Here is a 114,619-nt window from a genome sequence, read left to right on the forward strand (position 1 = left end):
AGCGGGTCCGCCCCGATCTGCCGTTCGCCTGCAAGGGCGGCGTGTGCGGCACCTGCCGGGCCCTGGTGCGGCACGGCGAGGTGCGGATGCGGCGCAACTACGCGCTCGAGCAGGACGAGGTCGACGCCGGCTACGTGCTCACCTGCCAGGCACTTCCCGTCTCGGACGAGATCACCGTCGACTATGACGCGTAAGAACCAGGACGCCTGAGAGAGGATTCTCCATGCAGGACCGCACGCCGGACCCCGCCAGCCTCGAACCGATCGAGCGAGCGTCGATCGACGAGCTGCGCGCGCTGCAGCTGGAGCGGCTGCAGTGGTCGTTACGGCACGCCTACCAGAACGTGCCGCACTACCGCACGGCGTTCGACGGCGCCGGCGTGCACCCGGACGACTGCAAGGACCTCGACGACCTCGCCAGGTTCCCGTTCACCACCAAGGCGGATCTGCGCGACAACTACCCCTTCGGCATGTTCGCGGTGCCGCAGTCGCAGGTCTCACGCGTGCATGCGTCCTCCGGCACCACCGGCCGTCCCACCGTCGTCGGCTACACCGCCGAGGACATCAGGACCTGGTCGTCGGTCATGGCGCGCTCGATCCGTGCGGCAGGCGGACGCCCCGGCGACAAGGTGCACGTCGCCTACGGCTACGGGCTGTTCACCGGCGGCCTGGGCGCGCACTACGGCGCCGAGGCGCTGGGCTGCACGGTGATCCCGGTGTCCGGCGGCATGACCGAGCGTCAGGTGATGTTGATCCAGGACTTCGAGCCGGACATCATCATGGTCACGCCGTCGTACATGCTGGCGATCGTCGACGAGCTGGAGCGGCAGGGCATCGACCCGCGCTCCACGTCGTTGTCGGTCGGCATCTTCGGCGCCGAGCCGTGGACGAACGACATGCGCCGCGAGATGGAGCAGCGGTTGGACATGCACGCCGTCGACATCTACGGGCTGTCCGAGGTGATGGGCCCGGGTGTCGCGAACGAGTGCGTGGAGACCAAGGACGGTCTGCACATCTGGGAGGACCACTTCTACCCGGAGATCATCGACCCGATCACCGGGGCGGTACTGCCGGACGGTCAGGAGGGCGAGCTCGTCTTCACCTCGTTGACCAAGCAGGCGATGCCGGTGGTGCGCTACCGCACCCGCGACCTGACCCGGTTGCTGCCCGGAACCGCGCGGACGATGCGGCGGATGGAGAAGATCACCGGGCGTTCGGACGACATGATCATCCTGCGCGGGGTGAACCTGTTCCCCACCCAGATCGAGGAGCTGATCCTGCGCACCCCGGCGCTGGCGCCACATTTCCAGTGCGTGCTGACGCGTTCCGGCCCGCTGGACGAACTGACCGTCCAGGTGGAGCGGCGGGTGGAGGTCAGCGCCGCCGACGCGGAGACGGCCGGACACGAGCTCCGCGGCCTGGTGAAGCGGACGATCGGGGTGAGCGTGGCCGTGCGGGTGCTCGAGCCGAACGGCATCGAGCGTTCGCTGGGCAAGGCGCGCCGGGTCGTCGACCAGCGGCCGGCACGTTAGCGCGTGCCCCCGGGCGATCGGCGGGGCGTATGCCAGCACGAGCACGACCGATCCTGGCGCCTGACGGCGGGGGTTGTCGCGGCGATAGTGGATTGCCCCGGGATCCGGGGCAATCCACTACACGCCGGCACGTAGGGGGGCGACGGGCAGGCATCGCCCCGGGTGCGGGGCACGGCGATCGCCTTCCGGTCGCCCGATCACCGCGCGCGTGCGTGCTGCGCCAGGATCTTGCGCAGCTGGTCGACGAACCGCAGGGACTCCTCGTGCGGGCGCTGCCAGACGTTTCGCCCGAAGATCAGCCCGGTCGCCCCGGCATCCATCGATCGAGTGGCCTTCTCGAGCATCGCCTCGTCGCCTTGCCGGCTCCCGCCGGATACGAGCACCAGCGTGTTGTTGGCCGAGCGCACCACCGCGTCGATCGCGGCCTGGGCGGAGAAACTCGCCCGGTAGACCTCCGGGACGTCGGCGATCTTGTCCGGGTGCGGGAAGTTGACCTTGACGACGTCGGCGCCGAGTTCGCTTGCAACGCGCGCGGCGTAGTCGACCGCGTAGAACGAGTCGCGGCCGCCCTTCGCCTCGATCGCCTCGCCGCGGGGATACGCCCAGACGATCAAGGGCATACCGAGGCGTTGCGCGTCGGCGCGTACGGTTCGGTACTGCTCGAAGTCGGTCACCTGTTCGGGCGTGCCGACGTAGAGCGTGTACCCGACCGCGTCGGCGCCGAGCCGGACAGCGTCCTCGACCGTGGCGTGCACCGGCGAGAGGGCGCGGGCATCGGACGGGATATCGGTCTTGCCGTTCAGCTTCAAGATCAGCGGTACCTCGCCGGCGAAGTCCCAGAACAGCTTCTCGGCAAACCCGATCTGCGTGACGATGCCGTTGAAGCCGCCCTCGACAGCGAGCTTGAGGATGTAGCTCGGGTCGGACGCCGCAGGGTTGGCGAAGAAGTCGCGTGGACCGTGCTCGAGTCCTTGGTCATAGGGCAGGAACAGTGCCGTGCCGTTACCCAAGCCGTGCCCGAACAGCAGCCGGTGCAGGCGAGCCCGCTTGCCGGCGTTGAGTCCGAGTTCGCGTAGCGCATGCGGTGTGGACGTCATCGTCTCGATCTCCTCCACGAGTCGGCAGCACTGCTGCATGGCACAACGCTCCCGCGACCGGGCGACCGCGATTAGATCCGTCCCGCCCGAAACGCGTAGGACCTAAGGCCACGCGCCACGGCGGAGCTCACCGCGATCGTCGCGTCTGAGCCTGCGAAGTCGAGCGTGACATCGGTGCCGGGCCGTTGGTCCGAGCCGCCGGGCAGGGACCGAGGTCCGACGTCGAGTCGAACGTCGGTCGGTGGCGTAGGCCGTTCGCCTCTGGTTCGGCGCGCACTGCGGCGACAGGTTGGACTTGCCGGAGCGACCGGCAGAGTTCCGTCGGCAGCGCATTGCCCGGCGGGGCTGGTCACGACGCGTGAAGCGTCACCAAGGAGATCATCATGAGCGTCACGAAGCGAGAATCGCGGACGTCCTGGCCGGCGACGGGGCTTGCCTGGCCGGAAGAGCGGGTTGACCGTGCGTTCCGCGACATGTTCCGGGATCTGTTCGCCGGGCGGCCGCTGGGGGAGCGCTTCGCCGAAGGCGGGTTGAACCCGATTCACCTGGAGGAGTTCGTCGACAACGGCACGTGCGTGATCCGCGCCGAACTGCCCGGCATCGACCCGGACAAGGACGTGGAGATCACGGTCGCGGACGGAGTCCTGCAGCTGCATGCGCACCGTGAGGAGCGCAAGGAAGACAAGCGCCCGGACGGCTACCGGTCCGAGTTCCACTACGGCAGCTTCCGCCGTACCGTCGGGTTGCCCAAGGGCGTCAGGGAAGAGGACGTCAAGGCAACCTACAAGGACGGCATCCTCGAGGTCCGCGTGCCGCTCGGCGAGCTGACACCGGCTCCGACCAGGATTGCGATCGAACACAGCTGACGGCGGAACCGGGCGGATCGATGAAGGGCCTCGTCGTGAGCGACGCCGGTGCTCGCACCGCAGCAAAGGCAGGGCACCGGACCCGGCAGCTGCGCGGCGGATCGTTCGCCTGTCGCGCCGCGATCTGCGTCGCTGTGATGTTCCTGGCCGCGTGCGGCAGCGGCTCGTCGAGTGTCGTCCGCACGCAGGGGCCGACGCTCTCAACGCCACCGGCGTCACCGGCGTCGCCGGCGTCGGCGGCGTCGGCGGCGTCGTCGCCGGCCCGGTCCACCCGGGCACGGGCGCAGCCGCGGGTATCGGTGCGGCCGTCACTGGGCCTGCGCAATCGCCAGACCGTCCGGGTGAGCGGGTCCGGGTTCAGTGCGAACCAGGCGCTGCAGGTGATCCAATGCGCGGTGAAGGGGGCGAGCACGGGTCCGGGCGACTGCAACCTGACCGGCATGCTCTCCGCCACGTCCGACGGACTCGGCCGGGTGAGCGTGGATCTGGTCGTCCTGCGCGGCCCGTTCGGCACCAACAACATCATCTGCGGTGCGCGTCAGGCCTGCCTCGTCTCGGTGACGCAGGCCTCGCTGTCGCCCACCGAGGAGGCCGACGCGCCGATCACGTTCGCGCCGGTGACCAGTTAGCCGCGGGTCATATCGGCGGCCGGGTGGGTGTGCTCGATCCGGCCGTCGCGCATCCGGACGATCCGATCAGCGGCCCCCGCCACGCGCTGATCGTGGGTGACCATCACGATGGTGAGCGAGGGTCGGTCCCGGCGGAGCCGTTCGATCAGCTCGATCACGCGTTCGACCGATGCCGAGTCAAGGCTGCCGGTCGGCTCGTCGGCCAGCAGCAGCGGTGGGTCGTTGGCCAGCGCGCGTGCAAGTGCCACGCGTTGCCGCTCGCCGCCGGACAGTTTGGTCGGTGGCCGGTCTTCGCGTCCGCCGAGATCGACGTCCGCCAGGAGTGCGCGCGCCCGCTCGGCCCGCCCACGGCGGCGCAGTCCCCGGCCGAGCATCGCGATCTCGACGTTCTGCTGTGCGGTCAGCTGAGGGAGCAGGTTGTGCAGTTGAAAGACGAGCCCGACCTGGGTGCGCCGGAACTGGGCGTGGCCGCGGTGCGAACCCAGTGCCCGGCCGAACACGTCGACCGAGCCCGAGTCCGGTGTCTCGAGCGCAGCGATGAGGTGCAGCAGGGTCGACTTGCCACACCCGGACGGCCCGGTGATGGCGACCCACTCGCCCCGTAGCACCACCATGTCGACGCCGTCGAGCGCACGCACCACCCCCGCATCGAAGAACTTGTGCACGCCGCGCAGGCAGATGGCGCTGTCGCTGTCCGGCGACCGCTCACTCATGGCGCAACGCCTCCAGAGGTGACAGCCGGGCCGCTCGGCTCGCCGGGTACAGGCCGCCGAGCAGGCTCATGGCGCCCGCCGTGTAGACGGCCCGCCAGAACGCCCCGGACGTGTAGACCGGGTGCAAGATCCCGACCAGACTGGGCAGTTGGCCCAGGATCTGCGTTGCGGCGAACGACAACCCGACTCCCGCGGCCGCACCGACGAGGCCGATGGACAGTGCCTCGCACATCACCATCAGCAAGATCCGCAGGCGTGACCATCCGATCGCAGCGAGGATCCCGAACTCGCGGGTGCGTTCGATGAAGCTCATCGTCATGGTCGTCATGACGATGATCGCGCCGATCACGATCGCGAGCAGGGTGCTTCCCTGATCGGCGGCGTTGATGAGCGCGAGGCTACGGTCGGCGCGTCCGAAGTCGGCGGCGGTCTGCACGGTGACCAGCTGCGGGTTGTCGTGTTCGATCCGAGCTCGCAGTGAGCTGATGTCCGTTCCGGGTCGCACCCGGACGAACACCAGGGTCAGCTCACTCGGCTGACGCTGGGCGGCCTGGAACGGTACGAGCGGCAGCATCGCGCCGGCGTCTCCCAGTGCCTGCCCGGTGGAGAAGATGCCGACGACGTGCAACGCCGTGCCGTCGATGGTGATCGTGTCACCGGTGTGCTTGCCGAGGTTGCTCGCTGCCCGCCAGCCGAGCAGCACCTCATTCGTCGCCGTTGCGGTGAACGCCGCGCCGGACACGACGGTGACTCCGAAGTCGCTCAGCTGATCGGGTTTGATCCCGATCTCGAGGAACAGCGGATTGTCCGCGTTCAACCTCGTGGTACCGACCAGCACTCCGGTCGCCGCGGCGATGTCGGGAGAGGCGGCGATGCGTCGCAGCGTCGCGTCGTCGATGTTGCTGTTGAGCAGGTCCGAGACACCTTTCTGGGCAATGGTGAAGTCGGCGCGACCGGTCTGCATGATCGACAGGGCGCTGGCCCGGAGGCTGTGGTCGACGATGCTGAACGTCACCACCGTCAACACGCCGATCGCGATCGCCAGCGAAGTCAAGGCCAACCTCAGCTTCTTGACCACGACGTTGTGGAACACCAGCCCGGCGAACGTCAACCCCGCGGAGCCGTGGGCGCGGGCCGGCTCGGTCATCGGGGACCTCCCGCACGCGGCTACGCGGCCGCTTCCTGCGCCCGGTGCTCACACCGTCTCGTGACGAACACGGTCGCCGGCAGTGTCACAGGTCCCGCGCCGCGCCGGTCCTTGGTCGGCGGCTGCAGCAGACAGGTCCGCCGTCATCCGGTCGGGAGCGTCGCCCGACGGACTTTCGGCCCTTGCGGTCGCAGGCACGCCTGCGATTGCGTGGAGCCAGTTGGCCTGCATTCACCGCGACGGGAGATCCACCGATGGCCGCCATCACGGTCCGGGGACTGCGCGTGCAGTACGGATCATTTCGCGCGGTCGACGATCTCAGCTTCGACGTGGGCCGCGGGGAGATCTTCGCGCTGCTCGGGCCCAACGGCGCGGGGAAGACCACGACGATCGAGGTCCTCGAAGGCCACCGCCGACGGACGTCCGGTTACGTCCAGGTGTTGGGTGTCGACCCGGACCGGGGCGGCCGCGCCTACCGCGAACGGATCGGGATCATGCTGCAGGGCGGCGGCATCGACGCGGACCTGACGGTTGCCGAGACGATGCGGCTCTACGCCCGCCTCTACCGCCGGCCGCGCTCGGTCGGCGAGACCATCGACCTGGTAGGCCTGACCGGGCAGCGCGGCACGCGAGTGGGCGCCCTGTCCGGTGGGTTGGAGCGGCGCCTTGATCTGGGGTTGGCGCTGATCGGCGATCCGGAACTGCTCTTCCTTGACGAGCCGACGACCGGATTCGACCCGACCGCCCGCCGCTCGGCCTGGGAGATGGTGCAGCGGCTGCGCGAGTTGGGCATGACCGTGCTGCTCACCTCGCACTACATGGACGAGGTGGAACACCTCGCCGATCGGGTGGCGGTGATGCGCCGCGGGGTCATCGTCGCCGAGTCCACCCCGCGCGGGCTGGGCGGACGCGACGTCGCCCAGGCGCTGATCACCTTCCAGGTTCCGTATGCGAGCTGGCGCGATGAGCTCGTGGCCGGGCCGTGGACCGAGCAGCCGGGGCCGCCCGGGCAGGACGACGTGCTCACGCTGCGTACCGACCAGCCGACCCGGGCACTCGCCATCCTCACGAGCTGGGCAACCGAGCGGGGTGAGGAGCTGTCCGGGCTCACCGTCATGCGGCCGTCGCTGGAGGACACCTACCTGACCATCACGGGCGCCGAGCCGTCGCACGCAGACCCGGCGACAGCCTGATGGCCGCCACGCCTGCGATCCCGGACCGGCGTAGCCGCTTCGGGCTGCAGTTGGCGGCCGGGCAGGTCCGCTACCAGGTGCTGTTGCTGCTGCGTAGCCCCATCGGCACCTTCACAGCGCTGGTCATCCCGTTGATGCTGCTCGTCGCGCTCAATGTCGCGACGCCGGAGGGCACGGTGCGCGTGCTGCACGGGACCCGCTACGCGGACTTCTTGACGCCGGCGATGGCTGTGTTCGCCGTGCTCAATGCCTGCTACGTCAATGTCATCACCTCGACGGTGCTCGCCCGCGAGGGTGGCATTCTCAAGCGGTTGCGCGGGACACCGTTGCCACTGTGGGCCTACGTCCTCGGCCGTGGGGTAGCCGCGGCCGTTGTCGCACTCGCCTCGGTGATCGTCGTTGTCGCGGTGGGGTCTGTCTTCCTGCACGTGCACCTGGACGGTGGCCGGGTTGCGGCGCTCGCCGGCGTGACCGGCCTGGGCATCGTCAGCTTCACGATCCTCGGTCTCGCGGTGAGCACACTCATACCGCGTCCGGACTCCGCGCTTCCCGTCGCGTACGGGACGTTGCTGCCGCTGGCGTTCATCTCCGATGTGTTCTTCCCGGCCACCGGTGAGCCGGGGTGGCTGCACCAGGTCGCAGCCAGATTCCCGCTGGCCCCGATCGCCGAGGCGGCGGAGCGCATCTTCACCACCACGGGAACCGGCTGGCCGATGAGCCAATCGCAGCTGACCGTCACGCTGGCCTGGACTGCGGGTTCCTCGCTCATCACCGGAGCCGCCTTCCGGTGGCAGCCAGGCTCCGCGGTGTCGTGGCATCGCACGTGGGGCCGCCGCCGCGGTGGTCGCGGACGCGGTGGGCCGCGGAACGTCGGGGGCGCTCAGCGGCCGGTCGGTTCGGTTTCGAACTCGGGCTCGCCGGGCCGGGGTCCGTGATGCAGCAGGTAGCCGCAGAACCAGCCGCGGGCCAGGATCGCGGCCTTGGCAAGCGTGCCGGGCTCCTCGAACAGGTGGCTCGCCCCGGGCACGACCTCCAGCCGGCTGGTGCACCGCAGTTCGGCCTGTGCTCGACGGTTCAGCTCGAGCACTGCGCCGTCGTTGCCGCCGACGATCAGCAAGGTGGGCGCGCGGACCGCGCTCAGGCGTGACCCCGCCAGGTCCGGACGTCCCCCGCGCGACACGACGGCAGCGACCTGGCTGTCAGGCTCGGCGGCCGCCCATAGGGCGGCTCCGGCTCCGGTACTGGCCCCGAAGTAGCCGATCCGCGCGGCCCGGGTGTCGCTCCGGCCACGCAGCCAACTTGTGGCGGCCGTCAGGCGAGCCGCCAGCAGGCCGATGTCGAAGACGTTGGCACGATCGTGCTCCTCCTCGGTGGTGAGCAGGTCCAGCAGGAGCGTGCCGAGCCCGGCGCGGCCGAGTACGTCGGCCACGTAGCGGTTGCGCGGGCTGTGCCGGCCGCTGCCGCTGCCGTGCGAGAACACCACGACGCCGGTGACGTGGTCGGGCAGGTGCAGGTGGCCCTCCAGTGTCGCCGTCGCGCCGAGCGGGATCGTCACGTCACCGTCGAATCCGCCGTCCGATGCACCGCGCCCGGCTGAGCCCTGCCGCACGCGCTGGGCCGCAGCATCGAGGAGAGTGATCACCTTCTCATCGCTGGTCGGGGAGAAGTCGCGGTAGTGCGCCCCGACCGCCAGGAAGTCGTCCGGGATCGAGACGCACACGACCGCGTCCGCCTCCGACAGCTTCTGCACCGTTTCGGCCGGCGCGACCGGTGCGGCCATGATCACCCGGGCCGCACCCAGCTTGCGGGCCACCTGGCAGGCCACCCGGGCTGTCGAACCGGTCGCGATCCCGTCATCGACGATCACCGCGACGCGACCAGTGAGGTCGACGCGTGGGCGGCCTCGTCGCAGCCGTGTCACCCGGGTCTCGAGGGCTGCCCGCTCACGGCGTTCGACCGTGGCCAACTCCGCCGCGGTGATCCGGGCCGCCGCCAGCACGCCGGGATCGAGCACCCGCGCGCCGCCCTCGCCGATCGCGCCCATCGCCAGCTCGGGTCGCAACGGCAGCCCGAGCTTGCGCACGACGATCACGTCCAGCGGCACACCAAGGGCCGCCGCGACCTCGAACGCCACCGGCACCCCGCCGCGCGGCAACCCCAGAACCACAACGTCCTGCCCACGGACAGCTTCCAGCTCCCGGGCCAGCCGGCGACCTGCGTCCACCCGATCGGCAAACATGACCATCGGCTCGCACCCCCGTCGCTCGACACGGCCGGTTCCGGCACGCCTCAGTCCAGCCCGGCGGTCTGCAACCGCAGCAGCGGACGGCAGTGATGGCGCGACGGCACAGGTACGTCCAGCAGCCCGCGCCGGTTTCGGAACAGGCTCACCTGGCGCACATCGACGAAGATCGGGCAGCCGGCGACATGGCCGACGATCGCCTCATGAGGGCTCACCGTGTGCAGCGTGGCGGGCAACGTGGTGGCACCGGCGGGCCAGGACACGATGACGTGCTGCGGGCCGCTCTGCGCGACCAGGTCACGCAACGCGCGACGCGCTCGCACCGTGACCCGCACCCGGCGTCTGGAACCGCGGCGCTGGCTACCGATCACACTGCTCGATACCTGCATCGGCCATCTCCCGTGTTCCAGGCGCTACCGGCGCGGTGCCGACTTCCGCAAGTGTCGTGCGGTGTAGAGATCGCCTTCAGGGCCTTTGGTCATACCGCCGACCGGACCTTTGCCGGCCCGCACCCTGCCTCTCGCGGGAAGCGGTTCTGGCCTTGTCGGCCGATGTGACCTTCGGCCGTGTGCAGCGAAGGCACGTGCAATCCACGATGGGGTATGAGTTCTCGACGCGGCCGGGCCCGAGGAGCCGGAGGCGATGCATCGTGACTACGGCACTCGACGCGACCACGTTTCCGATGCCGGCACCGTCGGTCCCCCGGATGCTGCAACAGCGGGCGACGGCGAGCCCACGAGACGAGGCCTTCCGATTCCCACACGAGAATCGGTGGACGTCGGTGAGCTGGGCCCAAGTGTGGGAGACGGTGCAGGTTACCGCCGCCGGCCTGCTCGCCTTGGGCATCCGGCCCGAGGATCGGGTCGCGATCGCGAGCAGTACCTGCATCGAGTGGATCTACGCCGATCTTGCGATCATGTGCGCTGGCGCGGCGACGACGGCGGTCTACCCGACCACCCGCGCCGAGGACGTCACCTTCGTCCTGCGCGATAGCGGAACCCGGATCGCGTTCGCCGAGGACGACGTACAGATCGCCAAGTTGCGCTCGCAGCGCGATCACCTGCCGGACCTGGTGCGCGTGATCGCCTTCGACGGCGAAGCGGACGGCGAATGGGTGTTGAGCCTGGCCGAGCTGCAGGCTCTCGGTGCCAAGCTCCTCGTCGAGGACCCGAGCGCAGTCGATCACACCGTAGCCGCGATCGGTCCCGACCAGTTGGCCACCCTGATCTACACCTCCGGAACCACGGGCCGGCCCAAGGGCGTGGAGTTGCCGCACCGATCCTGGACATATCTCGGTGCGGCCGCCGAGGCACTCGAACTCGTGCACCCCAGCGATCTGCAGTACCTGTGGCTGCCGTTGTCCCACGCGTTCGGCAGGATGCTGCTGGCGGTGCAACTTCAGGTCGGGTTCGCCTCGGCCGTCGACGGCCGCGTGGACAAGATCATGGACAACGTCCGGGTCGTTCGACCGACGTTCATGGCCGGCCCACCCCGGATCTTCGAGAAGGTCCATGCGAAGGTCGTCCAGACCGTCGAAGAAGAGGGCGGCGTCAAGTCCCGGGTGTACGCGTGGGCGGTCGGCGTGGGTGCCCGGGTATCGCAGTCGCGGCTGCAGGATCGAAGACCGAACGCGGCCGTGCGGGCGCAGTACGCGGTTGCCGACCGCCTGGTGTTGCGCACGATTCGCGCCGGTCTCGGCGGCCGGATCCGGTTCCTGGTCTCCGGCAGCGCCGCCCTGGCACCGGAGATCTCGGCCTGGTTCGCCGCTGTCGGGCTTGCGGTGATCGAGGGTTACGGGCTGACGGAGACCGGTGGCGGCGCCTGCATCGCGAGCATCGCGCACCCGGCATTCGGCACGGTGGGCTCGGCCCTGCTCGGCTCGCAGATCAGGCTCGCCGACGACGGCGAGATCTTCGTTCGCGGGCCGATGGTGATGCGCGGCTATCACAATCTGCCCGAGGCCACAGCTGAGGTGCTGACCGAGGACGGCTGGCTCGCCACCGGCGACGTCGGAGAACTCGATGCGGCGGGCAGGCTGAAGGTCACCGACCGCAAGAAGGATCTCGTCAAGACCAGTGGCGGCAAGTACATCGCACCCCAGGTCATCGAAGTCATGTTCAAAGCGCTGTGCCCGCTCGCCAGCCACATCCTGGTGCACGGCGAGGGCCGCAACTACGCCACGGCGCTGATCAGCCTCGACCCGGACGCGCTGGCGCAATGGGGCCGGGCGCGAGCACTCAAGGGCAGCGACTATCAATCACTCGCGGCCGATCCGGCCGTCGAGGAGTATGTGCGCACCTGCGTCTCCGAGCTCAACGGCCGGGTCAACCGGTGGGAGAGCATCAAGGACTTCCGCATCGTGAACCACGACCTCACCGTCGAGGACGACGAGCTGACGCCGAGCATGAAGATGAAGCGCAACGTCATCGAGGCCAGATTCCGCAATCTCCTCGACTCGATGTACCAGGGACGCCCAGGTGATCGAGGCGATCACGGGTAGCGCCCCGACCATTGACCCGAGCCACGGACAACGGTCCAATTGATCACCACTGAGTGACGAAAGGCCAGTGCCTGCAACTGTCGACTCTGTTTTCTTGGACGTATGACGCGACACCACGATTCGACCTCGGCGGCCGGCGCGGTCCAGACCCCCCGGCCCGATGGCGGCCGCCCACCGGACGAGACAGCGGCAGCAAACACGACGGCGCGACGTGCTGCTCTACGACTCCCGTCGCAAGCTGCACTACGAGAAGCCCTCATGGCGAGGGTGGTCACATCTGATCTGGTTCGTGGCCTCCGTAGTGGTCGGCACGCTGCTCGTCCTGGCGGCCGCCGGTGCCACCCGCACGGTCGCGGCGGCGATCTTCGCCGCGAGCGTCAGCGGGCTGTTCGGCGTCAGTGCCCTCTACCACCGCGGCAGCTGGCGGCCCCGGGCACGAAGCATCGTGCAGCGCGTCGACCACCTCATGATCTTCGTTCTCATCGCCGGAACGGCAACACCTGTGTTCGCGCTCGCGGCGCCGGGCACCTACGGGCGGGTCTGCCTGATCGTGATGTGGTCGCTGACCCTGGTGGCGACCGTCTTCCATCTGGTCTGGATGAGCGCGCCCGATTGGCTGGTCGGCGGCACGTTCATCGGCCTCGGGGCGATCGCGGCGCTGGCGCTGCCGCAGATCTGGACCGACGTCGGCGTCGCCGCCGCGCTACTCGTGCTCGCCGGCGGCGCGATCTACATCCTCGGAGCGGTCGGCTACTACCGGCGCTGGCCAGATCCCGCGCCGACCGTCTTCGGCTACCACGAGGTCTTCCACGCGTGCGTGTGCGCAGCGGCCACCTGCCACTACGTGGTGATCGCCATGCTCCTCCTGTGGTCGTGACCAACCGCCCGCAGGCGTCCTGCATCTGCTGGCCGCTGGCTGGTCGTCGATCGCCCCGACGATGCCGCGGCCGACTCTCCGGGCGGTGAGACCTACCTGCGCCTCGTGGAGAAGGTCACCGAAGCTGAGTCACCCAGGCCGAGCCCGGGCAGGCAGCGGCGCGTCCGGCAATCGCCGCACCGCCTTGGAGCTCGCGGCTTCGGATTACCGCAGGCACGGGTGGCCGGCCGGTCACCGTCGCGGTAGGACAATGACCGGATGAACCGCCTCGCGTCGTCGACGAGCCCGTACCTGCGCCAACACGCCGACAATCCGGTGGACTGGTGGGAGTGGAGCGACGAGGCGTTCGCGGAGGCTCGGCGGCGCGACGTCCCGATCCTGCTCTCGGTCGGCTACGCGGCTTGCCACTGGTGCCACGTAATGGCGCACGACTCGTTCGAGAACGCCGACATCGCCGCGGTGCTGAACGAGCACTACGTCAGCATCAAGGTCGACCGTGAGGAACGTCCGGACATCGACGCCGTCTACATGGACGCAACGACCGCGCTCACCGGCCAGGGTGGCTGGCCGATGACGTGCCTGCTCACGCCGGACGGATCCCCTTTCTTCGCCGGGACATTCTTCCCCCGGGCGCAGTTCGCGCAGCTGCTGCAGTCGGTCGCGCAGGCGTGGCAGCGCAACCGCGACGAGGTCCTGCAGGCAGGACAGCAGGTAGTGTCCGCGCTCGCCAAGGCGAGCCTGCCCGCATCCGACGGACCGCCGCCGGACGCATCCCAGCTGGACGCGGCGGCCAAGCGGCTGGCGCTGCAGTTCGACCGCGAACATGGCGGCTTCAGCGGGGCGCCGAAGTTCCCGCCGCCGATGGTGCTGGAGTTCCTGCTGCGCCATTACGAGCGCACCGGCGACGCGGACGCGCTCGAGATGGCCGACGTGACCTTCGAGGCGATGGCCCGCGGCGGTATGTACGACCAGCTCGCGGGAGGATTCGCGCGCTACTCGGTCGACGCCGGCTGGGTGGTGCCGCACTTCGAGAAGATGCTGTACGACAACGCACTGCTGCTGCGCGCCTACCTGCACTGGTGGCGGCTGACCGGCTCGCCGCTCGGCCGGCGGATCGCCCGCGAGACCGCGGAGTTCCTGGTGCGCGACCTGGGCACCGACGAGGGCGGGTTCGCGTCCGCTCTGGACGCCGACACGAACGGTGTGGAAGGGCTCACCTACGTGTGGACGCCCTCCCAGTTGCGCGAGGTGCTGGGTGCTCGCGCGGACGAGGCTGCGGCCCTGTTCGACGTCACCGAGCAGGGCACCTTCGAGCACGGCGCCTCGACGCTGCAGCTGCGCGAGGATCCGGCGGACGACGGGGCATTCGACGAGCTGCGCGGCCTTCTGCTCGCCGCTCGCACCACGCGTCCGCAACCGGCGCGCGACGACAAGGTGGTGACCGGCTGGAACGGTCTGGCGATCGCCGCGCTCGCCGAGGCGTCGGTACTGCTGGGCGAACCGCGCTTCCTCGACGCCGCGCACCAGGCTGCCGAGTTGATCGTCGGGACGCATCTGGTGTCCGGACGGCTGCGGCGCACCTCGCGCGGCGGTGCGGTCGGCGGCGCGCTCGCGGTCGCGGAGGACTACGGCGATCTCGCCGACGGGCTACTGGTGCTGCACCAGGTCACCGCCGAGCCGCGCTGGCTGGGCGAGGCCGGCGCGCTGCTCGAGTTCGCGCGCGATCACTTCCTCGACCCGCGCGGACTGTTCTACGACACCGCCGACGATGCCGAGACGCTCGTGCGGCGCCCGCAGGACCCGACCGACAACGCGGCGCCGTCGGGCAACAGCGCACTGGCCACCGCGTTGCTGGCCCACTCGGCGCTGACCGGTTCGCTGGCCCAGCGCGCGGCCGCGGAGGCGGCGCTGGGAGCGGTGGCGCGGTTCTCCGTCGAGCAGCCGCGGTTCTTCGGCTGGACGCTCGCGGCCGGTGAGGCGCTGCAGAGCGGGCCGGTCCAGGTGGCGATCGTCGGCGAGCAGGGCGCCGCCCAGCAAGGTGCCGACCAGCAAGGTGCCGGTGCGCAAGGTGCCGGTGCGCAGGGTGCCGACCAGCAAGGTGCCGACCAGCAAGGTGCCGACCAGCAAGGTGCCGGTGCGCAAGGTGCCGGTGCGCAAGGTGCCGACCAGCAAGGTGCCGGTGCGCAAGGTGCCGGTGCGCAAGGTGCCGACCAGCAAGGTGCCGGTGCGCTGACCGAGACTGCGTGGCGGCACCGCCCGCCCGGCGCCGTGGTGCTGTCCGCCGAACCGAACGCCGCCGGCCTGCCGCTGCTCGCCGACCGCCCGCTGGTCGACGGCCGTCCGGCCGCCTACGTCTGCCGCGGCATGGTCTGCGACCTGCCGGTGACCGACGCGGACGCCCTGGTCGCCCAGTTGCGATCCTGATCGCTTCCCCCAGCGGCTTGCACGCCAGCCCGCGCGCTTCCCCCACGGGCGTACGAGCATTCGCGCGCCGCAGCCCTATGCCTCTCCGGTCCGTACGCGCCAGCCCGCGCGCTTCCCCCACGGGCGTACGAGCATTCGCGCGCTTCCCCCACCGGCTTACGAATATTCGGCAGCAAATCTGGTGACTGGGTGGGGGGAGCGGACGCGGGTTCGTAACTGAGTGGGGGGAGCGGACGCGGGCCCGCCACCCGGGTCGGGGAAGCGGACGCGGATTCGCCACCGGGTGGGGGGAGCGGACGCGGGTCCGTAACTGAGTGGGGGGAGCGGACGCGGGCTCGGCACCGGGGGAAGCGGACGCGGGCCCGGCACCGGGGGGAGCGGACGCGGGCTCGGCACCGGGTCGGGGAAGCGGGCGCGGGTTCGCCACCGGGTGGGGGAAGCGGACGCGGTTTCGAGAGCTACAGGTCCGGGCCCTGGGCCCGCAGCTTGTCGACCTCGGCCATCGCTTCGCGCAAACCGGCCAGCCACTCGTCGGTGTGCTCGCCCACCAGGGTCACGCACCAGGACAGCGCGTCGGCGCGCGAACGCGCCACCCCGGCGTCGACCAGGGTGTCCAGCACCCGCCGCTCGTCCTGCCGCAGCCGGGTCATCACCGGCACGGCCAGGTGCGTGAACAGCACCCGGGTGTCGCCGATCGACGCGCCCCACGCCAGCTTGCGGCGGTAGCGGGCCTCGGCCTCGTCGGCGATCTGCATCCGCTCCTCACGGGTCTGCTCCCGCCAGCGGCTGATCCGGCCCGCTGCCGCGGCCTCGCTGTCCGTCGGCGTCTCCGGCGGCGCCAGCTCGCCGGACACGATGATCTCCTCGCGGTCCACCGTCACGGTGGGCGCTCCGACGAACCAGTCCTCCGGCAGCCGGCCGGCCAGCCAGGCGCCGGCGTCGTCGGCGGGCGGCAGGTCGGCCTGCTGCCAGCCGCCGGGCCGCCCGAAGCCGCGTCCGCGCGGGCCGTGACCGCCGTGTCCGCCGTGTCCGCCGTGTGCGCCCCGGCCGCCACGGCGACGGGGTCCTTCTTCGGCATGCTCGTGCATCTGTCTCACTCCCTACTTGCCGTGATTACATGATTACACAGCAACAACGGAATCGGCAAAGCAAGCGAAGGCCGGCACTCTCAACGGCCGCGTTCAGCCCAGGAGTACTGGTGCTCCGGACGTCCGGTGCTGCCGTAGCGCAGGCTCATCCGGACCCGGCCCTCGTCGGCCAGCCCGGCCAGGTAGCGCTGCGCCGTCCCGCGCGCGATGCCGAGCCGCTCGGCTACGTCGGTCGCGGTGAGCGGCTCGTCGGCGCGCCGCAGCTCCTGGGCGACCAGCCGGGCCGTGACCGGCGACTGCCCCTTCGGCGTGGGCGGCCGGTCGGCCTGGTGCAGCGCCTGCACGGCCCGGTCGACTCCCGGCTGGCTCACCTCGCCGGCCCGCGGGTCGAGCAACCGGCTGAACCGCGCGTAGGCCCGCAGCCGGCCGGCGAGCAGCTCGGCGTTGAACGGTTTGATCACGTAGTTCAGCGCGCCCGCCCGCAGCGCGGCGCGAACCGTCGCCGCCGAGCCGTCCGCCGTCACCATCAGCACATCGCAGCCGAGCGCGCCGATGATCTCGATGCCCGGCCGATCCGGCAGGTAGTTGTCCAGCAGGGCGACATCCGGACGCAGCGTGACGGCCAGCTCCAGCGCCTGCGCGGCCGTGTGTGCGGTGCCGACGACGCGGAATCCCTCGACGGCGCCGACGAAGGACGCGTGCACCTGGGCCACGCGGAAGTCATCGTCGACCACCAGCACGCCGATCACGCCTCGGCCTCCTTCGGTGACCGCACCGCCAATACACCCGGTAGCCGCGCCGACAGCACGGTCCAGCCGTTGCCGCCCGCGTTGGTCACGCGAACGTCGCCGCCGAGCGCGGCCGCGGTCTGCTGCGTGATCGGCAATCCGAGACCGCGCCCCGGCCCGCGCGAGGACACGCCCTCGACGAAGATCGCCTCGACCCGATCCGGAGCCAGCCCGTCGCCCGTGTTGGACACCGACAGCACGAGGTCGGTGCCGTCGGCGAGCAGGTCGACGACCACCTCGGCCGGACGGCGGGTGGATCCGGACGCGGCCTCGATCGCGTTGTTCACCAGGTTGCCGAGCACGGTGATCACCTCGACGGGCGCGACGAGCTTGTGCGGCAGCCAGCTGGTGTCCGACAGGGAGAGCCGCACGCCGACCTCGGCCGCCTCGGCCGCCTTGCCGGCGAGGAAGGCGCGGATCGTCGCGGACGCCACGGCATCGTCGTCACCCAGCCGGCCCAGCTCCGGCGCACCGATCAGCGCGGCCAGGTACTCGCTGGCGTCCTCGAGGCCGGCCGTTTGCAACAGCCCGTGCACGGTGTGCAGCCGGTTCGCGAACTCGTGCCGCTGCGCCCGCAGCGCCTCGGTCATCAGCCGCACCGCGTGCAGTTCGTCGGTGAGCTGCTCGATCTCGGTGCGATCCAGCAGGGTCAGCACCGAGCCCAGCGGCGTGCCGTCACGCTCCACGCTGCGGTGCTTGACCACCAGGACGCGGTTCCCGCTCACCGCGACCGCCTCGCCCGGTGCCGCCACGACCGCGTGCAGTCGGGGCGGCAGGTCGAGCTCGCTGAGCAGCCGGCCGCGCTGCACCGAGTCGTCGAGCAACCGCTGCGCCTCGCTGTTCGCCATCGTCACCCGGCCGTCGACGTCCACGGCGACGACACCGTCGCTGACGGCGTACAGCACCGCCTCGCGCTCGCGCACCAGCTCGGCCAGGTCGGCCGGCTCCAGCCCGAAGGTGCGCCGTTTCAGCAGCCGTGCCAGCAGTGCCGAGCCCGCGACGCCGAGCAGTAGCGCGCCGCCGCTGAACAGCGCGGTGCGAGCGAGTAGCTGCAGCAGCGCGCTGCTGATGTCGTTGGCGTCGAACCCGACGCTGACCTCGCCGACGATCGTGCCGTCGGCGGTACGCAACGGGACCTTGCCGCGCGCGGACAGCCCGAGCGTCCCGCGTTCGATGTTCGCCACCTCGTGCCCGCTCAGCGCTGCGTCGGGGCTGGTGCTGACCTTCTTGCCGATCTCGGCCGGATTCGGGTGCGCCAGCCGGATTCCGTGCCCGTCCGTCACCACGACGAACAGGGCGTCGGTCGCCTGCTGCGCACGGACGGCGATCGACTGGACCGCGGGCTGATCATGCGCGACGACGCCCCGGGCCAGCAGCGGATCCACGGCAACGGTGCGGGCGACCGCCAGTGCGTGCCGCTCGTACTCGCGCTTGAGAGTGCGGTCCAGCTGCCACGCCACGAGCGCGAAGCCGAGCCCGACGACGAGCGCGAGCACTCCGATCTGGAGCAACAACATCTGCCGTGTGAAGGGCATGCGGCGGTCGTGTCGGCCCAGCGCCGAACGCAGCGCCGAACGCGGCGTCCGGCGCGACAGCGAAGGTCTGCGGGCCACAGCCCCTCACGCTACGTGTCGTGGAGAGCAAAACGAGCAATACGTCGGCAACGCGCACTGCCCCGATAACGGCGAGAAGGGCTGTGCGCCCCACCACAGCCTGCCTACCGTTCGCCAGTCCCGAACGAAAGGAGGCCCGATGTCCCCGCTGGTCGAGCTCGTCGCCGCCACCAAACGCTTCCCCACCGCCCGAGGCGGGCTGCACACCGCGCTGCGCGACGTGACCCTGTCGGTCGAGCCCGGCGAGTTCGTCGCGCTGGTCGGCCCCACCGGATGCGGCAAGTCCACGACCCTCTCCCTGGTCTCCGGGCTGCAGCCGGCCAGCTCCGGCGAGGTGCGGGTGAAGGGTCGTCCGGTCACCGCCATTCCCGACGGTGTCGGCTACATGTTCCAGACCGACGCGATGCTGCCGTGGCGCAACGTGCTCGGCAACGTCGCGGCCGGACCGCTCTGGCGCGGCGCCAACCGGCGCGATGCCCGCGACCGAGCCCGAGAGCTGATCGCGCGCGTCGGGCTGTCCGGCTTCGAGTCGTACTACCTGCACCAGCTCTCCGGTGGCATGCGCAAGCGGGTCGCGCTCGCCCAGACGCTGATGATCGAACCGGAGATCTTGCTGATGGACGAGCCGTTCAGTGCGCTGGACGTGCAGACGCGCGCGCTGATGCAGCACGAGCTGCTGCGGCTGTGGACCGGATCGGGAGCGGCCGTGCTGTTCGTGACCCACGACCTCGAAGAGGCGATCGCACTCGCCGACCGGGTAGTGGTGATGACCGCCTCGCCGGCCCGGGTCAAGGACGTCTTCGCGATCGGGTTGCCGCGCCCGCGCGACGTCGAGGAACTGCGCGTCACGGACGGGTTCATCGCGATCTACAAGCAGATCTGGCGGTCGCTGTCCGCCGAGGTCGACATCGCGCGGCAGGAGCAGAAGGAGGCCGGCCGTGTCGCCTGAGCAGGCCGTCGCCCAGCGTGTCAGGTCACGCACCGTCCGCGCTGCCGGACAAGATTTCGACACCTCGGACGAGGTCGACCTGGCCCGCTGGCGAATGCGCCGCCGCCGCCGATCAGCGGTGGTCTGGACGCTGCGGGTACTGGTCCTGGTTGCCGTGTTCGGCCTGTGGCAGCTGGCCGCGTCGTACTGGCTGGACCCGTTCTACTACTCCAAGCCGAGCCTGATCTGGGACCGGCTGTACGGCTGGTTCACGGTCGGCACCTACAAGGGCTCGATCTGGGCGAACGTCAGCGTCACGCTGCAGGAGGCGGTGCTCGGCTTCGTGTTCGGCTCCTTCGCCGGCATCGTGCTGGGCATCCTGTTCGGCCGGGCTCGGTTGCTTGCCGAAGTGCTCGCGCCGTTCGTTCAGGCGCTCAACGCCGTGCCGCGCATCGTCCTCGCGTCGCTGTTCATCATCTGGTTCGGCCTGGGCATGGAGAGCAAGGTCGCCACTGCGCTCGTGCTCGTCTTCTTCCCGGTGTTCTTCAACGCCTTCCAGGGCGCCCGGGAGGTTGACCGCAACCTGATCGACAACGCCCGGGTGCTCGGCGCCGGACGGTGGCAGGTGCTGCGTTCGATCGTGGTGCCGAGCGCGACCAGCTGGATCCTCGCCTCGTTGCACACCGCGTTCGGCTTCGCGCTGATCGGAGCGATCGTCGGCGAGTACGCCGGCGCGGACAAGGGTGTCGGCCTGCTGATCTCCACCGCGCAGGGCACGTTCGACGCGGCCGGCATCTACGCCGGGATGATCCTGTCCACCGTTCTGGCGCTGCTCGCCGAGGTGATCCTCGGCTTCGCCGAACGCCGGCTGCTGCGCTGGCGTCCACCTGCCCCGTCCACCTTTACCGCGGGTATCTGAGCCCGTCTCACCCAGGAGGAACTGCACCATGAAACTGCGCACGCCCATCGCGGTCGCTCTCGCCGCCACCACGGCGCTGAGCCTGGCCGCCTGCCACGGCAAGTCCGCGCACGAGAGTTCCGGCGGCAACCCCGCCCACGTGTCGATCATGGTAGGCGGGCTGGACAAGGTGATCTACCTGCCCGCCGAACTCACCGAACGGCTGGGCTACTTCAAGGACGAGGGGCTGGACGTCAAGCTGCAGAGCGAGCCGTCCGGTGCCAGCGCCGAGACCGCGCTGGTCGCGGGGCAGGTCGACGCCGTCGTCGGCTTCTACGACCACACGATCGACCTTCAGTCCAAGGGCAAGTGCCTGGAATCGGTGGTGCAGTTCGCCAACGTGCCCGGCGAGGTCGAGATGGTCGCGACCGGCTCGGACATCTCCTCACCCTCGGACTTCAAGGGCAAGAAGCTCGGGATCACCAGCCCCGGCTCGTCCACCGACTTCCTCACCCAGTACTTGGCCGGCAAGGCGGGCGTGTCCTCGGCTGACTACACGAGTGTCGCGGCCGGTGCGGGCGGCACGTTCGTGGCGGCGCTGCAGAACCACGGCATCGCGGCCGGCATGACCACCGACCCGACCGTGCAGCAGGTGACCAAGAAGGGCCTGGGCAAGGTGCTGCTGGACATGCGCACCGTCGAGGGCACCCAGGCCGCGCTGGGCGGGTTGTACCCGGCGTCCTCGCTGTACATGGACTGCTCGTACGTGCAGAAGAACCCGAAGACCGTGCAGAAGCTGGCGAACGCGCTGGTCAAGACGCTCGGCTTCATCCACGACCACACCGGAGCCGAGATCGCGGCGAAGATGCCGACCGACTTCGCGTCCGGAAACGGCGGGTCGGACACCTACGTGGCGGCCCTGAACGCGAGCAAGAACATGTTCACCGCTGACGGGAAGATGGATCCGGCCGGCGCGCAGAACGTGCTCACCGTGCTCAGCAAGTTCCACCCGGATCTGAAGGGCAAGGCCGACCAGATCGACCTGAGCAAGACTTACAGCACGCAGTTCGTCGACGCCGCGCGCTGATCGGGGGTACGCCTTCCCCCACCCGGTGACGAGATTCCGGCACTGATTCTCGTCACTGGGTGGGGGGAGCGTGCGTTCAGCTGAAGACGGCGATCCAGATGGCGACGTAATGGCACAGCGCCGCGACCAGGGTGCACAGGTGGAACACCTCGTGGAAGCCGAACACGCCGGGCACCGGGTTGGGTCGCTTGAGCCCGTAGACGAGTGCGCCGAGCGTGTACACGACGCCGCCGAGCGCGATCAGGACGAACGCCGCGACGCCGCCGCCGTGCAGCAGGCCAGGAAAGACGAACACCGCGACCCAGCCGAGCGCCACGTAGGTGGGCACCGACAGCCAGCGCGGTGCGGCCGGCCACGCGGTCTGCAGGCTCGCGCCGAACAGAGCGCCCGTCCAGACCACGGCCAGCACCGCGACCGCAGACGTCCGGGACAGGGTGAGCACGGCGATCGGCGTGTAGGTCCCGGCGATGAACACGAAGATCATCGAGTGGTCCAGGCGCTTCATCAGCGCGCGTGACCGCTCGCTCCAGTTCAGCCGGTGGTAGAGCGCGGACGTGCCGAAGAGCATGGTGACCGTCGCCGCGTAGACGCTCGTGGACGCGACGGCCGGGCCGCCACGCAGCGCCGCGGCAACCGCGACCAGCGCGGCACCGCTGAGGATCGAGACCGCCGCGGCATAGGCGTGCAGCCAGCCGCGCAGCCGGGGTTTGAGGTCGGCAACCGCCGAGATCACCAGCGCGGGGGTGGTCGGCACGGGCGACGAGCTCATGGCCCAAGGTTACTGCAGCGTAGGTTCCGCGCCGAATTTCCGCGGGTCCCCACACAGCAGGGCGCATCGGGGCGGGCCGCGGTGGCGCTATGTTGAGTTCGTGGGTCTGCGCGATGCCGTCTATTCGGTCTACGAGCGTCGGCTGCGCGCCCACCTGGACGGCCTGCCGATCCCGCGGCACGTCGCGATCATGATCGACGGCAACCGCCGGTGGGCGCGCGCGGCCGGCTTCGACGACGTCAGCCAGGGCCACGTTATCGGGGCGCAGCACATCGCGAACCTGCTGGACTGGTGCACCGAGGCCGGCGTCGCGCACGTGACGATCTGGCTGCTGTCCACCGACAACCTGCGCCGCCCTCCGCGCGAGCTCGAGCCGCTGCTGCGGATCATCGCGGGGGTGGGCGAGGAGCTGTCCGCGCCCGGCAAGCCGTGGCGGTTGCACGTGGTCGGTGCCCTGGACCTGTTGCCGTCGGAGACGGCCGCCGCGCTGAAGTCCGCCGAGGAGCGCACCGCGGGGCGCGACGGGCTGAACGTGAACATCGCGGTCGGCTACGGCGGGCGGCGCGAGATCGCCGACGCGGTGCGCTCGCTGCTGCAGGAGCACGCTGCCGCCGGCGCGTCCCTGGAGGACGTGGCCGAGGTGATCGACGTCGACCACATCGCCGAGCACCTCTACACCAAGGGCCAGCCCGATCCCGATCTGGTGATCCGCACGTCCGGCGAGCAGCGGCTCGGCGGGTTCCTGCTGTGGCAGTCGGTGCATTCGGAGTTCTACTTCTGCGACGCGCTGTGGCCGGACTTCCGCAAGATCGACTTCCTGCGGGCGCTGCGTGACTTCGGCACCCGGCAGCGCCGTTATGGCGGCTGAGTTCGGGCCGCTCGTGCGAGCCGACCGGCTGGCCGAGCAGCTGGACGAGGTTCGCCTCGTGGACGTCCGGTGGTACCTGAACGGCGCCGGCGACGGCCGCGGTGGCCTGGACGCGTACCTGGCCGGCCACCTGCCCGGTGCCGTGTGGCTGGACATCGACTCCGACCTGTCCGGCCCGGCCAGCCCCGCCGCCGGCCGCCACCCGCTGCCGAACGAGGCCGCCTTCGCCGGCGCGCTGGGCCGGATGGGCATCGCCGAGGGCACACCGGTGGTCGCCTACGACGATTCCGGAGGCTCGACGGCAGCTCGGCTGTGGTGGCTGCTGCACGTGCTGGGCGAGCCGGTGGCCGTGCTGGACGGCGGCATCGACGCGTGGCCGGGCGAGCTCAGCACCGAGGTCCCGGTGCCCGTCCCGGTGCAGCGCCCGGTGCGCGAGTGGCCGGCCGGACGGTTCCTGAGCGCCGACCAGGTGGCCACGTCCGAGCGGGCCGTGTACGACGCGCGCACTGCCGTGCGGTTCGCCTACGGGGACGAGGCGATCGATCCCCGCCCGGGCCACGTCCCCGGTGCGCTCAGTGCGCCCTGGGCGGGCAACCTCGACGAGTCCGGGCTGTTCCGCCCGGCCGAGGCGCTGCGCGCGCGGTTCGCTGCCGCTGAGCCGAACGGTGCGGTCGCGTACTGCGGTTCCGGCGTCACGGCCTGCCACGACCTGCTGGCGATGACGGTGGCCGGGCTGGACGGGCTCGCGCTCTACCCGGGTTCCTGGTCGCAGTGGGGTGCCGACGAGACGCGTCCGGCCGCCCTCGGCCCTGCCTGAGCTGCCGAGCCCCCGCCTGAGCCCCTGAACCCCCGGCTGAGCCGCTGAACCCTCGCCTGAGCTGCCTGACCCTGCGCCCGGGCGCGGGCGACCCGCCGACCCGGTGCGCCTACCCGAAGGCCACCCGCACCCGACGTAGCGTCGACACCGGTGGGCCGGCCTACCCGACCCGCTCGGGAGGTCCCGCACGGTGGTCGATACCAGCGAGGGGGACCGGATGGTCCCCGCCGCTGCCGGCGCCCGGGCCGACCGGATCCTCGATTGCGCGGCGAACGCGCCTGCGAGCCGCCGCGCCCCGTCCACCGCCAGGAGCGATCCGTGACCGCTACCCGCCGCACGTTCGTCCTCGACACCTCCGTCCTGCTGTCCGACCCGGGCGCGCTGGGCCGCTTCGCCGAGCACGAGGTGGTGCTGCCGCTCGTGGTCATCAGCGAGCTGGAGGGCAAGCGGCACCACCCCGAGCTGGGCTGGTTCGCGCGGCAGACGCTGCGCGTGCTGGACGAGCTGCGCATCGAGCACGGCCGGCTGGACGCCCCGGTGCCGATCGGCGCGGACGGCGGGACGCTGCGTGTCGAGCTGAACCACTCGGACCTGACGACGCTGCCGGCGGGCTTTCGCATGGACAGCAACGATTCGCGCATCCTCGCCGTCGCGCTGAACCTGGCCGCTGACGACTACGACGTCACGCTGGTCACCAAGGACATGCCGTTGCGGGTGAAGGCGGCCTCGGTCGGGATCACGGCCGACGAGTACCGCATGCACCCGGTGGCCGACGCGACCGGCTGGACGGGCATGGCCGAGCTGGAGGTCGCCGCCGAGACGATCGACGCGCTCTACGGCGGCGAGCAGCTGGACCTGATCGACCACGCCGACTTCGCCGCGGTCGCGGACCAGCCGTGCCACACCGGGCTGGTGCTGCACTCGGCCAAGGGATCGGCGTTGGCCCGGGTGACACCGGACAAGCAGGTGCGGCTGGTGCGCGGTGACCGCGAGGCGTTCGGCCTGCACGGGCGTTCGGCGGAGCAGCGTGTCGCCCTGGACCTGCTGCTCGACCCGGACGTCGGCATCGTCTCGCTCGGGGGTCGCGCCGGTACCGGCAAGTCGGCGCTCGCGCTGTGCGCCGGGTTGGAGGCGGTGCTCGAGCGGCGCGCGCACAAGCGGGTCGTGGTGTTCCGGCCGCTGTACGCCGTCGGCGGGCAGGAGCTGGGTTACCTGCCGGGCAGCGAGAACGAGAAGATGGCGCCCTGGGCGCAGGCCGTGTTCGACACGCTCGGCGCGCTGGTGTCCTCGGACGTCATGGACGAGGTGCTCGACCGCGGCATGCTGGAGGTGTTGCCGCTGACGCACATCCGCGGCCGCTCGCTGCACGACTCGTTCGTCATCGTCGACGAGGCGCAGTCGCTGGAGCGCAACGTGCTGCTCACCGTGCTCTCGCGCATCGGCGCCGGTTCGCGGGTGGTGCTGACGCACGACGTCGCCCAGCGCGACAACCTGCGGGTCGGCCGGCACGACGGCGTGGCCGCGGTGATCGAGGCGCTGCAGGGGCATCCGCTGTTCGCGCACGTCACCCTCACCCGCTCGGAGCGCTCGCCGATCGCGGCCCTGGTCACCGAGATGCTCGAGGACCTGCCGCTCTAGCTGAGTCGAAGCCGGTGATCGTGCCGGACAGCTTCGGGTGCGCGCGTAGCCTCTAGCTGGCGCAATTGGCTGGCGCAATCGAGGTCGCTGTCGAAAGTGGAGAGTCGTGAAGCTGTCGGTAGTCGTGCCGTGCTACAACGAGGAATCGGTGCTGGAACAGCTGTTCCAGGCACTCGTCGAGCAGCTCGGTGCGATCACTTCGGAGTACGAGGTGATCCTTGTCGACGACGGGAGCCGGGACGCCACGCTTGCGATGCTGCGTGAGTTCTCCCGGCGCGACGGGCGGTTCCGATATCTCGCGTTGAGCCGCAATTTCGGCAAGGAATCTGCCATGCTGGCCGGGCTGAGCCAGGCGCGTGGTGACGCAGTTGCGATCATGGACGCCGACTTGCAGCATCCGCCGCACTTGCTCGCGCAGATGCTGCCGTACCTCGACGGCGACTACGACCAGGTGGTCGCGCGCCGCACGCGGACCGGGGACGCCGCCGTCCGCACGTTCGCCTCTCGGCAGTACTACCGGCTGATGAACCGGCTGAGCGACGTGCCGCTGGAAGACGGGGTCGGAGACTTCCGGGTGCTCAGCCGGACCGCGGTCCGTGCGCTGCTCGCCCTCGGCGAGTACAACCGCTTCTCCAAAGGGCTGTTCTCCTGGATCGGCTTCAACACGGCGACGGTCGACTACCAGAACGTGGCGCGTGAGGCCGGCGAGAGCAAGTGGCGGCTTCGGGACCTGGTCAACTACGGCATCGACGGGATCCTGTCCTTCAACACCAAGCCACTGCGGTTCGCGATCCACCTGGGTATCGTGGTTTCGCTCAGTGCCCTCGTCTATGCGGTGTGGGTGCTGGTGCAGGCGATCGTCAGCGGGGTGTCGGCACCCGGATACGTCACCCTGATCTGCGCCGTGGTGGGGTTCGGCGGCCTGCAGATGATCCTGCTCGGGGTGATCGGCGAGTACCTGGGCCGGATCTACGCCGAGACCAAGGGTCGGCCGCACTTTCTGTTGAAGGAGGCGAGCGGACCGGTGGTGCTGCCGGTCACCGAGGTGCTCGGCCCGGCCCACGAGCAGCTGGTCGCCGCGATCGAGCAGGCAGTGGCGCGCTCGGCGGAATCGAAGGCCACCCGCGAAGGCTGATGGTGCTCAAACGTCTCGCGCGCTTCGGTGCGATCGGTGTCCTCAACACCGGGATCTACTACGCCGTCTACCTCGTGCTCAGAACAGAGATCACCTATCTGCTAGCGCATGTCTGCGCGTTCGTCGTCGCGATGATCTGCTCGTACTTCCTGAACTGCTACCTGACGTTTCGCACGCGGCCGACCTGGCGCACGTTCCTGCTGTTCCCACTTTCCAACGTGGCGAACTTCGTCCTGACCACCGTCGGGCTGCGCATTGCGGTAGCCGGACTGGGCATCGATCAGCGGATCGCGCCGCTGGCCGTCGCCGTATTCGCGATTCCGTTGACCTACATCCTCGCTCACCACATCATGATCGGCAGACTCAGCGGCGTCGGGCACCCGCCCGAGGTAGGGCTCGCTGACTCCCACCGGGATGCGGCCGACTCCTAAGCGAGCAGTTCGCTGAACCGGGCTCCATCCCGGCGCAAATCACCGGTTATCGTCCTTCCCATGACGGCGCGTTCGGCAGGACAACTGAAAGCGCCGAGGTCGAACCCCCGCGCCACCAACCTGCCTTGGGTTCCCCGCTGGGAGGCCGGGCTGTTAGCCACCTGGTTCATCGTGTTCGCGATCCTGGCGGAGTTCTTCCCGCGGACCGGCGACGACTGGGCCTGGGGTACACACGAAGGCACAGATCGGCTTTCACACTTCTTCTCCGGGATCAATGGGCGCTACGGCGGAGATCTGACCGTGCTCATACTGGTCCGCGCCGGTCTCTTCGCGCCACTGGTTGTCTCGGCGATCGTCTGCGCGACCCTGTTTCTCGTGCTGCAGGTGTCCGACAACCGCTCGCCGCTCGGCTACGGGCTGGTCGGTCTGCTATTCCTCACCATGCCGCTGGGTACCTGGCGCGAGAGTGTCGTCTGGCTCTCCGGCTTCACGAACTACGCCTTCGCCGCGCTCGCCTTCCTCGGCCTTTTCGCTCTCGCCAAGGGCGAGTGGAGCGGTCGCCTTCGGCGGCCGGGAGCAGGCCGACTCGCGCTGGTCGCGCTCGCCGGGTTCGTCGGTCAACTGTTCATGGAAAACGTCACGCTCAGCATCTGTGTCATGGGTGTAGGGCTCAGCCTCCTGTTCCGTCGAGTGCATGGTCGCTGGGGTCCCTACGTGCTGACCTGGACCGCGGCGGGATTCGTCGGTGCTGCTGTGATGTTCTCCAATTCGGCGTACCGGACCGTGGCCCGTGGTGGACCCGCCTATCAGAAGACCCAGGTCCTGTCCGGGAAGAACGGACTACACGATCTGGCCGTCAAATTGTTCGACTACATCAGTACCCACGCCGTCGTGCTGAACGTAGTTCTGAATGCGACACTCGTCGTCCTCGTAGTTCTTCTAGTCATCGCATCCGGCCGATTCCGAACCGGCGCCGGACAGGTGATCATCGTGCTGTCCTTCGCGTTTCTGCTGCTGTCCTGGGGGCTGTGGTTGGCCGAGCGGCATCGGCACCTTGGCACGCGAACCCGATCGCTCGCGATGCTGGCTACCTTGCTTCTCCTGGCGATGCTGGTGCTGACGGCGCTGACGCTTATCCGCTCCCGCGAGCGGCGTTGGTCGATGGGCGTGGCCGTCGCATCGTCGGTCGTGTTGATCGGACCGCTACTGTTCGTCAATCCGATCGGGCCGCGCTGCTTCTATCCGACCTACCTGCTCTTGCTGGTTGCGGTGAGCGTCGTCGCGCGCGAGGTACGCGAACGGCTCAGCGTAGTCGGGCGCCCCGAGTTCTCAGTTCCGCTCCACCTGGCGTCGGCCGCAATCGTGGTGCTGATGTTCGTGGTGTACGTCACTATCAGCCACGCGCTCGACCGGCGGCTCGACCATATCCATCAGGCGGTTGACGCCGGACGCGATCATGTGCAGATCAGCCCGCTGCCATATCCGTATTACGTGCACAACGGCGATCCGTTCTTCTCGGTGCTCTATGAGCGGTTCAAGGCGTATTACGGCCTGCCGAGCGATCTCGTCGTGCAACTGGTGCCCAATCCCTGGCTGCGCGTTCCTGGAAAGCCGCCCCCACTGCCCGCACCATGATGACCGGCCGGCGGGCGGGTCATCTCGCTGACCCGCGGACTCGCCGCAGTTGATGAATCAGCCGCGTACCTACCCGTCTCAGCAGTTGCCGAGTACCGAGGCCTCGTGCGCGACTCGGCCCCTCGGTGAGATGCCAATAGGACGACTTGGTGATCGTGCTTGCATCTGGCTTGTAGAAGGGTGCGACGAGCGAGAGATGCGGACGCTCCCACGCAATATCGCGGCGAACGATCTTGGCGGGAACCCCCGCCGCGATGCAGTTGTTGGGAACCGATTTCGTCACGATGCTGCCGTATCCGATCACACTGCCGGACCCGATCTTGGCGCCGCCGAGTACGACGGCCGCGCGCCCCAGCCAGACATGTGCTCCGATCGTGATTGATCGAGCGGGATTGGCACGCAAACCGGTGCGAACGTCAAAGATCGGGTGGCCGTCGTCGGCGCGCACCTGATTCTCGCTGGCGAACATGACATCGTCACCGATGGTGATGTGCGCTCCCTCAGTGGCCGACATGGCGCACACCGAGGTCATCGATACATTGCGCCCGATCGAGACCACCGAGTCCTGCCCGACCCGGATCGCGGCGCGCAGCGGAGGTGCGCCGTCGTTACCGCCGATTCGCAGCACACCGTTATTGCAGTCGAAGTCCACAATCAAGCTCTCGATACGGGCACGGGGATCAATGGTGACCGTGTTGTTCGAGCCGGTGAATTTGACTCGTATTCCCTTTTCCTGCCTGCCCTGATAGCTGATCGAGTTTCCGCGCTCATCGGCGTAGGTGGACAGTTCGTGGATTATCGGCATTCCCCGGCCTTCGGTCTACTAGCTGACTGATGATGTAACGATCGTGAACACCGCAAACGCATTCAGGCTCATGCTCGGTAGGCGGAACGGGTACCAATCGACGCCGACTGTGTCGGGCCGGAACGCGTACCGAAGCTGCTCTTTGATGGATTGGAAGTGGTTGCGATGATCGATGGCGCCGATCAGCTTGTAACGGTCGCCGAGGCCTGCGCGTCGAGCCGCCCGGCCCGAGGTCACTGCCTTTCCGACTCGGTAGGCGAGGCCGGGGTCGGTCGGCAGGAGAATCGTGATCTGGCCGCCCGGCCTGACCACGCGCCGCATCTCGCGCGCAGCCATCAGCGGACTGTCCACGTGGTGAAGTAGGCAGGTGGCGATGACGCGGTCGAAGGTCCCGTCACGCTGCGGTATCGACAGAACATCGCAGGCCTCGGCGCGGATCCGGCTGTCGGCGCTCAGCTGGTCGGGCAGCACCGGCAGGCGCAGGTCGGTGACGAGGTAGTCGGTGAACTGGTGCCGGACGAACGGAATGTGTTCGCCGCGGTTGCCGCCGACTTCCAGCACGCGCGGAAAACTCGCCTGCGGACCGTACCGGCGCTCCATCGCTCGGTGCATGTAGGTGTGGAATACCGAGCCGTCGGCGGTCGCCGTGACGCTGGAGTAGTGCTCGCCGTACCAGTCCGCCAAGATGCTCGCGGGATCCTCGCCTGGGTCGGCTGTCATCCCGTCCTCCTCTCGGCGGCGGAGTCAGCCGCTGGCATCGGCCGGCATCGGCTCGGCCCGATGGTATCGGACCCGACTCGTCAGCGCCGTGCCCCGGAGTGTCGGCCGGCAGCGGTTACGGAGATCCCCGGAATGGACGTTAGAGTTCAGCGGGCGCCGGGCGGTGTGGTGGTGCCGAGTGACCGCGCCTACAAGCACGAACTCGATGGAGGGCAGCGTGACGTTGCTTCCTGCTGGGTGTGGGACGTCGTGACTGCCACGCCGGCCATCGCGCCGGTCGCACGAGACACCCGGCGCCCGCCTCGCTGGGAGCTGGCCGTTGTCGGCACGTGGTTCGTCGTCCTCGCCGCGCTGGCGGACTGTTTCCCGCGCAGTGGCGATGACTGGGTCTGGGGATCGGCCGCCGGCAACCGCCGCCTCGACACGTTCTTCGCCGGCATCAACGGCAGGTATGGGGGAAACCTGCTGATCGTTGCGCTGCTGCGAACCGGACCGCTTGCCGCCGTCGTGCTCTCCGCTGTCGTATGTGCCAGCGCCGTGCTGCTCCTCCAGCTCACCGGCAACCGCACGCCGCTCGGCTACGGGCTCGTCAGCGCGCTCGTCCTCGCCATGCCGTTGGGCGTGTGGCGGCAGGGTGTGGTCTGGCTGTCCGGGTTCGTCAACTACGGCGTCGCCACGCTCTTCCTGCTGGGCTTTCTCGTCATTGTCGCTTCCGAGTGGTCGCGATTCGGTCAGCCCGGGCCGCCCGGGCAGCCTGCCGCGCCGCCGCGGCTGCAACTGGTGGCGGTGGCGGTGGCCGGGTTCACCGGACAACTGTTCATGGAGCACGTCACGCTGTGTATCTGCGCGTTGGGCATCGTGCTGACCTTTGCCGGCCGCCGGGTGCATCGTTCTTGGCCGACGATGACCACCACGTGGACTCTCGCGGCCCTGGTCGGCGCCGCCGCGATGTTCTCCAACTCCGCGTACCGCCACGCGGTGGCGGGTAACGCCAAGTATCAGGGCGTGCAGCCGGCCTCCGGCAAACACGCGGCGCGCAAGCTGGCCGTGAAGGTCGTCGACTACCTGCCCACGCAGGCGGTGGTGCAGAATCTCGCTCTCAACGCGGTACTGCTCGTGTTGTTGGTCCTGATCGCATTGCGCGCCAAGCGGATCGCCGGCGCGTGGAGCAGGTGGGCGATCGTAGCGGTCGTCGCGTCTGTCGCATGGGCGGCTCTCGGGTACTGGCTGTGGCTCGTCGAGCGCCACGGGGGGACCGCCGAACGGGTACGCGCGCTGGCAACGCTCGACGTCGTGCTGTTGGCGATCGCGCTCGTCGTGACCGGTGCGAAGCTGCTGTCCGACCGTCGTAGGCGGTGGACTCTGTGGCTGTTGTGCGCGGCCGTGGTCCTGCTGGTCCTCCCGTTGGCAGTCGTCCATCCGCTGGGGCCACGCTGCTTCTATCCGTCCTATTTCCTGTTGCTGGCGATCGTCAGCCTTCTGGCCACGCCCGCCGCCGAGGCGTTCGCAGTCCTGCGCGTCAAAGGCGTCGCGTTTGCTCCGCACGCAATCGCCCTAGTGCTGCTGGTCGCGATGTTCATCGTCTACGTGCGTGTCGACCGGGCGGCCGAGCGCCGAATCGCAGCGGTTCGCGCTGCTGTGGCCGCGGGCCACAGCAGCGTCGAGGTGAAGCCACTGCCGTTCCCCAGCTTCGTTCATGACGGCGACCCGTTCAACCCGCGGCTACAGAGGAGCTTCAAGGTGTATAACCACCTGCCGCGCGACCTACGGATCGAATTGGTGCCGAACCCGTGGGTTCGCTCGCCCGGCAAACCTGCCCGCTCGCGATCCTGATTGCTGAGTTCGCGTGTCCATGCCCAGAACCCCACCGCCTCGATGCCGGGTTGCAAGCCAGCGATTCGAGTTGGGAATTCACCACTGCCTGGCACTGCTACGAGCAACTGCGGTCGGACTACGCCACTGTCAACCCACCCGCGGACCACACGAAGTCACCCAAGCCGACCGAATGTCAGAACCGAAGGCCGCAGGTTCTTGACACCTACTACCAACGGCTTTGTCCATGGCGGCGCCGGCACGGTCAATTTGCTCATTGAGAAGACCGTCGGCTGCTGTCTTACGACGCCACTGACGAGCTCTCGCGCATCGCGGCCGGCGCACGGGTAGTGCTGACGTACGAAGTTGCCCAGCGTGACGACCCGTTGGGTCGACCGGCACCAGGGCGCGGAGGCGGTGATCGAGGCACTGCAGGGGCACCCGCAGTTTGCGCACGTCAAGCTCACTCGCTCACTTGGAGCGCTAGCCGCCCTGATCCATCGAGATACTTGACGACCTGCCGATCTAGGCGGTTACCGGGACCGTTCCCAAAGTCGGCGCCGTGCCGTGCGGAGAGCCCGATGAGTGCGAAATCTCGCCGAACGGGCTAGCGCCTCGACAAGACGAGTAGTGGCATCGCGCACACCTGTCGGAGACGGTGGCATTGGCGCCACTGCGCTTGCTTCGGCTTGGCGTGGATCAGCTATCGGCGCCAGGTCGCTGATCGCTGGGGACAACGTCGGCAACGGTAACGAGTCCGGCTTTGCATTGGCGTTGGCCAACGCTGTAAGGTTCGTGACTAGGCGGTCCATTCGCACGCGCTGCTCGTTGTCAAAGGTCCGCGCAACGAAGAAGCCCCGGTCCGCGAGGTGTGGCGGCGCAAGGTGCTCTACCGTGTCGTAACCGGCTTCGTAGAGTTGGCGTTCCAGCGTGGCCACGGTCGGCCAGAACGATAGGTCGTTACCCCACGACGCCGTGGGAGAATTGCGCAGTCCTGCCTCGTTATAATAGCGCCCCTCGTAGCCGTTCGAGCCAATCAAAGTGCTGATTCTCGGATTCGCGCCGTGGTACTCGTCGGGATTCCGCGTTCCAACGTGTGTATCGATGATCAACGGGCGTGGGTGAACACGCTTCGCCAAGTCCAGTTGGTCCTGCAACGTCAGGTGGTACCAGAGCCCAAGGCACAGAACGACATCGACGTCGGCATAGTTGTCGAATTCGCGGACATCGGAAACCACCCACCTGATGCGTTGGTCTACAGGAAAGCGCGTGGACCGGGCGTCGACGGCGGTCACCCGCCACCCCATGTCCGCGGCGATCTTGGAGAATCCTCCGTGCCCGGCGCCGAGGTCGACGAGGTGGCCAACCGGAAATGCGTCGAGGGCGCTCACGAACTGCCCGGCTCGCCGCGCGCCCGTCGGATCCGCGAAGCGATTCGTAGTGGTGAACCAGCCAGCCATGACCGTGAACCTATCGCACCGACCGCCGGGCCGCCGGGCCGCCGTGGTCGCCGAAATGTACTCCGACGCGCTCGCGCCGCAGTCTCACGGTGCTTGAGGTCAGGATTCATTGCCGCTGATCGCCTCCCACCCACATGTAGTTGAGCGATTCCAGGGCCTACCGGTCGTGGAATCGCCCAGAAAGCTGAAGCTCGTGCTGGCACCCAGTCGAGCAAACGAGGTGGCGGCCGGCGAGCTCGCGCCGAGTCAAGCGCGTGCGCGTGCGTAATGACGCTGCTTGCGCCGGCTGATGAGCCGGTGCACCCTGCTACTCTCTGGCCACGTGACAGCCAACAGTCCGTTATCGGCCGATCTTCCGGAAGCTGTCCGGTGTATCGCATCTCCGACCGACCCCGACGTAGAGCTGCTTCTGCCGGCGGACGATGTCGTTGAACCCGAGGTCACCATCTTGATTCCGTCGGTCGACGAGGAACTCACCATGGGCGATTTTGTCGCGTGGTGCCACGAGGGTTTGCAAGCGGCAGGCCTAGTGGGCGAGATCTTGATCGTCGACAGTTCGACAGACCGCACCGCGCAGATCGCGCTGAGCGGGGGAGCCCGAGTCCTCAAGACACCCAAGCGCGGCCTGGGTCGCGCTTACATCGACGCGCTGCCCTATATCAGGGGACGCTACGTGATCATGGGTGACGCCGACTGCACATACGACTTCCGGCAACTGGCGCCGTTCGTGGAAGCGATGCGGAACGGCACGGAGTACGCGATGGGCTCGCGCTGGAAAGGTTCGATCGAGCGTGGCGCGATGCCTGCTCTGCATCAGTACTTTGGCACCCCGCTGACTACGTGGATCCTCAACAGACTCTTCGGCAGCCACTTCACCGACATCCACTGCGGGATGCGCGGCATTACCACCGATGCCCTCCGCCGAATGGGGCTGGTCTCCCAATCCTGGGAGTACGCCTCGGAGATGGTGCTCAAGTCCGTCCGGATGGGCTTGCAGACGACCGAGGTCCCGGTGCGCTTTCTCAAAGACCGCGAAGGGCGGCTGTCGCATCACAAGCGCGCCGGCTGGTTCTCGCCGTTCAGCGCAGCTTGGATCAATCTTCGGGCCATGTTCATTCACGGCGCCGAGTTCTTCCTGTTCAAACCCGGCATCGTGCTTATGACCATCGGGCTTGTGCTCACGCTGCCACTCACTTTCGGTGACATCACGATCGGTCACGTGACCTTCAGCCTCTACTGGATGTTGATCGGCCTGACCCTATCGGTCCTCGGCCTGCAGAGTGTCTACTTCGGTTGCCTCGCGCATGCCTTCCTCGACTACACCGGGCGGGCCAGGCAACGGTGGCAACGACTGTTCCGGTACACACCGTCCGTGTTGCTCAGTGCCGGCATGTTCGTGCTCGGCCTCGGTCTCGCCGCGACGCTACTGGTCCACTACGTGGCCCACGACTTCCGGCTCCCTGCTACCTCGTCCGTGGTAGATCACCTCAGCATCACCGGGCTGCTCCTGATGATCTTCGGATTCTCGACGTTCTGCTTCACGCTGGTCCTGCATGCCACGGAGGTCCGCTACGGTCGGGGCGACGATGTCGTCCACTGACCTGACCCGAGAGGGATCCTTCGGGCAGGATGGGCCGATGAGCCCGATTGACCGGCTCGGGGTATGGCTCTCCGGCCACCGGATCCGCCGCACCGTTGGCGACTTGGCGAGACAGGACGTCGCTGACTTCGGCTGCGGCTTCGAGGCCGCATTCATGCGTACCGTGGTGAGCAGCGTGCGGTCGGCGACGCTCGTCGACCTTGCCCTAGCCGAGGATCTGAAGGCGCATCCGAAGATCACCGCCATCGAGGGCGTCCTTCCGGAGGCGCTCGAAGCAATCACTGACGCGTCGTTCGACGTCATCTTGTGTATGTCGGTCCTCGAGCACCTCTGGGACCCGCAGCAGGCGTTGAGCGAATTCCGTCGGCTGCTGCGGCCGGGAGGTGTCTGTGCCGTCAACGTGCCCTCGTGGCGCGGCAAACGCGCGCTCGAGTTCTCGGCATTTCGCCTCGGGTTGTCGCCGGCCGCCGAGATGGACGATCACAAGGCCTATTACGACCCGTCCGATCTATGGCCGCTGCTCGTCCGAGCCGGGTTCCTTCCGCACAACATCAAGTGCTTCCGGCACAAACTGACGCTGAACACCTTCGCAATATGTCGTAATTAGCCACCGGAGACCAAGGACACATGACCTTCACCCAAGACTTCCTCGCCGAATCGGTTGCCGTCATCAACGCACTGGACGTTGATGCAGTCGAATCGGTCGCCCGCGGCTTGGCCGATACGCGCGAGCGTGGTGGTCGGCTATTCATTCTCGGCGTAGGCGGATCGGCCGGTCACGCGTCGCATGCGGTCAATGACTTCCGCAAGATATGCGACATCGAGGCATATACGCCGACGGACAATGTCTCCGAACTGACGGCACGAGCCAACGACGAAGGCTGGGACACCACCTTCGTCGAATGGTTGAAAGGCTCTCGCCTGTCACGCTCTGACACCCTGCTGGTGTTCTCCGTCGGAGGTGGCAACGCGGAGAAGCACGTTTCCACCAACATCGTTTCGGCGTTGCAACTCGGGAGCGAACGGGGCTGTGACATCTACGGAATCGTCGGACGCGACGGCGGTACGACTGCTCAGCTCGCCACCGCCTGCGTAATCATCCCGCCCCTGTTCACCGATCACATCACGCCGCTGACCGAAGGCTTGTGTGCGCTCGTCTGGCACTTGCTCGTCACCCATCCGGCCCTGGTTAAAGTCGCGACGCGTTGGGAGTCGCTGCAGTGATGTCGCCTCTCGCCCGCGTCTGCGTTGTCGGCGGTGCAGGCTTCATTGGCAGCCATTTCGTAGACCGGCTGCTGTCTGACAGTCACACCGAAGGTGTCACGGTCTACGACAATTTCTCCTCCGGCCGTGACTGGCACCTTTCGCCACACGCGTCGGATGAACGCTTGCGGATCGTCCAGGCCGATGTCCGCGATCTCGGCGACCTCGTCGACGCAGTCCGCGACCACACCGCGATCATTCACCTCGCGTCCAACCCTGACATCGCCCGCGCTGTGACCGAGCCCGCCGTGGACTTCGATCAGGGCACCCTGCTCACCCACCACGTCGCCGAGGCCGCGCGCCGCAGCACAGTGGAACTGGTGATCTACGCCTCGGGCAGCGGTGTCTACGGCGACCTTGGTGAGCACGAAGCCAGCGAGGACCACGGGCCGATGCTGCCGGTGTCCACGTACGGCGCCAGCAAGCTCGCCGGAGAGGCGCTGCTCGCGTCGTACGCGGCGATGTTCGGCCTTGTGGTACGTGCATTCCGGTTCGGCAATGTCGTGGGCCCACACCAGACCCACGGCGTCGGCTATGACTTCGTGCGCCGATTGCTGGCAGACCCGACAGAGTTGCGCATCCTGGGCGATGGCCGCCAGAGCAAGTCATATATCCACGTCGATGACGTGGTGTCTGCGGTGCTGCTTGCCGCTAGCGCGGCACAGGGCCCCTTCGCTGTCTTCAACGTGGCCACAGGCGACTATGTGACCGTGTCCGAGATCGCGGAACTCGCGATGGACGTTCTCGGCCTGACGCCAGGCAGCACCCGCCTCGCCTACACCGGCGGCGATCGAGGATGGCAGGGGGACGTCCCGGTTGTGCGCATCAATACCGACCGCATCCGCGCGCTCGGCTGGGGGAATGCGCGTACTGGCCGGCAAGCGCTGCGCGCCTCGATGCAGTCGATGGCCGAGGACTTCCGTTCCGGCCGGCTGGAGAAATGACCTCGACTCGGCTGCGGCCGGCAGTCTTCCTCGATCGCGACGGCGTTCTGAACCAGCCACTTATTCGCGCCGGCATCCCGTATCCGCCGCATTCGCTGAGCGAATTCCACGTTCTTCCTGGTGTTGTCGAGGCCTGCGCCGATCTGCGGGCTGCCGGCTACGCGCTCGTAGTGGTGACGAACCAGCCGGACGTTGCACGTGGCACACTGGCCCGCGCGTGCCTTGATCAAATCCATGATTTGCTTCGCGAGGTCGTTCCGCTGGACGCGATCTACGTGTGCACACACGACGACAGCGACGGGTGCCCCTGTCGCAAGCCGAAGCCGGGCATGATCCTCGAAGCTGCGAAGGACCTGAGTCTGGACTTGGAACGGAGCGCCTGCGTAGGGGACCGCTGGCGGGATATCGAGGCCGCTCGGCGTGCCGGGGTTCGGGCGATCCACCTAGCCTGGGACTATGTCGAGCGGAGTGCGACCGATCCGGACGTCACGGTCGGCAGTCTGAGCGAGGCGGTCAGCTGGATTAGACGGGCCGGGCTAGCTGGGGCGAGTGAGGAGAACTGATGGGGCCGGGGCTAGAGCGAGTCAAGATCTTCGCCGACGGTGCCGATGTGGCCGAGATGATCGAGCTCGCTAGGCGCCCGGAGATAGCGGGATTCACTACGAATCCCACCCTGATGCACCGAATCGGGATCACCGACTACGCGGGATTCGCGCACAAGGTGCTGGCCGAAATCACCGATCTACCCGTTTCCTTCGAAGTGTTTTCCGACGAGCCGCGCGAAATGCTGCGGCAGGCGCGGCTGATCGCATCGTGGGGAAACAACGTCTACGTCAAGGTTCCGGTCATGAACACCGCCGGTGCAAGCACGATAGACGTCGTCCACGAGCTCGCCGCGGAAGGCGTGCAGGTGAATGTGACTGCGCTGATGACGATCGCGCAGGTGGCCTCGGTTGCCGAGGCGCTCGGCGACGGCACGAACGCGATCGTGTCCGTGTTCGCTGGCCGGATCGCGGACACTGGGCGCGACCCGATTCCGATCATGCGCGAGGCCCTGGACATCCTCGCGCCACGCCCAAGCCTCGAACTGCTATGGGCAAGTCCGCGAGAGATCCTCAACGTCCGGCAGGCCGACGACCTCGGCGTACACATCATCACCGTCACTCACGACTTGCTGAAAAAGCTCGGCACCTTCGGTCGCGATCTGCACGATTACTCACTCGCCACCGTCAAGATGTTCCACGACGATGCACGGGCGGCAGGATTTCTGTTGTGAATCCGGACGCCACGGCCCACATCGCCGATCCAGACGACTGGGATCACCATTGGGACGCCTACGGCGAGGCCGCGCAGACCAATCCGGCCAACCGCTTCCGGCGGCGGCTACTGATGAATCTGTTGGGCCGGCCGCAGGCGAATTCAACTGTGCTGGACATTGGCAGCGGCCAGGGCGAGTTCGCGGTTTTTCTGGCAGGGCTGTACCCCGATCTCGCCGTCTGGGGCGTCGAATACAGCGAGTCGGGCGTCTCGCGCGCGCAAGCTGCTGCGCGGGAGAGTGACGTGGGCGCACGCTTCGTTGGCCGCAACCTGCTTGAGCCGGTGGCTCTCGATCCCGAGCAGCAGCCGGCCAGATATGCGGTGTGTTCTGAAGTGCTCGAGCACGTGGCGGACCCGGTGCGGCTCATGACCAACGCCCGCAGCCTGCTCGCGCCCGGCTGCCGTGTCGTGGTTACCGTGCCGGGCGGTCCCCGCTCAGCCTTCGACCGTCACATCGGGCATCACCGGCACTTCACCGCAGACCAGTTGCGCGCGGTGCTCCACGACGCCGGTTACGAGGTAGATCGAGTTCTGCGGGCGGGATTCCCGTTCTTCAACCTGTACAAGCTCGCCGTAATCCTCCGCGGTCGGCGCTTGATAGCGGACGTCGAGAATCGCGTTCCGCAGACTGTCCCTTCGCGCCTCGAGGCGACGGTCACCCGTTTCTTCGACGCCGGCCTCAGGCACGGTTGCGAGGACTCCGCGTTCGGGTGGCAGTTGGTCGCTATTGCACGCGTTCCCGCAGAGGGTGCCTGACATGATCATCACCCGGACCCCGCTACGGATCAGCATCGCCGGCGGCGGAACCGATCTTCCGTCGTACTACGAGCAACACGGCGGGTTCGTCCTCTCGGCTGCGATCTCGAAGTACATCTTCATCACCGTCAATCGCACCTTCACCCCGGACTACTTCCTGAAGTATTCGGCGCTGGAGCGCGTCGATCGACCGACCGATATCGAGCACCCGATCGTCCGCGAAGTGCTGGTCGCGCACGACATCGGTCCAGCCGTGGAAATTGTCAGCATGGCCGACATCCCAGCAGGGACAGGTCTCGGCTCGTCGGGCGCGTTCACCGTCGGCCTGTTGCGGGCCGTCTACGCGATGCAGCGCAACCACATTGCGGCCGCTGATCTCGCTGACGAGGCCTGTGCCGTAGAGATCGAAAAGCTCCGGCGTCCGGTCGGCAAGCAGGACCAGTACGTCGCAGCGTTCGGCGGCGTGCGTTGCTACGAGTTCCGCCAAGACGGCTCAGTCGTGGTATCACCTCTCGACATATCGACTGCCACGCTGCACGACCTCGAGGAACACCTGCTGATGTTCTTCACCGGCTATTCGCGCGGGGCGGACACGGTCCTCCAGGAGCAGAAGGACAGGTCTGAGGGCGGCGACGCCGCAATGATCGATAACCTGCATTTCGTCAAAGAACTGGGTCTGCGAAGCAAGGCGGCGCTCGAGGCCGGCGCGACCGAGGAGTTTGCCGCGCTCATGCATGAGCACTGGCAGCACAAGAAGAAGCGCTCCGCCGCCATGTCCAACGGCAGCATCGATCGCTGGTACGACGTCGGTCGTGGCTCGGGAGCGATCGGCGGCAAGCTGGTGGGGGCTGGGGCCGGAGGATTCCTGCTCTTCTATACGCGGGAGCCAATGGCGCTGCGCAAGGTGATGGCGGCCGAAGGCCTCGTCGAGGTGCGCTTCACCTTCGACCACGACGGCAGCACTCTTCTCGTCCGCGACTAGGCCGCAGCATGCAATGTGTGATCCTTGCCGGCGGGCTTGGCACCCGCATGTGGCCCGAGACCAAGACTGTGCCCAAAGTGTTGCTGCCCGTCGCTGGCCGACCCTTCGCCGAGTGGCAGTTGGGCTGGCTCGCGGCCGCTGGTGTCGATTCGGTCGTGTATTGCATCGGACACCTCGGCTCGATGGTCAGCGATGAATTGGGTGACGGATCAGGCATCGGCGTTCGGATCGGCTATGTCGACGAAGGCGACGACCTGCGCGGCACGGCGGGTGCCCTACGCCTTGCCTACGATCGCGGTTGCCTCGACGACAGCTTCCTCGTGCTGTACGGCGATTCGTGGCTGCAGGTCGATCCTGCCGAGGTACTGCGTGCCGCCCAGGCGCGCGCCGAGCCCGCCCTGATGACCGTGCTGCTTAACGACGGCCGGTGGGACGCCAGCAACGTGGTGTTCGACGGCAAGTGCGTCGTCAGATACGCCAAGGGGTTGGCGAGTCCACCTCCGCAGATGCGCTGGGTCGATTACGGGCTGTTGGCGTTCCGGTCTGCGGTTATTGCCGAGCGGGTGCCGACCGAGGCGGTGTACGACTTGGCCGCGCTGTGCGCCACGCTGGCGACCGAGGGGCTGCTCGCGGGTTTCGAGGTGCGCGATCGCTTCTACGAGATCGGCTCGCCGCGGGGTCGGGACGAGCTGGACCGGATGCTGCGTGGAGAATGCCGCGGAAGTGTGAATGGCAACCACTGAAGTCCGTCCAGGGACGCTCGCACGCTCCGCGCCGTTGGTTGCCGGCCTGGCTGTGCAGGCAGGCTGCACGTATCTCACCCTGATAGTCGCCGGCCGCTTGGTCGGTGCGGCCCACTTCGCCGGGCTGTCGGCGTTGTATGTGCTGATCACGGCTGTCGCGACCGGTCTGTTCCTGCCACTCGAGCAGGAGATCGCGAGGCGACGCGGGCGCGATCGTGGTGCGGGCGGTGGCGATCGGGGACTGGTCCTACGCGCGAGCGCTATCGCGATGTCCGCGGCGCTGCTGCTCGTCGCGCTCAGTCTCGCGGCGCACGGCTCGGTCCTACGACTGCTCAACGGCGACCGAGACCTGCTCGCCGCGCTCTGCATCGCCCTGCCGGGATACGCCGCGTGCTTTCTCTCGCGCGGTGTATTCGCCGGTGCTGGTGAGCTGCGACGCTACGGGATCCAGCTTGGTATCGAAGGCGCGTTCCGGCTAGTCGGCGTCCTGGCGCTGGCCGCGGCAAGTGTGGATGCCGTAAGCGCGGTGGGCTGGCTGTTCGCTGCCGCGCCATGGATTGCCCTTGGCGGTTCCTTGCTCGGACGACGACCATCGGCCCCGATCAACGCGGCTGAGTCGCGCCCGCTCATCCGACCGCTCGGCTGGCTGCTGCTCGGCTCCCTCGCCGCTCAGCTTCTCGTGAATGCCGGACCACTGGTCATCCAGCTACTCAGCAACAGTACGCAGCGCGCCCAGGCGGGCGCGTTTCTCGCCGCGCTGGTAGTCGTGCGCATCCCGGTGTTCCTTTTCACCGCAGTTCAGCCGAGTTTCCTGCCTGCAATGGCCGAGCACGCCGCCGCCGATCGGCGATCGGAGTTTGTCGAGCTACTTCGCCGTGTGCTGACGATCTGCGGTGTCCTAGTCGTAGCGAGTACTGCGGCACTGACGCTGCTCGGGCCACTCGGCTTGCGGTTGCTGTTCGGCTTCCGCCACGGTCTGAGTCATATCGGCTTCCTAGCGCTGGGAATCTCTGTCGGACTGTTCCTCGGTGCCGCGGTGCTTGCGCAAGCCATGCTCGGGCGCGGCCGCCATGCCGCCGTTTGTTCGGGCTGGCTGATCGGGCTAGTAGGGCTCGGCCTCGGCACCATCGTCTCTGCGAGCCCTGTGACGAGAGCAACCGCGGGTTTCCTGTGCGGAGCGTTGGCGTCGTCGCTCGCTTTCGCCGTGCTCGTCACGGCGGACTTGCGCAGCTGGCCCGCCGTCGCGGGTCGCGTTGCGCGTCACCAGCGTCCGTCGGCGCCGTCGTGGTCGCGCTCCGTCAAGGCGACATGCTCGCTTGAAGCAGCCGACGGTCCTGTTACCCCTGCCGCGCAGCCGATCGAAGCCTGGTGGCGACCCACGGTCCGGCTGGTGCTGGCGCTGGGTACCTCCGCGCTCATTGCCTTGGTGATCTGGGCGCGCGAGCCGCGCCACCTCAGTGGCCGGATCGACATTGTCGGCTACCCCACGTTCGCGAACTACGACTATCTGCCGTCGTTTCTCGCCTACCGTCTCGTAGTCTACGTGTTCCCGATCCTCGCCATCGCGCTCTACCTATTGCTCGCCTGGCGAGGACCGCTTCGCCGGCCGTCCAGAATCAAGCCCCTCCCAGCAATCGCATTGACGGTCGATGACGAGCCGGACGAGCCGGATTTCGCTGCCGGACGTCTGCTCTCCTTAGCGGCGCGGCTCGCCCTGCCTGCCGGGGTGCTCGCGCTCGAGGCGAGCGCGCATGCTCACGCGCGACAAGTCGGCCGGCACGGCGTTGCCTACGGTCTCACGTACGTTCTTGGAGTGCTGGTCGCGGCGGCGCTCAGTGCTGGCTTGCTTCAGCGAGGGCCAGTCCGCTCGTTCGCGCGACGCTGGGCACGCGACGTTGCGGCGATCAACGGCGTTCTTGCCGGGTTCGTCGCCCTCATCGGTCTTTGGGTGGCGACCCGGGAGTGTTCGGTCTTCGTCAGTTCGGACCGGACTCGGCACTACTACGCCTGGCTACCGTGGTGGCTGGGGGTGCCACTGGCGCTTGGTGCTGCGGGTTGGGCCGTTTGGCGCTTGAGGCGCGGCATGGCGGCCAGGCTGGTCGAGACAACCGTCCTCAAGGTAGCCGTGGGAAGCGTCTTCGTGTTCATCGCGATCTCCACGATCCCCGGCGCGCTCGGACGGTTCGTCGGCTTCGACGACGCCCAGTCGCTGACTGGAGGCTGGCTACTAAGTCGTGGACTCTTCCCGTGGCGGGACATGCTGTTCATCCATGGCCTTTACCCGGATGTGCTCACCGGGAGCATCTCGGCACATCTCTTCGGGGAAACGCGGTGGGCGGGTACGGCTGGGATAACCGCGGTGTTGAACCCACTGGCGTGGGTCCTGCTGTACCTGCTCGCAGTATGGACCTGTCGTCGCAACACGTGGTTACCGATCTTGGCAGTGCTCGTCGTGCTCTCCGGGATCACGCTTGGGGTTCAACAGCGCTTCATCCTCGTCCCCATCGCGTTAGTGCTGTTCGGCGAGACCGTGCGACGGCAGAGCGCACGCTGGTGCGCTGTCCTCGCGCTGCTGCTCTTCGCCCTCGAGATCTTGGTGCCGGAGACCCTGTTTGTCTCCATACCGATCCTGCTCGCGCTCGCAGCCGCTGACTTCACGCATCGAAACCCCGGGCGCCCACTTCGTGCGGCGTTTCGTCGCACCTACTGGGTGCTCGGCACGGGCCTAGCGCTAGCGGCTGTGTGGGCGGCCTTTCTCGCGGCCAATGACTCGCTGGGCTCGTTCATCCAGTATTACTTGATCTTCGGTCCAGGACACAATGCGTCGGGTGTCATCCCGCCGATCCAGATCAAGCAGAGTGGCTGGAATTACTTCGGGCTAGGCATCGCTCTGGTACTAGTCACCTACGCTGTGGTGACGTATCGACTACGGACACGGAAGGACTGGGCGCCTCGGCAGTGGGTGATGGTAGCCGCGGCCGGGTTCGCTGCGCTCTACGGTGAGAAGGCGCTCGGCCGGTTCGACTTAGGGCATCTGCACGAGTCCTTCACCGCCACGATGCCGCTGATCGTGTTGCAGGCTGACGCCGGGCTCAGCTGGGCGGATCGCAGAATCCGAGAGGCGGCGCGATCCGGCCGCTTGAGAGAGTTCCGCCTGCAGTCACCTGTCCGACACCCGGTAACCGTCTGCGCCTTCGTCGTCTGCCTGCTGGTGATCCCGGTGTTCCACACCGGACCGTCGATCTGGTCGCAGGTCCGAACCATTCCGGGCCGGACCCACGCTGTCGTTGCCGAAGAGCCAAGTGTCGCTCAGTTGGGGTATTCCCTCCCCGGCGCTGTGGATCCGGCCCTTGTCAGCGACCTGAAGGCGGCTCTGAACACCTATGCCGGTACGACCGCACCAGTGTTCGATATGACCAACAGTCCTGGCTATATCTACTACCTACTGAATCGGATACCTGCCAGCAAGTTCGTCCACGTCAGTATGGCGGTCCCCGCATCTGCACAGAAGACACTCATCGATGGACTCAAGAAGAGCCGGCCGCCTGTCATTGTGTTCGACAGCCGGAACATCGGATTGCCCGCATGGGACGGAATATCGAACCAAGTGCGGCACTATCTCGTCAGCAGATTCGTTCTGCGCGGTTGGGTTCCGGTGTTGCAAACCCACAGCTTTCTCCTGATGGTGCGCAAGGACCTCATCGCGTCGCTTCCTCCAGCTCCTGATCTCACCGAGCCTGCTCGGACGAGCTCGCTCTACTTCAGCAGTGGTTCCTGCGACTGGGGCAACGTCCCAAACTTCTTGACCTCGAAGCCGGCGGGCCGATCGCTTACCATTCCCGTCACGCCTGCGGGCACAGTGACCCGGGTCAGCGGCTGGGCGGCGGACCCGGTCGCCAAGAGGCCAGCCAAATCGATCATGTTGGTCGTCGGCGGCAAGGTCCGCGCAGTAGTTGCCCCGAGCATCGCGCGGATCGACGTAGCCCGCGTCATCGGCGTGAGCTTTATTGGCGTCGGCTTCAGTGCGGTCCTGAGACCGGCTCCGCCGGACGCCGTCATCGCCTTAGCGCTGGCGTCCGACGGGAAGCTGCACCCCATCAAGGGCGAACCGGTCGACGTACTCGTACCGCGATCGGTACGCCTGCCGGATGGCAGTGAGGTCGCAGTTGGCGCGCCCCTTCCGGGAAAGCTGGAATCGCAGACGCCAGAGCGCGTTGGGGAGGCAGTCCTCCCCGCCGATATCGACCCGAGTCAGTTCGACCTGCTGACCCTTCGCGCCGCTGGCCGTCTGGGCACGGCGGGCCTCGCGATCACCGACGCACTTCCGTCAGGCGACGGCGAGCAGATTCGCGTCAACGCGTTGCCCGCGAGTGGCGACACGCTCGGGGTTCGCGTCGGAAGTTGCCTCCCGTGGTACGGCTACAGCACCCGTCAGTTGTACGTCATCCGGGCCGGGGGTGCACCGATTACTCGGATCGAGTTGTCGGGAGTGCGGTAATGCATCAGAGTGATCATGATCGACAGCGGCGGCGCGTACAGCCGTCACTACGTCTGTAAAGGAGCCCTATGGTGGCGTGTGATCGAGCGAGCGGCATCACGGCAGTACGGCGCCTGGGTTGCGTGGTGGTCGTCTGGATGGCCTTCGCCGGAGTCGCGGCTCTCTGCGCGACGGCGGTCGACGCCCTGCCGCCGAGCCACGACTCGCCGATCGCTCCGGGCGGAGGCGGGCATGCCCAGGCCGGGGCTCAGGCGGGGCTGGCCCCCATGGTCGCCTCAGCCAGACCTGCCGGCGTCGCCGGCATCGACATCGCGTCCTACCAGCACCCCGGCGGAGCGGAAATCGACTGGAGTTCGGTGGCAGGCGCGGGGGTCAAGTTCGCGTACGTCAAGGCATCGGAGGGGACGACGTACGTCAATCCGTATTACAGCGACGACGCGCTGGGAGCCAAGACGGCCGGCATGTACGTCGGTGCCTACGCGTTCGGTCGACCGGACACCAACGATCCGGTCGAGCAGGCCGACGCGCTGCTGGCTGCGGCGCCCTACCGCTCCGATGGGCGGACCCTGCCTCCGATGATCGACTTGGAGGGTCCATACGCTGGTATCACCGGCGAGAACGATTGCTGGAATCTCGGCTCGTCAGCGATGCGCGCCTGGATCGGTGCGTTCGTGAACAGACTGGAGACAAAGACCGGTGTCCGGCCGTTGCTCTACACCTCAACCAACTGGTGGAACGCGTGCACGGCGAGCAGCACTCAGTTCGCCCGCCTTCCGCTTAACATTGCCTCCTGGGGCAGCACGTCCCCGGCACCGCTCCCAGCCGGATGGTCCTCCTACACCGTCTGGCAGTACACCGCTTCCGCGCAGATTTCCGGTATCCAGGGTGATGTCGACGGCGATGTCTTCCTCGGCTCTGTGGCGGCGTTGGATGCCTTGGCCTCTCCGGATCGCAACATCCGCTTGCAGGGCGATGTGACGGGTGACGGCATGGCCGACCTCGTCGCCGACTATGGAAGCAACACCGCGGTCATGGCGTCCGGCGGCAGTGCGTTCGCCACGCCGGCCGAATGGTCTAGCACCCCATTTTACGGGGTGCGTGCGACGTTGAGTGCCGATGTGACGGGGGACGGCAAGAGCGATCTCGTCGCGGTCAACAGTGGCAATACCTATGTGATGACCTCTACCGGCACGGGTTTCAGTGCTCCGCGGCTGTGGTCCGGTGCGGCGTTTTACGGGGTGCGTGCGACGTTGAGTGCCGATGTGACGGGGGACGGCAAGAGCGATCTCGTCGCGGTCAACAGTGGCAATACCTATGTGATGACCTCTACCGGCACGGGTTTCAGTGCTCCGCGGCTGTGGTCCGGTGCGGCGTTTTACGGGGTGCGTGCGACGTTGAGTGCCGATGTGACGGGGGACGGCAAGAGCGATCTCGTCGCGGTCAACAGTGGCAATACCTATGTGATGACCTCTACCGGCACGGGTTTCAGTGCTCCGCGGCTGTGGTCCGGTGCGGCGTTTTACGGGGTGCGTGCGACGTTGAGTGCCGATGTGACGGGGGACGGCAAGAGCGATCTCGTCGCGGTCAACAGTGGCAATACCTATGTGATGACCTCTACCGGCACGGGTTTCAGTGCTCCGCGGCTGTGGTCCGGTGCGGCGTTTTACGGGGTGCGTGCGACGTTGAGTGCCGATGTGACGGGGGACGGCAAGAGCGATCTCGTCGCGGTCAACAGTGGCAATACCTATGTGATGACCTCTACCGGCACCGGCTTCAGCACCCCACAAGCTTGGTCCACCGTGTTCTTCTAACGCGCCACGTCGGGACAATGCCAATGCGGCCAGACGATAAGGTGAGCAGCGGTTTCGGCATGCATGTCCTGATTGGGAGAACATTCGGTGATTTCCACGGCCCAGGTACGGCGGATCGGCTTCGGAGCGTCCGGCGTGCTATCCGTGCTCGCAGCAGTGTTCGCTGCGATCGGCAACGCCCGCGTCGCGCTTACGCTTCTGAGTTTGGCCGTCGCGGCATTCGTCGTCGCGCTGTGGACATCCACCCGCACCGTGATCAACCGCCTGGTCGTGTTCGAGCGGCACGTCTCTCGTTCGCTCACCGGTGCAGGTGGGCGCGGTTCGCGGCAGCCAGACCCGCAACGACTCCTCGATGCGTTGGAGCGGATCGGCACCCAACTGAACGACCTACCGATCGTCGCGCAGCAGTCGGTAGTAGCGACCGAGACGCTCGGCCGACTTTTGGAGGCGCGCGCGAGCGCGACTGAGGCTGCCGGCACCCGGCACCGCAGCGTGCTGCATCGTCTGGACCAAGTGGAGACCCAACTCCAGCAGGCGCCCGGACTGACTGTTGAGATGGCGCGTCTGGCCGAGCGACTCGGCGTGGGGCCGGGGAGCCTGCCCCTGCCGGGCGGATGGGCGCTGACCGGGCAGACCCTGCTTGCGCTCGTGGACGAAGTGCTCAGCTCGACGCGCGAGAACATCGTCGAGTGTGGCTGCGGGACGTCTACGGTATGGATTGCACTGGCGCTCCGGCACCGCGGTACCGGACACGTCTTCGCGTTAGAGCACGAGGTGAGGTTCGCCGGGCTGGCGCGCGATCAGCTCCGGGCGCACGGACTCGAACAGTGGGCGACCGTCATCGATGCACCGCTAGCGGACACGGTGATCGAGGGCGAGAGTGTCCAGTGGTACGACCTCGCCGCCCTGGACCTACTGCCTGACCGCATCGATCTGCTCTTCGTTGACGGGCCACCCGGTGACACCGGACGATTGGCTCGCCGGCCCGCGTATGTGCTGTTGCAGTCGCGCCTCTATGACGACTCGGTCGTAGTGCTGGATGACACGAATCGTCCGGCGGAAAAGGAGATCTCCGAAGACTGGCTGAGCCGTTCAACGCCTCATGGGCACCTCATCGAGCGCGCCAAGATCGGCCGATCGACGTTCTACGACATGCGGGCGCCCGCCCAGGAGTCGTGATCGGTGTGGACAACACGATCCGCGATGCTCCGGAGGACATCCAAGCGAGACGCCTTATCACCCTCGGATTATTCGATCGCGTGTTCTATCAAGCGCAGTGCCGCGTAGAGTTCGACAGCGACCTCGCTGCGGCCCGACACGCGATTCGCTGGGGCGCGAAGCGCGGCTGGGCGTTCCATCCCCTCGTCGAGCCGGATTACCTGCCGATCGGTTGGACGACGGCATGGAAGGAACGCGGCAATTTCAGACGCTTGCTCGAGCGGTTGATCAACACCGCGGAGCCGCGCGATCTGAGTCCGCTGTTCTCGCCACGACGATGGCTCGAGCTACACCCGGACGCCGGCACGCATCCGGCTGGAGCATTGGGCCACTTCCTAGAGACGGCGCGGCCGGACACTGTCCTTCCCACTCCAGAGGACTTTCTCGGTGCACCGCCCAGCTGGGGTCGCGTGCGCGAGGAGGCGCTGCGGCGTGCTGACGAGTACGGCCATCAACTCGCACGCGTCCGCAAACGCACGATCGACGTGTGGAACGCGCGGGACCATGCCGACTGGTTGCGGCGGTGGGCAGCAGCTCCGGTACCTCGATTCGCCGACCGTCCTGCCGTCTCTGTGGTTATGCCTGTCAAGGATCGTCCGCAGATCGTCGTAGATGCCATCGCGTCCATCCAGGCGCAAACGCACCGGGACTGGGAACTGCTGGTTGTCGACGATGGCTCCACGGACCACACCCCGCAGGTGCTGCACGAGCTAGCCGGACAGGACCCGCGCATCCGGGTGTTCGAGCTGCCCGTGTCCGGTGGAGCGGCCGCCGCCCGCAACGTAGGCATCCGCCAGGCCCGAGGGATATACACCACGTTCCTCGACTCGGACAACGTGTGGGAACCGGTATTCCTGCAGCTCTCGCTCGCCGCTATGCATGGACAGGGCTTACGCGTGGCCCATGCTGTCGCCGAGGTGACGGTGGGCGGCCCTGCGACCTACCTCGCGTTCCAGGGCGACTACGACGATCTCATAATCAAGAATCACGTCCCGCTGATCGTCCTGGTCGCGGAGACGCAGTTGCTGCGCGAGGTCGGCGGCTTGGACGAATCGTTCCGGCGCTGGATGGACCATGATCTGGTGTTGCGGTTGTCCCGTAGGACACCGATCACTTTGCTTCCATTTATCGGGGCACGCTACGACAGCGTCGAGGGCTCGGCAGATCGCATCACCCGAACCGAGTCGGACAACTGGGAATTTGCGGCGCTCGGCAAGAACCTCGTCGACTGGCAGGCGGAAGAGGAACGCCTCGGCGAGCGGGTTCGAGGTCGCACCTCCATCCTGATGCCGACATTCCGTGACTTCACGATGACGAGGCGCGCTGTGCTGGCCGTGCTGGCACAGGCCGATGCTGCGCAGGCGAACGTCGAGGTGGTGGTCATCGACAACGGGTCGCAGCGGTCGGTTTCCGCATTGCTCTGGGCCACATTCGCGGGCGATGCTCGAGTAGTCGTGCGACGGCTTGCGCGCAACTACAACTTTGCCGGCGGCTGCAATGCAGCCTTCGCCTACTCAACCGGCGCGCGCGTCGTCTTCCTGAACAACGACACCGTGGTGCGGGCGGACTGGCTCGAGCCCTTGGTTGCTCCCTTGGCCGATCCGGATGTACTCGGTACGCAGCCGTTGCTGCTCTTCCCCGACGACACCGTCCAGTCGGCGGGAACGGTCTTCCTTGCGGACGAGCGGGTGGCAAGTCCGTTCCTCCCAGGTCATCCTGCCGAGGACGCCCGCCGCGACTCAGGGGGCGGGTTCGAGGCGGTCACCGCGGCTGCGCTCGCGATGCGGGCGGAGGACGTGATCGCGCTGCACGGCTTCGACTGCTTGTACGCCAACGGAATGGAGGACGTCGACCTGTGCCTTCGCGCACGGGAGCGGAACCCGCGGGGGTTCTTCAGCGTGATCCACGACTCGGTGGTTACCCACTACGAAAGCCGCACACCAGGCCGCGGCACGTACATCGCTGAGAACCGCCGCATCTTCCTGGACCGCTGGCGGGGTAGGTTGCCCGCCGGCACGGACGGCAGAGATCGCTACCTGGCAGTCGGCTTTGAGGTAGCGGCAGTGCAGGGCGACGGATCGCCTTACCCGGCGCCGCGAGCTGTGCTGAGCCGGCCGGGCTCGGCACTGGAGAGGGCGACGGCGCAACGGGTTCCACAACGGCTGCGCTGGTCGATCAACATCAGCTCGGTCCCCGGACCTGGCGGGGACCGCTGGGGCGATAGTCATTTCGCCGCGGCGCTCACGGGCGCCCTAGGCGCGCTGCAGCAGGAACCGGTGGTTTTCCGGCACGGGGCGCATGACAGTTCGGTTGCACACTTGTCGGACGTGGTGCTGACACTGCGCGGCTTGACCCCGGCCCACCCGCAGCCGGGCGCAGTAAACGTGCTCTGGGTGATCAGCCACCCGGACCTTGTGGACGTGCGGGAGGTGCAGCAGTTCGACATCGTGGCGTCGGCGTCTCCTGCGTGGGCCGAGGCGATGAGCCGCACATCCGGGCGGCCCGTGCACGTCGTCTACCAGGCAACTGACCCGAGCCTGTTCGCACCGCGCTTCGTGCGAGACGACGGCCACTCCGTGCTGTTTGTCGGTGGGACGCGCGGCCAGGAGTCACGGCAGATCGTGAGCGACGCGCTGGAAGCACAGGTCGAGCTGGCGGTGTATGGGCCGGGTTGGGCCGGGCGGTTGCCCGACGGGGTGCTGCAGGCGGCGTACCTGGAGAACGTCGACCTCAGCAACGCCTATGGGTCGGCCGGCGTCGTGCTCAACGATCATTGGCCGGATATGGCCGCCAACGGGTTCTTGAACAACCGGCTCTTTGACGCGGTTGCGTCGGGCGCTCGAGTGATCAGCGACCGGGTGGACGGGATCGAGGAGCTGTTCAGAGGTTCGGTTCGTACGTATGCCACGGTCGAGGAGCTGGCATATCTGTGCAGCGGTGCAGGGCGGCTGAGCTTCGCCCCCGCCGCCGAGCGGATTGAGGTCGCCGAGCGCATACGTGCGGAGCACTCCTTCGCTGCCCGGGCCGAACAGTTGCTGATGCTGGTTCAGGATGCGTTACGCGAGCGTGCGAGGGGTTGAGGGTGCACGCTCATAGGCGGTGTGCCTTCGGATCCCGAGCCACTCCTCGGGTGTCGAAGAAGTGGCGGGACATCGCTACGAGTGCAGCTATGTCATATACGGAATGGTTCTGCACAAGGATCACCAGGTCGGCCTCGGCGACCGCGCCGGGCAAACTCTCGTCGGGCACGCGCTCGGCCGCAACCTTCCAATCGAAGATGTGCGGGTCGTGATAGGACAGCGTGGCGCCGAGCGCCGCGAGTTGCCGTCCGAGCGGCACCGCTGGGGACTCGCGCTCGTCTGCAATGTCGGCCTTGTAGGTCACTCCCAGCAGCAGTACCGACGCGCCCTTGGTGGCCTTGCCTGCGTCATTCAGGATTCGCTGGGCGCGGCCGGCGACGTAAGCCGGCATTGTCGCGTTGATCTCCTGCGCCAACTCGACGAACCGGAAGGGATACCCGAGTTGAGATCGGATGCGATGCGAGAGGTAGTTGGGGTCGATCGGAATGCAGTGCCCGCCAACACCAGGGCCGGGATAGAACGGCTGGAAGCCGAACGGCTTGGACGACGCCATTTCGATGACGTTCCACAGGTCGATTCCGAGTTCGTGGCAGAACCTGGCCATCTCGTTGACCAAGGCGATGTTGATGTGCCGATACGTGTTCTCCAGCAGCTTTGCCGTCTCGGCCTCGCGCGTGCCTTTGGCCCGAACTATGCGGTCCACGAAGCGCTCGTAGAACTGCGCTGCGCGATCGCCGCAGGCGGACGTCAGTCCGCCGACGACCTTCGGCGTGTTGGTCATTCCCCAGTGAGGGTTGCCGGGATCGATTCGCTCGGGCGAGAACGCGAGGGCAAAATCCTCGCCGGCACGGAGCCCGGACAGCTCCTCAAGCGTCGGCGCGACCACTTCCTCGGTCGTGCCTGGATATGTCGTCGACTCGAGGATCACGAGCATGCCCGCTCGTAGGTTGCGGCCCACCGCCGCTACCGCCGCGCGTACTGCACCGAGATCCGGGCCGCCGTCTTTGGACAGTGGGGTCGGCACGCAGATTACGGCGACCTCACTGGCTGCGATGACGGCTTCGTCCGTGCCGGGTGAGAAACCTCGCGCCAGCATCTGACGAACGGTTTCGTCCGAGAGGTCGTCGACATGCGAACGACCCGCGGCGAGCCCAGCGACAATGGCCGGATCCACGTCAAGTCCGGCGATCCGCAAGCCTCGTCCGCTCGCGGCCTCAGCAAGTGGCAGTCCGACATAACCAAGGCCGATGACTACCGCATCAAAGCTCATGCATCTCCTCCTCAAAGGTGCCCGGCAAACGTACTCTGCACAGACACATCGACTGACAGCCAGCCACCCCGCAGCGAAGCCGCCGGGTGCCGCCCTGGCCGCCCGCAAGACTTCCGCGCGTGCCCCGATCGAGCGTTCAGCAGCGCCATTCGTGGAGCGCGATGCTGGCTGGAGCTACTGTGCGGGTGATGGTGTCGGGGCGGCCTGATCGCTCGGGCGCTGACACGTGGGCCGATGCAGTGATCCCGCTCGCGGCGGGACTCGCTCCACGTCGAACGTACGCTGATGGTGCGCTGGCCTGAGGCGGAGCGCCCGACCAACTCTGGCAGGCGGGGCCACGGTCGGGATGGGGCCCGCGCGACTCGTGTTGAATCATGTCCGTGGACAAGGTCGTATCGGGACTGTCGAACGCGGTCGGCTCGGACTGCGTCGGACGATCTGACCTTGCGCGATTATGGCGACGCGCGAGAGCCACGGACTGGGGCGACACTCGTCCGCTCCGCGCATTTTTCGAGTTGACGGCGCAGGTGGTGTGCCGCAACCCGGCTGGGAAGATTCTCATTGCCGGCGGACCGCAGGCCGACACGCTCCTTGGCGTCGTCAGCGAAACCTGGCCCGGGCGGACCGTGCACGCTGTTCGCCTCGGCGACGATGAGTCGATGGCGCACGCGCTACTGAGCGCCACGGGCCCGTTCGACGTGGTACTCCAAACAGCGGATATGGATGCGCAGCAGCAGGTGGATCTCTTCCACCGGCTCTTCATGCACCTTGGGCTGGGCGGCGCCTACCTCACGCCACGCGTGATCCCCGCCGCACCCGATGACACCCGATCCGGCCCGGTCGGGCCGGTTCTCGTCCCGAACGAGGATCTGCCCCCCGGAGTACCGTTCCGCGACCTGTGGACCCTCGTCTCCGCCGCGCAGTCCGCGCGCATGAGGGACTTCTCGACCGAGGCGCAGGACGAGCCGACTTACCGTGACGTCCGTGGGCTCGGTCGGCACCTCGCCGAGGTGCACGTCGAGAGCAAGATGATGTTGATCACCAACGGCTTTCGGACGCAGTCGAAGCTCACCGAAGCCGAGACTGATGAGGTCCTGTGCCGGCTGCCCGGGATCGGCCGCGAGATCGCGTCACGTCCCGCCGCGTCCCTCATTGCAAACGGATCCTTTGCGCACAACCTCGGCAGCGACCCGTATTTCCGGACTGTCATGACCTCGCCCAAGATCGCGCTTCGGCTGTACGAGCAGCCGATCTGTTCGCGCGGCCAGGTTGTGACGCGCGGCGACTTCCTGTTTCCTGACTCGTTCCGCCATCACATGTCGCCGCGACTTACGAACATCTACGTGGAGGAGTCGGCCCCGCGGTTCGGCTACGTCCGTCGCGACGTCTCGATGCCCGACGAGCTGCCCGGGTCCTGGTACCACCTGGACTCGGAATGGCCGGACGAGTTCGGTCACTTCACGACCGAGGTCGTCGGTCGCCTCTGGGGGTGGGACGAAGCGCGCCGGCACGATCCGGGAATCAAGGTGCTGACCACGTTCAAGCACGATCGCGAACCGAAGCAGCTCACGTCATACGCACGCGAGATCTTTGCCGCTATGGGGATCGAGCCCGACGACGTGGTTGCGTTCGAGCGCCCTTGTCGTCCCGAGCGTCTTTACTCGGCTACCTCGATGTTCTCGAGTTACGACTACGTACATCCGGACATCAGCCAGATCTGGGATCGGTTGGCCGCCGCGTTGACGCACGGGATCGCCCCGGAAGCTGGAGCATCCCGCCGGGTCTTCTGCACCCGGCCGCGCGAGCTCAAGCGACTGTGCCGGAACTCCGCCGAGGTCGAGGAGCTGTTCGTCAAGTACGGGTTCGACGTCGTTGCACCGGAGACCATGTCGTTCGCGGACCAGATCCAAGTGTTTCGCAGCGCGGAGATCATCGGTGGCTTCGCGGGCAGCGCACTGTTCCAGCTCGCGTTCTGCGACCAGCCGAAAACGGTCTTCACGATCGGGCCGGACACGTACACCGCTCGCAACGAGCACATGATCGCAGCGATCCGCGGCCATCACATCATTTCAACCTGGTGCCGGGCCGAGCTGCCGCACCCGGTCGGCTCATGGAGCAAAGCGGCGTTCGGGTCCGCGTACACGTTTGACTTCGAACGCGACGGCCGATTCCTACGGGAACGTCTCGACCGTGCGCTGTCTGAGCTGGGTTGAACTGGCGCATCAGCAATCGGATGCGCTCACCGCTCCCAACGCTTGTACGCGTGCGGCCGCACTGTTTCCTTGTAGGACAACCATGGTGCGTAGCGGTCGCGAACGAAGCTATCGGGCCAACGGCGCTCCAGGAACTCGATCTCGAAATCTCGCGCCTTGGATTGCACCCGAGACTTCGACTCGAAGTGCTTCACGACGCAATCGGCAATCCAGAGGACACGCCGTCCGACGTGACGGACCTTCAGGGAGAGATCGACGTCGTTGAAATTGACCGGGACGATCTCGCTCAAGCCGCCGATCTGCTCGTAAACGTCCCGCCTGAGCGCGGCGCAGGCAGCTGTGACACCCGAGCATTCTCGGTTGATGATCAGGTCGCCGAACAGGCCGGTGCCGTCCGGCCACCAGCGGTAGGCGTGTAGCGGGTGGGGCGGGCGAGACCCTGACGCATAGAGATGGCCGCCGTGCTGGATCGACCCGTCCTCATACAGCAGCTTCGCCCCGGTCAGACCGACGTCTGCCTCCTCGAGCGGGGCCACCAGCGCCTCGAGCCAGTCGTCGGAGACGACCTCGGTGTCGTCGTTGAGCAGCACAACGAAGTCCCCCTGCGACTTCAAGAAACCGAGGTTGCACTTCTCGCTGAAATTGAACGGCTTGTCGTATTCGAGTGTGACGAGTCGGTTACCGCCGATGTCGTGGAGTTCGCTGATCGTGTCCGCGGGCGTAGCCATGTCATGAACGACGATGACCTCGACGCGTTGATGGTGCGTTCTCGCCAGCGCGCTTCGCACTGCCTCGATCACGAAGGTGCGCGGCGCACCTTCGACGGTCCCGACCTGGCCCGCCGTCGGGATGACGATGCTGATGAGCCGACTCGGATCCAGCCGTCGGACGATGCGCCCGAAGCGCGGATCGGAGCCGGCCTCCGCCGTGGCGGCTACGCCGAGACGGTCAAGGTGGTCCTGGACCGCGCGTCGCGCGGCCGCTTCGGGTTCGGCTTGCCGGTCCGCCGCGCGACGGAACTGCGCCGTCGGTACGTGGACTATCTGACCGGCACGCTCACTGATGCGCAGCAGCAGGTCGTAATCGGCTGCCTCGCCGAAGCCGACGCGGTGCCCGCCGGCGTCCTGGACGAGGGCGGTTCGCAGCGCGACGGCCGGGCCGATGTAGTTGTAATGGCGCAGCCGTTCGGGTGACCAGTCCGGCTTGCGGATTACCTCCGCTCTCGAGGTTGGTCCGGCATCGGGGCCGACGGTCTCGTCCAGATAGAGCACGTCGACGCCGTCCGTCGCTGCGCGGACGAGCCGCCGCAACGCATCTGGGTCCAGCGAATCACCGGGGTGCAAGATCAACAAGAAGTCGCCCGCCGCGGCGGCAACGGCACGATTGACCGCGGTCGTGTGATCACCGGTGGTGTCGAACATCCGAATGCGCGCGGCGACGGCAGGATCGGACTCGCCGACCGACCCGATCAGCAGCAACTCCCAGTCCTCGAAGGTCTGGCCGAACACCGAAGCGATGGTGTCGGGGTGGGCGCCGGAAAGGAGGATCGAAAAGCGGGGACGCGGGTGGATCACCGCCGTAGACGCCTACGGACGAGGGCTGCGGGCAGGAGCACGGCGTGCCCCACTCGCCACGTCGTCGACCTATGGACTGCCTGGAGCTGCTTGGCCAATCGATCGCGCTCGGCCTGGCAGGCCTCGAGCCGCTTGGTAAGACCGGCCACCTCGGCTTCTGCCCCCACAGCGCGGTCAGTCATGCGCAGCAGATCATGGCGCAGCCGGGTCATCTCGGGTATCGCCTGACGGGGCATCATGTAGATCGCACCCGCGCCTCATTGACGGGCGCGTCGCGAAACGCTGACACGTGATCGAGCCAGTTCATGCTCGCCCTTCACATCCGCAGTAGGCCGTACGTACACAGCCTAGATTGCCCACCATGCCTGACCCCTGCTCGGGGAGTGGCGGACGGGGCAGCGCCGCGCGGGTTCCATACGATGCCTTGGAATCTGACTGCCGCCGAGCTGAGAGCGGCAATCCACCCGAGTCCCCCAGATGCGACAGCACGCTAGAATTGGGCGACGCACGAGCTGTGAATCTGGAGAGGCAGGAACGGGCAGTTGCCGCAGGAGGATTTACCCGGTTCGCCGGGCAAACGCCCACGGTTAAGCATCATCGCGGCGGTCTACAACGTCGCTCCGTACCTGGATGAGTTCATCGCCTCGATAGAAGGCCAATCCTTCGGCCTGGATCGCGTCGAGGTCATCGCCGTAGACGACGGGTCCACCGACGACTCGCTTCGCGTACTGAAAGACTGGGAGCAGCGCCGGCCCGAACTCGTCCGGGTTCTGACGAAGGAGAACGGAGGCCAGGGTTCAGCCCGCAATCTGGGCCTGGACCACGCGCGCGGCGAGTGGATCACCATGCCCGACCCTGACGATGTCCTGGCCCATGATTACCTCGCCGTTGTCGATACCCTGATCGATGCCAACGAGCATGTGGCGATGGTCGGCACGAACCGGATCTTCTTCAGCAGCAGCGTCGACCAACTGTCGGACTCTCACCCGCTGCGCCGCATGTTCGCGCCCGGTGATCATGTGGTTGACCTGGCTAGATTCCCGGCCTACTTCCACGGCAGTGCGCCAGCGGCGTTCTTTCGTACCGAGTTGATCGAGCGGCACAATCTCCGCTTCGACACCCGCATCCGGCCCAACTTCGAAGACGGGCACTTCTGTTCGCGGTACCTGCTGGTGGCGGACAACTGGCTGGTGGGTTTCGCCGGCAACGCGAAGTACCTATATCGCAAGCGCGTGGAGGGGACCTCGACGCTGCAGCGCGGCCTGAGCGACCCACGCAGATTCACCGACGTGCCCAGGTACGGGTACCTGGACCTGCTGGACCGTGGCGCCACGTGTGAGGGCGGGGCGCCCGAGTGGCTGCAGAACTTCATCCTCTACGAGCTCTCGCACTACTTCATCTCCGATCTGAAGATCTCGTCGAATACCGCGGCTCGCGGGGCGGTCGGCCAAGAGTTCGTTCGACTGCTGGGCGAGATCGCCAAGCGTCTTGATCCGGAGGTGATCAACAGCTACCGGATATCGCGGTTCGACCGCGTCTGGCGCGACATCCTGCTGCACGGGCTCAAGGCAGAGTCGTGGGTGACGCCGTACGCGGTGGCAGACAAGCGCGACCTGCACCGCCAACTCGTGCGCGTCGCCTACCGATTTGTCGGTGGCCGGCCGAGCGAGAGGGTGTTCTTCCGCGGCGAGCAGGTCGAGGACCTGACCGGCAAGGTACGGACCCACGAGTACTTCGGCCAGGTCTTGCTGCGCGAACGCATCGCCTGGCTGCCGTACAACGGCACGCTGCGGTTGGTCGTGAACGGCCGACCGCTTCGCCTGGAACCGACCTGGGAACCGCCCCACGTGACAACACTTCGGCCGCGACAGCTCGATCGGTGGTTCAGCGCCCAGCCGTCCGAGACCGATCGAAGCCGCCGGCTATCGGCTCGCGACCGCGCGACGCTGGCCATGTCCCGACTGGTGCGATCGCGCGCCAAGTACCGCGACGCATGGGTCTTGATGGACAGGATCCATGACGCCGATGACAACGCTGAGCGGCTGTTCCGTCACCTTCGCGACAACCGCCGAGAGATCAATGCGTGGTTCGCGCTGGAGCGCGGGACGCCGGACTGGACCCGCCTGGTGAAGGACGGTTACGCCGATCGCCTGGTGGCACACGGCAACCTGCGGTGGAAGCTGCTCATGCTCAACTGCGCCAATCTCATCTCTTCGCATGCTGATCGGCCGGTGCACCGCCCGCGCGCGATCGTCCGGATGCGCGAGCCGCAGTGGAGGTTCGTCTTCCTCCAACACGGCGTGATCAAGGACGACCTGTCGCGCTGGCTGAACCCCAAGGCGTTCGACCTGTTCGTCACCAGCACTCCGCAGGAACAAGAATCCATCGCCGGTGACGACACGCCGTACGACTACACCTCGCGGGAAGCGCAGATGACGGGGCTGCCGCGCTTCGACCGGCTGCGCGAGGTCGGCGCTCGCTTCGACGAGACGCAGCGCGACCTGATCCTGGTCTGCCCGACCTGGCGAGACTGGCTGAACCCGGCCCTTGCGGTCGGGTCGCAGCGCCGCGAGGTGCGCGACGACTTCGTCGACAGCGACTACGTACGCAACTGGCTCGCGTTCCTGCGTGACGACACGCTGCGAGAGCTTGCGCAGCACGCAGGGCTGCGGGTCGCCTTCATGCCGCACCCCAACATTCAACCTGCCCTGCCGCGACTCGACCTGCCCCCACACGTCGAAGCAGTACCGTTCGCCGGCAATGACGTGCAGGCCGTGATCGCGCAGTGTGCTGTCATGATCACCGACTACTCGTCGATGGCGTTCAACGCCGCGTATCTCGACCGGCCTGTCGTCTACTTCCAGTTCGATGCCGAACGCGCGCTGGAAGGCGGACACGTCGGCCGGCCGGGCTACTTCTCCTACCTGCGCGACGGTTTCGGTCCGGTGGCTCGGACCGCGACCGAAGCGGTGTCGGCGGTCGAACACACGCTCGCCGCTGGTAAGCGGCCGCTGCCGCTGTACCAGCAGCGGATCGATTCGACCTTCGTGGCTCGCGACGGCCGCTGCTGTGAGCGGACCACAGCAGCGATCGAAGCGTTGGCTCCGAGGCATTCTCCGGGTCCGTCCCGGCTGCACCGGTTGGTTCGCACGCGGGCAGCGCGCCGAATCCTGACGCCCGCCCGCCTACGTCGCATCAGGTCAGCGCTACGGTCCGGTCGTCGCGTTGTTGCGGGGGCTTGACGCAGTAGCGTCGTGCCGGTGGTGGTCCAGCCCGCGGGCAACGCGCACGAGGTCGAGCTGCGCCGTCTGCTGGAGAGCGTCGCCTACTGTGCGCTGCAGTGGTACGGCGCGACGTACCTGGTGATCGATCGGACCGATGACCCGGAATCAGCCGATATCCGCGCGTACTTCGGTAGCGGACGGCTGGTCGACCTGTGGGAGCTCAACCCGCTTCTCTGGGACGACGCGCACTGGGCGGCCGTGCGCGTCGTCGCCGCGGGCACCGCCGAACTCGTCCTGCCGGCACTTCACCGCAACTAGCACGCCCGGCGGGTCCGGTTCGGCTGGGTGAACTCTCCGGCGCGTTGCGACCGGTCGTGGGCTGCGTTATTGTTCCGCATGGACTAATCGGTGAGGACTAATCCATAAGGGGCATGCGATGTCGGTGACGCCGCTGGCGATCTCGGTGCTGGCGCTGCTCAACGAACGTCCGATGCACCCCTACGAGATGGTCCAGACACTGCTCGAGCGGCACCAGGACCGCATCGTCAAGGTCCGGCCCGGCTCGCTGTACCACACGGTCGAGCGGCTCGCGGCCGGCGAACTGGTGCAGGCGACCCGCACCGAACGCGCGGGCAACCGCCCGGAACGGACCACGTACACGATCACCCCGGCCGGGCAGCAGGCGCTGACCCGCCGGCTGTCCGAACTCATCGGCAGCCCGGTGAACGAGTACCCGGCCTTCCCCGTCGCGCTCGGCGAGGCCCACAACATCGACCGTGTCGAGGTACTCGAGCTGCTGACCTCGCGTGCCACGCAACTGCAGCAGTTGATCGACGAGGTCGAAGCGCTGATCGCGTCCGCCCGCAGTCGCGAGGTGCCCGAGGCCTACTGGATCACCGCCGACTACGTGCGCGCGATGCACACCACCGAGCGTGACTGGCTCGCGCACCTCATCGACCGAATCGAGAGCAAGGACCTGTCATGGCCGACCAACTGATCCTCGATGAGAACCCGAACCCGTGGCCGGCGCTCTGGGCGCTCGTCCTCGGCTTCTTCATGATCCTGGTCGACACGACGATCGTGTTCGTCGCGGTGCGCGCGATCATGGAGGGGCTGCACACCGACGTGAACGGGGTGCTCTGGGTGACCAGCGCGTACCTGCTCGCGTACGCGGTGCCGCTGCTGATCACCGGACGGCTCGGTGACCGGTACGGCCCGAAGAACCTGTACCTGATCGGGCTGGTGCTGTTCACGGCAAGTTCGGCGTGGTGCGGGTTCACCGGCTCGATCGGCATGCTCGTCACCGCGCGCGTGTTCCAGGGCCTGGGCGCCTCGCTGATGACACCGCAGACGATGGCGGTGATCACCCGCACCTTCCCGTCCAACCGGCGTGGCCAGGCGATGGCGTTGTGGGGAGCGGTCGCCGGCGTGGCCACGCTCGTCGGGCCCATCCTCGGCGGCGTCCTGGTCGACGGGCTCGGCTGGGAGTGGATCTTCTTCATCAACGTTCCGGTCGGCGTCATCGCGATGGTGCTGGCGTGGCGGCTCGTCCCCGCGCTGGACACCCATCCGCATCGCTTCGACTGGATCGGCGTGGGGCTGAGCGCGGCCGGCATGTTCCTGCTGGTGTTCGGCATCCAGGAGGGGCAGAGCTACAACTGGTCGCTCGGGATCTGGCTGCTGATCGCGGCCGGGCTGGTGGTGCTGGCCGGCTTCGTCTACTGGCAGCGGCACAACAGCGGCGAGCCGCTCGTGCCGCTCGCCCTGTTCCGCGACCGCAACTTCTCGCTGTCGAACATCGCGATCTCGGCGGTCGGCTTCGCCGTCACCTCGATGGCGGTGCCGATCATGCTGTACGCGCAGGCTGTCGAGGGCCTCAGCGCCACTCGATCGGCCCTGCTGCTGGTGCCGATGGCGGTGTTCTCCGGTGGGTTCGCCCCGATCTTCGGACGGCTGTCCGACCGGGTGCACCCGCGCTACCTGGCCGGGATCGGGCTGACGCTCCTGCCGATCTCGCTGGTGTGGCTCGCGGCCGAGTTCGAGCCGGCCGCCGCGATCTGGACCTTGCTGCTGCCCATCGCCTTGCTGGGCCTGGCGAACGCCTTCATCTGGGCACCGGTCAGTTCGACCGCGACGCGCAACCTGCCGATGCAGCAGGCGGGTGCGGGCGCCGGAATCTTCAACACCACCAGGCAGGTCGGAGCCGTGCTCGGCAGCGCGGCGATCGCGGTGCTGATGCAGTCCCGGATCGCGGCCGAACTGCCCGCCACGGCGGGGTCGTCCGTCAGCGCCGAGGGCGGCGGGACGCTCCCGCGGATCCTGCACGCGGGGTTCAGCACCGCGATGGCGCAATCGCTCTTGCTGCCGGCCGCGGTCGTGCTGATCGGCCTGGTCGCGGTGCTCTGCTACGCCGCTCCGAAGCACCTGCGCAGTGCCCCGACGGCGACCGACGAACCTGCTCCGGTGCCTGCCTGACCCGGTGACTGCCGTGGTGTGAGCGGCCGCACGTCCCGTCCCGATGCGGTACTCGCTAGGGTTCAGCTACGCCGGATTCGTCCGGAGCCAGCCCCTCGCCGTGCATAGGAGTGTGGATGTCCGCCGCTGCCGTCGCCCCCCATCGCCTCGACCGTCTCGTCCTCGCCGACCTCGTGCCGGGCGCGCTGGTACGTGACATCGCGCTCGTCGTCGGCGGTGCCGGCCTGACCGGGCTTGCCGCTCAGGTGTCCATCCACACCGCGCTCTCGCCGGTCCCGTTCACGCTGCAGACGCTGTCGGTGCTGGTGGTCGGCGCCGCGCTCGGCAGCGTGCGCGGCCTGCTGTCGATGCTGCTGTACCTGCTCGGCGGGATGGTCGGCGTGCCCTGGTACGCCAACCAGGAGCACGGCTGGGGCGGGCCGGCGTTCGGCTACATCCTCGGCTTCGTCGTGGCCGCGGGCCTGGTCGGCGCGCTCGCCAAGCGGGGCGCCGACCGGCACGTGGTCAGCACCGTGCTGCTCATGGTCGCCGGCAGCGTGGTGATCTACCTGATCGGGACGGTGTGGCTCGCCGTCGATCTGCACATCGGTTCGGCCGAGGCGTTCAAGCTCGGCGTGCGCCCGTTCCTCGCGACCGATGCGATCAAGATCGGCCTTGCCGCACTGGCCTTCCCGACGGCCTGGAAGCTCGCGCGCCGCTGAGGTAGCAGCTCAGCCGACGAACCAGCCGGTGCGCACCGCGTCCGCCACCGCGGCCAGCTGCGACGGCGCGCCGAGCTTGGCCAGCACCCCGCGCACGTGACTGCGGACGGTGTTCTCGGACACCACCCAGTTGGCCGCGATGTCTGCCACCGACCAGCCCCGCGCCAGCGCGCGCAGCGTGTCCGCCTCGCGCGCGGTGAGCGTGGCGTACGGCGCGAGGTCGCGCTCGCGGGCGGCGCGGCTGCGCGTCAGTTCGTCCAGCAGCTCCACCCGGTGTTCGGCGTCCAGCGGCGCGATCGCGGTGAGGGCGAGCGCGGTCTTGTGCAGCAACGCGTTGAAGCCGGCGGCCTTGGACTGGTAGCCGAGCGCGCCCTGTTCGAGCGCCGCCGCGATCCGCAGCCGGTCGTTGCTGCCGGTGATGACGAGCACCCGCACGCCGGCCTCGGCGAGCGGTGCGATCAGCGGTGTGCTCTCGCCGAAACCGTCGAGATCCAGATCGAGCAGGACGAGGTCGGGCTGGGCCTGCAGCAGGGCGGACAGCAGCGCGTCGGGCTCGCGCGGCGCGATCAGGACCGCGTCGACACCGGTACGGGCGAGTGCGGCGTGCAGCGTCTCGGCGAGGAGCAGGTGGTCCTCGACGATCGCGACGCGCGGCACCTCAGCTGGCCCGCCGCTGGACGACGGGCTGCACCGCCTGCGGCAGCGAGAAGCTGACGCGGGTACCGCCGCCGGCGCGCTCGCCGATGCGTAATGCGCCGCCCTGCGCGGCCATCGCCTGCCACGCGGCGTGCAATCCGATCCCGTCGCCCGGCGCGTGCGTCGACGACCCGCGAACGCCGAAGCGCAGCACGTCCTGCCGCTCGGCCGCGGGGATGCCGGGGCCGTTGTCCTCGACGACGACGGTTGCGACGTGCCCGTCCGTGCTCGCCCGGATCACGACGTCCGCACCCGGCGCGTGCAGGCAGGCGTTGCGCAGCAGGTTGTCCAGGACGGTCGCGGTGGCGAGCGGCCGGCCGATGACCGGCAACGAGCTGAGCTCGGCCCTGATCGCACGGCCGTCCAGCTGATGGATCAGCACGACCGGCCCGAGTGCGTCGGCGAGGTCGAACTGCTCGAGCGGCTCGTCGGTCCTGGTCTCCAGGACCGAGCACAGCCGCTGCAGCTCCTCGGCGATCAGGCGCCGCAGCAGGTCGGCGTCGATGTCCGGCCCGGGCTCGGACAGCAGTTCGGAAGCCCCGAGCACGCCCACCATGGCCGTGCGCGCATCGTGCAGTCGCTGCTGCTGCACCTGCTCGAGTTCGGCGAGATGCCGCTGCAGGCCGGCGACCGCCTCGGAGAAGTGCTCGCCCTGGTTGCGGTGCGCGTCGCGCAGTTCGGCCGTGGCGACGCAGACCACAACGGCGGCGGCGGCCAGTTGGAGTCCAGGGGCGAAACCGACCACCGCGCGGGCACCGATCGCGACGAGCCCGCGGACGAGTTCGGCCGCCGCGAGCAGGCACAACGCCGCGGTGATCCAGTGCCGGTTCGACAACAGGCACTCGCGGACGGCCAGCAGCAGCCACAGCCCCATCGCCGCCACCGCGATCGCGATCGCCGCCAGGTGCGCGTCGTGGGTCGGCAGCCAGAGCCGTCCGGCGAGCAGGCCGGTCGCGACCAGGGCCAGGGCGGCGCTCACGACAACCAGGTAACGCGCCGAGATCGGGCGCTCACCGGTCGCCCGGCGCCACTGCGGGCCGGGCAGCAGCAGGGCGAACACCACGACGAGGAACAGGATCCTGGTGCTCGGCGCGCTGCCGGCCAGTACCGCGGGCTCGTGCAGCAGCGGGCCGATGAGCGAGGCGGCCGGCAGCCCGGTGCCGAGGACGAGGAAGGCGACCGCGCCGCGCGCGGCCTGTGGTGCTTCGGTCAGCCGCCAGAATGCGAGGCGCAGCACGCCGATGACCAGGAACAGTCCGGAGGCCAGGTTGACCGCCAGCGCGGGCAACTGTTCGCGCGCGGTGTGCGAGGACAGCGACGAGGCGCCGACGAACAGCAACCAGAGCGCGACGCCGAGCGTCAGCGCGCCCGACAGAACGGTGCCCTGGCTAGCCCGGCGCCGTTGCGGAATACCCCCGATGGTCCCCACCAACGTTCCCCCCGCGGCCGTGCTCGAGCCCCGGTGGTTCCGGATGCGACGTAGCACGTACGCGGACGGAATGATCATCGCTCGGGAAGCCCGCGTCAATAGCGTGTGAGTGTTTCGTGCAGAAGTGGCGGGACGGTCCGGTACCTATCCGGACAAAGCTCCGGTCAGGCAGCAGAGGCGGCATGCGCAGGGGAGCGCCTGCGCGCCGGCGGTTCCGCCTGTTCGTCCTCCTCCTCCGGCGGGAAGAACATCCGCCAGAGGAAGATGAGCGCGAACAGCGCGGCGAGCGACGCTCCGATGCCCGTCGGCTGCTGCAGGAAGTAGCTGACGTACCCGCCGTACGGGATGCGGTACTCGACCGAGCCGTGCACCCAGCCCGGTTTGATGGTCCAGACGTCAGCGGAGTCGTTCGCGTCACCCTTGGTGCGGATCCCGAACTGGGTGACCTCGACGACCCGGTGGGTGACCAGCCCGCCCTCGTCGGTCGGCGAGTGCTGGAAGGTGATGATCTCGCCAGGTTTGAGCTGACCCTTGGCAGGCCGATCGATGACGAGGTCGCCTGGTACCAACTCTCGGGACATCGAGCCTGTGTGGATGATGTAGGCGCGATAGCCCTCGTGCCACAGCATCGCAGCGGTACCGACAACGCCCAGTACCAGCAGGGTGATCAGGGTGATCACGACGCGCCGTGCGGTGACTACCCGTACGCCGGGAGCGCGGCGCCGGGCCCGCGCTGCGGGTTCCGCGAACGACGACAGCAGGTGGGACAGGTCGCCCTGCCCCACCTGCTGCTCGTCGAGACTCATGTAGTGATACCGGTTGCCCTACTGATCAGGGACGCTGTCCGTGCTGCGTCGCGACCAGGTGGTAGGGAAGCGGGCTCGCCGGCAGGATCGACGCGTTCTGGTCATTGTTGCCAGCGATCGAGGCAATACCGAACGTCACGCTGACGCTGCCGGAGGCGGCGTTGCCAAGGTTGGCGGCGACCAAGATGGCACCAGGAACGCCGCAGTAGGGCACGGCGTGGTCCGACGGGCTACTCGCGACCTGCGAACTGCCACCGTCGCCATCGGCGTTGACCCCGCATTCGCTGCTCGTCGACGCGCCGACGTGCGGCGTGTTGGTACTGTCCGCAAAGGACAGGTTCCCCGACTGGAACACCGGGTTCGCACCAGTGTCGTTGGCGGCCACCGCGAAGTAGCCGTAACGACCCAGGCCGCCGCAGTTGGCGGTGGTGTCGTGGTTCACGCACGTATTGGCGTCCAGACCGCCTCCGGTGGCGTACTTACCGCCGGTAAAGAAGTTGTAGGCGCGGCTCGTGGTGTCGAACGTCAGCCAGAGGTCGACGGTGTTCCCGGGGCTGACCGAGACCGCGTAGTTGACCGGCTTGGTCTGGTTCGCTCCGGGCATCATGTCCTGGAAGTTCAGGTTCATCGACGATGTGTTGCTGAGCGTCAGGTGGCCGCCCTGGGCCGTGATGTTGCCGTCCTTCGAACTCGTGAAGTACGCGCCGGTGGTCTCGACGGCCGTGGCGACCAGTGCGACCGAGGCGCACGTCGCACCGATGAAGCCGGCCAGGCGCAAGGCTTTTCCTTTTCGCATGTGTTACCCCCTCCTGTGGGTTGGCCACCACCCCCACGGACGTGGCCAAGCTCTTAGGCTCGTCGTGAGCAAGGCGTTACGGCATCGCCAGAATCGATGGTTCGCAGCTCATCAGAATTGACGAGGCGCCCGGCGCGCTGTCCCGAGCACCCTGTTCAGGTGGATCGCAGGCTCGTATCGGGGGCGATCGCTGCGATCGCGGCCGTCGGCCTGGGGGTCGGCGGCTCGACGTCCGCCGCGTTCAACGACTTCAGCGACGTGCCCGGGAACCAGACCGCCGCGGGCACCCTCCAGCTCGACCTGACTCCCGGCGCATCGGGCTCGGTTGTGGTGTCCCTGGGCCGGCTGATGCCCGGCGGGCGCAGCACGCGCGCGGTGTGGGTCGCCGCCAACGACAGCACGTCCTCGATCGATGGCACGCTGTCGCTGCGCTTTCACGATCTGGTCGACACGGCGGCGCCCTGCGACACCAGCCGGGACAAGGCGCGCGCGGTACTTGCCGCGGGAGTCGCCGGCTGCACGGTCACGGATACCACGGTCTCCGGCGTTCCCGAACACGGCAGCCTGTCCAAGGTGCTGACGATGAGCGTGTCGGCCGCGCGGATGCTCGGAGCAGCTTCCTGCTCGGTGCAGTCGCAGGGCACCGCCGTCGCGCTGCCCGAGACCGGGCGCGGAAACCTGGCCATGCTTGCCGCGTCGGCGCAGCAGCTGCCGGTGGCCGAGCGCGACGGTGGCCGGCTGGTACTCGGACCTGGAGAGGGCGTGTGCGTCGCGGTCACTGCCGACTGGCCGGGTGACGAAGCGCCAGGCACGAACGAGCCGGCGGACAACGCGGCACAGGGCGACTCGCTGACCGTGCAGCTGAGCTTCGACCTGACGCAGGTACATTCGTGAGCGCGCACGCCACGACGGTGCCGACCCGTCTGGGTGCCGGCCGCTGGGTGCTGCGTGGCGCGGCCGTCGTCGCTGGCGTCGCCGTCCTCGGCGCGCTCGTCGTCGTGTTGCTGCTGCCCCGCCTCGTCCATGGTGCTGCACTGACCGTACGCAGCGGCAGCATGACGCCCGCCCTGTCGACGGGTGACCTCGTGGTGGTGCGTCCGGTGGACGCGGCCGCGCTGCACGTCGGGGACATCGCCACCTACCGCGAGCAGTCCGGCTCACTCGTCACGCACCGCGTCGTCGCGGTTAACGGATCCGGCACGAACCGCACGTTCACCTTCCGGGGCGACGCGAACGCGTCCGCTGATCCGGAGCCGGTGCCCGCCGCCGCCGTGCAAGGACGAGTCTGGTTCGCCGTCCCGTACCTCGGTACGCTGCGGGCACGGCTCGCCGAGGCGCGTCCGGCCATCGTCGTGGGTGGAGTGCTCGCGCTGGGCGGCTACGCGCTCGTCCAGTTCGGCTCGTACGCGCGTGAGCGGCGGGCAGCCCGATGACCCGGCGGCGGTGGGGATTCGCTGCGTTCGCGGCCGCGTTGTGCTGCCTCGTGCTCGGGGTGCTGCTACCGCCGAGCGCCGACGCGGCAGCCGGCGGGCGGGTGCAGGTCTCGTTGCCCGGGCAGGGCTTTACCGCGCACCCGGGCGGTTCGCTGTTCCAGGTCGGCGGGCTCGCGCCGGGCACCTCGACATCCGCGCTACTGGGCGTGCGCAGCGGCTTCGGCGGCGACACCACGCTGGGCCTGAAGCTGCTGGACGTGCACGACGACGACAACGGGTGCACACCCAGCGAAGCCCTGGTCGACCGTAGTTGCGGCGTGGGTGACGGCGACCTCGGCTCGTCCGTCGTGTTCACGGTGGCGACGTCGGCGAGTCGATCGGGAACCTTCGCCCCGGCGTGGACCGGAACGGTTGCCCAGTTGCAGCGGGGCGCGGCCACCCAGGTGATGCTGGGCGCGCACGAGCAGCGCTGGCTGCGGGTCACCGCGGCGTTGCCGGCGGCCGTGGGCAATGAGATCCAGTCGGACACGTTCGGCTTCCGGCTGCGGGTCGAACTCGCCGCGACAAGCGGCATCGCCGGGGTGAGCGTGGGACCGGGGAGCTCGCACGGCGCGTCCGGTCACGGCGTGGATTCGCTCGCCCTCACCGGCGCCTCGGTCAGCCTGCTGACGGTCGGCGGCGCGCTACTGCTGCTCGCCGGCGTGCTCATCTGGCGCAGCGGTACCCGCCGCGGGGCGTAAGGGCCGCGCCGCGGTTCAGGCGGACGGCGCCGTCATCGACAGGACGTCCAGCACCTCGTCCAGCTTGGCCTCGCTGATCTTGTCCGGCACGTGGCCCCGCTCGATCACGACCTGACGGATCGTCTTGCGCTCCTTGAGTGCCTGCTTGGCGATCTTGGCAGCCTCGTCGTAGCCGACGTAGTGATTCAGCGGCGTCACGATCGACGGCGAGGACTCGGCGAACTCCTTGCAGCGCTCCACGTTCGCCTCGATCCCGGCGACGCAGCGGTCGGCGAACACCCGCGAGACGTTGGTGAGCAGCCGGATCGACTCGAGCACGTTGCGCGCGATCACCGGCAGCATCACGTTCAGCTCGAAGTTGCCGGCCGCGCCGCCGAAGGCCACCGCCGCGTCGTTGCCGACCACCTGCGCCACGACCTGGCAGACCGCCTCGCACAGCACCGGGTTCACCTTGCCGGGCATGATCGAACTGCCCGGCTGCAGATCAGGCAGGAACACCTCGGCCAGGCCGGTGCGCGGCCCGGAACCCATCCAGCGCAGGTCGTTGCTGATCTTGTTCAGCCCGACCGCGATGGTGCGCAGCACGCCGCTCGCCTCGACCAGCGCGTCGCGCGAACCCTGCGCCTCGAAGTGGTTGCGCGCCTCGGTGAGCGGCAGCCCCAGGTCGGCGGCCAGCTTCGCGATCACCTTGGCGGCAAGGCCCACCGGCGCGTTGATGCCGGTGCCGACCGCGGTGCCACCCAGCGGCAGCTCACCGATGCGGGGGAGCGAGTCACGCAGCCGGTCGACCCCGTACCGGACCGCGGCCGCGTACCCGCCGAACTCCTGGCCGAGCGTCACCGGCGTCGCGTCCATCAGGTGGGTTCGCCCGGACTTGACGACGGTCGCGAACTCGGCGGCCTTGGCCTCGAGCGTGCCGGCCAGGTGCTCGAGCGCCGGGATCAGTTCGGCGGTGATCGCCCGGGTAGCAGCAATGTGGATCGCCGCCGGGAACTGGTCGTTCGACGAGAACGGGTCGTTGACGTCGTCGTTCGGGTGCACCGGCGCGCCGAGACGTTCGCCGGCCAGCGTGGCGAGCACCTCGTTGGCATTCATGTTGGACGAGGTGCCGGACCCGGTCTGGAACACGTCGATCGGGAACTCGGCGTCCCAGTCGCCGCGCGCGACCTCGGCCGCCGCATCGTGGATCGCCGCCGCCTTCGCGCCGTCCAGCAGCCCCTCGTCCGCCCGCACCGCCGCCGAGGCGCCCTTGATGGACGCGAGCGCGCCGATCAGTTCGCGCTCGATCGGCTGCCCCGAGATCGGGAAGTTCTCCACCGCCCGCTGCGTCTGCGCACGCCATTTCGCCGCGGCGGGCACCCGGACTTCGCCCATCGAATCGGTCTCGATGCGGTAGTCCTGCTGATCGGTCACGGCGCTCTCCCAGGCTCGGCGATGGTGCGCCTTCAGCCTAGTGACGCGCTCGGTTCCGCCCGCCGTGGCCTTGCTCACCGCTACAGCTGCTGTGGGTACTGCTCCTGGGTTGGCGGGTACTGCGGCTGCTGGTATTGCGGCGGCTGCTGGTACTGCGGCTGCTGCTGGAACACCGGGTCCGGTGTCGTCGGGGGAGGCCCCGGCTGGCCGTAGCCGAGCTCCATCGCGGTCTGCCGGGCCCCGTCGTCCACCGGGACGGCGACCACGGCGGTGCCGTACGCGCAGATCTCGCTCCACGTCTCGCCCAGCTCGGACGTGTCGAAGCGGAACCCCACCACGGCGTTGCCGCCCTTGGCGCGCGCCGCCTCCAGCATTCGGGTCATGGCCTCGTTGCGGCTGTCGGTCAGGTTCTTGGTCATGCCCTGCAGTTCGCCGCCGAACATCGACTTGAAACCGGCGCCCATCTGCGAGAACACGTTGCGGGACCGGACGGTCAGCCCGAACACCTCGCCGCACACGCGCTGGATCTGCCACCCCGACAGTTCGAAGGTCGTGGTCACCAGCATCGGCGTGCTCCTGTCAGTTGCGGTCGAAGTCGACAGCAGAGTATGCCCGCAACTTGCCCAACTGGTGCACCGAATCGACGAGTCGGATCGTGCCCGACTTCGAGCGCATCACGATCGACTCGGTCTGCACCGAATCGGCCAGGTACCGCACGCCGCGCAACAGGTCACCGTCGGTGATCCCGGTTGCGCAGAAAAAGATGTCGTTGCCGCTGACCAGGTCCTCGGTGAGCAGCACCCGGTCCAGGTCGTGGCCGGCGTCGATCGCCTTCTGCCGCTCGTCGTCGTCGTGCGGCCACAGCCTGGCCTGGATCGCGCCACCCATGCAGCGCAGGGCGGCGGCCGCGATGATCCCCTCCGGGGTGCCGCCGATGCCGAGCAGCAGGTCCACGCCGGTGCCCGGGCGGGCCGCGGCGATCGCGCCCGCGACGTCGCCGTCGCTGATGAACTTGATGCGGGCACCGGCCGCGCGGACCTCGTCGACCAGCGCCTGGTGTCGCGGCCGGTCCAGGATGCAGACCGTGACGTCCTCGTTGTGGCCGTTCTTGGCCTTGGCGACGCGACGGATGTTCTCGGCAGTCGGGGCGGTGATGTCGATGACCGCGGCGGCCTCCGTGCCGGCCGCGATCTTCTCCATGTAGAACACCGCGGACGGGTCGAACATCGTGCCGCGCTCGGCGACCGCGATGACGGCGATCGCGCCCGGCATCCCCTTGGCCATCAGCGTGGTGCCGTCGATCGGGTCGACCGCGACGTCGCACAGCGCCCCGGTGCCGTCGCCGACCTCCTCGCCGTTGTAGAGCATCGGCGCGTGGTCCTTCTCGCCCTCGCCGATCACGACCACGCCGCGCATCGAGACGGTGCCGATCAGCGCGCGCATCGCGTCGACGGCCGACCCGTCCCCGCCGATCTTGTCCCCACGCCCGACCCAGCGCCCGGCCGCCATCGCCGCGGCCTCGGTGACCCGCACCAGTTCGAGCGCGAGGTTGCGGTCCGGGGCTTGCTTGGCGACAGCGAGCTCCTGCGGAACGTGCGGGTGCGGCGGGGGTCCGTCTGTCATCGGCGTGATCCTCTCGGCAGGCAGGGACTCATCCTGTCAGACCGCGCCTTCGAGGTCCGTTTCACGTTGTCCTCGCGCACCCACCGCATACGGCGGAGCGAGGACAACGTGCCGGACGCCGACACGCACAACCCGCGGGGGAGGGGCGGATCAGGCGTCCGTGTCGTGCTGCTCGATGGCCGCGTCGAGCCGGGTGCTCGCGGTATCCAGCCACTTCTGGCAGATATCGGCCAGCTGCTCGCCGCGCTCCCACAGGGCGAGCGAGTCCTCCAGGCTCTGCCCGCCGGACTCCAGCTTGGCCACCACCTCGCGCAGCTCGGCGCGGGCCTGCTCGTAGCTCGGCTCGCTCTGTGCGCTGACGCCGTCACTCATTGCGCCGAGGCTGTTACTCATTGCGCCGAGGCTGTCACTCATTGCGCCGAGGCTACGGCCTCGAACTCGCCGCGTGCGACCCGGATGCGCAGCGTGCCGGACGCAGCGGAGGCCTCGCGCAGCACCGTCCCGTCCGGGAGCTGCACCACGGCGTAGCCGCGGTCCAGCGTCGCCTGCGGCGACAGCGCGCGCACCCGAGCCCGCACGTGCACCAGGTCGGCCCCGCCGGCCTCCAGCAGGCCGCGCAGCCGGCGGCGGATCCGTTCGCGGCCCTGCTCGGTCTCGGCCTGCTCGCGCCCCACCCGGGCACGCACCGTGTGGCGCATCCGCTCGGGCAGCCCGGCCATCAGCTCGCGCTCGCGCTCCAGCCGCCGGTGCACGCAGTCCCGCGCTCGCTGCCGCAGCCCGGCCACCTCGCGCAGCTCGTCGGCCAGGTCGGGAACGATCCGCTTGGCGGCGTCGGTCGGGGTGGACGCGGCGAAGTCGGCCACGTGGTCCAGCAATGGGACGTCGCTCTCGTGCCCGATCGCGCTGACGACCGGGGTGCGCGCCGCCGACACCGCCCGCACCAGCGTCTCGTTGCTGAACGGCAGCAGGTCCTCGATGCTGCCGCCACCGCGCGCGATCACGATCACGTCGACTGCGCTGTCGGCGTCCAGCCGCTGCAGCGCCTCGACCACCTCGGTGACGGCCGACGGGCCCTGGGTGGCGACGTTCTCGATGCGGAAGCGCGCCCCCGGCAGCCGGCGGCGGGCGTTCTCGACCACGTCCCGCTCGGCGGCGCTGGCCCGCCCCGTGATCAGGCCGATGGTGCGCGGCAGGAACGGCAGCCGGCGCTTGCGGTCGGCCGCGAACAACCCCTCGGCGGCCAGGAGTTTGCGCAGCTGCTCCAGCCGGGCCAGCAGCTGGCCCAGCCCCACCTGCCGGATCTCGCTCGCCCGCAGGCTCAGCGTGCCGCGCTCGATCCAGAAGTCCGGACGCGCGTGCACCACGACCCGTGACCCCTCGGCGACCTCGTCGCCGAGCACGCCCCGGGGGCAGGTCACCGACAGCGAGATGTTCGCGTCCGGGTCCCGCAGGGTGAGGAACTGGGTGGGCATGCCGGGACGGCGGGTCAGCTGCGCGATCTGCCCGTCGACCCAGATCTCACCCAGCCGGTTGACCCACTCGCCGATCTTCAGCGCGACGACGCGCACCGGCCAGGGCGATTCGGCCGTGGTCTGCGCGGGCACGGCTTACTCGTCGCCGACCGTGTCGAAGCGCGACGGCTTGGTGTTGCGCGGCTTGCGGACCGTCTTGCGCGGGTACGGCTTCGGTGCGTCGGCGAGGTCGGTGACGCCGGCGAGGGGCGCGTTGTCGGCAGCCGGGCCGGCGTCCCCGGACGAGGCCACCGCCTCGGCGGCCACGGCCTTCGCGATCACAGCCGCGTCGGCCGGCGGGACCTGGTCCTGAGCCGGGGCGGCGGCGTCCACGGGTCCGTCGAACGTGGCCCACGGTGGCGGCTCGTCGGTGGTCGGGCGGCGGTTGAGCAGGTCGTCCCCGCGGGCTGCGAGCATCGCGTACCGCTGCTGGGCGCGCAGCGAGACCTGCAGCGCGGTGCTGATCGCCAGCATCGGCAACTCGATCGCGCGATCGGGGAGGTGACGGGCCTGCTCGGCCGCCTCGGCGGCCAGGCCGAGCGCGGCGCGGAGGGGGGTGGGCAGCTGCGGCATGACACCAGCCTGCCTCATGCGGGCGATCCGTACCATGTCAGGTATGACCTCCACACAGCCGCGTTCTGCCGGGTCGGGAGGTGCGTCGGGCGTCACCGACGCGCCGCGGGGGAGAGTCCTGCTGGCCCGGCCACGTGGGTACTGCGCGGGGGTGGATCGGGCGGTGCAGACCGTCGAGCACGCGCTGGAGCACTACGGTGCGCCGGTGTACGTGCGCAAGCAGATCGTGCACAACCTGCACGTGGTTCGTGCGCTCGAGGCCCGTGGCGCGATCTTCGTCGAGGAGAACGACGAGGTGCCGGAGGGCTCGATCGTGGTGTTCTCCGCGCACGGCGTGGCGCCCGAGGTGCACGCGCAGGCGGCCGAACGCGGCCTGAAGACGATCGACGCGACCTGCCCGCTGGTCACCAAGGTGCACCACGAGGTCCGCCGGTTCGCCGAAGCCGGTTACGACATCCTGCTCATCGGCCACGACGGCCACGAGGAGGTCGTCGGCACCAGCGGCGAGGCACCCGAGCGGGTGACGCTGGTCGACGGGCCGGACGACGTGGCGAACGTGGTGGTGCGCGACCCGGCGAAGGTGGTCTGGCTCTCGCAGACGACGCTGTCGGTCGACGAGACGATGCAGACCGTGAACGCGCTGCGCGAGCGCTTCCCGCTACTGCAGTCGCCGCCGTCGGACGACATCTGTTACGCCACGCAGAACCGGCAGGCGGCGGTGAAGACGATCGCGCCGCAGGTCGAGTTGTTCCTCGTGGTCGGCTCGGCGAACTCGTCCAACTCGGTGCGCATGGTCGAGGTGGCCGCGTCCTGTGGTGCCGGGGCCGCGCACCTGGTCGAGAACGCCGCGGCGATCGACGAGTCGTGGTTGGACGGCGTGCGCACGATCGGGCTCTCGTCCGGGGCGTCCGTCCCGGAGATCCTGGTGCGCGAGGTGGTGCAGTGGCTGGACGAGCACGGCTTCGGCGACGTGCAGGAGGTCAGCCACACCGAGGAGCGGTTGACGTTCGCGCTGCCCCGTGAGCTGCGCCGCGAACTGCAGGCAAAGCCCGCGCCGTCTGACTGACCGGCTGACCGGGGGAGCGCGGCGCGTCAGCGGCGGACGATGAGCCGGATGCCGGCGATGATCAGCACCGCCGCGGTGGCGGCGGCGATCGCGGGGAACCCGTACACCAGCCAGTTCGACGCGGCGTCGTACAGCGCGCGCCGGTCGTGCAGCCCGCCCGAGCGCAGGTACACCATCGCCCCGGACGCGACCGAGTAGACGATCGGCGGGGCGATGACCACAGTGAACATGTCGGCGCGGCGCACCAGCAGGATCGCGATGATCGAGGCCGCCACCACGCCGATGTTGAACCCGCCGCGGACCTGGGCGCCGCTGATCGTGTCGATCACGCCGCCGATCGCAGCGATCGCCAGCAGCACCAGCAGTGCCCCCCACCACGGCAGGCCGCGCTCGCGCGGGCGGGCGCGGGGGTCGAGCCAGGGCGGCGGCTCGGTGGATGCCGTGGCGGTGGGCGCCGCATAGCGGCCCGAGCGCGGCTCGGCCGGATAGCGCCCCCCGTGCTCGGCAGGCGCCGGGTAGTGGACACCGCGATCACCGGGCGCGTCGTACCGCTCGGCGCGGGTGGCACCCTGGCTGCCCGACTGGACCGACCGCGCGGGTCCCCAGCCGTGGTCGTCGCCCTGGTCGCCGCCACGCGCACCGTACGGCGCGTTCGCCAAGATCGGACCCCTTTGCGTCGGTGCGCGACCGAGCGGTGTTCCGGGCTGCGGCGCGCTGTGTGCTCCCGGACACGCTACCCGGAGCAGCTGTGCCGACGCTGCATCCGTGGCCCGCCCGGCGGCGGTTCCTCAGCTTCACTCGCCGCGTGCCGGGACCGTGCTGCCGGACGGTCGCAGCTCGACGACCCGCTCGGACGCGCCGTTCCCGGGCGTGGGTGAACGCGGCTGCACGTCGACCAGCGGGCGCAGTTCCGGCAGCTCGTCGTGCGGGGAGACCACCTCCAGGTCGCGCAGTTGCCGGGCCTTGCTGAGCACCCGCCGCTCCAGCGAACCGACCGTGTCGTTGTACGCGGACACCGCGTTGCCCAGGCTGCGGCCGAGCTTGTCGACGTGCCCGGCCATGGTGCTCAGCCGCTGATACAGCTCGCGGCCCAGTTCGTGCACCTGCTGGGCGTTGCTGGCGAGCGCGTGCTGGCGCCAGGTGTATGCGACCGTGCGCAGCAACGCGACCAGCGTCGACGGCGTCGCGAGCACAACGTTCCGGGCGCACGCGTACTCCAGCAGTGTCGCGTCGTGCTGCAGTGCGGCGTCCAGGAACGCGTCGGCGGGGACGAAGCAGACCACGAACTCCGGCGTCGGGGTGAACCGCTCCCAGTACGCCTTCGCCGACAGCAGCGACACGTGCGTGCGCAGGTGCCTGGCGTGCGCGGCGAAGCGGGCGTCACGGGTCGCTTCGTCGGGGGCCTGCATCGCCTCGAGGTACGCGCTGAAGGCCACCTTGGCATCGACCACCACCTGCTTGCCACCGGCCAGGTGCACCACCAGGTCCGGGCGCTGGGTGCGCCCGTCGCCGTCGGTACTGCTCAGCTGGGTGGTGAAGTCGACGTGCTCGGTCAACCCGACCGCCTCGACCACCCGCTCCAACTGCATCTCGCCCCACCGCCCGCGCACCTGCGGTGCCCGCAGCGCGGTGACCAGCTGTGCCGTCTCGGTGCGTAGTTGCTCGGACGTCGCGCTCATCGCCCGCACCTGCTCGCGCAGGGCCGTGTCCGAGATCGCGCGGCCGCGCTGCACCTCGTCCAACTGTTCCTGCACCCGGCCGAGCGAGTCGCGCAGCGGAGTGACGAGCGCGGCCAGGTTGCCGTTGCCCATCAGCAACTGTTCACGATGGGCGGTGGCGGCGCGCTCGGCCTCGATCCCGGCGCGCAGTGCGGCCTGCTCGTTCAAGGCGGCGTGCAGCGCGCGTTCGCCCCGGCGCACGGCCAGCAACCAGCCGATGGCCAGCCCGGCGGCCAGGGTCAGCAGCGCGATGAGTAGCTCCATGCGGACAGGCAAGCAGCAAGGTCCGACAATTCCTGGCCGCGGCCAGCGGCTGTCCGCGCGGGCATCGCCGCTTACGTAGACTCGGCCGTCGTGAGCACCTCGCGAGACTGCTGCCCCGGATGAGCCTCACCATCGGCATCGTCGGGCTGCCCAACGTCGGCAAGTCCACGCTGTTCAACGCGCTGACCAAGAACGACGTCCTGGCGGCGAACTACCCGTTCGCCACGATCGACCCGAACGTGGGTGTCGTCGGCGTCCCCGATCCCCGACTGGCCGAGCTGTCGCGCATCTTCGGTTCGGCCCGGATCGTCCCGGCGACGGTGTCGTTCGTCGACATCGCCGGGATCGTCAAGGGCGCCTCCGAGGGAGCCGGGCTCGGCAACAAGTTCCTGGCCAACATCCGCGAGGCCGACGCGATCTGCCAGGTCATCCGCGCGTTCAGCGATCCGGACGTCGTGCACGTCGACGGCAAGGTCTCGCCCAAGGACGACATCGAGATCATCGAGACCGAGCTGATCCTCGCCGACCTGCAGACCATCGAGAAGGCCTTGCCACGACTGCACAAGGAAGCACGCCTGGACAAGGGGAAGGTCGCGGTCGTCGCTGCCGTCGAGGCCGCGCAGCAGGTGCTCGAGGGCGGCCGGACGATCTTCGGAGCCGGGCTGGACCGCGAGCCGCTGCGCGAGTTGCAGCTGATGACCGCCAAGCCGTTCCTGTACGTGTTCAACGTAGATCCGGACGAGATCTCCAACGCCGCGTTCACCGACGAGATGCGCGCCCTGGTCGCGCCGGCCGAGGCGATCTTCCTGGACGCGAAGACCGAGGCCGAGCTGATCGAACTCGATCCGGACGAGGCGCTCGAGCTGCTGCAGTCGATGGGTCAGGAGGAGTCCGGCATCGACCTGCTCGCCCGCGTGGGATTCGCGACGCTCGGGCTGCAGACCTACTTGACGGCCGGCCCGAAGGAGGCGCGGGCCTGGACGATCCCGGTCGGCGCCACCGCGCCGCAGGCAGCCGGGGTGATCCACACCGACTTCGAGCGCGGCTTCATCAAGGCCGAGGTGGTCTCCTACGCCGACCTCGTCGCCGCCGGCTCGATGGCCGAGGCGAAGGCGCGCGGCAAGGTGCGCATCGAGGGCAAGGACTACGTCATGGCCGACGGCGACGTGGTGGAGTTCCGCTTCAACGTGTGACTGAGCTCAAGAACCCAGCAAATACGGGACCTAGAGACTCCCAGCAGTGGCGGCGCCTGGCCTTGCGCGGGACGATGACCCGCGGGCAGGAGTGCGCCAATCCGCGCCGATCAGAGCCCTGAGCCGGGCGGCGAACTCAGGCCAGCGACAGGAACAGTTTCTGCATCTTGTCGCTGTCGACGCTGTCCACGCCGCCGCTGTCGATCAGACACTGCTTGAGGCCGGTAGCGACGATCGCGAAGCCGGCACGATCGAGCGCCCGGCTGACCGCGGCGACTTGCGTCACGATCTCCTCGCAGTCCCTGCCGTCGTCGATCATCTTCAACACGCCGCCGATCTGGCCCTGCGCGCGCCGCAACCGCTTGACGATCGCGTCCATGCTCTCGCGTGGCAGTTCGACCATGCCCGCTCCTCTGCTGAAGTGATGTGCCAGTATACCCAGGCGGGTATCAGGTTCCCCCAGTCGTCCGGCGGGGTGCCGCCGGCCGTCAGCCCGCTTGCGCCGCGACCTGTGCGCGAACCTCGTCCATGTCGAGTGCGCGCACGGCGGAGATCACTTCGGCCAGCGCGCTCGCCGGAAGTGCGCCAGGCTGGGAAAAGACGAGGATCCCCTCGCGGAAGGCCATCAGCGTCGGGATCGACTGGATGCCCGCGGCGGCGGCGAGGGAGCGCTCCGCCTCGGTGTCGACCTTGCCGAAGACGATGTCCGGGTGCTCGTCGGAGGCCTTCTCGAAGACGGGTGCGAACATCCGGCACGGGCCGCACCAGGATGCCCAGAAGTCGACGAGCACGATGTCGTTCTCCTTCAGGACGTCCTCGAAACCGGCCGCACTCAACGTGGTGGTGGACATGAGCTCTCCTGTCGTTGCTATACCAGTGGGGGTATAACGAGCGACGGCCGGATTCGATTCCCGGTGAGTTCGCCGGCGATGGCAGCCGCCATTTGATATACCCATAGGGGTATGGGTACGCTGGCGAACGCGACCCGCGGAGAGCGGCTCGTCCCCGACCTGCCGAGGAGAAGCGTTGACCACCATTGCCTCCCGCCGGAACCCTCCACCGGCCCCCGAGCAGCACGCACCTGGCTGGCTCGCCCGCCTGGGCGCCTGGTCCGGGACGCATCTGCGCGTCGTCCTGATCGGCTGGCTGCTCGTGCTCGTCGCGTTCGGCGCATTCGCCCCGCAGGTCGAGTCGGCGCTGTCCGGCGCGGGCTGGCAGGACAGCGGCAGCCAGTCGGTGAAGGCGCGCGAGCTGATCGCCAATCAGTTCAGCGGCCTGAACTCGACCGCATTGCAGGTCGTCGTCCACGACAGCGCCGGCGCGATCGCGTCCGATCCGGTTGCCCGGCAGGCGGTCGACCGGGCGAGCGCGTTGCTGCAGGCCGATCCCCGGGTGAGTACGGTGCTCCCACCGCAGCCGGGGGTGAGCATCTCGCAGGACGGGCGTACCGCGATCATCCAAGGCGGGGCGAAGGCCGACCCGAACGAGATGGTGCGCGCAGCCGACGAGCTCTCCAAGCCGATCACGGCGCTGTCGAGGAAGAACGTGTCGGTGAACCTGACCGGTTCGAGCGCGCTCTGGGCGAACTTCAACCAGGTCAACCACTCGGCGATGATCAAGTCCGAGGTGCTGTCCTGGCCGGTGACGATGCTGGTGCTGGTGCTCGCGTTCGGCAGCCTGGTGGCGGCCGGGCTGCCGCTCATGCTGACGCTCGTCGGGCTGCTCACCGCCGCCGGTGCCCTGGTCCTGTCCACGCACATCGCTCCGGTCAGCATCTGGGCGATGAACTTCGCGATGATGTTCGCGCTGGCCCTGGGCATCGACTACGCACTGTTCATCGTCGTCCGCTTCCGAGCCGCACTCAAACGTCGTGCTGACCAGACCGATCGCCGACAGGCTGCGATCGAGGCCGTCGCCGAAACCATGGGGACGGCGGGCAAGGCGGTCGCGTTCAGCGGCCTCACCGTGCTCGTGTCACTCTCGACCGTGCTGCTGGTACCGAGTCCTGCGTTCCGCAGCATGGCCCTGGGCATCATGCTGTCGGTCGTCGCCGTGCTGGCCGCCACCCTCACCCTGCTGCCGGCCGTCCTCGGCCGACTGGGCCGTCGCGTCGACTCCGGCCGCATCCGGCTTCCCGGGGCCCTGGACCGTGCCGAGCGGCGGGCCGAGCGGCGCGCGGCAGCCGCGGCGGCGTCCGCTACCGGTGCGGGCGTCGAGGGCGCCGGCCACGCCGCGCACCCGCACCACACCGTCGTCGGGCTGGAGCGGCTGCTGCACCACTGGGGTGCGCTGCTTCATCGGCGTCCATGGATCGCGGGCGGCCTGGTGCTGGTGGTGATCGGGATCCTGGCCTGGCCCGTCCTGTCCCTGCGTACCGGCATGCCCAGCATCGCGATCATTCCGCAGAGCCAGACGGCGCGCGCCGGCTACAACCAGGTGGTCGACGCCTTCGGACCGGGCGCGCCGGGCACGCTCTCGGTCGTCACACCGGCGACCGAGCAGACGGCGGCGCTGCAGCTGCTCCGCAGCGATCGCGGAATCGCGGCGGCCGTTCCCGCCGGATCGTCGAACGGCTGGACGATGACGCTGGCGATCCCCACCACGGACGCCTCGGCCCCCGCCACCGGATCGACCATCGACCGGCTGCGTTCGCAACTGCCCTCGGGCACCCTCGTCGGCGGGGCCGCCGCGGAGAACCACGACCTGGAGCAGGTGCTCTCGAGCCGGACGCCACTGGTGTTCGGGTTGCTCATCGGCCTGGGATTCCTGCTGCTGCTCGTGGCACTCGGGAGCCCGCTGATCGCCTTCGTCGGCGTGGTCACCAACCTGGCCTCGATAGCGGGCGCGTTCGGCGTGGCCAAGCTCGTCTTCCAAGACGGTCACCTGTCAGGGCTGCTCGGCTTCGAGCCGCAGGGCTTCGTCGACGCGTGGGCTCCGCTGTTCTTCGGTGCGATGCTCTCGGGCGTGGCGATGGACTACACGCTGTTCCTGCTCTCGGCCGCCCGGGAACACTACGACCTCACCGGCGACCCGCAGCACGCCATGAGGATGGCGCTGCGAACCTCCGGACGGGTGGTCGTCGCCGCGGCCGGCGTCATGGTGGCGGTGTTCATGACGTTCGCCCTGTCCGGCCCCCTGGCGCCGAAGGAGATGGGCATCATCCTCGCGGTCGCGGTGTTCCTCGACGCGCTGCTGATCCGGATGATCCTGCTACCGGTCGTGCTCCGGCTCACCGGGCACGGCGCGTGGCACCAGCCGAAGTGGCTGGGCCGGATCCTGCCCCGCGTCCGTTTCTCCCACTGACCATCTACGGCACTACCTGAAGGGAACCGACCATGTCCGACTACACCTTCGGCGTCACCCTCGACGCCGGATTCACCGATACCGTGCAGCGCACCCGCGCGGCACTGGCCGAACAGGGCTTCGGCGTGCTCACCGAGATCGACGTCGCCGCCACCATGAAGGCCAAGCTCGGCCTCGACATGAGCGCCCACCTGATCCTCGGTGCGTGCAACCCGCCGCTGGCCCACCGCGCCCTCGAACTCGAGCCCGCGATCGGCGCGCTGCTGCCGTGCAACGTCGTCGTGCGCACCCTGGACGACTCGCACACCCGCGTGGAGGCGATGAACCCCGGTGTAATGGTCGAGGCGACCGGCAACCAGGACCTCGCCGACGTTGCCGAGCAGGCCGGCACGCGCCTGGCGGCAGCCCTGGATGCGCTGGCCGCCCCGGACGACGCGGCACAGGGGGACGCCACGTGAGCGGGGAGCTGCGCGTGCGCCACGTCGACGGCGACCGGTTCACCGTCGACGTGCGCGGGCACCGCGTCACCGTCGATCAGCCGGTGGGGGACGGCGGGACGGACACCGCGCCCACGCCCACCGAGCTGTTCGTCGCCGGACTGGCCAGCTGCGTGGCGTTCTATGCCCGGCGCTACCTCGTCCGGCACGAACTCGACGCGAGCGGCCTGGAAGTCACGGCCAGGTACGCGGTCGGCGGCCGTCCGGCACGCGTCAGCGAGCTCGCCGTCCACATCACCCCGCCCGCAGCCCTGCCCGCAGACAGGCGCGATGCGTTCCTCGCCGTCGCCTCGCACTGCACCGTCCACAACACCCTGCACGAGCCACCCGCCGTCGACATCGTCCTCGACAGCTAGAGCCGCTGGTACCTGCCGAGGACAGTGCGTATCGGACGGCGAAGCGGCGGACGTTTCACGACAGCACCCGGGGCAGCGATCCGCGCGTCACGTCGTCACGGGGGTCACGTCGTCACGGCGCCGCGAGCGGGTCCGACGGCGTGAGCGGATCGGCGAAGCCGGGCACCCATTGCATGGCGATCGCCCGGGCGCGCACGGTGCATCCCAACTGGGCGAGGATGTTCATCCAGCCGCCGCACACGCGCGCGACGAGCATGTGCTCGGCGGGAAGGTTCAGCTGCCGTCCGGTCTGCTTGTAGGCGTTGCTCTGCAGGTTGGCCACGCGCGCTCCCTGCGCGGCGATCCACTCGCGGTCCGCGTGGAACTCCGCCACCCGCAGCGGGTCGGCGAGCGCGCCCAGCCAGCGCAGCACGTCCTGCGCGGTCACGTTGCCGGTGACGAAGCGTTCCGCGCGCATCAGCTCCATCATCGGCTCGGCGTCGCGGTCGGCGGCGAAACGCAGGATGCGGCCGAGTACGCGCGGCAGCCCGTTCGGCAGCACGGCCACCGCGCCGAAGTCGATCACGGCGACCCGCCCGTCGTCCTGGACCAGGAAGTTGCCGGGGTGCGGGTCGGCGTGCAGCAGACCGATCCGGGCGGGCGAGGAGAACATCAACCGGATGACGATGTCGGCGATCCGGTCGCGATCGGCTTGCTCGGCGGCAGTCACCTCGCGTTGCTGGATCAGCTTCGACAGCGCGACGCCGTCGATCCACTCGGACACGATCACCTTCGGCGCCGAGGCGAGCACGCGCGGCACCCGGATCTCGCGGTCATCGGCGAACTCGGCGGCGAACCGGCGTTGGTGCTCGGCCTCGGAGCGGTAGTCCAGCTCCTCGATCATGCGGTCGCGGACCTCGTGGATCAGTTCCCGTGCCTCGAGCCCCGGCACGACGAGGTTGAACAGTCGGGAGAATCGCTCCATCGCCTTCAGGTCGGCCTGCAACGCGACGTCCGCGCCGGGGTACTGCACCTTGACCGCTACGGATCGCCCGTCGTGCCACGTGCCGCGGTGGACCTGACCGATGCTGGCCGCGGCCGCGGGCACGTCGTCGAACTCGCGGAAGTGCTTGCGCCAGTTGCGCCCGAACTGGTCGTCCAGCACGCGGTGCACCCGCTCGGCGGGCAGCGCCGGCCCCTGCGCCTGCAGCTTGGTCAGCGCGCGCTGGTACGGCTCGGCCAGCTCGGCCGGGATCATCGCCTCGTAGACGGACAGCGCCTGGCCGAGCTTCATCGCGCCACCCTTGAGCTCGCCGAGCACCGCGAACATGTGCTCGGCGTTGCGCTCCAGCGTGGCCGCAGTGATCTCCTCGGCGTTGCCGCCGGCCAGCCGCCTGCCCCATCCCGCCGCGGCCCGCCCGGCGAAGCCGAGCGGCAGCGCGGCCAGCCGAGCCGAGCGCACCGCGGCCCGCTGCGGAATGTCGCGGGACGGTTTGTCAGGCATCCTCGTCCTCCCGCCGCTCAGTGTCCGGCATCGACTGCGGCCGCTGCGGGCGCCCGGAGCAACGTCCGGTACAGGTGGTGCAGCATCGCGGCGAACGCCAGCACCCAGGCGCCCAGCGCGACCCAGCTCTCGTTCGCGCCGATCGCCTTGACGATCGGCAGGTGATCGGCCTGGCCGAGGTAGTGCCCGCCCACGCCGTACATGCCGAGCGGGAAGACGATGCTCCACAGCGGCGCCTCGTACCGCAGCGGGATGCGATGCACCAGGTGCCGCCACACGCCGGCTGCGACCAGGGGCGGGATCAGCCAGCTGCCGAACGTCCAGAACACCACCGAGGCGCCGGCGATCAGGCCGCGCGTCGCCGCCACCATCGGTGCGTCGGCCATCTGCACGATCCGCGCGCCCGCCACCACGGTGATCGCGGTGGCGCCCATCGACACCCAGTACGGCGGCGTCAGATCAGCCGGACGCAGCGGGTAGAGCAGCATGCGGGCCGCGACGAAGATCCCGGCCGCGGCGTACAGGAACACGCCGACCGACCACGAGAACACCGCGAGCAACGCCAGCTCGCGACGCCCGATCGTGACGGCCGGTTCGAGCGCGGCCGCGAGCACCGCGATCGACTGGCTGGCGACCACCCAGATGAACCAGGTGCCGTTCGCGAACTGCACGACGGGACGTCCGGCGTATCCCAGGACGGCGGTCCACGGGATCACGTAGCCGAACAACAGCCAGGCCAGCCAGCCGCCGGCGAGCAGGACGAGCGCGACCACGTGGTGCTGGTCGGCGGCCAGCCGGGTGCCCAGCACGTCGGTGGCGGCGACGAAGGTGAAGTAGCCGAACGCGCGCGCCGGCTCGGCGAGATCCTCGGCCACGGCCGCCCGGAACCGGATCAGCCGCCAGCTGTAGAGCGTGACCAGCACGACGTACTCGACGCCGGCCAGCCACAGCAGCGCCACCGACACCGCGTACGCATGGTGATTCAGCATCGCGATCGAGACGATGCCGGTGGCCATCACCATCGCGAAGTAGCCCGGGTTCAACGTCCGGACGGCATCGCGTACCCGGCTGGACAACAACTCGACATCCTCCGCGCGCAGCGATGATCGGCTGCCGCGACCCTAACGGCTCGGAGCGGGTTACCGCATCAGCCGCGCACGCGGGCGAGCACCAGCCCGATCGGGATGCTGACCAGCACGATCACGATCAGTGCGCGGTAACCGCGCAGCAGCCAGCCGGGGCGAGCGCCGGCGGTGCCGGTGAGCAGCAGCGCCAGGGCGAGGACGAGCAGCACCCCGCCCACGTCGGTGAGCCAGACGATCCCGGCGATCGTCCCCGCGATGACGGCGGCGTTGCCGACGTTCCAGGCGGCGAACTCGACCGCGAGCACTGCCGTGGACGGGGGCGCGCCGGCCAACCAGGCCTGCCCGGCGCCCAGGGCGAGCTGTCCGACCCCGCCGACAAGCACCAGGTAGGCGACCGCCCACAGCGCGTGCTCGGTCGGCGCGTGCGCGGTCGCGGCGGCGACGACCCCGCCCCCGACGACGCATGCCGCGCCGACCGTTGCGAACGGCAGCGCCGCCCGCAACCTGGGTTGGGACAGGGCGGCTGCGGTCATAGATCCGAGTCTATTCGTGTAAACCGTCAGGCCGCGCAGCGGTGGTCGTCGGAGCCGTCCCGCGCGCCATAGACTGGACCGAATCCACACGAACGAGATGGGGTACCGCTGTGCCTACGCGCAACGACCTGCGCAACGTGGCCATCGTGGCGCACGTCGACCACGGCAAGACCACGCTGGTGGACGCCATGCTCTGGCAGTCCGGCGCGTTCACGGCGCATCAGGCCGACACCGGTGACGTCGCCGAGCGGGTGATGGACTCCAACGACCTCGAGCGCGAGAAGGGCATCACCATCCTCGCGAAGAACACCGCGGTCGAGCACACCACCTCCTCCGGCGAGCGGGTGACCATCAACATCATCGACACCCCCGGCCACGCCGACTTCGGCGGTGAGGTCGAACGCGGCCTGTCGATGGTCGACGGCGTCGTGCTGCTCGTCGATGCGTCCGAAGGTCCCTTGCCGCAAACGCGATTCGTGCTGCGCAAGGCGCTCGCGGCGAAGCTGCCGGTGATCCTGCTGATCAACAAGGTGGACCGCCCGGACTCGCGGATCGCCGAGGTCGTCGACGAGACCTACGAGCTGTTCCTCGACCTGGACGCGACCGAGGAGCAGATCGACTTCCCGATCGTGTACGCCTCGGCCAAGGCCGGCCGTGCCTCGATGACCAGGCCCGAGAACGGCACGATGCCCGACTCGCCGAACCTCGAACCGTTCTTCCAGACACTGCTGGACACCATGCCACCGCCGTTCTACGACGAGGCCGCCTCGCTGCAGGCACACGTGACGAACCTGGACGCCTCGCCGTACCTGGGCCGGCTGGCGCTGTGCCGCGTCCACAACGGGACGATCCGCAAGGGCCAGCAGGTCGCATGGTGCCGGGCGGACGGCTCGGTGCAGCGGGTCAAGGTGACCGAGCTGTTGCTGACGCGCGCGCTGGAGCGCTACCCCGCCGAACAGGCCGGCCCGGGCGACATCATCGCGATCGCGGGTATCCCGGAGATCACCATCGGCGAGACGCTGGCCGATCCCGACGACCCACGCCCGCTGCCCGTGATCACCATCGACGAGCCGTCGATCTCGATGACGATCGGCATCAACACCTCGCCGCTGGCGGGCCAGTCGGGTAGCAAACTGACCGCGCGTCAGGTGCTGAACCGGCTCGAGGCGGAGCTCGTCGGCAACGTCTCGATTCGCGTGCTCCCGACCGAGCGGCCGGACACCTGGGAGGTGCAGGGCCGCGGGGAACTGCAGCTCGCGATCCTCGTCGAGATCATGCGGCGCGAGGGGTTCGAGATCACGGTCGGCAAGCCGCAGGTGGTCACCCGGACGGTCGACGGCAAGCTGCACGAGCCGATGGAGCGGATGACGATCGACGCGCCGACCGAATACCAGGGCGTCGTGATCCAGTTGCTGGCGCTGCGCAAGGGCCGGCTGGAGCAGATGGTCGACCACGGCACCGGCTGGATCCGGATGGAGTACCTGGTGCCCGCGCGCGGGCTGATCGGGTTCCGCACCGAGTTCCTGACCGAGACGCGCGGCACCGGCCTGCTGCACCACGTGCACGAGGGCTACGAGCCGTGGACCGGCGAGATCCGCACCCGGCCGACCGGCTCGCTGGTGGCCGACCGGCGCGGTGCCACCACCGGGTTCGCGCTGGCCAACCTGCAGGAACGCGGCACGATGTTCGTCGGCCCCGGCGTCGAGGTGTACGAGGGCATGATCGTCGGCGAGAACTCGCGTGCCGACGACATGGACGTCAACCCCACCAAGGAGAAGAAGCTCACCAACATGCGCCAGTCGTCCGGCGACGTGTTGATCCCGCTGATCCCGCACCGGGTGCTCTCGCTGGAGCAGGCACTGGAGTTCTGCCGCGACGACGAGTGTGTCGAGGTGACGCCGGCGAACGTCCGGATCCGCAAGGTGGAGCTGACCGCCGAGGCCCGCGCCAAGGCGCGCTCGCGCAACCGCAAGTGACCTGCACCCGCGAGTGGCGACCCGGCACGTCGAGTGGCGAGGAATGACGCGCCACTCGGCGCCCGAACTCGCCACTCGGCGGATTTCGAGGGCGGCATAGGCTCGACCGCGTGACGCGACTTGGCGGCGAGCGGCTCGTGCAACGCATGCGCGGCTTCGGCACCACGATCTTCGCCGAGATGTCCGCGCTCGCCGTGCAGACGGGCAGCGTGAACCTGGGCCAGGGCTTTCCGGACACCGACGGGCCGGCCGAGTTGCTGCAGGCAGCGGCCGACGCGATCCACGCCGGCCACAACCAGTACCCGCCCGGCCCCGGCATCCCCGAGCTCCGCCACGCCATCGCCGCACACCAGCAGCGCCACTACGGCCTCGACTACGACCCGGACGCCGAGGTGCTGGTCACGGCAGGCGCCACCGAGGCGATCGCCGCGACCGTCACCGCACTGGCCGGACCGGGCGACGAGGTCGTCATGTTCGAGCCGTACTACGACTCCTACGCGGCCACCGTCGCGCTCGGCGGGGCGACCCGCCGCGTGGTCACCCTGCGCCGAGACGGCGGCGGCGTAGCCGGCGGGGGATGGGCGTTCGACCCGGACGAGCTGCGCCGAGCGATCAGCGCGCGAACCAAGGTGATCCTGCTCAACACCCCGCACAACCCCACCGGCAAGGTCTTCACCACCGACGAGCTCGAGATCATCGCCGGACTCGCCCGCGAGCACGACCTGGTGGTCGTCGCCGACGAGGTCTACGAACACCTGACGTTCGACGGACGCCCGCACGTGCCCATCGCGACGCTGCCCGGCATGCGCGAGCGAACCATCACCATCTCCAGCGCCGGCAAGACCTTCAGTGTCACCGGCTGGAAGATCGGCTGGCTCTGCGCGCCGCCGGACCTGCTCACCGCCGCACGCACCGTCAAGCAGTTCCTGACCTACGTGAACGGCGCGCCGTTCCAACCCGCGGTGGCGGCCGCGCTCGGCGGCGACGTCTCGGCCCTCGCCCCGCGGTTGCAGGCGCAGCGCGACCTGCTGTGCGAGGGGCTCTGGCAACTGGGTTACGACGTCATCACCCCGCAGGCGACCTACTTCGCGACCGTCGACGTCGGCCGGGACGCCGTGGCGTTCTGCCGCGAACTGCCGGTTCGAGCCGGCGTGGTCGCGATCCCGAGCAGCGCCTTCTACGACTCGGACGCCGGCGACCGATATGTCCGGTTCGCCTTCTGCAAGCGGCCGGACGTCCTCAACAACGCCCTGGCGCGGCTCAAGGAGGCTGCCCCGTGAAGGTCGCGGCGATCCAGCACGACATCGCCTGGGAGGACGCCGAAGCGACGCGCGCCCGCCTCGTCCCGCTCATCGCCGAGGCAGCCCGCGACGGCGCCCGGCTCATCGGGCTCGCCGAGATGTTCGCGACCGGCTTCTCGATGCGACCCGAACGCGTCGCCGAGGACGAGGGTGGTCCCAACGAGCAGTTCCTGCGCGAGCAGGCGGCCCGGCACGACGCCTGGCTGGTGGCGTCGATCGCGCAGCGCGGTGCCGACGGCCGCTTCCGGAACAACTGCGTTCTGGCCGCTCCCGACGGCGCGGTGCACCGCTACGCGAAGATCCATCCGTTCAGCTACGCGCACGAGCACGAGCATTACGCCGCCGGCGACCAGTACCTCACCGTCGAGGTCGACGGCCTCCGCGTCACGCCGTTCGTCTGCTACGACCTGCGCTTCGCCGACGAGTTCTGGGCGTGCGCCGAGGTCACCGACCTGTACGTCGTGCCGGCCAACTGGCCCGAGCCCAGACGCGAGCACTGGCGGACGTTGCTGCGTGCCCGCGCGATCGAGAATCAGGCCTTCGTGATGGGCATCAACCGGGTCGGAGCCGCCAAATCCGTCACACATGTGGGCGATTCGGCGATCATCGACCCGATGGGGCGCACGCTCGCCGAGGGCGGTTCCGGGGAGTCGGTGCTGACCGCCGAGGTGGATGCGGCTACCGTGAGCGCCGTGCGTACCGAGTTTGTGTTCCTACCCGACCGTCGGCCGCCCGGAGGCGGTTGACTGCGTCACGGCGAGCCCGGTGGACACCTCACGCCCGCGTATCACCAGTATTAACTATTGGTCACGATCGGGCGTCAGGGCTGGCTGTGGCTTGTTTCCCCAGCAGACTGCGACTTGAGTTGCACGTTGGCCGGTGGACAGATCGTCCCCGGACCATTTCACAGGAGGTCACTCACCAGTGAGAGTCCACAAGGGCAAGGCGGCGCTCGCCTGCGCGACGGTGGCCGCGATCGCCATCAGCGGCTGCTCGAGCAGCGGGGGCGGAAACAAGGGCGGCAAGGGAGCGAGCGGCGGCACGCTGATCTACGGCGAGTCGACGGACTTCCCCGAGAACCTGATGCCGCTCATCGCGGCGGGTAACTCGACCGCGACCGCGAACCTGGAAGTCCGGATGCTGAACGGTCCGTTCCAGATCACGCCGCAGTTCACGTTCCAGGCAGACCCCGACCAGGTCGTGGGCAACCCGACGTCGGAGCTGCAGGGCGGCCAGCAGGTCGTTACCTACAAGCTGAACCCCAAGGCGGTGTGGGACGACGGCACGAAGATCACGGCCGACGACTACATCTACACCTGGAACGCGGAGAAGTCCTCGGACGCCAAGACCGGCGGTTGCGCCGCGCTGCTGAGCACCACCGGCTACGACCAGATCGAGTCGGTCACCGCCGGCTCCGACGACCACGAGGTCGTCGTCAAGTACCAGAAGGGCAAGCCGTTCCCGGACTGGCAGGGCCTGTTCTCGCCGCTGCTGAGCAAGCACGTCTTCGACCAGGGTGACCCGGTGAAGAACTGCAAGTACATCACCGACGGCTGGCCGACCGCCGGCGGCTTCCCGGCCGGTACGACCAACGGCCCCTGGATGCTGGAGAAGTCCAACATCAACGTGAGTGGCAAGAGCTTCACGCTGACCCGCAACCCGAAGTGGTGGGGCACCCCGGCCAAGCTCGACAAGCTGGTCGACGCCTACGTGGGTTCGGACTCGGACACCAACGTCAAGGCGCTGCAGAACCAAGAAGTCAACATGGTGTACCCGCAGCCGCAGCTCGACCTCATCGCGAGCCTGCAGCAGCTCTCCGGCGTGACCACCGAGGTCAACTTCGGTATCGCGTTCGAGCACCTCGACTTCAACATCAAGGACCCGCTGCTCGCGCACAAGGAAGTTCGCCAGGCGATCGCCTACGGCATCGACCGCAAGGCCCTGGTCAACGCCACCGTCGGCAAGTTCTCCGACAAGGCAAGCGTGCTGAACAACCGGCTGCTGATGACGAACCAGAAGGGCTACGAGGACCACGGCGGCGACTACACGTCGCAGAACGTCCAGAAGGCCCAGCAGCTGCTGGAGAGCATCGGTGCCAAGAAGGGCAGCGACGGCTACTACTCGCTCAACGGCAAGCCGCTCGCATTCAAGATCATGACCACGCAGAACAACCCGCTGCGTGACCAGACGATCCAGACGATCGCCAGCCAGCTGAAGGAGGTCGGCATCAAGATCAGCGAGTTCGCGAACCCGGACATCTTCGCCGACACCGACAAGCCGACCTCGCTGGTCTCCGAGGGCTTCCAGATCGCGCTGTTCGCCTGGGTCGGCGGTCCGTCGATCTCGGCCAACAAGTCGATCTACCTGAGCCCGGCCGGTGGTGGCGTGGGCCAGAACTACACCCAGGGCGGCACGCCGGAGATCGATGCCGCACTGAACGCAATGGGCTCGGCCACGAACACGGACGACGAGATCGCCGCCGCGAACAAGGCCGACAGCCTGCTGTGGGACCAGATGTACACCCTGCCGCTGTACCAGAAGCCGACGCTGCTCGCGTTCGACTCGAACTTCACCGGCATCGGTGACAACGCCACCCAGGCGGGTCCGTTGTGGAACTCGGACACGTTCGCCAAGAAGTCCTAGTCCGCCACAGCTAGAGCACGTGGTGCCGGGGCCCGGTCAACATCCGGGCCCCGGCACCAGCCATGCCGGGGCAGGTTTCCCGCGGCGATCCCGCTGGGTAGCAAACTCGGGATGGTGCTCACAGGCGCGCGGCACCACAATTGTCGCGTCGAGTCTTTAGGGGCGAGGTCTCCCGATGCTGATCTTCACAATCCGCCGGCTGGTGAGCAGCTTCTTCGTTCTGCTGGTGGCTTCGTTCATCGTGTTCATGTTCGCCGCGGCGAACTATGACCCGCTCAAGCCGCTGCGCTCGCGGAATCCACCCCCCACGCCGGCCTCGATCGAGCTGTTCAAGCAGCAGCACCATCTGAACCAGCCGATCCTCGGCCGGTACTGGGACTGGCTGCGGCACATGGTCGGCTTCGACGGGAGCTTCCCGTTCGTCAAGTTCAACTTCGGTAACGACCTCGCCAACGCGCCGGTCGCGCACGACCTCGGCCAGCGCCTGGAGATCACCACCCGGATGGTGCTCGGTGCGATCATCCTGGCCGCGATCCTGGCCATCGTGCTGGGCGTCATCTCCGGCGTGCGCCGCGACAAGGCGTTCGACGCCGTCGCCACAGTGCTCACGTTCGTGCTTCTCGCGCTCCCGACGTTCTGGTTCGCGGCCGTACTGAAGGACGGTGCGATCCGGGCCAACAACGCGATCGGCCACCGGGTCTTCTACACGGCGGGCACCGAGACTTTCGGCAGCCCACCGCCCAGTTCGATCTTCTCCTTCAACCAGGACCAGTTGCAGCACATGGTGCTGCCTATCCTCTCGCTCGGCCTGCTCACCGCGTCGGGCTGGATCCGGTACCAGCGCGCGTCGACCATCGACGTCCTGGACGCCGACTACATGCGCCTGGCCCGTGCCAAGGGGGTTCGGTACCGGACGGTGATCCGGCGGCACGGTCTGCGTAACGCGCTCATCCCGCTGGTGACCGTGATGGCGATCGACATCGGCGCGTTGTTCGGTGGGGCCATCATCACCGAGAAGGTCTACGTCTGGCACGGCATGGGTGAGTTCCTCAACCAGGCGATCGGCGCCGAGGACACCTACGCGGTCGCCGGGTGGGTGATGGTCTCGGCGATCTTCGTCGTGATCTTCAACCTGATCGCCGACCTGTTGTACGCCGTACTGGATCCGCGGATCCGGTTGGCGTGATGAGTCGGCACAGGACAGGAGGTAGGAGACCATGACGTCCCAGTCAGAGATGCTGCAGGTCGCCGAGTCGGCCGCACCGCCTCCGGATTCGGAGTTCAGCGGCAAGTCGATCTCGCAGGGCAGGCAGGCGCTCTCGCGCTTCGTGCACAGCCCGGTCTCGATGATCGCGCTGATCTTCTTCCTGCTCGTCGTCGCGGTCGCGTTCATCTGGCCCAGCTTCTACCGGTGGGACTACAACTCGATCGACTCCCGCAAGGACGCGAACGGGCACTACATCGCGCTCTCCCTGCACCCGGGCCAGAAGGGGCACCCGCTCGGCACGGACGGCACCGGGTTCGACCTGCTCGCCCGGATGCTGCGCGGCACCCAGCGCGACATCGTCATCGTCCTCGTGTCCACCGCGCTCGCCCTGTTGATCGGCATCACGATCGGATCGCTCGCCGGCTACTTCGGCACGGTCGTCGACAACGTGCTGATGCGGTTCGTCGACGTCATGTTGTGCGTCCCGGTGCTGGTGATCCTGATCATCGTCGCCAGCCGCTACCCAGGCCTGGGCGCTACCGGCCTGGCCGTGCTGCTCGGCTGCTTCGGCTGGATGGGCCTGTCCCGGCTGGTGCGCGCCCAGTTCCTCGCGCTGCGAGAACGAGAATTCGTCGAAGCGGCGCACGCGATGGGCGCGAGCAACTTCCGCATCATCTTCCGGCACATGATCCCGAACGCGCTCAGCTCGATCCTGGTGTTCGCCACGCTGTTCGCGGCGGTGTCAATCATCGCCGAGACCTCGCTGACGTATCTCGGCTACGGCGTCCACCCGCCGGACACCTCGCTCGGCCTGCTCATCTCGCAGGGCGTCGACGCCGCGCAGACGCGCCCGTGGCTGTTCTACTACCCCGGCATCCTGATCCTGCTGTTGGTGCTCGCGGTGAACCTGATCGGTGAGGGCATCCGCAACGCATTCGACCCGCGGCACACCCGGGTGCGTGACTGATGGAGTTGACCCAACACGCGCAGGGAGAGATCGAGATCGACAGCACCGAGCCTGCCCTCGACGACGTCCTGCTGACGGTCGACGACCTCCACGTGACGTTCGGGGGTGAGAAGGGCGTACGCGCGGTTCGCGGGGTCAGCTACCGGGTGCGCCGCGGTGAAACCCTGGGCATCGTCGGCGAGTCGGGCTCCGGCAAGTCGGTGACCTCACTCGCGGTCATGGGGCTGCTGCCCACTTCGGCACGCATCCACGGTTCGGTGAAGTTCCGCGGCAAGGAACTGCTCGGCGCCAAGGACAAGGCGATGTCGGCGATCCGGGGCAAGCGGATCGCGATGATCTTCCAGGACCCGATGACCTCGCTGGACCCGGTCTACAAGATCGGCGCGCAGATCGCCGAGACGCTGCGCACGCACAACCCGGGCATGTCGCGTTCGGACGTCCGCAAACGCTGTATCGAACTGCTCGACATCGTCGGCATCCCGAACGCCGTCGATCGCGTGGACGACTTCCCGCACCAGTTCTCCGGCGGCATGCGCCAGCGTGTCGTGATCGCGATCGCGATGGCCAACGACCCGGACGTCATCATCGCCGACGAGCCGACCACCGCACTGGACGTGACGGTGCAGGCGACCGTGCTCGAGGCGATCAAGGCCGCCCAGCGCGAAACGGGCGCGGCGCTGGTGCTCATCACGCACGACCTCGGGGTCATCGCCGGGATGGCCGACCGGGTGCTGGTGATGTACGCCGGTCGCGCCGTCGAGGTCGGCACCGTCGACGACGTGTTCTACCGTCCGCGGATGCCGTACACGGTCGGCCTGCTCAACTCGCTACCGCGGATGGACGTCGACGAGAAGACGCGGCTGACCCCCATCGTCGGGTCGCCGCCGTCGCTGCAGAGCCTGCCGCCGGGGTGCCCGTTCGGCCCGCGCTGCCCGCTGCACATCGCGGCGTGCGACGCGGCCGAGCCGCCGTTGGTCGAGGTCGACGGGCATGCGCTGCACCTCGCGGCGTGCATCCGCTCGGACGAGCTCAAGGGCCAGGACCGGTACGAGGCCGGGCAGGTGTTCGAGACGACCAGTGAGGACGCCGGCCTGCCGACGGACTACGCGGGGCCGCCCGAGGCCGACGCCGAGCCCGCGGCCGCGCACGAGGCGCAGACCGGGACGGAGTTCGCGCCACCGGATCGCTACCACGCGCCGGACGCCGAGCCGACGGCCCCGCCCGCCCAGCACTTCCCGCCGCAGGATGGAGATGCCCCGTGACGTCCGTGTCCGTCGAGAAGTCGGCGCCGCGCACTCCGTCCGGCGAGCCGGTGCTGAAGGTCACCGACCTGGAGAAGCACTTCCCGATCCGCAGCCGGCTGCTCAAGCGGCAGATCGGTGCGGTCAAGGCGGTCGACGGGGTGTCCTTCGAGGTCTACCCGAGCGAGGCTCTGGGGCTGGTCGGCGAGTCCGGCTGCGGCAAGTCGACCACCGGACGCGCCGTGCTGAACCTGCAGCCCGCGACGAGCGGCAGCGTGGTGTTCGAGGGACGCGAGCTGGTCGGGCTCTCACGCGCGAAGATGCGCCCGCTCCGTCGGCACATCCAGCTGGTGTTCCAGGACCCGTACGCCTCGCTCGACCCGCGCATGCAGGTGCAGAAGATCATCGCCGAGCCGCTGATCATCCACGACGTGGTGTCCGGCAACGCGCTGCGCGCCCGGGTGCGCGAGCTGATGCAGCTGGTCGGGCTCAATCCGGAGCACGCGACGCGGTACCCGCACGAGTTCTCCGGCGGCCAGCGGCAGCGCATCGGAATCGCGCGCGCGCTCGCGCTCGAGCCGCGGATGCTGATCCTGGACGAGCCGGTCTCGGCGCTCGACGTCTCCATCCAGGCCGGCGTCATCAACCTGCTGGACGACCTGCGCAGCGAGCTCGGGCTCGCGTACGTGTTCATCGCGCACGACCTGTCGGTGGTGCGGCACATCTCGGACCGGGTCGCGGTCATGTACCTCGGCAAGATCATGGAGACCGCCGCGACGCTGGAGCTGTTCCAGCGGCCGGCCCACCCGTACACGCAGGCGTTGCTGTCGGCGATCCCGCTGCCCGACCCGCAGCGCGAGCGCACTCGCGAACGCATCCTGCTGCAGGGCGATCTGCCCAGTCCGGCCAACCCGCCGTCCGGCTGCCGCTTCCGCACTCGCTGCCCGAAGTTCGCGAACGAGCTGAACGAGTCACAGCAGGAGAAGTGCATCACCGAGGAGCCGGCCCTGACGAACCGGGACATCGGCCATCCCACGGCCTGTCACTGGGCGGCGGTCGACCGGGTGCTGTGACGCTCCTCGCCGGGAGTGAGGCACGGTAACGTCGCAGCCGTGATGGCCCGACGACTGCTGCTGATGCACGCGCACCCGGACGACGAGGCCATCAACACCGGCGTGACCATGGCCCGCTACGCCGCTGACGGCGCGCAGGTCACCCTGCTCACCTGCACGCTGGGGGAGTTGGGTGAGGTGCTCGTCCCGGAGCTGGAAGGGCTGGCGGCCGAGCGGGGCGATCAGCTCGGGGGCTACCGCATCGGCGAGCTCAGCGCGGCGATGGCCGCGCTCGGCGTCACCGACCACCGCTTCCTCGGCGGGGCGGCCCGCTGGCGCGACAGCGGCATGATGGGCACGCCGGGCAACGACGATCCGCGGGCGTTCTGGCGCTGCTCGCGGGACGCGGCGGCGTTCGACCTCGCGGTGGAGCAGGCAGTTGCGGTGATCCGCGAAGTGCGCCCGCAGGTGCTGGTGACGTACGACGAGATCGGCGGCTACGGGCACCCGGACCACATCATGACGCACCGCGTCGCGATGGCGGCGGCCGAGCGCGCGGCGCAGCCCGAGGGCGCCGGCGAGCCGTGGGCGATCGCGAAGATCTACTGGTGTGCGGTGCCGAAGTCCGTCCTGCAGCGGGGGATCGACGCGCTGCGGGAGTCGGGCGGAGTCGGCTTCGACGGTGTCGAGCGCGCCGAGGACCTGCCGTTCGGCAACGACGACGACCAGATCACCACGGCAATCGACGGGCGTGCGTTCAGTGCCGCGAAACAGGACGCGATGCGCGCGCACGCCACCCAGATCAGCGTCGACGGGCCGTTCTTCGCGCTATCCAACAACGTGGGCCTGGAGGTGCTCGGCACCGAGTACTTCCGGTTGGCGCGTGGCGAACTCGCCGGCGAGCGCGACGAGAACGGGCGCGAACGTGACCTGTTTGCCGGGATCGACGCGTGAAGGCCGATCAGGCGGTGCGCTGGGCCGGCCTGCTCCTGCTCTGCGTAGCGGCAGCACTTGCGGCGCTGCTCGAGCTGCTGATCGTGCCGCTGTACGACGGCGGCACGATCATGCCGGTGACTGTGCTGTTCGGCATCGTCGGCAACGTCGCGCTGCCCCGGTTGGCTCGTGCGCTCGCCGATCGCACGGGCGCGATGGTCGCGGTGTTCGCGGCCTGGCTGTTGCCGCTGGTGCTCCTCGCGATGACGCCGCGGGCGGAGGGCGACGTGCTGGTGCGTGCCGGAGGCGCGGAGGAGAAGGTGTTCTACGCGCTGCTGCTCGGCGGCCTCGTGGCCGGGGTGGCGACGATCGTCCTCGCGCCGATGCCTCGCGGCCGCCGGCCGCGCCGCCCGCTACCCCGCTAGCCCGCCTCGCTAGCCTGCCGCGCTAGCCCGCCGCGCTAACGTCGCGCGCCGGGCTCGCGCCGGTAGTGGTAGGCGTGGTGCTGCCAGTAGCCCAGCGTCCGGTACAGCTCCCGCGCGGGGTCGTTGTCTGCGGACACCTCCAGGTGGCTGCGGCTCGCGCCCCGCTCCGCGCCCCAGCGCCCCAGCGCGTGCATGATCGCCCACGCCAGACCGCGCCGCCGGGACTCGGGTGCGACCTCCACGGCGGTGATGCCGAGCCACAGCGACCCGGTGCCGGCAGGCGTGTTCTCACGATCGACGGTGGCGCGCCCGATGGCGACCACCTCGCCGTCGATTCGGACGCTGGCGAAGCCGACGCGTTCGTGCCGCGTCAGGATGCCGCGGGCAGCTGTTGCCGTTCCGCCGCCGTCGCGGTACCGGGCCAGCCAGGCGTCATCCGGCCGGTCCGTGATGCGGACCTCCGGCGTGTGCCCTCGCCCCGATCCGGCGGCGAGCAGTTGGTCCACGCGAGCGGCCAGTACGTCGACCGGTGGGCTCGCCGTCCAGCCCTTCTCGCCGAGCTCGGCGTCGAGCAGTCGCCGCGCCGCGACCGGGAGCTGGAACTGCGCCGGAAGCTCCCGCGCCGCGTACCAGTCATGTGCACGTTCGAGCGCGTCGTCCAGCGGGACGTCCGGGCGGCCCAGCGGCAGGACCGAGTTGGCCCGCCCGGTGAACCCGTCTGAGGCGCGCAACAGCCAGCCGCCGAGCTGTTCGGTCTCGGCTGCTCGCCAGCCGCGCGCTGCGACGTCCTCGAGCGCGAGTTCCTCGGCGGTCGACGGCGGTGCGATCCGCGCGAGCGCGACCTCGCTGAGCGCGACCTCGACCAGCCCGTGCCGCGAGTGGACCACCGCGGTGTCGGCCGACAGGCTGAGCAGGTCCCCCACGACGTCCGAGAACTGCGGGCGTCCCTCGGCCGTGCGAGATAGGACACGGCGCACGCTGACGCGTCGACCCACCCAACTAGGCTCCATCACGACCGGCATACTAGAGGCCGCTTCGTTGCCAGACCCGCCCCGGAGGACCGCAGTGACCTACGTGATTGCCGAGCCCTGCGTCGACGTGATCGACAAGGCCTGCATCGAGGAATGCCCCGTGGATTGCATCTACGAGGGCAGCCGGATGCTGTACATCCACCCCGACGAGTGCGTCGACTGCGGCGCGTGCGAGCCGGTCTGCCCCGTCGAGGCGATCTTCTACGAGGACGACCTGCCGGAGAAGTGGAACGACTACACGCAGGCCAACGTCGACTTCTTCGACGAACTCGGTTCGCCCGGCGGTGCGTCCAAGGTCGGCGCGACCGACCACGACCCCGCGTTCATCAAGGCGCTGCCGCCGCAAGGGGAGGGGCACTAGAACCTGCCATCGCGTGCCTGCTCGGTGGCGCGCCGCGCCGTGCGTGGCGCACACTTCGACGCATCGGTGACGGTGATTTCGCACCACCGGCCATGAGCGGAGGTGGCGCATGGTGGCGTTCGTGTTCGGCAGCCTGCTCGCCGTGTTGATCGTCGCGGCGCTCTGGGACCTGTTCGAGCGCGGCCGCCGCTCGCGGCGGCGCTCGTCGCGCTCCATGGCCGCAGTTCGGCATGACCTGCTCGCGGACGTCTGGGCGGTCCAGCATCACGGATCGATCCCCACACCGCTCGGCACGATGATGAAGGATCCCGGGACACCGCCGGACACGTGATTCGCGCTCGCCCGGCGGACGCACGCACCCGTGGAACGTGCAGTGTAGGCAGCCGTCGTCCACATGGGTGGGTCCGCCGTCGGCCCAGGGCACGACATGATGGACCTCGCAGTGTTGTGGTGGTGCGTCGCAGCCGGGGAACGAGCAGCCCTTGTCTCGGATGATCAGGGCGTGGCGTTGCTGGCGGGTGAAGATGCGGCACGGGGGTGCCGAGGGTGAGAAGGCGACCCGGCAGCGCGAACCAGGCACGAGACGAACCGTCGCCACGTGCGGAGGTGACTCGGCAGCGCGAGCCGGGCGCGAGTCGGGCCACCCCTGCCTTGTGGCGCCGGCACGACGCCCCACGGTCGTCGGTCGCAGACGTCACTGTCGGTATCCACGCCGACCGCCGCCGCTGCGCTCGCGCAACCCTGCAAGGGGCGATGCGCGACCGCAGGTGCGGGCAAGGCAGTGGTTATGGAGTCAGTCGTGCTCTGCTAGCAAGAATGCGAGCAGAGCACGATCGGTCCGGCGACCTACTGGTCGATGGCGGGTGGCGGTTCGCAGATCACGTACGGGCACGTCAGCCGCGCGCGGCAGGCGCGAGCGGTCGACGCGGACCGGCGGCGCGCCCCGGCGACGCGACCCGGCGACGCGACCCGCAGCGGCGCGACGCGGCGGCGCGACCCGGCGACGCGAGCCACGCGACGCGAGCCACGCGACGCGAGCCGCGCAACGCCCGACCACGGACCTACAGTCGGTACATCGTGGCGACCACGGCGTCGGCCGACGCCGAGGCGGCGTGCCAGCCGTTGGTGCGGCTCCACTGCCGTTGTTTGTACGCCACCTGATCGATTCCGAGCCGGTCGGCGTTCGCGACGAACCAGGCCGCCGTCTGCCATCCGGCCCCCGGGACGCGCACCTGCAGTCCCGCGGCGGCCGGCGCGTTCACCGGCAGGTCGCGGGTGACCAGCTTGACCACCTGCCCGGTCGTCGCCACCTTCGTCGGCTTCTCGAACTCGCAGGTGATGCCGGCCGCCACCTTGCCCTGCAGCGCGTTCGCGAGCGCGGTCGCCTCACCCTCGTGCTGGGCGTAGGCGCCGCCGTCGGCGGAGATCTGCACCGCCTGCACCGCATCGGCGAGCGTCATCTGCTGCCAGCCGTCGACCTTGATCAGGTGGTCGAGGAACGTCGTGGTCGCGAAGAAGACGTCGTTGAGCCGCTTCTCGCGGTCGGTCGTCGAGTTCGGCTTGCCGTCGACCTTGCCCCAATCCTGGGACGGGCGTTGCTGCAGGACGCCGACCGAGTCGCGATCACCCTCACCGGGAGCCAGGTTGCGCAGCTTGCTCTCCTGCAGCCCGGCGGCCAGGACGAGCACGGCGGCCCGCTCTGGCAGCACCGGCCGATAGCTGGTCACCGCGCCGACCATGGTGGCCGCGACCGAGGCCTGGTCGGGGTCGAGTTCGTAGTCGCCGACGGTGCAGTGGTCGTACGCGAGCGCGGACTTCGCGCTGTGCCACAGGGCGCGGCCGGCGAAGTAGCCGCCGACTGCAAGGACGACTACGACGACGACCGCGATGATCACACCGCGCCTGGAGCGGCCGGTCATGGGGTCAGTCGTTGCTGTGCAGGACGTCGTTGAGTTCGACCGGACCGCCGGAGCGTGGGCGTGCCTCCAGGGCTCCGGTGACGCTGTTGCGCCAGAACTGCAGGCCGGGCTTGCCGGACAGTTCGGCGGCCTTGACGGTGGACCCGTCGGGCAGCGTGAGCTTCGAGCCGGCGGTGACGTAGGTGCCGGCCTCGACCACGCAGTCGTCGCCGAGGGAGATGCCGATCCCCGCGTTGGCGCCGATCAGGCAGCGCCGCCCGACCCGGATCTGCTCCTTGCCGCCGCCGGACAGCGTGCCCATGATCGAGGCTCCGCCGCCGACGTCCGAGCCGTCGTCGACGATCACGCCCGCCGAGATGCGACCCTCGACCATCGACGCCCCGAGGGTGCCGGCGTTGTAGTTGACGAAGCCCTCGTGCATCACCACGGTGCCCGGCGCCAGGTGCGCACCCAGCCGGACCCGGTCGGCGTCGGCGATGCGCACGCCGCTCGGCACGACGTAGTCCACCATGCGGGGGAACTTGTCAACGCCGAAGACGGTGACGTTCCCCTTGTAGCGCAGGGTGGTTCGGACCTCCTCGAACCCTTCGACCGCGCATGGGCCGGCGCTGGTCCACACGACGTTGGACAGCACGCCGAAGATGCCGTCGAGGTTGCAGCCGCGCGGCTGGACGAGCCGGTGCGAGAGCAGATGCAGGCGCAGGTAGGCGTCAGGGACGTTCGCGGGCGGGGCGTCCAGGTCGATCTCGCAGAGCACGACGTCGACCTGCACGCCGCGATCACCCGCGGTGCCGTGCGTGCCGGTCAGCGCGGTCAGCGTGGGCGCCGGAGCAGCGGTCGCCGGAGCCGGGCCGAGCGACGGCTCCGGGAACCAGGTGTCGAGCACGGTGCCGCCGGCGTCGGTCGTCGACAACCCGTAGCCCCACGCCGTTCGAGAGGAACTCACCCCGCCACAGTAACCAGCGCCGGTGACGTAGCCTCACAGCGTGCTGGATCTGGGTGTGGACGCCGGCCGATTGACGGCGGCCCTGGTGGACATCGAGTCGGTGTCGGGCAACGAGGCGGCGCTGGCCGACCAGGTGGAGACGGCGCTGCGCGGCTGCCCGGGGCTGAGCGTGGAACGCGACGGCAACGTCGTGCTGGCGCGCACCGACGGCGGGCGGACGCAACGCGTCGTGCTGGCCGGGCACCTGGACACCGTCCCGATCGCGGGCAACGTGCCGTCCCGGGTCGAGGGCGACCTGCTGCACGGGTGCGGCGCGACCGACATGAAATCCGGCCTCGCGGTGATGCTGCGGGTCGCGCACCTGGTCGGGACGGGGGAGCTGCGTCCTGGTGTCGAGCTGACCTGGGTCTGCTACGACTGCGAGGAGGTCGAGGCCGCTCGCAACGGGCTCGGCCGGCTCGCCCGCGACCGTCCGGACGTCCTCGCCGGCGATCTCGCGATCCTGCTCGAGCCGACCGACGGCGGCATCGAGGGTGGTTGCCAGGGGACGCTGCGCGCGGTCGTGCGCACCCGCGGTGTGCGGGCCCACAGTGCCCGCTCGTGGCTCGGCGAGAACGCGATCCACGCGGCGGCTCCGATCCTGGCGAGGCTGGCCGAATACCGCGCCCGCGAGGTCGACGTCGAGGGGCTGCGCTACCGCGAGGGGCTCAACGCGGTGGCGATCAGCGGCGGAGTGGCCGGCAACGTGATCCCGGACGAGTGCACGGTCACCGTCAACTACCGGTTCGCGCCGGACCGCTCGGCGGAACAGGCCGAACAGCATGTGCGCGAGGTGTTCGTCGGCTTCGAACTGGATGTGACCGACCTCGCGCCGGCGGCGCGCCCCGGACTGGATTCGTTGCTGCCGAAGGCGATCGTGGCAGCAGTCGGGCGCGAGCCGCGGGCCAAGCTCGGCTGGACGGACGTCGCACGGTTCGGCGAACTGGGCATCCCGGCCGTCAACTTCGGCCCGGGTGACTCGAACCTGGCGCACAAGCCCGAGGAGCACGTGTCACTGGCGCAGGTCCGCTCGGTCGAGGGCGCACTCGTCCGCTTCCTCGCCCGCGACTGACCGCGGTGCACCGCACGCGGCGCCGGCGCGGGTGCGAGCGATAACGTTCAGCGCATGTCTTCGGCGCACGACTCCCGCGAGCACCAGCGTGGCCCGGTGCTGTACCGCCGCAGCCAGGTGAAGGAGGGAAGCACCACCGACCAGCGGCTGCTCGACTCCCGCGGCCCGACGGAGTGGCTGCACACCGACCCGTGGCGGGTGCTGCGGATCCAGAGCGAGTTCGTCGAGGGCTTCGGGCTGCTCGCGGAGCTGCCGGCAGCGGTGTCGGTGTTCGGCTCCGCACGCACCAGGCCGGGCAGTCCGGAGTACGACGCGGGCATCGCGCTGGGCGCCGCGCTCGCGCACGCCGGCTACGCCGTGATCACCGGCGGCGGCCCGGGCACGATGGAGGCGGTGAATCGCGGCGCGTCCGAGGCGGGCGGGGTGTCGGTCGGGCTGGGCATCGAGCTGCCGTTCGAGCAGAAGCTCAACGACTGGGTGGACGTCGGCGTCAACTTCCGGTACTTCTTCGCGCGCAAGACGATGTTCGTCAAGTACGCGCAGGCGTTCGTGATCATGCCGGGTGGCTTCGGCACGCTGGACGAGACGTTCGAGGCGTTGACGCTCGTGCAGACGCGCAAGGTGACCCGGTTCCCGGTGATCCTCTACGGCACCGAGTACTGGGGCGGGCTGATCGACTGGCTCCGCGGGCCGGTCCAGGCCGGCGGGAAGGTCCGGTCCACCGACCTGGACCTGATCTACGTGAGCGACGACGTGGACCAGATCGTCGCGCGCATCGTCGAGGCCGCGCAGGAGCGGTCCGCGCAGCAGGCAGCCGAGGAGCGAGCGGTCGCCGCGGTGGCCAGAACGAACGACGTCCGATAGTGGCCGCTGTCTGCGTGTACTGCGCGTCGTCGCAGGGCATCGATCCCTCCTTCGAGGAACTCGCCTACCAGGTCGGCCGCCGCCTCGCGGCCGACGGGCACTCGCTGGTCTCCGGCGGTGGCCGGGTCTCGATGATGGGCGCCGTTGCCCGGGGCGCGCGTGACGGCGGCGCGTTCACCCTCGGCGTCATTCCCGCCCACCTCGTCCCGCTCGAGGTCGCCGACACCGACGCCGCCGAACTCGTGGTCGTGGACACCATGCGCGAGCGCAAAAGGGTGATGGACGAGCGTAGCGATGCGGTGCTCGCCCTGCCAGGCGGTATCGGCACGCTCGAGGAGCTGTTCGAGATGTGGACGTCCGCCTCGCTGGGCATACACGCCAAGCCGGTGATCGTGCTCGACGTCGACCGGTTCTACGCACCGCTGTGGGAGTGGCTGGATGCGCTGCACGAGCGCGGTTTCGTGCGCCAGTCCGCGTTGGACACCCTGGTGCGCGCGCGGTCGGTGGACGAGGCGTTCGCGCTGCTCGCCGAACTCAGCCCCGCGGAAGCCCCTGGCCGTGCTCCTGGAACTGCATGAGCTGCCGGTTCTCATAGGCGACCCGGGTCGCGGAGCCGTCCAGCTCGGCGAACATCGCCTTGAGCACGCGGACGCCGCGCGGGTCCTGCCGGGCGATCTGTGCGGCGACGTCCAGGGCCACGGCTTCGGCCTCGGCGGCGGTGGCCGTCCGGTGCAGCAGTCCGAGATCGCGCGCCTCGTCCATGCCGATCGTGCGACCGGTGAACACCAGATCCTTCGCGCGGGCCAGGCCGATCAGCGGTGCGAGACGGGCCGGCCCCACCGGCACGCCGAGCCGTGCTCCCGCCCAGGCCAGCTTGAGGTTGTCGCCGCCGACGCGCAGGTCGGCCCCGGCGGCGATCTCGGCGCCTGCGCCGACGCAGTTGCCGACGCACACCGCCACCGTCGGCACCGGGAACGACTCGATCGCCGCGTACATCCGCGTGTAGGCGGCCATCCGGGCGATGCCGCCGTCGTGGTCCAGGCTCTCGCCGATGTCGGCCCCGGCGCACAGCGCGCGCGGGTCGGTGCTGGAGATGACCAGCGCGCGCAGTTCGGGGTCGCCGGCGAGCTCGTCCAGGCTGTCCGCGAACAGTTCGGTGGTCGCGGTGTCGAGAGCGTTGCGCTTGTCCGGCCGGTTGAGCCTGAGCACGGCGATGCCGGGTGCGACGCGCTGGTGCAGCACGGTGGGTTGTGGCATCCGGGTAGTCCATCACGGTGCCGGTGGCGTTGTCCCGGCACTGTGAGCAAGGCCGGCTGAACGTCGCCGAAGCGGCGCGTTCCTGTGCGGCGGCTAGACAGTTCGGCGGGTCGACGGTGCGGCATGACACGATCGAGGCGTGCTGACTCTGGCGGGGTACGGGCTGCTGGCCATCGTGATCATGGTCGTGCTGTACGTCGTCGCGGCCAAGGTGCTGCCCGCCGGAGAACAGATCGCGCCCGCGGTCCGTGACGACGCGCCGTGGGCGTTGCCGGCCACCCGCGAGCTGACCGCTTCCGACGTCGCCGAGGTGCGGCTGCCCGTCGCGCTGCGCGGCTACCGCTTCGCCGAGACCGACCTGCTGCTCGACCGGCTCGGCGATGAGCTTCGCGCGCGTGACGCCGAGATCGCCCGGTTGCGCGCTGAGCTGGCCGGCCCGGCACCGTCCGCCGCGCTGCAGCCGCAGCCGCAGCCGCAGGGTGTCAACCCGTACAGCGAGCAGTCGTACGCGGCCGAGAGCGAACCGGGCGAGAGCGAACCGGGCGAGAGCGAACCGGCCGGGGACGGATCGTCCGACCTCGAACGCGAGGCGCCACGAGAGGCCGTCGATGCCGAACCCGACGAACGTTGACGAGCGGCCCCGCTGCGGCTGGGCGACCGCGGCGCCGGAGTACGTCGACTACCACGACACCGAATGGGGGACGCCGCTGCACGGCGAGGCTCCGCTGTTCGAGCGCCTTTCGCTGGAGGCGTTCCAGTCCGGGCTGTCCTGGCTGATCATCTTGCGCAAGCGGCCGGCGTTCCGCACGGCGTTCGCGGACTTCGACGTGGACACCGTGGCCGGCTTCGACGACGGCGACGTCGCGCGGCTGCTCGGCGATCCGGGCATCGTCCGTAACCGGGCCAAGATCGAGGCAACCATCGCGAACGCGCGCGCGATCCGCGACGCGGTGCCCGAGGGGCTGGACGAGCTGTTGTGGTCCTTTGCCCCCGTCCCGCCCGCCGCCCGTCCCGCGTCGCTGACCGACGTCCCGGCCACGTCGACGGCCTCGGTCGCGATGGCCAAGGAGCTCAAACGGCGCGGCTTGAAGTTCGTCGGACCGACCACGGCGTACGCGCTGATGCAGGCGACCGGGATGGTCGACGACCACGTCGCGACCTGCTGGCGCGCGAGTTGAGGGCCTTCAGCGGCCGGTGAAGACCGGCTTCTGCTTGGCGACGAACGCGGCCGTGGCGTTGCGATGGTCCTCGGTCCGTCCCATCGCGTTCTGCAGTTCGGCCTCCTTGGCCAGCGATTCGGCGAGCGTCGAGGACGCCGCGAACGCGATGGACTCCTTGATCGCGCCGTAGGCGGCGGTGGGCCCGGCGGCGAGCCGGGAGGCGAGTTCCTGCGCCGCGGGCAGCACCCGGTCCGGCTCGACGACCGCGTTCACCAGGCCCATCTCCAGCGCCGCCTCGGCCGTCACCGGCTCGGCCAGCAGCGCGAGCGAGGTCGCGCGCGCCGAACCGATCAGGCGCTGCAGCGTCCACGACACCCCGCTGTCCAGGGTCAGCCCCACATTGGCGAAGGCGAGCAGGAACCCCGCGGAGGGCGATGCGATGCGGAAGTCGCACGCGAAGGCCAGCCCTGCACCGGCGCCCGCGGCCATCCCGTTCACCGCGGCGATCACCGGCTTGGGCATGCCCACCAGGTGAGTCACGATCGGGTTGTAGTGCACGGTGACCGTGTCCAGCGGCGCCGGATCACCGGCCTCCAGCAAGGCGACGTGCTCGCGAAGGTCCTGCCCCACGCAGAACCCACGGCCGTTGCCGGTGAGCACGACCGCACGCACCGACGCGTCGCGGGCGACCTCGTCGACGGCCGTGCCGAGCGCCTCCTTCAACTCGACCGACAGCGAGTTCATCGACTCCGGGCGGTTCAGCGTCAGCGTCGCGACTCCGTCCGCCCGATCGATCAGCAGCACGTCAGACATCCGTATGTCCCTTTCGGTGGGCATTGCCACGGACCCTAGCGCGGACCCGGGGTTGGGAGAGCGGGTGCCGATGCGGGAGAATGGTCACAACGACGGGACGGCAGTTCTCCGCCGCACCGGGTTGTCGACACGTGAGCGCGCGTCGCTCATCGAGGAGGTACGCATGGCGGCCATGAAGCCGCGGACGGGCGACGGTCCGCTCGAGGTCACCAAGGAGGGGCGCGGCATCGTGATGCGCGTCCCGCTCGAAGGAGGTGGACGGCTCGTCGTCGAGATGTCCGCGGACGAGGCGAGCGCTCTCGGCGACGCCCTCAAGTCGGTCGTCAGCTGATACCAGAACCTCCGGCCCCGGTTCCCGATGTGGGAGCCGGGGCCGGAGGCGTTTGCGGGCTGCGGAAGGATCAGGACCATGCTCGACGTCCGCCTCGCTGCACCCGCGCCCGGCGCGCCACCGGCTCCCCGGGCGCGCAGCACCGACGAAGTGCGCCGCCGGGCCGGCGAACTGGCCCGCGGCCTCGGCAGCGAGCAGACCGTGCTGGACGCGACCGGGCTGGCCGGTGAGCGGCTGAGCGCCCTCGCCGAGGGACTCGTCCTGGGCGCGTACCGGATCGCGGACGCGCCACGGCGGCTCGTCGAGCTGGCCGGCGCCGATGACGCCGCCGCGCTCGCCCGGGGCCTGCGCGCGGCCGCCGCGACCGTGTGGGCGCGGGACCTGGCGAACACGCCCGCGTCGACCAAGACGCCGGCCTGGCTCGCCGCGCAGGCGGCGCGCGAACTCGGCACGGTCGGCGTCGAGGTGCTGACCCGGGACGAGCAGTGGCTGGCCGAACAGGGCTTCGGCGGCGTCCTCGCGGTCGGGGCCGGATCGGCGTCCGCGCCGCGGCTGATCGAGGCGTCGTGGCGGCCACGGCGCGCGAAGCCGGGTGTGCATGCCGTCCTCGTCGGCAAGGGGATCACGTTCGACACCGGCGGCATCAACCTCAAGCCGGGCGACTCGATGCGGATGATGCACACCGACATGGCCGGTGGCGCCGCGGTGCTGGCCGCGCTGCGGCTGGTCGCGCAGGACGAGGTGCCGGTGCGGGTCACCGCGCTCGTGCCCGCCGCCGAGAACTCCTTCTCCGGCACGGCGATGCGGCCCAGCGACGTGCTGCGGCACTACGGCGGCCGTACCAGCGAGGTGGGCAACACCGACGCCGAAGGCCGCCTCGTCCTCGCCGACGCGCTGGCCTACGCGGCCGCGCGGCTTCGGCCCACCGCGCTGGTGGACATCGCGACGCTGACCGGCGCCATGAAGATCGCGCTGGGGCTGCGCACCGGTGGCCTGTTCGCGACCGACGACCGGCTGGCCACCGCACTGACCCGTGCCGGCGCTGCCGTCGGCGAACCGCTGTGGCGGATGCCGCTGCAGGCCGAGTACGCGGGCCTGCTGCGCTCGGACGTCGCCGATGCGAACAACGCGCCGGGCAATCCGGGGGCGATCACGGCCGCGCTGTTCCTGCAGCCGTTCACGCGCGGCCTGCCGTGGGCGCACCTGGACGTCGCCGGACCCGCGCGGGCACCGAAGGACGACGGGCTGTTGACCAAGGGGGCGACCGGCTTCGGCGCGCGGCTGCTGGCCCGCTGGGTCGCCTCCCTCGGCTGAGCTCGTCCCGCTTCCCCCACCGGCCGACGAGATTGCTGCGGCTTCCCCCACCGGCCGACGAGATCCGCGGCCTGGATCTGGGAACTGGATGGGGGGAGCGCAAGAAATTTGGGCAGACGGTGGGGGAAGCGCAAGCCGCCGGACCGCGCTGCAGGGCGACACGCCGCAGAACCGCCTGCTACGGGGCCAACAGTGAGCGGTACAGCTCGACGGTGCGGTGCGCGATGGCGTCCCAGCCGAACTCGGTGACGGCCCGCTCGCGACCGGCCCGGCCCATCGCGGCCGCGCGGTCCGGGTCGCCGCACAGCGTGTTCACCGCGTCGGCCAGCCCGGCCTCGAACTCCTCGCTCGTCACCGCCAGCTGGGGTACGAGCAGCCCGGTGAGCCCGTCCGCGACGACCTCCGGGATGCCGCCCACCGCGCTTGCCACGACCGCGGTCTCGCAGGCCATCGCCTCCAGGTTCACGATGCCCAGCGGCTCGTACACCGACGGGCACACGAACACGCTGGCCGCCGTCAGCAGCGCGGTGAGCTCGGCGCGCGGCAGCATGTCCCGGATCCACACCACCCCGGTGCGCTCGGCTGACAACGCGGCAACGGTCGACTCGGTGTCGGCGGCCAACTCGGCGGTGTCCGGCGCGCCCGCGCAGAGCACCAGCTGGATCGCCGGGTCGAAGCTGCGGGCCGCGGCCAGCAGGTGGGTCAGCCCCTTCTGCCGCGTGATCCGGCCGACGAAGAGCACCGACGGACGCGTCGGGTCGATCCCGTACCGCAGTGCCACCTCGGCGTCGGGGTTCGGCGCGTACAGCCCGGTGTCGATGCCGTTGTGGATCACGTGCACCCGCGCGGGGTCGACGAACGGGTAGGCGTCCAGGACGTCCGCGCGCATGCCGTAGGACACCGCGACGATCGCGTCGGCCGTTTCGTAGGCCTGCCGTTCGGCCCACGACGAGACGCGGTAGCCGCCGCCGAGCTGCTCGGACTTCCACGGCCGGTGCGGTTCCAGCGAATGCGCGGTGAGCACGTGCGGGACGCCGTGCAGTTGCGCCCCGAGCACCCCGGCCAGGTTCGCGTACCAGGTGTGCGAGTGCAGCACGTCCGCCGTTCCGACCGCGGCCGCGATCGCCAGATCGACACCGAGAGTGCGCACTGCGGCGTTGGCCGCCGCCAGCTCGGCCGGCGGCGCGTAGGCGTGCACGCCCGCCTCGGGCCGGTCCGCGCCGAAGCAGTGCACCTCGACATCCACCAGGCGCCGCAGCTCGCGGACGAGGAACTCGACGTGCACGCCGGCACCCCCATATACCTCCGGGGGGTACTCGCGACTCAGCACGGCCACTCGCATGAGGTGACCTTAGCCCGCTGTGCAGATCCGCCCGGATCGCTAGTGTTGTCCTATGACGGCTGGCGCGAGGCGGGACGGGTGCCGTGGCTAAGGAGCCGCGCGTCCTCGGAATGGTGCTCGCCGGCGGCGAGGGCAAGCGACTGTGGCCGCTCACCGCGGACCGTGCCAAGCCTGCCGTGCCGTTCGGCGGGAACTACCGGCTGATCGACTTCGTGCTGTCGAACCTGGTGAACGCCGGATACCTGCGCATCTGCGTGCTGACCCAGTACAAGTCGCACTCGCTGGACCGGCACATCACCCAGACCTGGCGGATGTCGGGCCTGACCGGCAACTACATCACGCCGGTTCCCGCGCAGCAGCGCCTCGGACCGCGCTGGTACACCGGCAGCGCCGATGCGATCCTGCAGTCCTCGAACCTGATCTACGACGACAAGCCGGACTACATCATCGTGTTCGGCGCCGACCACGTGTACCGGATGGACCCGCGGCAGATGGTCGCCCAGCACATCGAGTCCGGGGCGGGGGCCACCGTGGCCGGCATCCGGGTGCCGCGCGAGGAGGCCTCCTCCTTCGGCGTCATCGACGCCGCCGCCGACGGCCGGGTGCTGGAGTTCCTGGAGAAGCCGACCAACCCGCCCGGCCTGCCCGATGCGCCCGACCAGACGTTCGCGTCTATGGGCAACTACGTCTTCACCACCTCGGTGCTGCTCGAGGCGCTCAAGCAGGACGCGGAGGACGAGGACTCCGTCCATGACATGGGCGGCTCGATCATGCCGATGATGGTCAAGCAGGGCGACGCGTACGTGTACGACTTCGCCGACAACGACGTCCCCGGGGCGGAGGAGCGCGACAGCGGGTACTGGCGCGACGTCGGGACGCTGGACGCCTACTACGACGCGCACACCGACCTGGTCGCGGTGCACCCGATCTTCAACCTCTACAACCAGCAATGGCCGATCTACACGCACCACCCGCACCTGCCCTCGGCCAAGTTCGTCGAGGGCGGCATCGCGCAGGAGTCGCTCGTCGGGTCGGGCACGATCGTCGCCGGCGGGACGGTGCGGCACAGCGTGCTCTCGCCGAACGTGCGGCTGCTCGCCGGCGCGTACGTCGAGGGCTCGGTGCTCATGGACGGCGTGCAGATCGGGCGCGGCGCCGTGGTGCGCCGGGCCATCCTGGACAAGGACGTCGTGGTGCCCGAGGGTGCGCACATCGGCGTCGAGCCCGACCTGGACCGCGAGCGCTACCACGTCACCGAGAGCGGCATCGTGGTGCTCGGCAAGAGCCAGCTCGCGCTGCCCTGATCCCCATCGACTCGCGGTTCAGCGTGACATGCGGCCGTAGAACAGCTGCGAGGTCAGGTCGTTCAGCTTCATGTCCGGAACCTCGCCGTAGGTGAGTACCGAGTTGATGCGCGGCCGCGCGCCCTCGATCGGTGTCACCCGGTGCAGGGCGTTGTGGCCGTGGAAGAACGCCAGGGTCCCCGGTGCGCTGGGTAGCACTCTGGTGTTGCTCGGGTCCCCCTGGAGCACCGCCTGGACGCCGGCGTAGTTCGGGTCGTCGGCCGTACGCAGCCCCGGCACGTAGACGAACTCGCCACCGGCCTCGGGCTGCTGGTACATGACCGTGACGGAGAACTCGCTGCGGTCGAAGTGCCAGCCGAGTTCCTCGCCGGGATGGAATGCGGTCATCTGCAAGGCGTCGAGCGGATCCGCGCTGCGGTACAGCGTGGCGATCCCGAGTGCCGCAGCGATGAACCGGGTCATGTCGTCCGACTCGTACAGCCTGCGCAGTGGCGCGTCCGGCGGAATGTAGTCGTAGGCGATCCCGCGCTTGGCCGAGCGAACCGTGTGCGCCCGGGGGTGTTCGGCGGGGACGGTGTCATCGACCGGCTCGAAGTAGATCGTGTGCGTCTGGTCCGATCGCCAGGCTCGATCGGCGAGTTCTTCGGCCAGGGCGACCATTCGGGCCGCCGCTGCCGGGGTGAGGAACCCCGGCAGGTTGCACACGCCGTCGGCGGCGAGTTCGGCACGACAGCGGGCGACGAGTGCCTGGCCCGGGTCGGAGTCCAACCGGTGGATCGGATAGGCGTCCAGGTCCACGACGTCGGCGTACGGCGGACGAGTGACGGTGCTGGTCATGCGTGCTCCTTCGCGGCTGCCATCGGCGGGTGGCGGGTGATCGCGCAGCGCCCGCGGTGGGGTGCCCTCAGCGTCCGCTCCCAGGCCGCATTAGGGCAAGTACAGTTCATCGCCATTAGCAGTAGCAGCGCTTATAGTGTGCCGATGGATCCGCGCACCTTGATCGCGCTGGTCGCGGTCGGTCGAGAGGGCTCGTTCAGCCGCGCGGCGGACAGCCTCGGATTCACCCAGTCCGCGGTCAGCCAACAGATTCACCGGCTCGAGCGCGCGGTCGGGCACGCGCTGATCGAACGGCCGGGAGGGCCACGGCCGGTGGTGCTGACGGCGGCCGGCCAGGTGCTGCGAACGCATGCCGAAGCGATCCTGGCGCGGATGGCGAGTGCTCAGGCCGATCTCGATGCGCTGCGCGACGGCTCGGCGGGGGTACTGCGGATCGGGTGCTATCAGAGTGTCGGGGTGCGCATCCTGCCCCGGCTGCTCAGCGCCTTTCACCGGGGTTGGCCGCAGGTGCGCGTCGAACTCACCGAGGCCGAGGACGACGGCGAGTTGCTGCACGCCGTGGAACGCGGCGAACTCGATCTGAGCTTCGTCGTCTACCCGATGCCGCCTGGCCCGTTCGCCCACGTCGAGCTCATGGTCGACCCGTACGTCGTCGCCACCCATCGCGACCATGCTCTGGGATCGGGGTCCGGGCCGGTGCGGCTGAGCGACCTGGTGGGCGTGCCGTTGGTGACGTACGCGCACATGCGTGAGGTGCACGCGATCGAGAATCGGCTGGGGCGCCCCGAGTTGGCACACCAGGTCGTCCTGCGCTCCAACGACAACGGCACGATCCTCGGGCTGGCGGCCGAGGGGCTCGGGGCGGCCGTCGTGTCGTGGCTGTCGGTCGATCCGAATCGTTCCGAGATGTGCGTGCGGCCTCTGGCCGGTGTTCCGCCGCGCGTCGTGGGCATCGCGTGGCATCGCGACAGGCACCGGGTGCCGGCCGCGGACGCGTTCACGCGACTGGCTCAGCAGGAGGCGCTGCGCGAACATCGGCTCGCCGAGTCGGGCCTGGCTCAGTAGCTCAGTTGCCGCGTCCGCTGAAGCGCCGGCTGATGCGCGCGGCGGTGTCGATGACCCGTCTGGCCAACTGGTCGCGTTGCGCTGCGTCGACGCCGATGTCCGCGAACGTCAGCGCCACCGATGCGATCGGGTGCTGGGCATGATCGAGCACCGCCGCCGCGATCGAGGCGAAACCGGGCGTGACCTCGCCGTTCTCGACCGCGTAGCCGTCGCGCCGCACCGTCACCAGCAGTTGGCGCAGCGCGGACAGCGACTGAGGGCCGCACTCGTTGCGAAGCACGAACGCGGCGGGGCCCGGGAACAGGGCGCGCACGTGTTGCACGGGAAGGGCGGCGAGCATGGCCCGGCCGCTCGCGGTGAGTTGGGCCGGTAACCGGACGTCGACGTCGGTCACGAGCGAGGGTTGCCCCGGCGCGCGCTCCTCGATCACGTAGACGACGTCGCGGCCGTGCAGCACCGCGAGGTGAGCGCTGTAGTGGGTGCGATCGACCAGGGTGGCCAGGGGTACCCGGGCCAGGCGTTGCAGCGGAGCTTGCCGGGTATACCCGGTCCCCAGTTCGTACGCGCCGATTCCCAGGGCATACCGGCGGTCTTCCGGCAAATGCACGACGAAACCAGCGGCCTGCAAGGTTGCGAGCAGGTGATATGTCGTAGATCGCGGCAGATTGAGCTCCCGCGTGATCGTCCCTGCCTGGACGGGGCCGGCCTGGCGCGCGAGGAAGCGCAGGATTGCGAGCGCCTGCGCCGCAGCGGGTACTTCGGCCACGCACCGTAGCCTAGTCGTAGTCTGGGATACCAGACATTACTGAATAGGCGTGGTGCTCGGAGCCAACTTCCGGTCACATATGACCCACCCACCCAGATGCGGCAGGGCCGTGGCGCGTGTATGGGCGGCGGACAGCTGGCTAGGGTAGGGCCGTTGCCCCTCAAGGAGGATCGAAGTGCGTGCTCACAGAAGGATCTTGATCGGATTCACCGGCGCGCTGGTGGCCGCGAGCGTGGTGCTGTCCGGTTGCGGCTCCAGCAAGGGCGGCAATTCGCCGGGCAACACTCCTGCGGGCACCAGTCCTGCTACCGGCGCGGGCTCTGCGTCGGCGACCGAGTCGGCAGCTGCCGCGCTCGTGCCGGCCGCGATCAAGTCCAAGGGCGAGATCACCATCGCGATGGATGCGAGCTATCCGCCGATGGAGTTCTTCAAGCCGGGGACCAAGTCGCCCATCATCGGCATGGACGCCGATCTCGGCTTCGCCCTGGGCAAGCTGCTCGGGCTCAAGGTGAACGAAGTGAATGCCACGTTCGACGCGATCATTCCCGGTCTGCA

At 68.9% G+C, this 114,619-nt stretch carries 107 protein-coding genes and 1 pseudogene (2 of these 108 running past the window's edge); 69 read left to right on the forward strand and 39 right to left on the reverse strand.

What is annotated here, in order from left to right:
* Positions 1-194: the end of a 1,2-phenylacetyl-CoA epoxidase subunit PaaE gene (paaE, locus tag M6B22_RS15740; RefSeq protein ID WP_269442513.1), read on the forward strand. Its footprint begins 883 nt before the window's first position; only the last 194 of its 1,077 coding nucleotides appear in the window; the start codon falls outside the window, past its left edge; its stop codon occupies positions 192-194.
* A 29-nt stretch (positions 195-223) separates the two neighbouring features.
* Entirely contained in the window at positions 224-1,531 is a 1,308-nt protein-coding gene (gene paaK, locus M6B22_RS15745; RefSeq protein ID WP_269442514.1) for a phenylacetate--CoA ligase PaaK, read from the forward strand.
* 197 nt (positions 1,532-1,728) lie between these two features.
* On the opposite strand, the gene M6B22_RS15750 is transcribed toward paaK, so the two are convergent.
* Positions 1,729-2,628: a class I fructose-bisphosphate aldolase gene (locus tag M6B22_RS15750; RefSeq protein WP_407935719.1), complete on the reverse strand. Its 900-nt coding sequence runs from the start codon at positions 2,626-2,628 to the stop codon at positions 1,729-1,731.
* 383 nt (positions 2,629-3,011) lie between these two features.
* Between M6B22_RS15750 and M6B22_RS15755 the strand changes: the two genes are divergently transcribed.
* Together M6B22_RS15755 and M6B22_RS15760 are read left to right on the forward strand one after the other, a co-directional pair.
* Entirely contained in the window at positions 3,012-3,494 is a 483-nt protein-coding gene (locus tag M6B22_RS15755; RefSeq protein ID WP_269442516.1) for an Hsp20/alpha crystallin family protein, read from the forward strand.
* A gap of 35 nt (positions 3,495-3,529) precedes the next feature.
* On the forward strand, positions 3,530-4,123 hold the full coding sequence (locus M6B22_RS15760) for a neocarzinostatin apoprotein domain-containing protein (RefSeq protein WP_269442517.1): 594 nt from the start codon (positions 3,530-3,532) through the stop codon (positions 4,121-4,123).
* Here the strand turns inward: M6B22_RS15760 and M6B22_RS15765 are convergent.
* Both M6B22_RS15765 and M6B22_RS15770 read right to left on the reverse strand, forming a co-directional pair.
* Positions 4,120-4,836, reverse strand: a complete 717-nt coding sequence (locus M6B22_RS15765) for an ABC transporter ATP-binding protein (protein WP_269442518.1) — start codon at positions 4,834-4,836, stop codon at positions 4,120-4,122. The two genes, M6B22_RS15760 and M6B22_RS15765, sit on opposite strands and share 4 nt — an antisense overlap.
* Positions 4,829-5,983, reverse strand: a complete 1,155-nt coding sequence (locus M6B22_RS15770) for an ABC transporter permease (RefSeq protein ID WP_269442519.1) — start codon at positions 5,981-5,983, stop codon at positions 4,829-4,831. The genes M6B22_RS15765 and M6B22_RS15770 overlap by 8 nt, the downstream gene beginning before the upstream one ends.
* Positions 5,984-6,237: 254 nt before the next feature.
* Between M6B22_RS15770 and M6B22_RS15775 the strand changes: the two genes are divergently transcribed.
* Together M6B22_RS15775 and M6B22_RS15780 are read left to right on the forward strand one after the other, a co-directional pair.
* Entirely contained in the window at positions 6,238-7,176 is a 939-nt protein-coding gene (locus tag M6B22_RS15775) for an ABC transporter ATP-binding protein (protein WP_269442520.1), read from the forward strand.
* On the forward strand, positions 7,176-8,111 hold the full coding sequence (locus M6B22_RS15780; RefSeq protein ID WP_269442521.1) for an ABC transporter permease: 936 nt from the start codon (positions 7,176-7,178) through the stop codon (positions 8,109-8,111). The genes M6B22_RS15775 and M6B22_RS15780 overlap by 1 nt, the downstream gene beginning before the upstream one ends.
* Here the strand turns inward: M6B22_RS15780 and M6B22_RS15785 are convergent.
* Both M6B22_RS15785 and M6B22_RS15790 read right to left on the reverse strand, forming a co-directional pair.
* Positions 8,057-9,421 carry a phosphoribosyltransferase family protein gene (locus tag M6B22_RS15785; RefSeq protein WP_269442522.1) on the reverse strand — a complete coding sequence of 455 codons (1,365 nt, stop codon included), beginning with the start codon at positions 9,419-9,421 and terminating at the stop codon, positions 8,057-8,059. The two genes, M6B22_RS15780 and M6B22_RS15785, sit on opposite strands and share 55 nt — an antisense overlap.
* 44 nt (positions 9,422-9,465) lie before the next feature.
* Positions 9,466-9,807 carry a hypothetical protein gene (locus M6B22_RS15790; RefSeq protein WP_269442523.1) on the reverse strand — a complete coding sequence of 114 codons (342 nt, stop codon included), beginning with the start codon at positions 9,805-9,807 and terminating at the stop codon, positions 9,466-9,468.
* A 35-nt stretch (positions 9,808-9,842) separates the two neighbouring features.
* On the opposite strand from M6B22_RS15790, the gene M6B22_RS15795 reads away from it, so the two are divergent.
* The 3 genes from M6B22_RS15795 to M6B22_RS15805 all read left to right on the forward strand — a co-directional run bounded on the left by M6B22_RS15795 (position 9,843) and on the right by M6B22_RS15805 (position 15,219).
* Positions 9,843-11,918 carry an AMP-dependent synthetase/ligase gene (locus M6B22_RS15795; protein WP_269442524.1) on the forward strand — a complete coding sequence of 692 codons (2,076 nt, stop codon included), beginning with the start codon at positions 9,843-9,845 and terminating at the stop codon, positions 11,916-11,918.
* Positions 11,919-12,207: 289 nt separating this feature from the next.
* Positions 12,208-12,795 carry a PAQR family membrane homeostasis protein TrhA gene (gene trhA, locus M6B22_RS15800; protein WP_331459740.1) on the forward strand — a complete coding sequence of 196 codons (588 nt, stop codon included), beginning with the start codon at positions 12,208-12,210 and terminating at the stop codon, positions 12,793-12,795.
* A 258-nt stretch (positions 12,796-13,053) separates the two neighbouring features.
* A complete protein-coding gene (locus M6B22_RS15805; RefSeq protein WP_269442526.1) occupies positions 13,054-15,219 on the forward strand; it encodes a thioredoxin domain-containing protein in 2,166 nt (721 codons plus the stop codon).
* 458 nt (positions 15,220-15,677) lie between these two features.
* On the opposite strand, the gene M6B22_RS15810 is transcribed toward M6B22_RS15805, so the two are convergent.
* The 3 genes from M6B22_RS15810 to M6B22_RS15820 all read right to left on the reverse strand — a co-directional run bounded on the left by M6B22_RS15810 (position 15,678) and on the right by M6B22_RS15820 (position 18,630).
* Positions 15,678-16,307 carry a hypothetical protein gene (locus M6B22_RS15810; RefSeq protein WP_269442527.1) on the reverse strand — a complete coding sequence of 210 codons (630 nt, stop codon included), beginning with the start codon at positions 16,305-16,307 and terminating at the stop codon, positions 15,678-15,680.
* A gap of 80 nt (positions 16,308-16,387) precedes the next feature.
* Positions 16,388-17,056 (reverse strand): response regulator, encoded by a 669-nt coding sequence (locus M6B22_RS15815; RefSeq protein WP_269442528.1) that lies wholly within the window; start codon positions 17,054-17,056, stop codon positions 16,388-16,390.
* Complete coding sequence (locus M6B22_RS15820; protein ID WP_269442529.1) at positions 17,053-18,630, reverse strand: ATP-binding protein; 1,578 nt, start codon at positions 18,628-18,630, stop codon at positions 17,053-17,055. Before M6B22_RS15820 ends, M6B22_RS15815 begins: the two co-directional genes overlap by 4 nt.
* Before the next feature lie 217 nt (positions 18,631-18,847).
* On the opposite strand from M6B22_RS15820, the gene M6B22_RS15825 reads away from it, so the two are divergent.
* The 3 genes from M6B22_RS15825 to M6B22_RS15835 all read left to right on the forward strand — a co-directional run bounded on the left by M6B22_RS15825 (position 18,848) and on the right by M6B22_RS15835 (position 21,621).
* On the forward strand, positions 18,848-19,657 hold the full coding sequence (locus M6B22_RS15825) for an ABC transporter ATP-binding protein (protein WP_269442530.1): 810 nt from the start codon (positions 18,848-18,850) through the stop codon (positions 19,655-19,657).
* 94 nt (positions 19,658-19,751) lie between these two features.
* Positions 19,752-20,555: an ABC transporter permease gene (locus M6B22_RS15830; RefSeq protein WP_407935720.1), complete on the forward strand. Its 804-nt coding sequence runs from the start codon at positions 19,752-19,754 to the stop codon at positions 20,553-20,555.
* A 28-nt stretch (positions 20,556-20,583) separates the two neighbouring features.
* Entirely contained in the window at positions 20,584-21,621 is a 1,038-nt protein-coding gene (locus tag M6B22_RS15835) for an ABC transporter substrate-binding protein (protein WP_269442532.1), read from the forward strand.
* Between the two features lie 76 nt (positions 21,622-21,697).
* On the opposite strand, the gene trhA (M6B22_RS15840) is transcribed toward M6B22_RS15835, so the two are convergent.
* Positions 21,698-22,390: a PAQR family membrane homeostasis protein TrhA gene (gene trhA, locus M6B22_RS15840; protein ID WP_269442533.1), complete on the reverse strand. Its 693-nt coding sequence runs from the start codon at positions 22,388-22,390 to the stop codon at positions 21,698-21,700.
* A 100-nt stretch (positions 22,391-22,490) separates the two neighbouring features.
* Here trhA (M6B22_RS15840) and M6B22_RS15845 point away from each other — a divergent pair, with 100 nt between their 5' ends.
* The 6 genes from M6B22_RS15845 to M6B22_RS15870 all read left to right on the forward strand — a co-directional run bounded on the left by M6B22_RS15845 (position 22,491) and on the right by M6B22_RS15870 (position 28,914).
* The gene (locus M6B22_RS15845; protein ID WP_269442534.1) at positions 22,491-23,258 is read left to right on the forward strand and encodes an isoprenyl transferase; all 768 of its coding nucleotides are present in this window, start codon (positions 22,491-22,493) and stop codon (positions 23,256-23,258) included.
* Positions 23,248-24,075 (forward strand): sulfurtransferase, encoded by an 828-nt coding sequence (locus M6B22_RS15850; protein ID WP_269442535.1) that lies wholly within the window; start codon positions 23,248-23,250, stop codon positions 24,073-24,075. The genes M6B22_RS15845 and M6B22_RS15850 overlap by 11 nt, the downstream gene beginning before the upstream one ends.
* Positions 24,076-24,393: 318 nt before the next feature.
* Positions 24,394-25,713, forward strand: coding sequence for a PhoH family protein (locus M6B22_RS15855; RefSeq protein ID WP_269442536.1), 1,320 nt, complete (start codon positions 24,394-24,396; stop codon positions 25,711-25,713).
* A 106-nt stretch (positions 25,714-25,819) separates the two neighbouring features.
* Positions 25,820-26,848 carry a glycosyltransferase family 2 protein gene (locus M6B22_RS15860; RefSeq protein WP_269442537.1) on the forward strand — a complete coding sequence of 343 codons (1,029 nt, stop codon included), beginning with the start codon at positions 25,820-25,822 and terminating at the stop codon, positions 26,846-26,848.
* Positions 26,848-27,279 carry a GtrA family protein gene (locus tag M6B22_RS15865; protein ID WP_269442538.1) on the forward strand — a complete coding sequence of 144 codons (432 nt, stop codon included), beginning with the start codon at positions 26,848-26,850 and terminating at the stop codon, positions 27,277-27,279. The genes M6B22_RS15860 and M6B22_RS15865 overlap by 1 nt, the downstream gene beginning before the upstream one ends.
* Positions 27,280-27,339: 60 nt before the next feature.
* Positions 27,340-28,914 (forward strand): DUF6056 family protein, encoded by a 1,575-nt coding sequence (locus M6B22_RS15870; protein WP_269442539.1) that lies wholly within the window; start codon positions 27,340-27,342, stop codon positions 28,912-28,914.
* A gap of 19 nt (positions 28,915-28,933) precedes the next feature.
* Here the strand turns inward: M6B22_RS15870 and M6B22_RS15875 are convergent, their stop codons facing one another.
* Together M6B22_RS15875 and M6B22_RS15880 are read right to left on the reverse strand one after the other, a co-directional pair.
* Positions 28,934-29,719 carry an acyltransferase gene (locus M6B22_RS15875; RefSeq protein ID WP_269442540.1) on the reverse strand — a complete coding sequence of 262 codons (786 nt, stop codon included), beginning with the start codon at positions 29,717-29,719 and terminating at the stop codon, positions 28,934-28,936.
* Between the two features lie 18 nt (positions 29,720-29,737).
* A complete protein-coding gene (locus M6B22_RS15880) occupies positions 29,738-30,403 on the reverse strand; it encodes a class I SAM-dependent methyltransferase (RefSeq protein WP_269442541.1) in 666 nt (221 codons plus the stop codon).
* Positions 30,404-30,571: 168 nt separating this feature from the next.
* Between M6B22_RS15880 and M6B22_RS15885 the strand changes: the two genes are divergently transcribed.
* On the forward strand, positions 30,572-32,272 hold the full coding sequence (locus M6B22_RS15885; RefSeq protein ID WP_269442542.1) for a hypothetical protein: 1,701 nt from the start codon (positions 30,572-30,574) through the stop codon (positions 32,270-32,272).
* A gap of 512 nt (positions 32,273-32,784) precedes the next feature.
* Here the strand turns inward: M6B22_RS15885 and M6B22_RS15890 are convergent.
* The gene (locus M6B22_RS15890; protein WP_269442543.1) at positions 32,785-33,711 is read right to left on the reverse strand and encodes a class I SAM-dependent methyltransferase; all 927 of its coding nucleotides are present in this window, start codon (positions 33,709-33,711) and stop codon (positions 32,785-32,787) included.
* Positions 33,712-34,084: 373 nt separating this feature from the next.
* Here M6B22_RS15890 and M6B22_RS15895 point away from each other — a divergent pair, with 373 nt between their 5' ends.
* From M6B22_RS15895 to M6B22_RS15955, 13 genes are all read left to right on the forward strand, one after another.
* The gene (locus M6B22_RS15895) at positions 34,085-35,311 is read left to right on the forward strand and encodes a glycosyltransferase family 2 protein (protein ID WP_407935721.1); all 1,227 of its coding nucleotides are present in this window, start codon (positions 34,085-34,087) and stop codon (positions 35,309-35,311) included.
* A 37-nt stretch (positions 35,312-35,348) separates the two neighbouring features.
* Entirely contained in the window at positions 35,349-35,918 is a 570-nt protein-coding gene (locus M6B22_RS15900) for a class I SAM-dependent methyltransferase (RefSeq protein ID WP_269442545.1), read from the forward strand.
* Positions 35,919-35,938: 20 nt separating this feature from the next.
* On the forward strand, positions 35,939-36,535 hold the full coding sequence (locus M6B22_RS15905; protein WP_269442546.1) for an SIS domain-containing protein: 597 nt from the start codon (positions 35,939-35,941) through the stop codon (positions 36,533-36,535).
* The gene (locus M6B22_RS15910) at positions 36,535-37,518 is read left to right on the forward strand and encodes an NAD-dependent epimerase/dehydratase family protein (RefSeq protein ID WP_269445836.1); all 984 of its coding nucleotides are present in this window, start codon (positions 36,535-36,537) and stop codon (positions 37,516-37,518) included. Before M6B22_RS15905 ends, M6B22_RS15910 begins: the two co-directional genes overlap by 1 nt.
* Positions 37,515-38,081, forward strand: a complete 567-nt coding sequence (locus M6B22_RS15915; RefSeq protein WP_269442547.1) for a D-glycero-alpha-D-manno-heptose-1,7-bisphosphate 7-phosphatase — start codon at positions 37,515-37,517, stop codon at positions 38,079-38,081. Before M6B22_RS15910 ends, M6B22_RS15915 begins: the two co-directional genes overlap by 4 nt.
* The gene (locus M6B22_RS15920; RefSeq protein ID WP_269442548.1) at positions 38,081-38,794 is read left to right on the forward strand and encodes a transaldolase; all 714 of its coding nucleotides are present in this window, start codon (positions 38,081-38,083) and stop codon (positions 38,792-38,794) included. The genes M6B22_RS15915 and M6B22_RS15920 overlap by 1 nt, the downstream gene beginning before the upstream one ends.
* Positions 38,791-39,591, forward strand: a complete 801-nt coding sequence (locus M6B22_RS15925; RefSeq protein ID WP_269442549.1) for a class I SAM-dependent methyltransferase — start codon at positions 38,791-38,793, stop codon at positions 39,589-39,591. Before M6B22_RS15920 ends, M6B22_RS15925 begins: the two co-directional genes overlap by 4 nt.
* Before the next feature lies 1 nt (position 39,592).
* Positions 39,593-40,573, forward strand: coding sequence for a GHMP family kinase ATP-binding protein (locus M6B22_RS15930; RefSeq protein WP_269442550.1), 981 nt, complete (start codon positions 39,593-39,595; stop codon positions 40,571-40,573).
* Positions 40,574-40,590: 17 nt separating this feature from the next.
* Complete coding sequence (locus M6B22_RS15935) at positions 40,591-41,316, forward strand: sugar phosphate nucleotidyltransferase (protein ID WP_269442551.1); 726 nt, start codon at positions 40,591-40,593, stop codon at positions 41,314-41,316.
* Positions 41,303-45,814 (forward strand): hypothetical protein, encoded by a 4,512-nt coding sequence (locus M6B22_RS15940; protein WP_269442552.1) that lies wholly within the window; start codon positions 41,303-41,305, stop codon positions 45,812-45,814. Before M6B22_RS15935 ends, M6B22_RS15940 begins: the two co-directional genes overlap by 14 nt.
* A gap of 125 nt (positions 45,815-45,939) precedes the next feature.
* Positions 45,940-47,625, forward strand: coding sequence for a GH25 family lysozyme (locus M6B22_RS15945; protein WP_269442553.1), 1,686 nt, complete (start codon positions 45,940-45,942; stop codon positions 47,623-47,625).
* An 87-nt stretch (positions 47,626-47,712) separates the two neighbouring features.
* The gene (locus tag M6B22_RS15950; RefSeq protein ID WP_269442554.1) at positions 47,713-48,804 is read left to right on the forward strand and encodes a class I SAM-dependent methyltransferase; all 1,092 of its coding nucleotides are present in this window, start codon (positions 47,713-47,715) and stop codon (positions 48,802-48,804) included.
* A gap of 5 nt (positions 48,805-48,809) precedes the next feature.
* The gene (locus tag M6B22_RS15955; RefSeq protein ID WP_269442555.1) at positions 48,810-51,923 is read left to right on the forward strand and encodes a glycosyltransferase; all 3,114 of its coding nucleotides are present in this window, start codon (positions 48,810-48,812) and stop codon (positions 51,921-51,923) included.
* Positions 51,924-51,933: 10 nt separating this feature from the next.
* Here M6B22_RS15955 and M6B22_RS15960 read toward each other — a convergent pair whose 3' ends face one another.
* Positions 51,934-53,193, reverse strand: a complete 1,260-nt coding sequence (locus tag M6B22_RS15960; RefSeq protein WP_269442556.1) for a nucleotide sugar dehydrogenase — start codon at positions 53,191-53,193, stop codon at positions 51,934-51,936.
* A gap of 380 nt (positions 53,194-53,573) precedes the next feature.
* Between M6B22_RS15960 and M6B22_RS15965 the strand changes: the two genes are divergently transcribed.
* On the forward strand, positions 53,574-55,406 hold the full coding sequence (locus tag M6B22_RS15965) for a glycosyltransferase 61 family protein (protein ID WP_269442557.1): 1,833 nt from the start codon (positions 53,574-53,576) through the stop codon (positions 55,404-55,406).
* A 26-nt stretch (positions 55,407-55,432) separates the two neighbouring features.
* On the opposite strand, the gene M6B22_RS15970 is transcribed toward M6B22_RS15965, so the two are convergent.
* A complete protein-coding gene (locus M6B22_RS15970; RefSeq protein ID WP_269442558.1) occupies positions 55,433-56,980 on the reverse strand; it encodes a glycosyltransferase family 2 protein in 1,548 nt (515 codons plus the stop codon).
* A gap of 71 nt (positions 56,981-57,051) precedes the next feature.
* On the opposite strand from M6B22_RS15970, the gene M6B22_RS15975 reads away from it, so the two are divergent.
* The 6 genes from M6B22_RS15975 (at position 57,052) to M6B22_RS16000 (ending at position 63,380) form a co-directional block, all read left to right on the forward strand.
* Positions 57,052-57,273, forward strand: a complete 222-nt coding sequence (locus tag M6B22_RS15975) for a hypothetical protein (RefSeq protein ID WP_269442559.1) — start codon at positions 57,052-57,054, stop codon at positions 57,271-57,273.
* A 249-nt stretch (positions 57,274-57,522) separates the two neighbouring features.
* Entirely contained in the window at positions 57,523-60,222 is a 2,700-nt protein-coding gene (locus tag M6B22_RS15980; RefSeq protein WP_269442560.1) for a bifunctional glycosyltransferase/CDP-glycerol:glycerophosphate glycerophosphotransferase, read from the forward strand.
* 18 nt (positions 60,223-60,240) lie between these two features.
* Positions 60,241-60,522, forward strand: a complete 282-nt coding sequence (locus M6B22_RS15985) for a hypothetical protein (RefSeq protein ID WP_269442561.1) — start codon at positions 60,241-60,243, stop codon at positions 60,520-60,522.
* A gap of 118 nt (positions 60,523-60,640) precedes the next feature.
* The gene (locus M6B22_RS15990) at positions 60,641-61,201 is read left to right on the forward strand and encodes a PadR family transcriptional regulator (protein WP_269442562.1); all 561 of its coding nucleotides are present in this window, start codon (positions 60,641-60,643) and stop codon (positions 61,199-61,201) included.
* Positions 61,186-62,679, forward strand: coding sequence for a DHA2 family efflux MFS transporter permease subunit (locus tag M6B22_RS15995; protein WP_269442563.1), 1,494 nt, complete (start codon positions 61,186-61,188; stop codon positions 62,677-62,679). Before M6B22_RS15990 ends, M6B22_RS15995 begins: the two co-directional genes overlap by 16 nt.
* 116 nt (positions 62,680-62,795) lie before the next feature.
* Entirely contained in the window at positions 62,796-63,380 is a 585-nt protein-coding gene (locus tag M6B22_RS16000) for a biotin transporter BioY (protein WP_269442564.1), read from the forward strand.
* A 9-nt stretch (positions 63,381-63,389) separates the two neighbouring features.
* On the opposite strand, the gene M6B22_RS16005 is transcribed toward M6B22_RS16000, so the two are convergent.
* The 4 genes from M6B22_RS16005 to M6B22_RS16020 all read right to left on the reverse strand — a co-directional run bounded on the left by M6B22_RS16005 (position 63,390) and on the right by M6B22_RS16020 (position 67,089).
* A complete protein-coding gene (locus M6B22_RS16005; RefSeq protein WP_269442565.1) occupies positions 63,390-64,037 on the reverse strand; it encodes a response regulator transcription factor in 648 nt (215 codons plus the stop codon).
* A gap of 1 nt (position 64,038) precedes the next feature.
* Positions 64,039-65,505, reverse strand: coding sequence for a sensor histidine kinase (locus M6B22_RS16010; protein WP_269442566.1), 1,467 nt, complete (start codon positions 65,503-65,505; stop codon positions 64,039-64,041).
* Between the two features lie 164 nt (positions 65,506-65,669).
* A complete protein-coding gene (locus M6B22_RS16015; RefSeq protein ID WP_269442567.1) occupies positions 65,670-66,311 on the reverse strand; it encodes a signal peptidase I in 642 nt (213 codons plus the stop codon).
* A 25-nt stretch (positions 66,312-66,336) separates the two neighbouring features.
* Positions 66,337-67,089, reverse strand: a complete 753-nt coding sequence (locus M6B22_RS16020; protein ID WP_269442568.1) for a hypothetical protein — start codon at positions 67,087-67,089, stop codon at positions 66,337-66,339.
* A 177-nt stretch (positions 67,090-67,266) separates the two neighbouring features.
* On the opposite strand from M6B22_RS16020, the gene M6B22_RS16025 reads away from it, so the two are divergent.
* Genes M6B22_RS16025 through M6B22_RS16035 form a run of 3 tightly spaced genes read left to right on the forward strand, consistent with a single transcriptional unit; the run spans position 67,267 to position 69,280 of the window.
* Complete coding sequence (locus M6B22_RS16025) at positions 67,267-68,001, forward strand: SipW-dependent-type signal peptide-containing protein (RefSeq protein ID WP_269442569.1); 735 nt, start codon at positions 67,267-67,269, stop codon at positions 67,999-68,001.
* The gene (locus M6B22_RS16030; protein WP_269442570.1) at positions 67,998-68,540 is read left to right on the forward strand and encodes a signal peptidase I; all 543 of its coding nucleotides are present in this window, start codon (positions 67,998-68,000) and stop codon (positions 68,538-68,540) included. Before M6B22_RS16025 ends, M6B22_RS16030 begins: the two co-directional genes overlap by 4 nt.
* Positions 68,537-69,280 carry a hypothetical protein gene (locus M6B22_RS16035; RefSeq protein WP_269442571.1) on the forward strand — a complete coding sequence of 248 codons (744 nt, stop codon included), beginning with the start codon at positions 68,537-68,539 and terminating at the stop codon, positions 69,278-69,280. The genes M6B22_RS16030 and M6B22_RS16035 overlap by 4 nt, the downstream gene beginning before the upstream one ends.
* Positions 69,281-69,295: 15 nt before the next feature.
* On the opposite strand, the gene M6B22_RS16040 is transcribed toward M6B22_RS16035, so the two are convergent.
* The 6 genes and pseudogenes from M6B22_RS16040 to M6B22_RS16065 all read right to left on the reverse strand — a co-directional run bounded on the left by M6B22_RS16040 (position 69,296) and on the right by M6B22_RS16065 (position 74,400).
* Positions 69,296-70,654, reverse strand: coding sequence for a class II fumarate hydratase (locus M6B22_RS16040; RefSeq protein WP_407935722.1), 1,359 nt, complete (start codon positions 70,652-70,654; stop codon positions 69,296-69,298).
* Positions 70,655-70,884: 230 nt separating this feature from the next.
* Positions 70,885-71,259: pseudogene (locus M6B22_RS16045) on the reverse strand (YbjQ family protein); the annotation flags it as partial.
* A 13-nt stretch (positions 71,260-71,272) separates the two neighbouring features.
* Entirely contained in the window at positions 71,273-72,316 is a 1,044-nt protein-coding gene (gene glpX / locus M6B22_RS16050) for a class II fructose-bisphosphatase (protein ID WP_269442574.1), read from the reverse strand.
* A gap of 150 nt (positions 72,317-72,466) precedes the next feature.
* On the reverse strand, positions 72,467-72,688 hold the full coding sequence (locus tag M6B22_RS16055) for an exodeoxyribonuclease VII small subunit (RefSeq protein WP_269442575.1): 222 nt from the start codon (positions 72,686-72,688) through the stop codon (positions 72,467-72,469).
* Between the two features lie 38 nt (positions 72,689-72,726).
* Positions 72,727-73,920, reverse strand: a complete 1,194-nt coding sequence (gene xseA, locus M6B22_RS16060; RefSeq protein WP_269442576.1) for an exodeoxyribonuclease VII large subunit — start codon at positions 73,918-73,920, stop codon at positions 72,727-72,729.
* 3 nt (positions 73,921-73,923) lie between these two features.
* Positions 73,924-74,400, reverse strand: coding sequence for a hypothetical protein (locus M6B22_RS16065; RefSeq protein WP_269442577.1), 477 nt, complete (start codon positions 74,398-74,400; stop codon positions 73,924-73,926).
* Between the two features lie 43 nt (positions 74,401-74,443).
* Here M6B22_RS16065 and M6B22_RS16070 point away from each other — a divergent pair, with 43 nt between their 5' ends.
* Positions 74,444-75,466 (forward strand): 4-hydroxy-3-methylbut-2-enyl diphosphate reductase, encoded by a 1,023-nt coding sequence (locus M6B22_RS16070; RefSeq protein WP_269442578.1) that lies wholly within the window; start codon positions 74,444-74,446, stop codon positions 75,464-75,466.
* Between the two features lie 26 nt (positions 75,467-75,492).
* On the opposite strand, the gene M6B22_RS16075 is transcribed toward M6B22_RS16070, so the two are convergent.
* Both M6B22_RS16075 and M6B22_RS16080 read right to left on the reverse strand, forming a co-directional pair.
* The gene (locus M6B22_RS16075; protein WP_269442579.1) at positions 75,493-76,125 is read right to left on the reverse strand and encodes a DUF6542 domain-containing protein; all 633 of its coding nucleotides are present in this window, start codon (positions 76,123-76,125) and stop codon (positions 75,493-75,495) included.
* Between the two features lie 135 nt (positions 76,126-76,260).
* Positions 76,261-77,448: a DNA recombination protein RmuC gene (locus tag M6B22_RS16080; protein WP_269442580.1), complete on the reverse strand. Its 1,188-nt coding sequence runs from the start codon at positions 77,446-77,448 to the stop codon at positions 76,261-76,263.
* A gap of 119 nt (positions 77,449-77,567) precedes the next feature.
* On the opposite strand from M6B22_RS16080, the gene ychF reads away from it, so the two are divergent.
* Complete coding sequence (gene ychF, locus M6B22_RS16085) at positions 77,568-78,641, forward strand: redox-regulated ATPase YchF (protein ID WP_269442581.1); 1,074 nt, start codon at positions 77,568-77,570, stop codon at positions 78,639-78,641.
* 136 nt (positions 78,642-78,777) lie between these two features.
* On the opposite strand, the gene M6B22_RS16090 is transcribed toward ychF, so the two are convergent.
* Entirely contained in the window at positions 78,778-79,044 is a 267-nt protein-coding gene (locus M6B22_RS16090; protein WP_331459742.1) for a metal-sensitive transcriptional regulator, read from the reverse strand.
* Between the two features lie 85 nt (positions 79,045-79,129).
* Positions 79,130-79,492, reverse strand: coding sequence for a thioredoxin (gene trxA / locus M6B22_RS16095; RefSeq protein ID WP_269442583.1), 363 nt, complete (start codon positions 79,490-79,492; stop codon positions 79,130-79,132).
* Positions 79,493-79,667: 175 nt separating this feature from the next.
* Between trxA and M6B22_RS16100 the strand changes: the two genes are divergently transcribed.
* From M6B22_RS16100 to M6B22_RS16110, 3 genes are read left to right on the forward strand one after another with little or no spacing between them, the layout of a single operon-like run.
* Entirely contained in the window at positions 79,668-81,944 is a 2,277-nt protein-coding gene (locus M6B22_RS16100) for an MMPL family transporter (protein WP_269442584.1), read from the forward strand.
* Between the two features lie 32 nt (positions 81,945-81,976).
* A complete protein-coding gene (locus M6B22_RS16105; protein WP_269442585.1) occupies positions 81,977-82,402 on the forward strand; it encodes a DUF302 domain-containing protein in 426 nt (141 codons plus the stop codon).
* On the forward strand, positions 82,399-82,797 hold the full coding sequence (locus M6B22_RS16110; RefSeq protein WP_269442586.1) for an OsmC family protein: 399 nt from the start codon (positions 82,399-82,401) through the stop codon (positions 82,795-82,797). The genes M6B22_RS16105 and M6B22_RS16110 overlap by 4 nt, the downstream gene beginning before the upstream one ends.
* Positions 82,798-82,909: 112 nt before the next feature.
* On the opposite strand, the gene M6B22_RS16115 is transcribed toward M6B22_RS16110, so the two are convergent.
* From M6B22_RS16115 to M6B22_RS16125, 3 genes are all read right to left on the reverse strand, one after another.
* On the reverse strand, positions 82,910-84,280 hold the full coding sequence (locus tag M6B22_RS16115) for an ABC1 kinase family protein (RefSeq protein ID WP_269442587.1): 1,371 nt from the start codon (positions 84,278-84,280) through the stop codon (positions 82,910-82,912).
* A 17-nt stretch (positions 84,281-84,297) separates the two neighbouring features.
* Positions 84,298-85,302: a tellurite resistance/C4-dicarboxylate transporter family protein gene (locus M6B22_RS16120; RefSeq protein ID WP_407935723.1), complete on the reverse strand. Its 1,005-nt coding sequence runs from the start codon at positions 85,300-85,302 to the stop codon at positions 84,298-84,300.
* A gap of 125 nt (positions 85,303-85,427) precedes the next feature.
* Positions 85,428-85,898, reverse strand: coding sequence for a hypothetical protein (locus tag M6B22_RS16125; protein WP_269442589.1), 471 nt, complete (start codon positions 85,896-85,898; stop codon positions 85,428-85,430).
* 110 nt (positions 85,899-86,008) lie between these two features.
* Between M6B22_RS16125 and typA the strand changes: the two genes are divergently transcribed.
* From typA to M6B22_RS16175, 10 genes are all read left to right on the forward strand, one after another.
* Positions 86,009-87,874 (forward strand): translational GTPase TypA, encoded by a 1,866-nt coding sequence (gene typA, locus M6B22_RS16130; RefSeq protein WP_269442590.1) that lies wholly within the window; start codon positions 86,009-86,011, stop codon positions 87,872-87,874.
* 110 nt (positions 87,875-87,984) lie between these two features.
* Positions 87,985-89,154: a pyridoxal phosphate-dependent aminotransferase gene (locus M6B22_RS16135; RefSeq protein WP_269442591.1), complete on the forward strand. Its 1,170-nt coding sequence runs from the start codon at positions 87,985-87,987 to the stop codon at positions 89,152-89,154.
* On the forward strand, positions 89,151-89,921 hold the full coding sequence (locus M6B22_RS16140) for a nitrilase-related carbon-nitrogen hydrolase (RefSeq protein ID WP_269442592.1): 771 nt from the start codon (positions 89,151-89,153) through the stop codon (positions 89,919-89,921). Before M6B22_RS16135 ends, M6B22_RS16140 begins: the two co-directional genes overlap by 4 nt.
* Before the next feature lie 178 nt (positions 89,922-90,099).
* Positions 90,100-91,818: an ABC transporter family substrate-binding protein gene (locus tag M6B22_RS16145; protein WP_269442593.1), complete on the forward strand. Its 1,719-nt coding sequence runs from the start codon at positions 90,100-90,102 to the stop codon at positions 91,816-91,818.
* Positions 91,819-91,993: 175 nt separating this feature from the next.
* Complete coding sequence (locus M6B22_RS16150; RefSeq protein ID WP_269442594.1) at positions 91,994-93,004, forward strand: ABC transporter permease; 1,011 nt, start codon at positions 91,994-91,996, stop codon at positions 93,002-93,004.
* 31 nt (positions 93,005-93,035) lie between these two features.
* Positions 93,036-93,992: an ABC transporter permease gene (locus M6B22_RS16155; RefSeq protein WP_269442595.1), complete on the forward strand. Its 957-nt coding sequence runs from the start codon at positions 93,036-93,038 to the stop codon at positions 93,990-93,992.
* On the forward strand, positions 93,992-95,254 hold the full coding sequence (locus M6B22_RS16160) for an ABC transporter ATP-binding protein (protein ID WP_269442596.1): 1,263 nt from the start codon (positions 93,992-93,994) through the stop codon (positions 95,252-95,254). Before M6B22_RS16155 ends, M6B22_RS16160 begins: the two co-directional genes overlap by 1 nt.
* Complete coding sequence (locus tag M6B22_RS16165) at positions 95,251-96,306, forward strand: ABC transporter ATP-binding protein (protein ID WP_269442597.1); 1,056 nt, start codon at positions 95,251-95,253, stop codon at positions 96,304-96,306. Before M6B22_RS16160 ends, M6B22_RS16165 begins: the two co-directional genes overlap by 4 nt.
* 42 nt (positions 96,307-96,348) lie before the next feature.
* Complete coding sequence (gene mshB / locus M6B22_RS16170; protein ID WP_269442598.1) at positions 96,349-97,239, forward strand: N-acetyl-1-D-myo-inositol-2-amino-2-deoxy-alpha-D-glucopyranoside deacetylase; 891 nt, start codon at positions 96,349-96,351, stop codon at positions 97,237-97,239.
* Positions 97,236-97,643, forward strand: a complete 408-nt coding sequence (locus M6B22_RS16175; protein WP_269442599.1) for a hypothetical protein — start codon at positions 97,236-97,238, stop codon at positions 97,641-97,643. The genes mshB and M6B22_RS16175 overlap by 4 nt, the downstream gene beginning before the upstream one ends.
* A gap of 35 nt (positions 97,644-97,678) precedes the next feature.
* On the opposite strand, the gene M6B22_RS16180 is transcribed toward M6B22_RS16175, so the two are convergent.
* The gene (locus M6B22_RS16180; RefSeq protein ID WP_269442600.1) at positions 97,679-98,638 is read right to left on the reverse strand and encodes a GNAT family N-acetyltransferase; all 960 of its coding nucleotides are present in this window, start codon (positions 98,636-98,638) and stop codon (positions 97,679-97,681) included.
* A 70-nt stretch (positions 98,639-98,708) separates the two neighbouring features.
* On the opposite strand from M6B22_RS16180, the gene fdxA reads away from it, so the two are divergent.
* Together fdxA and M6B22_RS16190 are read left to right on the forward strand one after the other, a co-directional pair.
* The gene (gene fdxA, locus M6B22_RS16185; protein ID WP_269442601.1) at positions 98,709-99,035 is read left to right on the forward strand and encodes a ferredoxin; all 327 of its coding nucleotides are present in this window, start codon (positions 98,709-98,711) and stop codon (positions 99,033-99,035) included.
* Between the two features lie 109 nt (positions 99,036-99,144).
* Positions 99,145-99,366: a hypothetical protein gene (locus tag M6B22_RS16190; RefSeq protein ID WP_269442602.1), complete on the forward strand. Its 222-nt coding sequence runs from the start codon at positions 99,145-99,147 to the stop codon at positions 99,364-99,366.
* A gap of 730 nt (positions 99,367-100,096) precedes the next feature.
* On the opposite strand, the gene M6B22_RS16195 is transcribed toward M6B22_RS16190, so the two are convergent.
* On the reverse strand, positions 100,097-100,954 hold the full coding sequence (locus M6B22_RS16195; RefSeq protein WP_269442603.1) for a hypothetical protein: 858 nt from the start codon (positions 100,952-100,954) through the stop codon (positions 100,097-100,099).
* 4 nt (positions 100,955-100,958) lie between these two features.
* Entirely contained in the window at positions 100,959-101,900 is a 942-nt protein-coding gene (gene dapD / locus M6B22_RS16200; RefSeq protein WP_269442604.1) for a 2,3,4,5-tetrahydropyridine-2,6-dicarboxylate N-succinyltransferase, read from the reverse strand.
* Between the two features lie 40 nt (positions 101,901-101,940).
* Between dapD and dapE the strand changes: the two genes are divergently transcribed.
* The 3 genes from dapE to M6B22_RS16215 are packed head-to-tail and all read left to right on the forward strand — an operon-like array spanning position 101,941 to position 104,453.
* On the forward strand, positions 101,941-103,011 hold the full coding sequence (dapE, locus tag M6B22_RS16205) for a succinyl-diaminopimelate desuccinylase (RefSeq protein WP_269442605.1): 1,071 nt from the start codon (positions 101,941-101,943) through the stop codon (positions 103,009-103,011).
* Between the two features lie 54 nt (positions 103,012-103,065).
* On the forward strand, positions 103,066-103,875 hold the full coding sequence (locus M6B22_RS16210) for an LOG family protein (protein WP_269442606.1): 810 nt from the start codon (positions 103,066-103,068) through the stop codon (positions 103,873-103,875).
* Entirely contained in the window at positions 103,875-104,453 is a 579-nt protein-coding gene (locus M6B22_RS16215) for an LOG family protein (protein WP_269442607.1), read from the forward strand. The genes M6B22_RS16210 and M6B22_RS16215 overlap by 1 nt, the downstream gene beginning before the upstream one ends.
* Here the strand turns inward: M6B22_RS16215 and M6B22_RS16220 are convergent.
* Positions 104,410-105,132: an enoyl-CoA hydratase/isomerase family protein gene (locus M6B22_RS16220; RefSeq protein ID WP_269442608.1), complete on the reverse strand. Its 723-nt coding sequence runs from the start codon at positions 105,130-105,132 to the stop codon at positions 104,410-104,412. The genes M6B22_RS16215 and M6B22_RS16220 overlap by 44 nt on opposite strands.
* Before the next feature lie 139 nt (positions 105,133-105,271).
* Here M6B22_RS16220 and M6B22_RS16225 point away from each other — a divergent pair, with 139 nt between their 5' ends.
* Together M6B22_RS16225 and M6B22_RS16230 are read left to right on the forward strand one after the other, a co-directional pair.
* Positions 105,272-105,763, forward strand: coding sequence for a DivIVA domain-containing protein (locus tag M6B22_RS16225; protein ID WP_269442609.1), 492 nt, complete (start codon positions 105,272-105,274; stop codon positions 105,761-105,763).
* The gene (locus M6B22_RS16230; RefSeq protein ID WP_269442610.1) at positions 105,741-106,310 is read left to right on the forward strand and encodes a DNA-3-methyladenine glycosylase I; all 570 of its coding nucleotides are present in this window, start codon (positions 105,741-105,743) and stop codon (positions 106,308-106,310) included. The genes M6B22_RS16225 and M6B22_RS16230 overlap by 23 nt, the downstream gene beginning before the upstream one ends.
* 6 nt (positions 106,311-106,316) lie before the next feature.
* On the opposite strand, the gene M6B22_RS16235 is transcribed toward M6B22_RS16230, so the two are convergent.
* A complete protein-coding gene (locus M6B22_RS16235; RefSeq protein WP_269442611.1) occupies positions 106,317-107,105 on the reverse strand; it encodes an enoyl-CoA hydratase-related protein in 789 nt (262 codons plus the stop codon).
* Positions 107,106-107,268: 163 nt separating this feature from the next.
* Between M6B22_RS16235 and M6B22_RS16240 the strand changes: the two genes are divergently transcribed.
* Entirely contained in the window at positions 107,269-107,436 is a 168-nt protein-coding gene (locus M6B22_RS16240; RefSeq protein ID WP_269442612.1) for a DUF3117 domain-containing protein, read from the forward strand.
* A 78-nt stretch (positions 107,437-107,514) separates the two neighbouring features.
* A complete protein-coding gene (locus tag M6B22_RS16245) occupies positions 107,515-108,750 on the forward strand; it encodes a leucyl aminopeptidase family protein (RefSeq protein WP_269442613.1) in 1,236 nt (411 codons plus the stop codon).
* 178 nt (positions 108,751-108,928) lie between these two features.
* On the opposite strand, the gene glgA is transcribed toward M6B22_RS16245, so the two are convergent.
* A complete protein-coding gene (glgA, locus tag M6B22_RS16250; RefSeq protein ID WP_269442614.1) occupies positions 108,929-110,092 on the reverse strand; it encodes a glycogen synthase in 1,164 nt (387 codons plus the stop codon).
* Between the two features lie 83 nt (positions 110,093-110,175).
* Between glgA and glgC the strand changes: the two genes are divergently transcribed.
* Positions 110,176-111,396: a glucose-1-phosphate adenylyltransferase gene (glgC, locus tag M6B22_RS16255; RefSeq protein ID WP_269442615.1), complete on the forward strand. Its 1,221-nt coding sequence runs from the start codon at positions 110,176-110,178 to the stop codon at positions 111,394-111,396.
* Positions 111,397-111,414: 18 nt separating this feature from the next.
* Here the strand turns inward: glgC and M6B22_RS16260 are convergent, their stop codons facing one another.
* Positions 111,415-112,233, reverse strand: a complete 819-nt coding sequence (locus tag M6B22_RS16260; RefSeq protein ID WP_269442616.1) for a HalD/BesD family halogenase — start codon at positions 112,231-112,233, stop codon at positions 111,415-111,417.
* A 144-nt stretch (positions 112,234-112,377) separates the two neighbouring features.
* On the opposite strand from M6B22_RS16260, the gene M6B22_RS16265 reads away from it, so the two are divergent.
* Complete coding sequence (locus M6B22_RS16265; protein ID WP_269442617.1) at positions 112,378-113,298, forward strand: LysR family transcriptional regulator; 921 nt, start codon at positions 112,378-112,380, stop codon at positions 113,296-113,298.
* A 1-nt stretch (position 113,299) separates the two neighbouring features.
* Here M6B22_RS16265 and M6B22_RS16270 read toward each other — a convergent pair whose 3' ends face one another.
* Positions 113,300-114,064 (reverse strand): IclR family transcriptional regulator, encoded by a 765-nt coding sequence (locus M6B22_RS16270; protein WP_269442618.1) that lies wholly within the window; start codon positions 114,062-114,064, stop codon positions 113,300-113,302.
* 175 nt (positions 114,065-114,239) lie between these two features.
* Here M6B22_RS16270 and M6B22_RS16275 point away from each other — a divergent pair, with 175 nt between their 5' ends.
* Positions 114,240-114,619 carry the 5' end (the start) of an ABC transporter substrate-binding protein gene (locus M6B22_RS16275; protein WP_269442619.1) on the forward strand. It continues 559 nt past the right edge of the window, so the window shows 380 of its 939 coding nt (coding positions 1-380); its start codon is at positions 114,240-114,242; its stop codon lies beyond the right edge, outside the window.

Origin of the sequence: Jatrophihabitans cynanchi (assembly GCF_027247405.1) — a bacterium.
In the GTDB taxonomy this organism is placed as follows: domain Bacteria; phylum Actinomycetota; class Actinomycetes; order Mycobacteriales; family Jatrophihabitantaceae; genus Jatrophihabitans_B; species Jatrophihabitans_B cynanchi.

Excerpts from the sequence above, each read along its gene's own strand:
- M6B22_RS15940 (WP_269442552.1), top strand. The coding sequence starts at position 41,303 with ATGGCAACCACTGAAGTCCGTCCAGGGACGCTCGCACGCTCCGCGCCG.
- M6B22_RS15870 (WP_269442539.1), top strand. The coding sequence starts at position 27,340 with ATGACGGCGCGTTCGGCAGGACAACTGAAAGCGCCGAGGTCGAACCCC.
- M6B22_RS16160 (WP_269442596.1), top strand. The coding sequence starts at position 93,992 with ATGGAGTTGACCCAACACGCGCAGGGAGAGATCGAGATCGACAGCACC.
- M6B22_RS16220 (WP_269442608.1), bottom strand. The coding sequence starts at position 105,132 with ATGCCACAACCCACCGTGCTGCACCAGCGCGTCGCACCCGGCATCGCC.
- M6B22_RS16000 (WP_269442564.1), top strand. The coding sequence starts at position 62,796 with ATGTCCGCCGCTGCCGTCGCCCCCCATCGCCTCGACCGTCTCGTCCTC.
- M6B22_RS16190 (WP_269442602.1), top strand. The coding sequence starts at position 99,145 with ATGGTGGCGTTCGTGTTCGGCAGCCTGCTCGCCGTGTTGATCGTCGCG.
- M6B22_RS15905 (WP_269442546.1), top strand. The coding sequence starts at position 35,939 with ATGACCTTCACCCAAGACTTCCTCGCCGAATCGGTTGCCGTCATCAAC.
- M6B22_RS15765 (WP_269442518.1), bottom strand. The coding sequence starts at position 4,836 with ATGAGTGAGCGGTCGCCGGACAGCGACAGCGCCATCTGCCTGCGCGGC.
- M6B22_RS16040 (WP_407935722.1), bottom strand. The coding sequence starts at position 70,654 with ATGGGCGAAGTCCGGGTGCCCGCCGCGGCGAAATGGCGTGCGCAGACG.
- M6B22_RS16055 (WP_269442575.1), bottom strand. The coding sequence starts at position 72,688 with ATGAGTGACGGCGTCAGCGCACAGAGCGAGCCGAGCTACGAGCAGGCC.
- M6B22_RS15885 (WP_269442542.1), top strand. The coding sequence starts at position 30,572 with ATGGACGTTAGAGTTCAGCGGGCGCCGGGCGGTGTGGTGGTGCCGAGT.
- M6B22_RS15780 (WP_269442521.1), top strand. The coding sequence starts at position 7,176 with ATGGCCGCCACGCCTGCGATCCCGGACCGGCGTAGCCGCTTCGGGCTG.
- M6B22_RS15915 (WP_269442547.1), top strand. The coding sequence starts at position 37,515 with ATGACCTCGACTCGGCTGCGGCCGGCAGTCTTCCTCGATCGCGACGGC.
- glgA (WP_269442614.1), bottom strand. The coding sequence starts at position 110,092 with ATGCGAGTGGCCGTGCTGAGTCGCGAGTACCCCCCGGAGGTATATGGG.
- M6B22_RS16260 (WP_269442616.1), bottom strand. The coding sequence starts at position 112,233 with ATGACCAGCACCGTCACTCGTCCGCCGTACGCCGACGTCGTGGACCTG.
- M6B22_RS15920 (WP_269442548.1), top strand. The coding sequence starts at position 38,081 with ATGGGGCCGGGGCTAGAGCGAGTCAAGATCTTCGCCGACGGTGCCGAT.
- M6B22_RS15975 (WP_269442559.1), top strand. The coding sequence starts at position 57,052 with ATGGACTGCCTGGAGCTGCTTGGCCAATCGATCGCGCTCGGCCTGGCA.
- trxA (WP_269442583.1), bottom strand. The coding sequence starts at position 79,492 with ATGTCCACCACCACGTTGAGTGCGGCCGGTTTCGAGGACGTCCTGAAG.
- M6B22_RS16035 (WP_269442571.1), top strand. The coding sequence starts at position 68,537 with ATGACCCGGCGGCGGTGGGGATTCGCTGCGTTCGCGGCCGCGTTGTGC.
- M6B22_RS16235 (WP_269442611.1), bottom strand. The coding sequence starts at position 107,105 with ATGTCTGACGTGCTGCTGATCGATCGGGCGGACGGAGTCGCGACGCTG.
- paaK (WP_269442514.1), top strand. The coding sequence starts at position 224 with ATGCAGGACCGCACGCCGGACCCCGCCAGCCTCGAACCGATCGAGCGA.
- M6B22_RS16265 (WP_269442617.1), top strand. The coding sequence starts at position 112,378 with ATGGATCCGCGCACCTTGATCGCGCTGGTCGCGGTCGGTCGAGAGGGC.
- M6B22_RS15835 (WP_269442532.1), top strand. The coding sequence starts at position 20,584 with ATGAAACTGCGCACGCCCATCGCGGTCGCTCTCGCCGCCACCACGGCG.
- M6B22_RS15865 (WP_269442538.1), top strand. The coding sequence starts at position 26,848 with ATGGTGCTCAAACGTCTCGCGCGCTTCGGTGCGATCGGTGTCCTCAAC.
- M6B22_RS16120 (WP_407935723.1), bottom strand. The coding sequence starts at position 85,302 with ATGGTGATGGCCACCGGCATCGTCTCGATCGCGATGCTGAATCACCAT.
- M6B22_RS16150 (WP_269442594.1), top strand. The coding sequence starts at position 91,994 with ATGCTGATCTTCACAATCCGCCGGCTGGTGAGCAGCTTCTTCGTTCTG.
- M6B22_RS16065 (WP_269442577.1), bottom strand. The coding sequence starts at position 74,400 with ATGCCGCAGCTGCCCACCCCCCTCCGCGCCGCGCTCGGCCTGGCCGCC.
- M6B22_RS15790 (WP_269442523.1), bottom strand. The coding sequence starts at position 9,807 with ATGCAGGTATCGAGCAGTGTGATCGGTAGCCAGCGCCGCGGTTCCAGA.
- M6B22_RS15805 (WP_269442526.1), top strand. The coding sequence starts at position 13,054 with ATGAACCGCCTCGCGTCGTCGACGAGCCCGTACCTGCGCCAACACGCC.
- M6B22_RS16015 (WP_269442567.1), bottom strand. The coding sequence starts at position 66,311 with ATGAGTCTCGACGAGCAGCAGGTGGGGCAGGGCGACCTGTCCCACCTG.
- M6B22_RS15930 (WP_269442550.1), top strand. The coding sequence starts at position 39,593 with ATGATCATCACCCGGACCCCGCTACGGATCAGCATCGCCGGCGGCGGA.
- M6B22_RS15825 (WP_269442530.1), top strand. The coding sequence starts at position 18,848 with ATGTCCCCGCTGGTCGAGCTCGTCGCCGCCACCAAACGCTTCCCCACC.
- M6B22_RS16115 (WP_269442587.1), bottom strand. The coding sequence starts at position 84,280 with ATGCCTGACAAACCGTCCCGCGACATTCCGCAGCGGGCCGCGGTGCGC.
- M6B22_RS15785 (WP_269442522.1), bottom strand. The coding sequence starts at position 9,421 with ATGGTCATGTTTGCCGATCGGGTGGACGCAGGTCGCCGGCTGGCCCGG.
- M6B22_RS15770 (WP_269442519.1), bottom strand. The coding sequence starts at position 5,983 with ATGACCGAGCCGGCCCGCGCCCACGGCTCCGCGGGGTTGACGTTCGCC.
- M6B22_RS16155 (WP_269442595.1), top strand. The coding sequence starts at position 93,036 with ATGACGTCCCAGTCAGAGATGCTGCAGGTCGCCGAGTCGGCCGCACCG.
- M6B22_RS15750 (WP_407935719.1), bottom strand. The coding sequence starts at position 2,628 with ATGACGTCCACACCGCATGCGCTACGCGAACTCGGACTCAACGCCGGC.
- M6B22_RS16090 (WP_331459742.1), bottom strand. The coding sequence starts at position 79,044 with ATGGTCGAACTGCCACGCGAGAGCATGGACGCGATCGTCAAGCGGTTG.
- M6B22_RS16080 (WP_269442580.1), bottom strand. The coding sequence starts at position 77,448 with ATGGAGCTACTCATCGCGCTGCTGACCCTGGCCGCCGGGCTGGCCATC.
- M6B22_RS15910 (WP_269445836.1), top strand. The coding sequence starts at position 36,535 with ATGTCGCCTCTCGCCCGCGTCTGCGTTGTCGGCGGTGCAGGCTTCATT.
- M6B22_RS15875 (WP_269442540.1), bottom strand. The coding sequence starts at position 29,719 with ATGCCGATAATCCACGAACTGTCCACCTACGCCGATGAGCGCGGAAAC.
- M6B22_RS16125 (WP_269442589.1), bottom strand. The coding sequence starts at position 85,898 with ATGACCGCAGCCGCCCTGTCCCAACCCAGGTTGCGGGCGGCGCTGCCG.
- M6B22_RS15830 (WP_407935720.1), top strand. The coding sequence starts at position 19,752 with ATGCGCCGCCGCCGCCGATCAGCGGTGGTCTGGACGCTGCGGGTACTG.
- M6B22_RS15810 (WP_269442527.1), bottom strand. The coding sequence starts at position 16,307 with ATGCACGAGCATGCCGAAGAAGGACCCCGTCGCCGTGGCGGCCGGGGC.
- glpX (WP_269442574.1), bottom strand. The coding sequence starts at position 72,316 with ATGACAGACGGACCCCCGCCGCACCCGCACGTTCCGCAGGAGCTCGCT.
- M6B22_RS16210 (WP_269442606.1), top strand. The coding sequence starts at position 103,066 with ATGTCTTCGGCGCACGACTCCCGCGAGCACCAGCGTGGCCCGGTGCTG.
- trhA (WP_269442533.1), bottom strand. The coding sequence starts at position 22,390 with ATGAGCTCGTCGCCCGTGCCGACCACCCCCGCGCTGGTGATCTCGGCG.
- M6B22_RS15850 (WP_269442535.1), top strand. The coding sequence starts at position 23,248 with ATGGCGGCTGAGTTCGGGCCGCTCGTGCGAGCCGACCGGCTGGCCGAG.
- M6B22_RS16105 (WP_269442585.1), top strand. The coding sequence starts at position 81,977 with ATGTCCGACTACACCTTCGGCGTCACCCTCGACGCCGGATTCACCGAT.
- M6B22_RS16195 (WP_269442603.1), bottom strand. The coding sequence starts at position 100,954 with ATGACCGGCCGCTCCAGGCGCGGTGTGATCATCGCGGTCGTCGTCGTA.
- M6B22_RS15900 (WP_269442545.1), top strand. The coding sequence starts at position 35,349 with ATGAGCCCGATTGACCGGCTCGGGGTATGGCTCTCCGGCCACCGGATC.
- M6B22_RS15990 (WP_269442562.1), top strand. The coding sequence starts at position 60,641 with ATGTCGGTGACGCCGCTGGCGATCTCGGTGCTGGCGCTGCTCAACGAA.
- mshB (WP_269442598.1), top strand. The coding sequence starts at position 96,349 with ATGGCCCGACGACTGCTGCTGATGCACGCGCACCCGGACGACGAGGCC.
- M6B22_RS15995 (WP_269442563.1), top strand. The coding sequence starts at position 61,186 with ATGGCCGACCAACTGATCCTCGATGAGAACCCGAACCCGTGGCCGGCG.
- M6B22_RS15775 (WP_269442520.1), top strand. The coding sequence starts at position 6,238 with ATGGCCGCCATCACGGTCCGGGGACTGCGCGTGCAGTACGGATCATTT.
- M6B22_RS16240 (WP_269442612.1), top strand. The coding sequence starts at position 107,269 with ATGGCGGCCATGAAGCCGCGGACGGGCGACGGTCCGCTCGAGGTCACC.
- M6B22_RS15960 (WP_269442556.1), bottom strand. The coding sequence starts at position 53,193 with ATGAGCTTTGATGCGGTAGTCATCGGCCTTGGTTATGTCGGACTGCCA.
- ychF (WP_269442581.1), top strand. The coding sequence starts at position 77,568 with ATGAGCCTCACCATCGGCATCGTCGGGCTGCCCAACGTCGGCAAGTCC.
- M6B22_RS15755 (WP_269442516.1), top strand. The coding sequence starts at position 3,012 with ATGAGCGTCACGAAGCGAGAATCGCGGACGTCCTGGCCGGCGACGGGG.
- M6B22_RS16070 (WP_269442578.1), top strand. The coding sequence starts at position 74,444 with ATGACCTCCACACAGCCGCGTTCTGCCGGGTCGGGAGGTGCGTCGGGC.
- M6B22_RS15890 (WP_269442543.1), bottom strand. The coding sequence starts at position 33,711 with ATGGCTGGCTGGTTCACCACTACGAATCGCTTCGCGGATCCGACGGGC.
- M6B22_RS16230 (WP_269442610.1), top strand. The coding sequence starts at position 105,741 with ATGCCGAACCCGACGAACGTTGACGAGCGGCCCCGCTGCGGCTGGGCG.
- M6B22_RS15820 (WP_269442529.1), bottom strand. The coding sequence starts at position 18,630 with ATGCCCTTCACACGGCAGATGTTGTTGCTCCAGATCGGAGTGCTCGCG.
- M6B22_RS16245 (WP_269442613.1), top strand. The coding sequence starts at position 107,515 with ATGCTCGACGTCCGCCTCGCTGCACCCGCGCCCGGCGCGCCACCGGCT.